Annotated in this window: 101 protein-coding genes, 1 tRNA gene and 1 pseudogene (2 of these 103 only partly in view); 49 read left to right on the forward strand and 54 right to left on the reverse strand. The window is 64.3% G+C overall.

Annotated features, from left to right (window positions below):
• Positions 1-506, reverse strand: the 5' portion of a protein-coding gene (locus UP10_RS10700; protein WP_044587316.1) for an anti-sigma factor family protein. The gene continues 259 nt to the left of window position 1, outside the view; 506 of the gene's 765 nt are visible here — the first part of the coding sequence; it begins with the start codon at positions 504-506; the stop codon falls past the left edge of the window.
• Between the two features lie 88 nt (positions 507-594).
• On the reverse strand, positions 595-1,083 hold the full coding sequence (locus tag UP10_RS10705; protein WP_044587317.1) for a sigma-70 family RNA polymerase sigma factor: 489 nt from the start codon (positions 1,081-1,083) through the stop codon (positions 595-597).
• Positions 1,084-1,288: 205 nt separating this feature from the next.
• Here UP10_RS10705 and fabI point away from each other — a divergent pair, with 205 nt between their 5' ends.
• From fabI to UP10_RS10730, 5 genes are all read left to right on the forward strand, one after another.
• Positions 1,289-2,107, forward strand: a complete 819-nt coding sequence (fabI, locus tag UP10_RS10710) for an enoyl-ACP reductase FabI (protein ID WP_044587318.1) — start codon at positions 1,289-1,291, stop codon at positions 2,105-2,107.
• Positions 2,108-2,119: 12 nt separating this feature from the next.
• Positions 2,120-2,719, forward strand: coding sequence for a histidine phosphatase family protein (locus UP10_RS10715; RefSeq protein ID WP_044587319.1), 600 nt, complete (start codon positions 2,120-2,122; stop codon positions 2,717-2,719).
• Positions 2,720-2,890: 171 nt separating this feature from the next.
• The gene (aroC, locus tag UP10_RS10720) at positions 2,891-3,979 is read left to right on the forward strand and encodes a chorismate synthase (protein WP_044587320.1); all 1,089 of its coding nucleotides are present in this window, start codon (positions 2,891-2,893) and stop codon (positions 3,977-3,979) included.
• Between the two features lie 51 nt (positions 3,980-4,030).
• Entirely contained in the window at positions 4,031-5,224 is a 1,194-nt protein-coding gene (locus UP10_RS10725) for an adenylate/guanylate cyclase domain-containing protein (protein ID WP_044587321.1), read from the forward strand.
• Positions 5,225-5,522: 298 nt separating this feature from the next.
• Positions 5,523-6,410, forward strand: a complete 888-nt coding sequence (locus tag UP10_RS10730; protein ID WP_044587322.1) for a DMT family transporter — start codon at positions 5,523-5,525, stop codon at positions 6,408-6,410.
• A gap of 7 nt (positions 6,411-6,417) precedes the next feature.
• Here the strand turns inward: UP10_RS10730 and clpS are convergent, their stop codons facing one another.
• The gene (gene clpS / locus UP10_RS10735; protein ID WP_044587323.1) at positions 6,418-6,723 is read right to left on the reverse strand and encodes an ATP-dependent Clp protease adapter ClpS; all 306 of its coding nucleotides are present in this window, start codon (positions 6,721-6,723) and stop codon (positions 6,418-6,420) included.
• A 229-nt stretch (positions 6,724-6,952) separates the two neighbouring features.
• On the opposite strand from clpS, the gene UP10_RS10740 reads away from it, so the two are divergent.
• Complete coding sequence (locus tag UP10_RS10740) at positions 6,953-7,804, forward strand: DUF1194 domain-containing protein (RefSeq protein ID WP_044587324.1); 852 nt, start codon at positions 6,953-6,955, stop codon at positions 7,802-7,804.
• Positions 7,805-7,941: 137 nt separating this feature from the next.
• On the opposite strand, the gene UP10_RS10745 is transcribed toward UP10_RS10740, so the two are convergent.
• The 9 genes from UP10_RS10745 to UP10_RS10785 all read right to left on the reverse strand — a co-directional run bounded on the left by UP10_RS10745 (position 7,942) and on the right by UP10_RS10785 (position 17,620).
• Positions 7,942-9,180, reverse strand: coding sequence for a class I SAM-dependent RNA methyltransferase (locus UP10_RS10745; protein ID WP_044587325.1), 1,239 nt, complete (start codon positions 9,178-9,180; stop codon positions 7,942-7,944).
• On the reverse strand, positions 9,173-9,928 hold the full coding sequence (locus tag UP10_RS10750) for a TlyA family RNA methyltransferase (RefSeq protein ID WP_044587326.1): 756 nt from the start codon (positions 9,926-9,928) through the stop codon (positions 9,173-9,175). The genes UP10_RS10745 and UP10_RS10750 overlap by 8 nt, the downstream gene beginning before the upstream one ends.
• The gene (locus tag UP10_RS10755; RefSeq protein WP_044587327.1) at positions 9,925-10,494 is read right to left on the reverse strand and encodes a nucleoside 2-deoxyribosyltransferase; all 570 of its coding nucleotides are present in this window, start codon (positions 10,492-10,494) and stop codon (positions 9,925-9,927) included. The genes UP10_RS10750 and UP10_RS10755 overlap by 4 nt, the downstream gene beginning before the upstream one ends.
• Before the next feature lie 34 nt (positions 10,495-10,528).
• The gene (gene dxs, locus UP10_RS10760; protein ID WP_044587462.1) at positions 10,529-12,454 is read right to left on the reverse strand and encodes a 1-deoxy-D-xylulose-5-phosphate synthase; all 1,926 of its coding nucleotides are present in this window, start codon (positions 12,452-12,454) and stop codon (positions 10,529-10,531) included.
• Positions 12,455-12,934: 480 nt separating this feature from the next.
• A complete protein-coding gene (locus UP10_RS10765; RefSeq protein ID WP_044587328.1) occupies positions 12,935-13,186 on the reverse strand; it encodes an exodeoxyribonuclease VII small subunit in 252 nt (83 codons plus the stop codon).
• Between the two features lie 127 nt (positions 13,187-13,313).
• Complete coding sequence (locus tag UP10_RS10770; protein ID WP_044587329.1) at positions 13,314-14,240, reverse strand: histone deacetylase family protein; 927 nt, start codon at positions 14,238-14,240, stop codon at positions 13,314-13,316.
• A gap of 251 nt (positions 14,241-14,491) precedes the next feature.
• Positions 14,492-16,165, reverse strand: coding sequence for a bifunctional metallophosphatase/5'-nucleotidase (locus UP10_RS10775; RefSeq protein WP_044587330.1), 1,674 nt, complete (start codon positions 16,163-16,165; stop codon positions 14,492-14,494).
• Positions 16,166-16,226: 61 nt separating this feature from the next.
• Positions 16,227-16,988, reverse strand: coding sequence for an enoyl-CoA hydratase-related protein (locus UP10_RS10780; RefSeq protein ID WP_044587463.1), 762 nt, complete (start codon positions 16,986-16,988; stop codon positions 16,227-16,229).
• A 239-nt stretch (positions 16,989-17,227) separates the two neighbouring features.
• Positions 17,228-17,620: a GFA family protein gene (locus UP10_RS10785; protein WP_044587331.1), complete on the reverse strand. Its 393-nt coding sequence runs from the start codon at positions 17,618-17,620 to the stop codon at positions 17,228-17,230.
• 125 nt (positions 17,621-17,745) lie between these two features.
• Here UP10_RS10785 and UP10_RS44060 point away from each other — a divergent pair, with 125 nt between their 5' ends.
• Positions 17,746-17,955: a hypothetical protein gene (locus UP10_RS44060; protein WP_156179760.1), complete on the forward strand. Its 210-nt coding sequence runs from the start codon at positions 17,746-17,748 to the stop codon at positions 17,953-17,955.
• A 17-nt stretch (positions 17,956-17,972) separates the two neighbouring features.
• On the forward strand, positions 17,973-18,188 hold the full coding sequence (locus tag UP10_RS10790) for a hypothetical protein (RefSeq protein ID WP_044587332.1): 216 nt from the start codon (positions 17,973-17,975) through the stop codon (positions 18,186-18,188).
• 27 nt (positions 18,189-18,215) lie between these two features.
• On the opposite strand, the gene UP10_RS10795 is transcribed toward UP10_RS10790, so the two are convergent.
• The gene (locus UP10_RS10795; RefSeq protein WP_044587333.1) at positions 18,216-18,473 is read right to left on the reverse strand and encodes a DUF1427 family protein; all 258 of its coding nucleotides are present in this window, start codon (positions 18,471-18,473) and stop codon (positions 18,216-18,218) included.
• An 11-nt stretch (positions 18,474-18,484) separates the two neighbouring features.
• Positions 18,485-19,453: a quinone oxidoreductase family protein gene (locus tag UP10_RS10800; RefSeq protein WP_044587334.1), complete on the reverse strand. Its 969-nt coding sequence runs from the start codon at positions 19,451-19,453 to the stop codon at positions 18,485-18,487.
• A gap of 107 nt (positions 19,454-19,560) precedes the next feature.
• On the opposite strand from UP10_RS10800, the gene UP10_RS10805 reads away from it, so the two are divergent.
• Both UP10_RS10805 and dapD read left to right on the forward strand, forming a co-directional pair.
• Complete coding sequence (locus UP10_RS10805) at positions 19,561-20,451, forward strand: LysR family transcriptional regulator (RefSeq protein ID WP_044587464.1); 891 nt, start codon at positions 19,561-19,563, stop codon at positions 20,449-20,451.
• 244 nt (positions 20,452-20,695) lie between these two features.
• On the forward strand, positions 20,696-21,667 hold the full coding sequence (dapD, locus tag UP10_RS10810) for a 2,3,4,5-tetrahydropyridine-2,6-dicarboxylate N-succinyltransferase (RefSeq protein WP_044587335.1): 972 nt from the start codon (positions 20,696-20,698) through the stop codon (positions 21,665-21,667).
• Positions 21,668-21,931: 264 nt separating this feature from the next.
• Here the strand turns inward: dapD and UP10_RS10815 are convergent, their stop codons facing one another.
• Both UP10_RS10815 and UP10_RS10820 read right to left on the reverse strand, forming a co-directional pair.
• Complete coding sequence (locus tag UP10_RS10815; RefSeq protein ID WP_044587336.1) at positions 21,932-22,495, reverse strand: DinB family protein; 564 nt, start codon at positions 22,493-22,495, stop codon at positions 21,932-21,934.
• 335 nt (positions 22,496-22,830) lie between these two features.
• The gene (locus tag UP10_RS10820; RefSeq protein ID WP_044587337.1) at positions 22,831-24,609 is read right to left on the reverse strand and encodes an acyl-CoA dehydrogenase family protein; all 1,779 of its coding nucleotides are present in this window, start codon (positions 24,607-24,609) and stop codon (positions 22,831-22,833) included.
• Positions 24,610-24,930: 321 nt separating this feature from the next.
• Here UP10_RS10820 and UP10_RS10825 point away from each other — a divergent pair.
• From UP10_RS10825 to UP10_RS10855, 7 genes are all read left to right on the forward strand, one after another.
• Positions 24,931-25,005 (forward strand) — tRNA-Gln (locus tag UP10_RS10825).
• Between the two features lie 336 nt (positions 25,006-25,341).
• The gene (locus UP10_RS10830) at positions 25,342-26,118 is read left to right on the forward strand and encodes a TetR/AcrR family transcriptional regulator (protein ID WP_044587338.1); all 777 of its coding nucleotides are present in this window, start codon (positions 25,342-25,344) and stop codon (positions 26,116-26,118) included.
• Positions 26,115-27,086: an ABC transporter permease gene (locus UP10_RS10835; protein WP_044538350.1), complete on the forward strand. Its 972-nt coding sequence runs from the start codon at positions 26,115-26,117 to the stop codon at positions 27,084-27,086. Before UP10_RS10830 ends, UP10_RS10835 begins: the two co-directional genes overlap by 4 nt.
• A 44-nt stretch (positions 27,087-27,130) precedes the next feature.
• Positions 27,131-28,126 carry a sugar ABC transporter substrate-binding protein gene (locus UP10_RS10840; protein WP_044587339.1) on the forward strand — a complete coding sequence of 332 codons (996 nt, stop codon included), beginning with the start codon at positions 27,131-27,133 and terminating at the stop codon, positions 28,124-28,126.
• Positions 28,127-28,196: 70 nt separating this feature from the next.
• Positions 28,197-30,320: an ABC transporter permease gene (locus UP10_RS10845; protein WP_044587340.1), complete on the forward strand. Its 2,124-nt coding sequence runs from the start codon at positions 28,197-28,199 to the stop codon at positions 30,318-30,320.
• Positions 30,317-31,414, forward strand: a complete 1,098-nt coding sequence (locus UP10_RS10850; RefSeq protein WP_044587341.1) for an SMP-30/gluconolactonase/LRE family protein — start codon at positions 30,317-30,319, stop codon at positions 31,412-31,414. Before UP10_RS10845 ends, UP10_RS10850 begins: the two co-directional genes overlap by 4 nt.
• Positions 31,411-32,907 (forward strand): sugar ABC transporter ATP-binding protein, encoded by a 1,497-nt coding sequence (locus tag UP10_RS10855; protein WP_044587342.1) that lies wholly within the window; start codon positions 31,411-31,413, stop codon positions 32,905-32,907. Before UP10_RS10850 ends, UP10_RS10855 begins: the two co-directional genes overlap by 4 nt.
• Positions 32,908-33,001: 94 nt before the next feature.
• Here UP10_RS10855 and UP10_RS10860 read toward each other — a convergent pair whose 3' ends face one another.
• From UP10_RS10860 to UP10_RS10875, 4 genes are all read right to left on the reverse strand, one after another.
• Entirely contained in the window at positions 33,002-34,039 is a 1,038-nt protein-coding gene (locus UP10_RS10860; protein ID WP_044587343.1) for an LLM class flavin-dependent oxidoreductase, read from the reverse strand.
• Positions 34,040-34,260: 221 nt separating this feature from the next.
• Positions 34,261-35,184, reverse strand: a complete 924-nt coding sequence (locus UP10_RS10865; protein ID WP_044587344.1) for a glutathione S-transferase family protein — start codon at positions 35,182-35,184, stop codon at positions 34,261-34,263.
• A gap of 91 nt (positions 35,185-35,275) precedes the next feature.
• A complete protein-coding gene (locus UP10_RS10870; protein WP_044587345.1) occupies positions 35,276-36,034 on the reverse strand; it encodes an SDR family NAD(P)-dependent oxidoreductase in 759 nt (252 codons plus the stop codon).
• A gap of 38 nt (positions 36,035-36,072) precedes the next feature.
• Positions 36,073-36,642, reverse strand: coding sequence for a TetR/AcrR family transcriptional regulator (locus UP10_RS10875; RefSeq protein ID WP_044587346.1), 570 nt, complete (start codon positions 36,640-36,642; stop codon positions 36,073-36,075).
• A 107-nt stretch (positions 36,643-36,749) separates the two neighbouring features.
• Between UP10_RS10875 and UP10_RS10880 the strand changes: the two genes are divergently transcribed.
• Positions 36,750-37,538, forward strand: a complete 789-nt coding sequence (locus UP10_RS10880; protein ID WP_044587465.1) for a crotonase/enoyl-CoA hydratase family protein — start codon at positions 36,750-36,752, stop codon at positions 37,536-37,538.
• Positions 37,539-37,823: 285 nt separating this feature from the next.
• Positions 37,824-38,675 carry a division plane positioning ATPase MipZ gene (locus UP10_RS10885; RefSeq protein WP_044587347.1) on the forward strand — a complete coding sequence of 284 codons (852 nt, stop codon included), beginning with the start codon at positions 37,824-37,826 and terminating at the stop codon, positions 38,673-38,675.
• A gap of 11 nt (positions 38,676-38,686) precedes the next feature.
• Here UP10_RS10885 and UP10_RS10890 read toward each other — a convergent pair whose 3' ends face one another.
• The 3 genes and pseudogenes from UP10_RS10890 to UP10_RS10900 all read right to left on the reverse strand — a co-directional run bounded on the left by UP10_RS10890 (position 38,687) and on the right by UP10_RS10900 (position 42,570).
• Positions 38,687-40,216, reverse strand: a complete 1,530-nt coding sequence (locus UP10_RS10890; RefSeq protein WP_044587466.1) for a glycosyl hydrolase family 79 N-terminal domain-containing protein — start codon at positions 40,214-40,216, stop codon at positions 38,687-38,689.
• Between the two features lie 96 nt (positions 40,217-40,312).
• A pseudogene (locus tag UP10_RS10895) lies at positions 40,313-41,551 on the reverse strand (SulP family inorganic anion transporter); the annotation flags it as partial.
• 119 nt (positions 41,552-41,670) lie between these two features.
• Positions 41,671-42,570 (reverse strand): CHAD domain-containing protein, encoded by a 900-nt coding sequence (locus UP10_RS10900; RefSeq protein ID WP_245321711.1) that lies wholly within the window; start codon positions 42,568-42,570, stop codon positions 41,671-41,673.
• Between the two features lie 293 nt (positions 42,571-42,863).
• On the opposite strand from UP10_RS10900, the gene UP10_RS10905 reads away from it, so the two are divergent.
• The 5 genes from UP10_RS10905 to puuE all read left to right on the forward strand — a co-directional run bounded on the left by UP10_RS10905 (position 42,864) and on the right by puuE (position 46,660).
• The gene (locus UP10_RS10905; protein ID WP_044587350.1) at positions 42,864-43,298 is read left to right on the forward strand and encodes a MarR family winged helix-turn-helix transcriptional regulator; all 435 of its coding nucleotides are present in this window, start codon (positions 42,864-42,866) and stop codon (positions 43,296-43,298) included.
• 73 nt (positions 43,299-43,371) lie between these two features.
• Positions 43,372-44,142 (forward strand): enoyl-CoA hydratase-related protein, encoded by a 771-nt coding sequence (locus UP10_RS10910; protein WP_044587351.1) that lies wholly within the window; start codon positions 43,372-43,374, stop codon positions 44,140-44,142.
• A gap of 120 nt (positions 44,143-44,262) precedes the next feature.
• The gene (locus UP10_RS10915) at positions 44,263-45,132 is read left to right on the forward strand and encodes an aldose 1-epimerase family protein (RefSeq protein WP_044587352.1); all 870 of its coding nucleotides are present in this window, start codon (positions 44,263-44,265) and stop codon (positions 45,130-45,132) included.
• A 174-nt stretch (positions 45,133-45,306) separates the two neighbouring features.
• Complete coding sequence (locus UP10_RS10920; RefSeq protein ID WP_044587353.1) at positions 45,307-45,720, forward strand: DUF3830 family protein; 414 nt, start codon at positions 45,307-45,309, stop codon at positions 45,718-45,720.
• 1 nt (position 45,721) lies between these two features.
• Complete coding sequence (gene puuE, locus UP10_RS10925; protein ID WP_044587354.1) at positions 45,722-46,660, forward strand: allantoinase PuuE; 939 nt, start codon at positions 45,722-45,724, stop codon at positions 46,658-46,660.
• A 166-nt stretch (positions 46,661-46,826) separates the two neighbouring features.
• Here the strand turns inward: puuE and UP10_RS10930 are convergent, their stop codons facing one another.
• Genes UP10_RS10930 through UP10_RS10950 form a run of 5 tightly spaced genes read right to left on the reverse strand, consistent with a single transcriptional unit; the run spans position 46,827 to position 52,207 of the window.
• Positions 46,827-48,359 (reverse strand): ABC transporter ATP-binding protein, encoded by a 1,533-nt coding sequence (locus UP10_RS10930; RefSeq protein ID WP_082077051.1) that lies wholly within the window; start codon positions 48,357-48,359, stop codon positions 46,827-46,829.
• Positions 48,356-49,039 (reverse strand): biuret amidohydrolase, encoded by a 684-nt coding sequence (gene biuH / locus UP10_RS10935; RefSeq protein WP_044587355.1) that lies wholly within the window; start codon positions 49,037-49,039, stop codon positions 48,356-48,358. The genes UP10_RS10930 and biuH overlap by 4 nt, the downstream gene beginning before the upstream one ends.
• Before the next feature lie 24 nt (positions 49,040-49,063).
• Entirely contained in the window at positions 49,064-49,990 is a 927-nt protein-coding gene (locus UP10_RS10940) for an ABC transporter permease (protein WP_044587356.1), read from the reverse strand.
• Between the two features lies 1 nt (position 49,991).
• Positions 49,992-51,101 carry an ABC transporter permease gene (locus UP10_RS10945; RefSeq protein ID WP_044587357.1) on the reverse strand — a complete coding sequence of 370 codons (1,110 nt, stop codon included), beginning with the start codon at positions 51,099-51,101 and terminating at the stop codon, positions 49,992-49,994.
• On the reverse strand, positions 51,098-52,207 hold the full coding sequence (locus UP10_RS10950) for a BMP family ABC transporter substrate-binding protein (RefSeq protein ID WP_044587358.1): 1,110 nt from the start codon (positions 52,205-52,207) through the stop codon (positions 51,098-51,100). Before UP10_RS10950 ends, UP10_RS10945 begins: the two co-directional genes overlap by 4 nt.
• 392 nt (positions 52,208-52,599) lie before the next feature.
• Between UP10_RS10950 and UP10_RS10955 the strand changes: the two genes are divergently transcribed.
• Entirely contained in the window at positions 52,600-53,859 is a 1,260-nt protein-coding gene (locus UP10_RS10955) for an allantoate amidohydrolase (protein WP_044587468.1), read from the forward strand.
• A gap of 169 nt (positions 53,860-54,028) precedes the next feature.
• Positions 54,029-54,250, forward strand: a complete 222-nt coding sequence (locus UP10_RS10960; protein WP_044538372.1) for a hypothetical protein — start codon at positions 54,029-54,031, stop codon at positions 54,248-54,250.
• On the opposite strand, the gene UP10_RS10965 is transcribed toward UP10_RS10960, so the two are convergent.
• Complete coding sequence (locus tag UP10_RS10965; RefSeq protein WP_044587359.1) at positions 54,198-55,193, reverse strand: LysR substrate-binding domain-containing protein; 996 nt, start codon at positions 55,191-55,193, stop codon at positions 54,198-54,200. The genes UP10_RS10960 and UP10_RS10965 overlap by 53 nt on opposite strands.
• 86 nt (positions 55,194-55,279) lie before the next feature.
• On the opposite strand from UP10_RS10965, the gene UP10_RS10970 reads away from it, so the two are divergent.
• The 3 genes from UP10_RS10970 to UP10_RS10980 all read left to right on the forward strand — a co-directional run bounded on the left by UP10_RS10970 (position 55,280) and on the right by UP10_RS10980 (position 58,913).
• Positions 55,280-56,338, forward strand: coding sequence for a YeiH family protein (locus tag UP10_RS10970; RefSeq protein WP_044587360.1), 1,059 nt, complete (start codon positions 55,280-55,282; stop codon positions 56,336-56,338).
• Between the two features lie 211 nt (positions 56,339-56,549).
• Positions 56,550-57,227 carry a cysteine hydrolase family protein gene (locus tag UP10_RS10975; RefSeq protein ID WP_044587361.1) on the forward strand — a complete coding sequence of 226 codons (678 nt, stop codon included), beginning with the start codon at positions 56,550-56,552 and terminating at the stop codon, positions 57,225-57,227.
• Between the two features lie 24 nt (positions 57,228-57,251).
• On the forward strand, positions 57,252-58,913 hold the full coding sequence (locus tag UP10_RS10980) for a hypothetical protein (RefSeq protein ID WP_044587362.1): 1,662 nt from the start codon (positions 57,252-57,254) through the stop codon (positions 58,911-58,913).
• A gap of 61 nt (positions 58,914-58,974) precedes the next feature.
• Here the strand turns inward: UP10_RS10980 and UP10_RS10985 are convergent, their stop codons facing one another.
• Positions 58,975-60,138, reverse strand: coding sequence for an NAD(P)/FAD-dependent oxidoreductase (locus UP10_RS10985; protein WP_044587363.1), 1,164 nt, complete (start codon positions 60,136-60,138; stop codon positions 58,975-58,977).
• Between the two features lie 145 nt (positions 60,139-60,283).
• On the opposite strand from UP10_RS10985, the gene UP10_RS10990 reads away from it, so the two are divergent.
• Positions 60,284-61,201, forward strand: a complete 918-nt coding sequence (locus tag UP10_RS10990; RefSeq protein WP_044587364.1) for a transporter substrate-binding domain-containing protein — start codon at positions 60,284-60,286, stop codon at positions 61,199-61,201.
• A gap of 6 nt (positions 61,202-61,207) precedes the next feature.
• Here the strand turns inward: UP10_RS10990 and UP10_RS10995 are convergent, their stop codons facing one another.
• The 4 genes from UP10_RS10995 to UP10_RS11010 all read right to left on the reverse strand — a co-directional run bounded on the left by UP10_RS10995 (position 61,208) and on the right by UP10_RS11010 (position 65,296).
• On the reverse strand, positions 61,208-62,032 hold the full coding sequence (locus UP10_RS10995; RefSeq protein WP_044538499.1) for a carbohydrate ABC transporter permease: 825 nt from the start codon (positions 62,030-62,032) through the stop codon (positions 61,208-61,210).
• A gap of 11 nt (positions 62,033-62,043) precedes the next feature.
• On the reverse strand, positions 62,044-62,988 hold the full coding sequence (locus UP10_RS11000; protein ID WP_044587365.1) for a carbohydrate ABC transporter permease: 945 nt from the start codon (positions 62,986-62,988) through the stop codon (positions 62,044-62,046).
• Positions 62,985-64,322 carry an ABC transporter substrate-binding protein gene (locus tag UP10_RS11005; protein ID WP_044587366.1) on the reverse strand — a complete coding sequence of 446 codons (1,338 nt, stop codon included), beginning with the start codon at positions 64,320-64,322 and terminating at the stop codon, positions 62,985-62,987. The genes UP10_RS11000 and UP10_RS11005 overlap by 4 nt, the downstream gene beginning before the upstream one ends.
• Before the next feature lie 119 nt (positions 64,323-64,441).
• Positions 64,442-65,296 carry a VOC family protein gene (locus UP10_RS11010; protein WP_044587367.1) on the reverse strand — a complete coding sequence of 285 codons (855 nt, stop codon included), beginning with the start codon at positions 65,294-65,296 and terminating at the stop codon, positions 64,442-64,444.
• A gap of 75 nt (positions 65,297-65,371) precedes the next feature.
• On the opposite strand from UP10_RS11010, the gene UP10_RS11015 reads away from it, so the two are divergent.
• Complete coding sequence (locus UP10_RS11015; protein ID WP_197086780.1) at positions 65,372-66,676, forward strand: NAD(P)/FAD-dependent oxidoreductase; 1,305 nt, start codon at positions 65,372-65,374, stop codon at positions 66,674-66,676.
• On the opposite strand, the gene UP10_RS11020 is transcribed toward UP10_RS11015, so the two are convergent.
• The 4 genes from UP10_RS11020 to UP10_RS11035 form a co-directional block, all read right to left on the reverse strand.
• Complete coding sequence (locus UP10_RS11020) at positions 66,673-68,298, reverse strand: ABC transporter ATP-binding protein (RefSeq protein WP_044587368.1); 1,626 nt, start codon at positions 68,296-68,298, stop codon at positions 66,673-66,675. The genes UP10_RS11015 and UP10_RS11020 overlap by 4 nt on opposite strands.
• On the reverse strand, positions 68,295-69,125 hold the full coding sequence (locus UP10_RS11025; RefSeq protein WP_044587369.1) for an ABC transporter permease: 831 nt from the start codon (positions 69,123-69,125) through the stop codon (positions 68,295-68,297). Before UP10_RS11025 ends, UP10_RS11020 begins: the two co-directional genes overlap by 4 nt.
• Position 69,126: 1 nt before the next feature.
• The gene (locus tag UP10_RS11030) at positions 69,127-70,104 is read right to left on the reverse strand and encodes an ABC transporter permease (protein WP_044587370.1); all 978 of its coding nucleotides are present in this window, start codon (positions 70,102-70,104) and stop codon (positions 69,127-69,129) included.
• A 215-nt stretch (positions 70,105-70,319) separates the two neighbouring features.
• Positions 70,320-71,933 (reverse strand): ABC transporter substrate-binding protein, encoded by a 1,614-nt coding sequence (locus UP10_RS11035; RefSeq protein ID WP_044587371.1) that lies wholly within the window; start codon positions 71,931-71,933, stop codon positions 70,320-70,322.
• Positions 71,934-72,354: 421 nt separating this feature from the next.
• Between UP10_RS11035 and UP10_RS11040 the strand changes: the two genes are divergently transcribed.
• Positions 72,355-72,654: an HU family DNA-binding protein gene (locus tag UP10_RS11040; RefSeq protein WP_044587372.1), complete on the forward strand. Its 300-nt coding sequence runs from the start codon at positions 72,355-72,357 to the stop codon at positions 72,652-72,654.
• Between the two features lie 69 nt (positions 72,655-72,723).
• Here the strand turns inward: UP10_RS11040 and UP10_RS11045 are convergent, their stop codons facing one another.
• Positions 72,724-73,503 carry an SDR family oxidoreductase gene (locus tag UP10_RS11045; RefSeq protein WP_044587373.1) on the reverse strand — a complete coding sequence of 260 codons (780 nt, stop codon included), beginning with the start codon at positions 73,501-73,503 and terminating at the stop codon, positions 72,724-72,726.
• Positions 73,504-73,795: 292 nt separating this feature from the next.
• Complete coding sequence (locus UP10_RS11050) at positions 73,796-74,782, reverse strand: ABC transporter substrate-binding protein (protein ID WP_044587470.1); 987 nt, start codon at positions 74,780-74,782, stop codon at positions 73,796-73,798.
• A gap of 149 nt (positions 74,783-74,931) precedes the next feature.
• On the opposite strand from UP10_RS11050, the gene UP10_RS44065 reads away from it, so the two are divergent.
• From UP10_RS44065 to UP10_RS11090, 9 genes are all read left to right on the forward strand, one after another.
• Positions 74,932-75,171 carry a hypothetical protein gene (locus UP10_RS44065; RefSeq protein ID WP_156179764.1) on the forward strand — a complete coding sequence of 80 codons (240 nt, stop codon included), beginning with the start codon at positions 74,932-74,934 and terminating at the stop codon, positions 75,169-75,171.
• Positions 75,172-75,244: 73 nt separating this feature from the next.
• Positions 75,245-76,339: an ABC transporter substrate-binding protein gene (locus UP10_RS11055; protein ID WP_044587374.1), complete on the forward strand. Its 1,095-nt coding sequence runs from the start codon at positions 75,245-75,247 to the stop codon at positions 76,337-76,339.
• Complete coding sequence (locus UP10_RS11060; RefSeq protein ID WP_044587375.1) at positions 76,317-77,333, forward strand: ABC transporter permease; 1,017 nt, start codon at positions 76,317-76,319, stop codon at positions 77,331-77,333. The genes UP10_RS11055 and UP10_RS11060 overlap by 23 nt, the downstream gene beginning before the upstream one ends.
• Positions 77,327-78,136, forward strand: coding sequence for an ABC transporter ATP-binding protein (locus UP10_RS11065; RefSeq protein ID WP_044587376.1), 810 nt, complete (start codon positions 77,327-77,329; stop codon positions 78,134-78,136). The genes UP10_RS11060 and UP10_RS11065 overlap by 7 nt, the downstream gene beginning before the upstream one ends.
• Positions 78,130-79,302, forward strand: coding sequence for an acyl-CoA dehydrogenase family protein (locus tag UP10_RS11070; RefSeq protein ID WP_044587377.1), 1,173 nt, complete (start codon positions 78,130-78,132; stop codon positions 79,300-79,302). Before UP10_RS11065 ends, UP10_RS11070 begins: the two co-directional genes overlap by 7 nt.
• Positions 79,303-79,334: 32 nt before the next feature.
• The gene (locus UP10_RS11075) at positions 79,335-80,429 is read left to right on the forward strand and encodes an LLM class flavin-dependent oxidoreductase (protein WP_044587378.1); all 1,095 of its coding nucleotides are present in this window, start codon (positions 79,335-79,337) and stop codon (positions 80,427-80,429) included.
• Positions 80,426-81,367 carry an ABC transporter substrate-binding protein gene (locus UP10_RS11080; protein ID WP_044587379.1) on the forward strand — a complete coding sequence of 314 codons (942 nt, stop codon included), beginning with the start codon at positions 80,426-80,428 and terminating at the stop codon, positions 81,365-81,367. The genes UP10_RS11075 and UP10_RS11080 overlap by 4 nt, the downstream gene beginning before the upstream one ends.
• A gap of 239 nt (positions 81,368-81,606) precedes the next feature.
• Positions 81,607-82,452: a CmcJ/NvfI family oxidoreductase gene (locus UP10_RS11085; RefSeq protein WP_044587380.1), complete on the forward strand. Its 846-nt coding sequence runs from the start codon at positions 81,607-81,609 to the stop codon at positions 82,450-82,452.
• Between the two features lie 211 nt (positions 82,453-82,663).
• Entirely contained in the window at positions 82,664-83,908 is a 1,245-nt protein-coding gene (locus UP10_RS11090; RefSeq protein ID WP_044587381.1) for an MFS transporter, read from the forward strand.
• Between the two features lie 4 nt (positions 83,909-83,912).
• Here the strand turns inward: UP10_RS11090 and UP10_RS11095 are convergent, their stop codons facing one another.
• Genes UP10_RS11095 through UP10_RS11110 form a run of 4 tightly spaced genes read right to left on the reverse strand, consistent with a single transcriptional unit; the run spans position 83,913 to position 87,143 of the window.
• The gene (locus UP10_RS11095; RefSeq protein WP_044587382.1) at positions 83,913-84,677 is read right to left on the reverse strand and encodes an anti-sigma factor family protein; all 765 of its coding nucleotides are present in this window, start codon (positions 84,675-84,677) and stop codon (positions 83,913-83,915) included.
• On the reverse strand, positions 84,674-85,204 hold the full coding sequence (locus tag UP10_RS11100) for an RNA polymerase sigma factor (protein WP_044587383.1): 531 nt from the start codon (positions 85,202-85,204) through the stop codon (positions 84,674-84,676). The genes UP10_RS11095 and UP10_RS11100 overlap by 4 nt, the downstream gene beginning before the upstream one ends.
• On the reverse strand, positions 85,201-86,658 hold the full coding sequence (locus tag UP10_RS11105; protein WP_044587384.1) for a YncE family protein: 1,458 nt from the start codon (positions 86,656-86,658) through the stop codon (positions 85,201-85,203). The genes UP10_RS11100 and UP10_RS11105 overlap by 4 nt, the downstream gene beginning before the upstream one ends.
• Entirely contained in the window at positions 86,658-87,143 is a 486-nt protein-coding gene (locus UP10_RS11110; protein WP_044587385.1) for a DUF305 domain-containing protein, read from the reverse strand. Before UP10_RS11110 ends, UP10_RS11105 begins: the two co-directional genes overlap by 1 nt.
• Positions 87,144-87,427: 284 nt before the next feature.
• Between UP10_RS11110 and UP10_RS11115 the strand changes: the two genes are divergently transcribed.
• The 3 genes from UP10_RS11115 to UP10_RS11125 all read left to right on the forward strand — a co-directional run bounded on the left by UP10_RS11115 (position 87,428) and on the right by UP10_RS11125 (position 92,469).
• The gene (locus UP10_RS11115) at positions 87,428-89,083 is read left to right on the forward strand and encodes a hydantoinase B/oxoprolinase family protein (protein WP_044587386.1); all 1,656 of its coding nucleotides are present in this window, start codon (positions 87,428-87,430) and stop codon (positions 89,081-89,083) included.
• A 6-nt stretch (positions 89,084-89,089) separates the two neighbouring features.
• Positions 89,090-91,129, forward strand: coding sequence for a hydantoinase/oxoprolinase family protein (locus UP10_RS11120; RefSeq protein WP_044587387.1), 2,040 nt, complete (start codon positions 89,090-89,092; stop codon positions 91,127-91,129).
• A 107-nt stretch (positions 91,130-91,236) separates the two neighbouring features.
• The gene (locus UP10_RS11125) at positions 91,237-92,469 is read left to right on the forward strand and encodes an ABC transporter substrate-binding protein (RefSeq protein ID WP_044587471.1); all 1,233 of its coding nucleotides are present in this window, start codon (positions 91,237-91,239) and stop codon (positions 92,467-92,469) included.
• A 162-nt stretch (positions 92,470-92,631) separates the two neighbouring features.
• On the opposite strand, the gene UP10_RS11130 is transcribed toward UP10_RS11125, so the two are convergent.
• On the reverse strand, positions 92,632-93,846 hold the full coding sequence (locus UP10_RS11130) for a mandelate racemase/muconate lactonizing enzyme family protein (protein ID WP_044587472.1): 1,215 nt from the start codon (positions 93,844-93,846) through the stop codon (positions 92,632-92,634).
• Between the two features lie 256 nt (positions 93,847-94,102).
• The gene (locus tag UP10_RS11135; RefSeq protein ID WP_044587388.1) at positions 94,103-95,344 is read right to left on the reverse strand and encodes an amidohydrolase family protein; all 1,242 of its coding nucleotides are present in this window, start codon (positions 95,342-95,344) and stop codon (positions 94,103-94,105) included.
• Between the two features lie 194 nt (positions 95,345-95,538).
• On the opposite strand from UP10_RS11135, the gene UP10_RS11140 reads away from it, so the two are divergent.
• A complete protein-coding gene (locus UP10_RS11140) occupies positions 95,539-98,841 on the forward strand; it encodes a carboxyl transferase domain-containing protein (protein WP_044587389.1) in 3,303 nt (1,100 codons plus the stop codon).
• Positions 98,842-99,025: 184 nt separating this feature from the next.
• On the opposite strand, the gene UP10_RS11145 is transcribed toward UP10_RS11140, so the two are convergent.
• Positions 99,026-100,675 (reverse strand): flavin-containing monooxygenase, encoded by a 1,650-nt coding sequence (locus UP10_RS11145; RefSeq protein ID WP_245321712.1) that lies wholly within the window; start codon positions 100,673-100,675, stop codon positions 99,026-99,028.
• Positions 100,676-101,176: 501 nt separating this feature from the next.
• Between UP10_RS11145 and UP10_RS11150 the strand changes: the two genes are divergently transcribed.
• From UP10_RS11150 to UP10_RS11165, 4 genes are all read left to right on the forward strand, one after another.
• Positions 101,177-102,778: a GMC family oxidoreductase gene (locus UP10_RS11150; protein ID WP_044587390.1), complete on the forward strand. Its 1,602-nt coding sequence runs from the start codon at positions 101,177-101,179 to the stop codon at positions 102,776-102,778.
• Positions 102,779-102,785: 7 nt separating this feature from the next.
• Positions 102,786-103,235: a hypothetical protein gene (locus UP10_RS11155; RefSeq protein ID WP_044587391.1), complete on the forward strand. Its 450-nt coding sequence runs from the start codon at positions 102,786-102,788 to the stop codon at positions 103,233-103,235.
• An 86-nt stretch (positions 103,236-103,321) separates the two neighbouring features.
• Entirely contained in the window at positions 103,322-104,344 is a 1,023-nt protein-coding gene (locus tag UP10_RS11160; protein WP_044587392.1) for a S1C family serine protease, read from the forward strand.
• A gap of 428 nt (positions 104,345-104,772) precedes the next feature.
• Positions 104,773-105,156: a hypothetical protein gene (locus UP10_RS11165; RefSeq protein WP_044587393.1), complete on the forward strand. Its 384-nt coding sequence runs from the start codon at positions 104,773-104,775 to the stop codon at positions 105,154-105,156.
• A gap of 518 nt (positions 105,157-105,674) precedes the next feature.
• On the opposite strand, the gene UP10_RS11170 is transcribed toward UP10_RS11165, so the two are convergent.
• The 7 genes from UP10_RS11170 to UP10_RS11205 all read right to left on the reverse strand — a co-directional run.
• Positions 105,675-107,183 carry a 5'-methylthioadenosine/S-adenosylhomocysteine nucleosidase family protein gene (locus UP10_RS11170; protein ID WP_044587394.1) on the reverse strand — a complete coding sequence of 503 codons (1,509 nt, stop codon included), beginning with the start codon at positions 107,181-107,183 and terminating at the stop codon, positions 105,675-105,677.
• An 8-nt stretch (positions 107,184-107,191) separates the two neighbouring features.
• Entirely contained in the window at positions 107,192-107,527 is a 336-nt protein-coding gene (locus UP10_RS11175) for a hypothetical protein (protein WP_044587395.1), read from the reverse strand.
• A 767-nt stretch (positions 107,528-108,294) separates the two neighbouring features.
• On the reverse strand, positions 108,295-109,074 hold the full coding sequence (locus UP10_RS11185) for an alpha/beta fold hydrolase (protein WP_044587397.1): 780 nt from the start codon (positions 109,072-109,074) through the stop codon (positions 108,295-108,297).
• A 3-nt stretch (positions 109,075-109,077) separates the two neighbouring features.
• Positions 109,078-110,373 (reverse strand): O-acetylhomoserine aminocarboxypropyltransferase, encoded by a 1,296-nt coding sequence (locus UP10_RS11190; RefSeq protein WP_044587398.1) that lies wholly within the window; start codon positions 110,371-110,373, stop codon positions 109,078-109,080.
• 45 nt (positions 110,374-110,418) lie between these two features.
• Positions 110,419-111,723: a nicotinate phosphoribosyltransferase gene (gene pncB / locus UP10_RS11195; protein WP_044587399.1), complete on the reverse strand. Its 1,305-nt coding sequence runs from the start codon at positions 111,721-111,723 to the stop codon at positions 110,419-110,421.
• Positions 111,724-111,784: 61 nt separating this feature from the next.
• Complete coding sequence (locus UP10_RS11200; RefSeq protein WP_044587400.1) at positions 111,785-115,321, reverse strand: molybdopterin cofactor-binding domain-containing protein; 3,537 nt, start codon at positions 115,319-115,321, stop codon at positions 111,785-111,787.
• Positions 115,321-115,343, reverse strand: partial view of a (2Fe-2S)-binding protein gene (locus tag UP10_RS11205; RefSeq protein ID WP_044587401.1) — the 3' end only. Its footprint extends 445 nt past the window's final position; only the last 23 of its 468 coding nucleotides appear in the window; its start codon lies beyond the right edge, outside the window; the stop codon is at positions 115,321-115,323. The genes UP10_RS11200 and UP10_RS11205 overlap by 1 nt, the downstream gene beginning before the upstream one ends.

A 115,343-nucleotide genomic window follows, 5' to 3' on the forward strand; every position in this document is an offset into this window, starting at 1 on the left:
CCGACCAGCTTCAGCCCGGCCAACTCCGGCGCGCGGACGTCCCAGCCGCAGCGCTTGGTCAGCCACTGTTGCAAATGGTCACGCTCGCTGCCGGGCACTTCGACGGGATGACGGACCTCGACCACGTAGAGACGATGCGCATCGAGCGCATCGACCGTGAAACTCTGGAAGGTCGACGGCGTGGCAGCCGCGCCGCGGGCGACCCAGCCGGCGCCGCCGCCGGCGATGAAAGCGACCAGCGTTGCCGCGATCGCGCCATAGACCCAGCGCCGCGGCTGGCGCACCAGCCGCTCGATCTCGAGCCGCTTCGGCACCGTCTCGTCCAGCACCTGATCGTAGCGCGCATGCAGCGCCTCGGCCATCGCGCGCCACGACTGCACCCGGGCCGCGTCGTCGGGATGCGCCGCGAGCCACGCCTCGACGTCGCCGCGGCGCTCGGCCGGCAGCTCGTTGTCGACATAGGCATGAAGCTCGTCTTCGGTGACGGGGATGTTGGGATCGGTCATTTCAGTCGTCTCTGCCAAATCCTGTTCAGATATCGTCCAAATCTTGTTCTGATATGCATAACGCTCGCCACTGCGCACCGTGTCATCGTCATTTCACCCGCCTGAGCGCCGGGCGCTCGCCGTCCAGCGACGCCCTGACATGGGCTCGGGCGCGGGCGAGGCGGGACATCACCGTGCCGATCGGCACGCCCTGGATGTCGGCGACCTCGCGGTAGCTCAGTCCCTCCAGCATCACCAGCAGCAGCACCGAGCGCTGCTCCTCCACCAGCGTCGACAGCGCGCGCGCGATGTCGCGCCCCTCCGCCTCGGTGCCGCTGGCATCGGCATTGTTGTCGAGCAACGGCATGATGGTCGGCCGCCGCGCCAGCGAACGCCGGCGGTTCTTGTTCAGATTGGTCAGGATCGTATAGAGCCAGCTCCTGACGTCGCCGCCGAGAAACAGCCGCTCCGAGCGCAGCGCGCGCACCAGCGTATCCTGCACCAGGTCGTCGGCGATGTCGGCATCACGCGTGAGCGCGCGCGCATAGCGGCGGAGCGCCGGGATCATGGCTTCGACACTTTGACGAAACGCGGTCATGCATACCAGTCTTCAGATGGTCTCGGCGCGGATGGTCTTGGCCGCGCCTTGCCAAACATAACACCCAAATTGCGTGACTATTCCGGCTGTGCGGATTTGCGCAACCGGCGTTAGTCGACGCCAATTTGGACTGTACCCGGCCAGAGTGCTGGTGTACCTCCCAGACCGGAAAATTCGCAGCGTGATTGGACACCCGGGAAACCTCATGTCGCAGATGTCAGGGCTGATGCAGGGCAAGCGCGGCGTGATCCTCGGCGTCGCCAACAACCGCTCGATCGCCTGGGGCATCGCGAAGGCATGCCACGCCGCCGGTGCCGAGGTCGCGCTGACCTGGCAGGGCGACGCGCTGAAGAAGCGGGTCGAGCCGCTGGCCAAGGAGATCGACGCGGTCCTGCTCGGCCATTGCGACGTCACCGAAGCTGCGACCATCGACGCGGTGTTCGATGCCGTGAAAGCGCAATGGGGCAAGATCGACTTCGTCGTGCACGCGATCGCCTTCTCCGACAAGGACGAACTCGACGGCCGCTATATCGAGACCTCCGAGGCAAATTTCACCAAGAGCATGCTGATCTCCTGCTACTCGCTGACCGCGGTCGCCCAGCGTGCCGAGAAGCTGATGACCGACGGCGGCTCGATTCTGACGCTGACCTATTACGGCGCCGAGAAGTGGATGCCGCATTACAACGTGATGGGCGTGGCGAAGGCCGCGCTCGAGGCCAGCGTGCGCTATCTCGCCGCCGATCTCGGCGAGAAGAACATCCGCGTCAATGCAATCTCGGCGGGGCCGATCAAGACGCTGGCCTTCGCCGGGATCGCCGATTCCCGCTATTTGCTGAAATGGACCGAGCTGCACGCGCCGATGCGCCGCAACGTGACCATCGAGGAGGTCGGCGACAGCGGAATGTATTTCCTCTCGGACCTGTCGCGCGGCGTCACCGGCGAGGTGCACCACGTCGATTCCGGCTACCACGTCGTCGGCATGAAGCGGCTCGACGCGCCTGATGTCACGCTGGCGAAGGACTAGCCTGCCAGAGCCATGCCGGTGCCCACGATCTATTACATCCGCCACGGTGAGACGTCGTGGAATGCCGAAGGCAGGCTGCAAGGCGTGCAGGACATCGCGCTGAACGATCTTGGCCGCCGTCAGGCGGCCCATGCCGGGCGCATCCTCGCCGATCTGCTCGCCTGCGACGGTCATGACACCGCCGCGCTGTCATTCGTCGCAAGCCCGCTGATCCGGGCGCGGGCGACCATGGAGCTGGCGCGCACCGAGCTCGGCTTGCCGCCGAGCGATTACGCGCTCGATAGTCGGCTGCGCGAGATCGGCTACGGCGCGTGGGAGGGTTCGACGCTGAAGGAGGCGCAAGCCGCCGACCCCGCGCTCTATGCGCGGCGCCAGGTCGAGAAATGGACGATGTCGCCGCCCGGTGGCGAGAGCTACGTCGACGTACAGGAGCGGATGACCGATTGGTACCGCTCGGTCACCTCCGCCACGGTCGCTGTCGCCCATGGCGGCACGGCGCGGGCGCTGATGGTGGCGCTCGGCTTCGAGACCCCGGCAAGTGCCGCGGACCTGAGCATCGAGCAGGGCGCGGTCTATGTGTTCGACGACGGGGACCTGCGGAAATATAGTTAAGAGCGCCGTGTTCCCACACGCCGTCATTCCGGGGCGCCCGAAGGGCGAACCCGGAATCTCGAGATTCCGGGTTCGATGCTTTGCATCGCCCCGGAATGACGGCGTAGTTGTTTGACCGCAGTGCCTCCGCGCGTTACGACAAGTCAGCATTGACGTGCACCCAGCGAGCAAATGTCCTTCAACACCTTCGGCCACATGTTCCGCGTCACCACCTTCGGCGAAAGCCACGGGGTTGCGATCGGCTGCGTGGTCGATGGCTGCCCGCCGCTGATCCCGCTTAGCGTGGAGGAGATCCAGCACGATCTCGATCGCCGCCGTCCCGGCCAGTCGCGCTTCACCACCCAGCGCCAGGAACCGGATGCGGTGAAGATCCTGTCCGGCGTGATGGTGCATCCGGAGACCGGTGTGCAGGTGACGACGGGCACGCCGATCGCGCTGTTGATCGAGAACACCGACCAGCGCTCCAAGGACTATTCCGAGATCAAGGACAAGTTTCGCCCCGGCCACGCCGACTTCACCTATGAGGCGAAATACGGCCTGCGCGACTATCGCGGCGGCGGCCGTTCCTCGGCCCGCGAAACCGCGACCCGCGTCGCTGCCGGTGCGATCGCGCGCAAGGTTATGCCCGAGGTCAAGGTGCGCGGCGCGCTGGTTCAGATCGGCCCGCACAAGATTGACCGCGAGAAGTGGGACTGGGACGAGATCGCCCGCAATCCGTTCAATTGCCCGGACAAGGACAAGGCGGCGTTCTTCGAAAGCTATCTCGATGGTATCAGGAAGAGCGGCTCCTCGATCGGCGCTGTCATTGAGGTCACAGCCGAGGGCGTGCCGGCCGGACTCGGCGCGCCGATCTATGCCAAGCTCGACAGCGACCTTGCCGCGGCGATGATGAGCATCAATGCGGTGAAGGGCGTCGAGATCGGTGCTGGCTTCGGTGCCGCCGAATTGTCCGGCGAGCAGAACGCCGACGAGATGCGGACCGGCAATGAGGGCACGCGGTTTCTGTCCAACAATGCCGGCGGCGTCCTCGGCGGCATCTCGACCGGGCAGCCGGTGGTGGTGCGCTTTGCGGTGAAGCCGACATCCTCGATCCTGACCTCGCGGCGGACCGTGGACCGCAAGGGCGCCGACACCGACATCCTGACCAAGGGCCGTCACGACCCCTGCGTCGGCATCCGCGCCGTGCCTGTCGGCGAGGCCATGATGGCCTGCGTGCTGGCCGATCATTTTCTGCGCGATCGCGGGCAGACCGGGCGCTGACCCCTATATAGTGGTGGTTGCCAGAACGGGCGCTCGCCTTAAGGGACTGCCATGAACGTGTCGGAGTTGCGGGACATCAACGAGTGGATGATCGGCGGCGCACGCTCGGCGCCCACACCGCCGCAGATGATGGCGGAATGCTGCGAACGCCTGGTCCGGGCCGGTCTGCCGCTGTGGCGCGTCGGCGTCTTCGTTCGTACCCTGCATCCCGAGATTTACGGCCGCAATTTTCTCTGGAAGCCTGGAGCCGAGGTCGAACTGGGCACCGTCGATCACGACATCCAGAACGCCCCGGAATTCATCGCCAGCCCGCTTTCGACCGTCTTCAAGCAGGGACTTGAAGTGAGGGCGCGGCTCGACGATCCCGCGAGCGCGCGCTTTCCGATCATCGAGGACCTGCGCGCGGAAGGCGTCACCGACTACATCGCCCTGCCGCTGATCAATACCGACGGCTTCGTCAACGCGTCGAGCTGGACCACCAAGCAGCCGGGCGGCTTCACCGAAGAACAGTTGAACGCGCTGCGGTCGATCGCGGTTCCGTTGGCGCGTTACATCGAGATCGTCACCCTGCGCCGCACCGCCTCATTGCTGCTCGATACCTATGTCGGCAATCGTGCCGGCGAGCGGATTCTCGGCGGCCAGATCAGGCGTGGCCATGCCGACACGATGAATGCCGCGATCTGGCTGTCCGATTTGCGCGGCTTCACCGCACTGTCGGACCGCTTGCCAGCCGAGACGATCGTGGAGATCCTCAACCTCTACTTCGATTGCCAGGTCGCCGCGATCCGCGAACAGGGCGGCGAGGTGCTCAAATTCATGGGCGACGGCCTGCTCGCGGTGTTTCCGGTCGACGAATATGTCAGCGACGAAGCGCAGGTCTGCTCACGGGTGCTCGAAGCGGCGCGCGAGTCCCGCGCCAGCGTCGCGGCGCTGCAGTTTTCCCATCGTGAGGCGGTCGAGCGCTTTCGCTTCGGCATCGCACTGCATGTCGGGCGCGTGCTCTACGGCAATATCGGCGGCGGCGACCGGCTCGATTTCACCTGCATCGGTCCGGCGGTCAATCTCGCGGCGCGGCTGGAAAAGATCGCCGGCCGTCTCGGCCGCACCGTGGTCGCCTCCGAGGGCTTCGCCGGGATATGCAACGGCGGCTGGAGCGATCTCGGCGAATTTCCGATTGCCGGATTCGCGAAGGCCGAGCGGGTCTATGGCCTGGCCGACGAGGCGTCGCGCGCGGCCCCGGGCTAGCGCAGCTGCCACTACATCGAATCGAGCAAAAGCCCTCGCTTCACCTCGCCCCGCTTGCGGCAGGGCAGTCCGGGGCGAGGGCACTTTGCGTGATTTCGGAATAATGGAATAATGCCGCTGAGTTGCCCGACGTGTCAAGTCGTCTTGTCGAGCGCCGGCAGCAGCCGGCTCCTTTGCATGGGGTTGTTTTCGATGTTTTGGCAGTGTGTCCCTGCGGAGGCAGGCTGCCGTAAGAATGGGGATAGGGAACAGTGTCCCGTCGCCGTTCGACCACATCTCAACGAGTCCTAGAGGCGAAATGCCGGAAGTTACCTCCCAGCACCGCACCGGTGTCGCACTCATCGTTGCGGCGGCGGTGGCATGGAGTACCGCGCCGTTCTTCACTCGGCTGCTTCAATTCGATTCCTGGACCATCCTGTTCTGGCGTGGGCTGTTCGGCGGTGGCGTGATCGCGCTGGTGCTGGTCGTCATGCAAGGCCGCCGCGGCGTTCGCGACCTCATCGCGATGCGCCCAAGCGGATGGCTGGTAGCCGGCCTTTCGACTGTCGGGATGGTGACGTTCATTCCGGCCTTGCAGCTCACCAGCGTCGCCAATGTCGCTGTTATCATCGCGGTCCAGCCGTTTGCCGCCGCCGCGATCGCCTGGATATGGCTTCGGGAGACGGTGCGGCCGCGGACGCTGTTGGCCAGCGTGGTGGCGTTCGCGGGGGTGGTCGTCACCGTCAGCGGCGCCGGCGGCATTGGCGATTACAGGGGCATTGGGCTGGCCTGCCTGATGATGCTCGCGCTTTCCATCATGACGGTCGCCATTCGCAGGCACCGGGAGACCTCGATGGTTGCGGCTGCGGCGCTGTCGAATTTTCTCGGCAGCCTGGTCAGCATTCCCTTCGCGCAAGGGCTCGGATCGGTCACAGCGGCGAACCTCGGCGTGCTCGCGCTGTTCGGGATCTGCCAGGTCGGATTGGGCCTGACGCTGTTCACGTTGGGCTCCAGGCTGTTACCGTCAGGACAGGCGTCGCTCATCGCCACCCTCGAGACACCGCTGATGCCGTTCTGGGTGTGGCTGGCGTTTGCCGAGGTGCCGTCGGTCCGCGCGCTGGTCGGAGGCACGCTGGTGATGGGAGCCGTTGTCGCCGACATTGCGGCGGAGCGGCGGACGCAACCCGTACAGCCGGCGGAATGGTGACTGCGGGCTATTCCTCAGGCTCGGTGGTGAACAGCAGCGGATATCCCTTGGCGCGGCCGGCGTCGGTTGCGCGCGTCGCCTTGGTCTCGGCGATATCCCTGGCGAAGACGGCGACGACGCAGACGCCGCGCTGGTGCGCAACCAGCATCACCTTGTAGGCTTGGTCGTCGGTCATGCGGAATTCGGCCTTGAGCACGGTGACGACGAATTCACGTGGCGTGAAGTCGTCGTTGACCAGGATCACCTTGTGCAGGCGCGGCCGCTCGACCTTGGTCTTCGTCCTGGCTTTCGGCTTGATGACGGTATCGGGCATCGCCCGGCACCTCCTTCGCGGTTATCCCGTAACAATACCGGCTTTCGCCCGTCGTTGGAACCAGCCGATTTGCACGGGCTCATTGCGGCAGCAGCACGGCGCGCAACGCGATCATCGCCCAAATCATGGCGAGCGACGCTTGAACTGAATGTGAAGAGCGATTGATGTTCGCGCTTTTCGTCGCCTGATTTGCGTGTCACGATGACATTCACACGACGGGAGGGCCGCGATGCGCTGGTATGTCTCGATCGGAGCCGTGCTTGTCGCGGGCATGCTTGCCGGCGGCGATGTGGCCGGTGCTGCCGCGCCCGCGCCGGCAACACAGTCCGGCCATCGGCTGGCTGAAAAGGAATCCACCCCGAGCGTCGATGTCGAGTTGATCATCGCGGTCGACGTCTCCTATTCGATGGACATGGACGAGCTCGCGATCCAGCGCGAAGGTTACGCGCAGGCGATCGTTTCCAGGGAGTTTCTGCAAGCGCTGAAGGCCGGCCCGAACGGCAAGATCGCGATCACCTATTTCGAATGGGCCGCCTCCAACGACCAGAAGGTCATCATCCCCTGGCGAGTGATCGACGGCCCCGAATCCGCGGACGCGGTTTCGGCCGAGATCCTGAAGACGCCGGTCCGCCGCGCCTCGCGCACCTCGATCTCGGGCGCGATCTATTTCGCGATGCCGCTGTTCGACGAAAATCCGTATCGCGGCTTGCGGCGCGTGATCGATATTTCCGGCGACGGGCCCAACAACAACGGGATGCCGATCACGCCGGCGCGCGAAGCGGCGCTGGACAAAGGCATCGTCATCAACGGCCTCCCGATCATGGTGAAGGAGCCGTCCTACTCCACGATGGATATCGAGAATCTCGACTGGTACTATGAAGACTGCGTGATCGGCGGCCCCGGCTCCTTCGTGGTGACGATCAAGGATCGCGAAAAATTCAAGGAGGCGATCCGCACCAAATTGCTGCTCGAAGTCGCCGGCCGCACCCCGGAGCCGCGCCATGTGCCCGTCGCCGAGAAGGAGCCGCGGGTCAATTGCCTGATCGGCGAGAAGATCTGGCAGGACAGGTGGGGGCGGTAGCGCCACTACCGTAGGATGGGTAGAGCGAAGCGAAACCCATCAATCCTTGCCTCGACCCAAATGATGGGTATCGCTTCGCTCCACCCATCCTACGATTTCAGCGATCGGTTTGTTAGGCTCTCATCCATCCCGCCTGCTCAGCGCGAAAACCGCGCCACCAGCTCGACATGCGCGGTGTGGCGGAATTGGTCGACCGGGGTGACCTCCTCGATCCGATAGCCGCCATCGATCAGGATTTTCGCATCGCGCGCGAACGTTGCGACGTTGCAGGACACCGCGACGACGGTCGGCACCTTGCTGGCCGCGAACTGGGTCACCACCGCCTGCGCGCCTTGCCGCGGCGGATCGAACACGACCGTGTCGTAGTCGCGCAATTCCTGCGGCATCAGCGGGCGGCGGAACAGGTCGCGTGCCTCGGCCTTGAGCGGCTTCAGGCCCTTGGTCGCGGTCGCAGCCTTCTGCAGCGCCGTCACCGCGCCGGCATCGTTGTCGAAAGCGGTCACGCGCGTGCGCGCGGCGAGCCGCAACGCGAACGGTCCGACGCCACAGAACAGGTCGGCGATGTGTTTTGCGCGCTTGCAGCGATCCTGCACCAGCGCGGCCAGCGTCTCCTCGCCGGCCGCGGTCGCCTGCAAGAAGGAGCCGGGCGGCAGCGCAACCTGCGCGCTGCCCATCGTGACGACGGGGGCGTTGCGCATCAGCACCAGCTCGCCATGGCGCGTCAGCCGCGCCAGCCGGTGTGTTTCGGCAATCCGCGAGAGGGCTGCGATGACAGCGGTCGGTACCTGCCCGGAGCCGCGGACGTCGATGTCGAGGCCGCTGCCGGTCGCGGTGATCTGGATATCGAGCGGCTTGTTGGCGGGCTTCAACGCCTCGGCAACTGCGCGGGCGGCGTCGAGTGCGCCGTGCAATCCCGGATCGAGGATCGGGCAATCCGCGATCGCAACGATCGCGTGGCTGCCTGCGGCGGCGAAGCCGATGCGCAGCTCGCCGTTGGTGCCGCGGCGGGCATGCAGGGTGATGCGCCTGCGGCCGGCGCCATGGGCGTCGACGATCTCGGCGACCTCGCAGGCGATACCGGACTGCGCCAGCGTGTCGACCACGATGCGGCGCTTCCAGGTGCGATAGGCATCGGCCTGCCAGTGCTGGATGGCGCAGCCGCCGCACTGTCCGAAATAATCGCAGAACGGCGTGATCCGCTCCGCGCTCGGCTTGATGACACGGACCAGCCGCCGCCGTTCGGGATCGTTGTCGGTGGCTTCGACCTCGGCGGTCTCGCCGCCAAGTGTATAGGGCACGTAGACGCCGTGCCCGTTCGCGAGCGCCACGCCATCGCCGCGGTGGCCGACATGATCGATGGTGATTGTTTCAGCCACGGCGCGCGCCGATGAAGAACTCGATATTGCCGTCGCCGCCGGAGATCGAGGACGGGAACACCTGGATCTCGGTGCAACCGAGCGAAGCCGCGAAGGCTGCGATGTCGTCGCAGATCTCCTGATGCACCATCGCGTTGCGGATGATGCCGCGTTTGGAGTGCTTTCGTGCCGCTTCGAACTGCGGCTTGATCAGCGCGAGCAGATGCATCGGCGCCGCCGCCAGCGACAGCGCCACCGGCAGCACCGCCTTCAGCGAAATGAAGCTGACGTCGATCACGATGACATCGGGCCGCGCCGGCAGGCGCTTGCCCTCAAAACTCCTGATGTCGGTCTCCTCCATGGAGACGATCTTGGCATGTCCCTGCAGCGAGGGATGCAACTGGCCGTGGCCGACATCGACTGAAAACACCAGGCTGGCGCCGTTGGCAAGCAGCACCTCGGTGAAGCCGCCGGTGGACGCGCCGACGTCGAGGCAGACGTGATCCTCGATCTCGATCGGATAGTGCTCGAGCGCGCCGGCGAGCTTGACGCCGCCGCGCGAGACGTAAGGATGCGCGGGCTGCGCCGAAAGCTGCGCCTTCACCGGGATGATTTCGGAGGCCTTCGCGACCGGCTTGCCGTCGGCGATCACGAGGCCGGCGTCGATCGCCGCGCGTGCCCGCGCCCGGCTTTCGAACAGGCCACGTTCGACCAGCAATACGTCGATGCGCTTGCTGTCCGGCCCATCGCTTTTGTCCTTGCCGGTCAATTGAAGCCCGACCGGTTCTGCGCGCGCTCAGCCGCCAGGCGGACGCAGGCCTCGAAGGATTCGAGATCGTGCCAGATGTTTTCGGAGGCCGCCCTCGGCGTCACCAGCGGGGCGCCATGTAATTCAAGCGCATGTATCATCATCAGATTATCCGGCAGTCCAAACTCTTCCACCGTCAGCCCGTCGGCATCGATCAGGCGGCCGTCCGGCGCCGCTACCACCCGCTGCAGCCGCGCCACCCGATTGACGTAGGATGCGGGATCGTTCGAATAGGCGAGGCACAGCTTGCCGCATCCCGCCATGTAGCCGAGTTCGTAGACTGTGCCTGCGTCGGCACTGGGGCCGCGAAACGGCGTCAAATTGGCGATGATGGCGTCGGCGGACTCCATCATCGCCTCGTTGCTCTTGAAGATGGTGAGGGACGCCCCGGCAGCTGTGAGGTTCACCGCATTGTCGAGCGGATAGAGCCCGGTCAATCCGTGGCTCGCGCAAATCTCGGCCTTGCGGCGGCCGATCTCTACGGCATCCGGCAGGAACACGTCAGGACCTGCCAGATAGATGATCATGGACTTGCCGGCGCGTGCGCGCCGCCCGGACGGATTACGCGAGCTTGACGGTCTCGGTCTTGTAATCCTTGCCGAGGGTTTCGAACACCCGGGCTACGATGCTCTTGGCGTCGAGACCGGCGCGGCCGTACATCGCCGCCGGCGAGTCATGGTCGAGGAACACGTCGGGCAGGATCATCGCGCGCATCCGCAGGCCGCCGTCCAGCATGCCGTTGTCGGAGAGCAGCTGCATGACGTGAGAGCCGAAGCCGCCGATCGAGCCTTCCTCGATGGTGAGCAGGATCTCGTGCTCGCGTGCGAGCTTCAGGATCATCTCTTCGTCGAGCGGCTTCATGAAGCGCGCGTCGGCGATGGTTGCGGAGAGGCCGTGGGCGGCGAGTTCGTCGGCCGCCTTCTCGCACTCGGCGAGGCGGGTACCGAACGACAGCAGCGCGACCTTCTTGCCCTCGCGAACGATGCGGCCCTTGCCGATCTCCAGGGGAATGCCGACTTCCGGCATCTCGACGCCGCGGCCTTCGCCGCGCGGATAACGCAGCGCGCTCGGGCGGTCGTTGATGGCAACCTGGGTGGCCACCATGTGGACCATTTCGGCTTCGTCGGAGGCAGCCATGATCACGAAATTCGGCAGACAGCCGAGATAGGCGTTGTCGAAGGAACCTGCATGGGTCGCGCCGTCAGCGCCGACCAAGCCGGCGCGGTCGATCGCGAAGCGAACCGGCAGGCTCTGGATCGCGACGTCGTGGACAACCTGGTCATAGCCGCGCTGCAGGAAGGTCGAATAGATCGCGCAGAACGGCTTGTAGCCTTCGGTGGCGAGGCCGGCGGCGAACGTCACCGCGTGCTGTTCGGCGATACCGACGTCGAAGGTGCGGTTCGGGAACGCCTTGTTGAAGATGTCGACGCCGGTTCCGGACGGCATCGCCGCGGTGATGGCGACGATCTTGTCGTCCTTCTCGGCTTCCTTGACGAGGCTCTGGCCGAACACGTTCTGGTAGGCCGGCGCATTCGGTTTTGATTTCGCCTGGGTACCCGTCGCAACGTCGAATTTCACGACGGCGTGGTACTTGTCGGCGGAAGCTTCGGCCGGGCCGTAGCCCTTGCCCTTCTGCGTCACGACGTGGACCAGGATCGGCCCGGTCTCCATGTCGCGGACGTTCTTCAGGACCGGCAGCAGATGGTCGAGATTGTGGCCGTCGATCGGGCCGACATAGTAGAAGCCGAGCTCCTCGAACAGCGTGCCGCCGTCCATCATGAAGCCGCGGGAATATTCCTCGACGCGGTTGGCGCGGTTGGCGATGATCTTCGGCAGGCGCTTGTTGATCTGTTTGGCCGCCTCACGCAGCGTGCGATAGGTCTTGCCGGAGTAGAGTCGCGACAGATAGGCGCTCATCGCGCCGACCGGCGGCGCGATCGACATGTCGTTGTCGTTGAGGATCACGATCAGGCGCGAGTTCATGGCGCCGGCATTGTTCATCGCCTCATAGGCCATGCCCGCCGACATCGCGCCGTCACCGATCACGGCGATGACGTTGTTCTTGCCGCCGGAGAGGTCGCGGGCGACCGCCATGCCGAGGCCGGCCGAGATCGAGGTCGAGGAATGCGCGGCGCCGAACGGGTCGTAATCGCTCTCGGTGCGCTTGGTGAAGCCGGAGAGGCCGCCGCCGGTGCGCAGCGTGCGGATGCGGTCACGGCGTCCGGTCAGGATCTTGTGCGGATAGGCCTGGTGGCCGACGTCCCAGATCAGGCGGTCGCGCGGGGTGTCGAAGGTGTAGTGAATCGCGGTGGTCAGCTCGACCACGCCGAGGCCCGCGCCGAAATGCCCGCCGGTCACCGACACGGCGTCGATGGTTTCCTGGCGCAGTTCGTCGGCAACCTGCCGCACCTGCTCGACCTTGAGCTTGCGCAGGTCATCGGGCGTGCGAATGGTGTCAAGAAGCGGCGTTTTAGTAAATGTGGTCACAGCGATATTCCAATTTTGCTTGTCGGGACCCAAGTTGAAGCCTTGGGCCCGATGCGAGATGGGTTGCGCGCTCACCGCGCAGAGAAAGCCAGACACTCGGTGCCGCCCCGGCAGGCCGTTGCCTGGTTGTCAGCCTAGATGCACTCCGGATTGGACCACGTGATATCCCTCACGTTGGTCGCTCTTCACCCGTCCCGGTTCAGTTTTTTCAAACCATTTGAGGCGCTTGCCGCCGGAATAATCTGGCCGCCCGCCACCCTCGAATGCCCATAGAACTGGAAGCATTACACCAAAGCGACGGTCAAAGCCAACCCGCTAGCCGCGCTGGGTTCCCATACCAGACGTCAAAAAGTCTAGACTTTTCAATGGTTGGGTCGTCTCGCGGGTTCCATCTCGCCTATTTCAGCGGCAGCCGGCCGGTCCGGGCCGGCCGATTCCGCGCCAGGTGCGCATCCGTGCGCCGCCTGGGATCGTCGGGTGTCATTGGACGTCGAGCGGTTCGGTGCCGGTCACCTGGCCTGCGGCGTCGATCGTGATCTTGTCGACGCGGGCTTCGGCCTGCCGCAGCAATTCCTCGCAGCGCCGCTTCAGCGCCTCGCCGCGCTCATAGATCGTGACCGACTCCTCGAGCGGGACCTTGCCGTCCTCGAGCCGCTTGACGATCGATTCCAATTCCTCGATCGCGCGTTCGAAGGAGAGCTTCTTGACGTCGGCTTGAGTATTTTCGGCCATAATGAGTTCCTGGCTGCGCAGTTGGCATGAGCATGATCTGGTCCGAAAACCGGTTCCCACTTTTCGGGATCATGCTTGCATTGGCGCAGAATCAATCGAATTTATGCGGGCGTATTGTGGCGGTTATTCAGGCGCCCATCAATGCGGTGACGTGGGAAGCCACCGACTCTTTCAGGCCCTCGAGGTCATAACCGCCCTCCAGCACCGAGACCACACGGCCTTCGGCGCTCTTGTCGGCGATGTCCATCAGCTTGCGCGTCACCCAGCCGAAATCCTCGCCCCTGAGGTTGATCGAGGCCAGGGGATCGCGGTGATGGGCGTCGAAGCCCGCCGAGATGACGAGAAGCTCGGGCGAGAATTTTTCGAGCTGCGGCAGGATCAGGTTCTCGAAGGCTGCGCGGAACTTGGCGCTGCCGTCTTCCGGCGCCAGCGGTGCGTTGACGATGGTGTCATGCTCGCCGCGCTCGCTCATGGCGCCGGTGCCCGGAAACAGCGGCATCTGGTGGGTCGAGCAGTACATCACGGTCGGATCGGCCCAGAAGATGTCCTGCGTGCCGTTGCCGTGATGGACGTCGAAATCGATCACCGCGGCGCGCGTGATGCCGTATTTGCGCTGCGCGTGGCGCGCGGCGATCGCGGCATTGTCGAAGAAGCAGAATCCCATCGGTGTCGATTTCTCGGCGTGGTGCCCGGGCGGGCGCACCGCGACGAAGGCGTTGCGATGGTGACCTGCCATCACAGCGTCAGTCGCCGCGACGGCGCCGCCGACGCCGCGCATCACCGCTTCCCAAGTTCCTGGCGACATCGAGGTGTCGCCGTCGACATAGATCATGCCCGAGGTCGGCGCGATGTGGCGGAGCTCGCCGACATAATGCTCGCCATGGCAGAGCATCACCGAATCGAGGTCGCCTTCCGGCGCCAAATCACGCACCAGCGCCCTGAAGCGGTCCTCGCCAAGCACCTCGTCGACCGCGCGCAGCCGGTCGGGGCGTTCGGGATGTCCGGGCGGGGTGAGGTGGTTGAGACAGGCGGAATGCGTCAGAAGCAGTGTCATGCAAATTCCCGGCGCAACTGCTGCGCGTATGACGAAGATCTAATGTAGGCCGTTACCGGCGGCCCGGAAAGGGGCGGGTTCGAACCTTTCTCACCGTCATTGCGAGCGAAGCGAAGCAATCCATTGTCACCGCGCGTGCGGAGGGATGGGTTGCTTCGTCGCGGAGCCTGTCATCGGGCGCGCATTCGCGCGACCCGTTGGGCTCCTCGCAATGACGGGGATAGACGTGCGTTCCACCCGCGCCGCCATGTTCAATTGATCCGCGCGATGCGGCCGGCCGCGATCGGGCCGACCGGGCTGTTGGCTTTGAAATAAGCATACAGCGCGTCGACGTCGTAAACGCCGAACTGCTGCGCGGCGCCGTCCTTGAACACCGTGAAGCCGTCGCCGCCTTCGGCGAGATAATTATTGACGGTGACGCGATAGCTCGCCTTGGGGTCGATCGGCCGGCCGTCGAGCGACATCCGTTCCGCGATGATGCGCGCCCCATCCGGCTTGGTCGCATCCCACGCATAGGCGAAGCCTTTGGAGACCTGCAGCGGACGCGGCCGCTTCGGGTCGGCCCATTGCTGCTCCAGCACGTCCTTGAGCTGCTGGCCGGTCAGCGTCATTGTGACGAGCTGATTGCGGAACGGCTGGCTTGCGAAGATGTCGGCGTATGTCACCGCGCCCTCGTCGCGCTTGACGATGTCGGTGCGCACGCCGCCGGGATTGGTGAAGGCGATCACCGCGCCGCCATTCGGCTCCGAGCTCGTCGCCGCGAGCTGCGCGTCGGCGACGATGTCGCCGAGCGGGCTTTCGCCTGAATCGTTCGGTGCCCGCGAAAGCGTTTCGGTCACCGCGCCCGCCGGGCGGTTGGCGATCGGCGCGGCCAGCCGGTCGTAGGATTCCAAGAGCGCGCTCTGCTCGGGATCGCGGGCATAGCTGCCGATCCGCACGATGGTGTTGTCGGCCTTGGCGCAGATGACGTCGTGGGTCTTCGGATCGAGTTGAAGGTCGATCGCGGTGACCAGCGTGCCGTATTTGTCGCCCGAGGTGACGAGCCGCCCGTCGATCTCGCAGACATAGGCCTGGTGGGTGTGACCGGAGATCACGACATCGACCGCCTTGTCAAACTTCTTGACGATGTCGACGATCGGCCCGGAGATCCCGGGGCATTCATTGTAGTCGCCGCTAGGAAAGCCGCCCTCGTGGATCAGCACCACGATCGCCTCGACGCCGCGCGCCTTCAATTCGGGGACCAGTGCATTCACCGTCTCGGCCTCGTCGCGGAATTCGAGGGGCGCGACGCCGGCCGGCGACACCAGGTTCGGCGTGTTCTTCAGCGTCAGCCCGATGAAGGCGACCGGAATGCCGTCGAATGTCTTGATCTCGTAGGGCGGAAACACCGTCTTGCCGGTGGCCTTGTCGATCGTGCTGGCGGCGAGGTAGCGGAACTTGGCACCTAGGAAGGGATGCGGTCCCTGGCACTGGTCGACCGGATGGCAGCCGCCGTTCTGCATCCGCAGCAATTCGTCCTTGCCCTCGTCGAACTCGTGATTGCCGACCGAGGAGATTGCGAGCCCCATCATCGACAGCGACTCGATGGTCGGCTCGTCATGGAACATCGCCGACAGGAAGGGGCTGGCGCCGATCAGGTCGCCGGCCGCGACGAAGATGTTGTTGTTGTGCCCTTCGCGCAGCTTCTTGACAACGGTCGCCATCCGCTCGGCGCCGCCGGCTGCTACCATGATCTTTTTGGTCGCGTCGGCGGGATCGGTGATGCGGATGCCGCCCGGCGGCGGCCGCAGATAGCCGTGGAAATCGTTGATCGCGAGAATGCGCAAGTCGACCGGCGCCGCGGTCTGCGCCGCGCAGGGGCCGGTCGCGATGACAACAAGCGAGCAGATCGCGGCGGCGAGGGGTGAAAGATGGAAGCGTCTCATGACCTGTCCATGGAGCACACGATCATGACGCGGCGCCACTACATTTTTGCGACGCGGCTGTTCAATCCTTCGTGCGCGCCACGAACCTCCTGAAGGCGGCGATCGCCTCGGCGGAGCGCATGCGCTCCGTGAACAAATGGTTCTCCTGATCGATCCGGCGGGTGACGTCCTCGGGCGGTAGCCGGATCAACCGCCGCGAGATCGCGACTGCTTCCGCCGGCAGCGCGCAGATCTCCCGCGCCACCTTGTGCGCCTCGACCTCGGCATGTCCCGGCGCAACCACCGAGTTAACGAAGCCGGCGACGCGGGCGTCGTCGGCCGTCATGGTACGTCCCATCACCAGCATCGCGAAGGCGCGCTGGTGGCCCATGCTGCGCGGCATCAGCAGGCTGGAGGCGCCCTCCGGGACCAGGCCGAAAGTGCTGAACGGGGTCGAGAACTGCGCGGTTTTGCTGGCGAGCACATAATCGCAATGGAACAGCAGCGTCGTGCCGATTCCCATTGCGACGCCATCGACGGCCGCGATGATCGGCTTGACGTTGTGGGCCAGCGAATAGAGGAACTTGACCAGGTCGGAGGCGCCCGGCGCCTCGCTGGTCGAGGTGCCCTCGCTCAGGAGGTCCTCGATATCGTTGCCCGCGGTGAACACGCCGGAGCCGCCGGTGACAATCAGGCAGCGGATATTCGGATTGTTCTGCGCGGTGTCGATCGCGGCGCTCATCGCGCGATACATGTCCCGGGTGATCGCGTTTTTCTTCTCGGGCCGGCGCATCTTGATCAGGCGCGCGGCGCCCTCATCGGTCACGATCACATGCGCGGTCATCACGCGGTCCCTTGCATCAGCGGGTGGCGTCATCGCTGCCGGGCCACTCCAGCTCGTTGCGACAATCCTTACACGAACCTTACATGATCCGGTGCAAGCCCCAAGGGGGTCTGAAGGGCTCCGGAGGGTGTTCCCGCGCATCTTTTCCCCTCGGGCGAGCATGGCGGCGATGCAATGCAGTGGACGAGAAACCCCTACCCGGGTGTGGGCAGGTCCGGACTTCGCCGATCGGGGAGGCGCTACAAGCCTTCCGGAACTTCAGCCGTCTCGTGCTTCGGATCATACCAGGCCGCAGCATCGGACCGCCAGATGTGCGCGCGAGCCGGCCCGGCGACCGGGGTGTCGAGACATCCCATGCGCAACAGGACGTTCGGCTGCGCGACCCGCTCGGCCATGATGTGCGAGCCGCACCTTGTGCAGAAACGCCGCTGCTTGCCGGGTGAGGATTCGAACGCGCCCAGCAGCTCTTCGCCGCGGACCCAGCGAAACGCCGCGCGCGGCACCGGCATCACGCTCGAAAAAGCCGACCCGTGCGTCTTCCGGCACGTTTGGCAATGGCAATGGACGAACGCAGCGGGCTCCGCGTCGACTTCATAGGCCACGGCCCCGCACAGGCAACTCCCGGTCAACATCGCAAACTCCTCGCGTGCAAGACCTGTTCGCTATCGCGGCCAACATGATCTGTCAAAACCGCCGCCTGCGTCACGCTGCGTGACGCGGTGACGCAGAAGCTTGACTTCAATTCGGCTGAAGCCACATGCGTCGAAGGTCAGGTTATATCGGGCAATCGTTGCGTGCCGCGGGCGAGGGCGGTCCCTCGGCAGAGGACGGCATCGAATATGGCGATCTCGACAAGAGCGCGCATGTCGCCGAAATGTTCGTGGGACGCCGGCTCTCGCCCTTCCTGGCCCTTCCAGGCATCTTGCAGACCGGTTCCGTGCTCGTGCAAATCCGTGATCCGGCGTGATCGCCTGTTGCCTTCATTTGGGCACCTATGAGAAGACTACTGCGTTCGGGAAGGATGCCAAGGCGGCCATCGCAGGGGGCCTGCAGTTGACGGATCGATCCCACGAGACTTCGCAAGGCGTGACTTCGCAAGACGTGGATTTGCGCAACTTCGCCCGCGTCGTTTCAGCCTGCACTTTGGGGCTGTGGGCATTTGCGGCGGGTCTGCTGATCGGGACCTTCTTCCTGTCGTGATCGAAGCGGATTCGCGAAAGTCCGTGCTCAGTGTGGCGCTGTCGTATCAGGTATCCGATTGGAAGCGGGACCAGGCGCAATCGAAGGATCGTCATTCGCCTGCTCGATCGAGGCAGGGGCAGCCGCGAAATGATGTCGCGCCATATTGATCGCCTGTTCTCCGACGACCATGCCCAACAAGCCGACCAGCGCGATCAATGGCGGGGCCGGCGAGCGAACCTGGACGAGCCCGTAAGCGATACCTGCCGCAGCACCCATCAGCAGGGAAACCAGATAGCCGATCATGGTCACCTCTCCTACGTTTGCGGTTGAAGCACGATGCGACCTGCGGCGCCCGCCGCGACCTTGCGGTAGGCCTCCTCGGCCTGACTGAGCCCGCAGGTTTCCGCGATCGGTGCCGCGCGATAGTCGCCGGCGACGAACCCCGGGGTCAGCGCGTCGAGCACGTCAGCTGACGCTGCAAGATCTCTCTTCAATGTATCCACGCCGAACAGCCGGCTTTCGTTGTGATAGAAGTCAGCGAGGTCGAAGCTCACCTCGCGCTGACCGGTCGCGGAAATTTCGACGAGCCGCCCTCTGAGTGCCAGACTGTTGACGGCATTACGGAACATCACGCCACCGACGAGATCGAACACGACATCGGCCCCCTTGCCGCCAGTGGCTCTGCGAATGTCCGCCGGCAGGTCGTTTGAACCGATGATCAGCTTCTCCGCAATGTCATGGATCGGCGCGTCCGGATGCGGTGCATGCCTGTCGACACCGATCACGCGGGCGCCACGCCGCCTTGCGATCTGGGCTGCGGCACCACCGACGCCGCCGCCGGCGCCGATCAGCACCATGGTTTCGCCGGCCGTCAGGCCGGCGGCCTCGATGCCGCACCAGGCGGCAACGTAATTGACACCGACTGAAGCGGCCTGCTCGAAGCTGAGATTGTCCGGCTTGCGTCTGAGGCTAGCAACCGGCACGGCGAGAAACTCGGCATGGGTGCCGTCGCGGGTGAACCCGACATCGCCGCCGGTGCCCCAGACGGCAGCGTCGAGCCATTCCGAAGGCCCGGCTTCGACCACGCCGGCATAATCCCGGCCGGGGATGCGCGGCAGTGTGGTCTGGCTCATGGCTCCCGCCACGTTCTTGACGTCGCTCGGGTTGATGGAGGCCGCCATCACGCGGACCAGCGCCATGTCACGGCCGGCGGCCGGCCTGGCGACCTCGGTCAGTTTTAGAACCGAGGGATCGCCAAAGGCTTCGAATTGGATGGCACGCATTGTCTGGCTCCTTGTTTTCTACAAGGGAAAATGGACAACCGCGTGCAGGTCGAAAAGGGCCGAGAAAGCATGCTATGTTTCCGCTAAGCGGAAGCATGGAGCCTGCCTTGGCGGATAGCATTGGAGATATCGAGCTGTTCTGTGCGATCGTCGAGGCCGGTGGAATCTCCGCGGGCGCCACGGCGCTGCGCTCCTCGCCGCCGGCCGTCAGCCGCCGCCTTTCAGCGCTGGAGGATCGCCTCGGCGTGCGCCTCGCCGAGCGCAACGCGCGACGGTTTCGCCTGACCGAAGAGGGCGCGTTGTTCTACGAGCATTGCAGGAGGCTTCTTGCGACGATGCACGACGTCGAAGCGGAGGTCTCCGCGCGCGGCGCGACCGCCCGCGGACTGCTGAAGGTCGGTGCACCGATGGAGCTTGGCCGCAGGCGGATCGCTCCGCTGCTCGCGGAATTCGCGGCCCGGCATCCGGGACTGGAAGCCCATCTGGTTCTCTCCGACGCCGGCCTTGAGGTTGGACAGGACGGCATCGACGTCGCGCTGCGCGTTGACCGGCCCGACAATCCCGCCGTCATGACCCGCAAGATCGCCGCGACCCCGCGCGTCCTTTGCGCCGCGCCTTCGTATCTCGCCGATCGCGGCATGCCCGAGCGGCCAGCGGATCTGGCGCGGCATGAGTGCCTGCGCCTTGCCCGCCGACATTACCTGCATGACCGCTGGCGGTTTCGCACCGACAGCGGCGCGGAGGAGATCGTCGTCGGTGGCCATCTCTCGAGCAGCAGCGGCGACGTGCTTCACGGCTGGGCGCTTGACGGCCGGGGCCTTTCGTTCGAAGCGCTGTGGGATGTCGCCGAGGATCTCGAAGCGGGCCGTCTCGTCGCGTGCCTCGCCGATTATGCCAGCGACGAGATCGAATTGTTCGCGACGTTTCAACCCGGCCACCCGGTGCCACCGCGCGTGCGGCTGTTCGTGGATTTCATGGCCGCGTCGCGCCTGAGCTAGGACGCGGACTCACTAAGCCGCAGCCATAGCCTAATTGACCCGAGTTGAACGAAGGCAAGGTAGTAGACGCAACGCTCTCGGCCCGGCCCCGGCTTACGGGCAGAAGCGGACATCACCCGTCGACTCCCCCGCTGAATCCGTCGAAAATGAACCCAAAGCGGACGTGTTTGAGAGCCCAGAAGTTGCCATTTCTACGAGAACTTGCGTATGCTCCACGTGCAGGATCGTAGTGTGAGCAATTCAAATGGCGACGGAGCTGAGGGGCGCGAGCGGCGAGGGATTTGCGACGATTGCCGCTGATGGTCGCGTGTTAGATTCCTGGTTCCTTCAGCTGCGCCTGGTCGCGGAGGCCGACAAGGCGGCAGCGGTACGGCTGACGAAGGACGAGATCATCAGATCGTTGGGTGAGTCGGCAGACGGATATGCGCGACACGACGACATCCGCAATGTCGATATCGTTCCAATCCATACAGAAATTGACTCCCTTGCATCTGCGCCGACTGATGTGCACGACGCATATCTTCGCCTCCATCTCCTGAGCCACCGGCTCGTCCAGCCCAATTGCCTGAACCTTGAAGGAATTTTCAGTCTGTTACCTAACGTCGCCTGGACGACCTTCGGTCCCTGTGAATGCTCTCGTGTATCGGAAGCGCGGATCGTCGCGCGAAAACGTGGCCTTGGGTTTGAGGTGACAGGCGTGGATAAATTTCCGCGCATGACTGATTATGTGACGCCTGCGGACGTGAGAATTGCAGATGCGGATCGCGTAAGGCTCGGAGCCTACCTGGCTCCGGGTACGACCGTCATGCATGAAGGCTTTTGCAATTTTAATGCGGGTACGCTCGGTCCCTGCATGGTCGAAGGCCGGATAAGCGCCGGTGTGGTTGTGGGAAGTGGCAGCGACGTTGGTGGCGGAGCGTCGATCATGGGCACTCTGTCCGGAGGAGGGAAAGAGAGGAATACAGTTGGTGAGCGCTGCCTGATCGGAGCCAACGCCGGTATCGGCATTTCATTGGGTGACGATTGTATCGTTGAAGCGGGCTGTTATGTCACGGCAGGCGCGCGCATCCTTTTGGAAGATGGCCGAGTCCTGAAAGCCAAAGAACTCTCAGGCCAGAAGGGCCTGCTTTTCCGTCGTAATTCCCAGAGCGGCGCTCTTGAGGCAACCAGACGCACCCCAAATTGGGACGGCCTCAACTCGCAACTTCACAGCTAGAGCGTTTTCGAGCGACGTGGACACCGGTTCGCGTCAAGAAAACGCGTCAAAACCAGAATCTAGAGCTTCGGTTCTGATTCGATCAGAACCGAAAAGCTCCAGGCAGCTCACTCGAAGAAGTCGTTGGCGACAATTGTGGCGCGTCAACGATGTCGCCTTCTGGCCCCTCGCGTCATTTGCTGCTGCTGCACAAAAGCGGCCGTTATCGGAGCGAAGCGGACATCATGCGAGCAGCTTATGAGTCGCGCCCTGGCTGATCCGCAGTCAGCCGCCCCACACGGTGGCTTCGGTCCAACCGAGCTCGGCGAACTCGTCGGCCCTGAGCGGCGCTTCTCCGGCGGCGAAGAACTCGTCGAGCTGCGGCGGCTTGACCGCCGTTGCGGACAGCATGGCGTAGGCCTGGCCGCGATGATGGATGTCGTGCTGGAACAGGTGCATCAGCAGGCGGTCGCGCCGCTCGGTCTGCACCTTGGTGTCGCGATTGATCCGCACGATATCGTTGAGTAGGTCGGGTGTCAGCGCATCGCAGACTGCGATCAGGCGCTGGTCGATCGCGCGCTGCGCCGGCTTGAGTTCGGCAACCGACGGGCAGGGCACCTCGTTCGCCCACGCCTTCGGCCCGAGCCATCCGCCTTCCAGCGCGTCGACGTAGAACAGGTCGACGACGTAGATGTGGTTCAAGGTCTGCTGCAGGCTCGGGAAGAACCCGGTGCGCGCGGCGGCAAACTCCGCCTGGCTGAGTTCGGCGCACGCAGTGAGAAGACGGTGGTTGGCCCACGCGTTGTTGTGGGCAAAGGCGCGGTAGGTCTGAACGAGGCCGGCCGGCATCTCTCGTCACCTTGCTTGTTGCGTGCGGGTTCATTAGCACGGATGTCTTGAAAAGACGCGCGCCTCGCTGTCGCGGTGGCGCATCTGCCGGCGAGTGCCGATGCCGAAGCACTGATTTGCCCGACATGGCAAGGTCCCGCTTAACTGTCGTCCCGGGCTTGACCCGGGACCCATAACCACAAGTGCTAATTGCTGCTCGACGCTGTGGCCCCAGCTCATCTCACAACGAACGTCTGTGGTTATGGGTCCCTGCTTCCGCAGGGACGACATCCGGTGAGAGCCGTACTCAAAATTCGGCCTGCCGCTGCGCGAAGATCGCGACGCCGCCGAATCATTTACCCCAACAACACCGCATCGGCCCCGTTCACGGCCTCCGCGCCGTCGGTCACCGTCTTCTCCAGCGATGGCGCCTGCACGGCGAGGTTCTCGGCAAAGAAGCGCGCCAGTCCGACGTAACGCTGCGGCTCGGCTTCGCCATTGGCCTTCGCGGCCAGCGCTTCGCCGGCCAGCATGCAGCCGCCGAGCGTGGCGCCGAACAGCCGCAGATAAGGCGTCGCGCCGGCGAGCGCATCGTTCGGCGCGACCACCAAGCGTTCGAGCAGCCATTTGCTGGTGCGCTCGAGTGAAGCGAGCGCGTCGCGCAGCTTTGGGCCTGTGGTGCCGAAGGCCGGATCGTTGGAGGCTTCGACCTGCTTGACGGTTGCCGAGAGTTCGTCGAGCAGCGCCCACACCGAGGCGCCGCCATTGGTGCCGAGCTTGCGGGTGACGAGGTCGATCGACTGGATGCCGTTGGTGCCTTCATAGATCGAGGTGATGCGGGCATCGCGATAATGCTGCGCGGCGCCGGTCTCTTCGATAAAGCCCATGCCACCATGGACCTGGACGCCGAGATAGGAGACCTCGTTGCCGATGTCGGTGGAGAACGCCTTGGCGATCGGCGTCAGCAGCGCGCCGCGCGCCGCGGCGTCGGCCCGCACCTTGGCGTCCGTGGCGCGCACTGAGACGTCGAGCGCGACCGCGGTGGCGTAGCAGATCGAGCGCGCCGCCGCCGTCATCGAGCGCATCTGCATCAGCATGCGCTTGACGTCGGGATGCACGATGATCGGATCCATGCCGTCGCCCTTCTTGCCGGCGGCCTTGCCCTGGCGTCGTTCTTGCGCATAGGCCAGCGCCTGCTGATAGGCGCGGTCGGCAATACCGACGCCTTCGAGGCCGACGCCGAGCCGGGCCTGGTTCATCATCGTGAACATGCAGCGCATGCCCTGGTTTTCTTCGCCGATCAGATAGCCGATCGCGCCGCCCTTATCGCCCATCGTCATGGTGCAGGTGGGGGAGGCGTGCATGCCGAGCTTGTGCTCGACACCGGAGGCATGGATGTCGTTGCGGTCGCCGAGCGAGCCGTCGGCCTTGACCAGGAATTTCGGAACAAGAAAGAGAGAAATCCCCTTGGTGCCGGCGGGCGCATCGGGCAATCGTGCGAGCACGAAATGCACGATGTTGTCGGTCATGTCGTGCTCGCCATAGGTGATGAAGATCTTGGTGCCCTTGATGCGGTAGGTGCCGTCGGGCTGCTTTTCGGCGCGGGTGCGCAGCGCGCCGACATCGGAGCCGGCGTTGGGCTCGGTGAGCTGCATCGTGCCGGTCCATGCGCCGGTGACGAGCTTCTCCAGGTAGATGGTCTTGAGTTCGTCGCTGCCATGGGCGTCGAGCGCCTCGATCGCGGACAGCGTCAGCAGCGGGCAGAGGCCGAAGGCGACGTTCGAGGCGCTCCAGATCTCGGTGCAGGCGGCGTTGATCGCGAGCGGCAGGCCCTGGCCGCCGAACGCCTCCGGTCCCGACACCCCGTTCCAGCCCGCAGCGGTCCAGCGCTGATAGGCATCGGGCCAGCCGGGCGCCGTCGTCACCTTGCCGTTGTCGAGCTTGATGCCGTGCTCGTCGCCGACCTTGTTCAGCGGCGCCAGCACGTCGCCGGCGAACTTGCCGGCTTCCTCCAGCACGGCGGCGGTGATGTCGGCGTCGAAATCGCCGTAATGGCCGGCCTTGACGGCGGCAGCCAGGCCCGCGCCGTGATTGAGGGACAACAGGATATCGTTGATCGGCGCACGGTAGGTCATGGCGTTACTCCCGACGAAGCGTTTGGCAACCGTCTTCCCACGAAAGTCGCCGCCTCTCAACTCTCCGAACGGACGCCGCGCGGTCCGTTTCGGCCACGAGAGCATTTTCCAGCGAAGTGGATACTGGTTCGCGTCGGGAAAACGCGTCAAAACGAGAATCTAGAGCCCCGTTCCGATTTCATCGGAACGGAAACAGCCCTAGGACGCACTCTATATTTGGGGGACGGCAGCCGGCCGGCCGCTTTCGCGGGATTTCGCGCGTCCCCCTGTTGAAATCGGGGGCCTCACTCTATAGACCGGCGGTGCCCTCGATCGGCACGTTGGGGCGTAGCCAAGCGGTAAGGCAGCGGATTTTGATTCCGCCATTCGGAGGTTCGATCCCTCCCGCCCCAGCCAGCCCGTGCCGCGTTTGGAGAATTTTCTTCTCTTTACTGGGAAAGCCGCGAAGATCGCTCGCCCCGCCGAGCCGGTGGGACCGAACACTCCAAACGTACTTATCGCGAAGCGACAGGGTCGGCGACGCCGGCAGGACGTCGCCGCAGCGGAGCCAGCCGGGGGCAGGGACATCAATCGATTGCAACTGCTGGTGGCAGAAAAAAAGCGAGCGCTTGCTCGGAAAAGCTCCGGTTCCCTCTTCTCTCGCGGGCGATCCCTGGGCTAAGAGTGAAACAACGGGCGCATCAGCCCGAACCCGGACACCAACGAGTGTCCGGAGAAAAATTGGGAGGCGACGTGGACCTCGCGCGACAAGCGCCGTGGCCGAACGCGTTCTCGACGGAGGTGCTTTGCGCACGCATCCTCGAGCGCCATCGGGATTCCGTCCGCGTCCAGAAAACCCGGCTTGCCGTCGCGAACCTCGCGCGCATCATCAGCGCCACATTGGCCCTTTCCAACAAGCAGGGCTTTCACGCCACCACCCTGCGGCAACTCGCCGAGGCCTCCGGCCTCAGCATGGGCGGCCTTTACACCTATTTCGACAGCAAGCCGACGCTGCTCTCGATGATCCTCGGCGAAGTCGCGGCCACGGCGGTCGAGGTGCTCACCGCGCCACCCGACGAGGTGAAGACGGATGCCCGCAAGCATCTCGATTGGGTGATCGCGACCCACATCCGGATGAGCGAAGCGATGCAGCCTTGGTTCGTCTTCGCCTTCATGGAGGCGAAATCGTTTCCGCCGGCGGAACGCCAGCGCGCGGTCGACATGGAAGTGACGACCGAGAAGATCATCGCCGATGTCATCAGGCAGGGGGTCGCGAGCGGCAGCTTCTCGACAGACGAAATCACGCTCAGCGCGTCGCTGATCAAGCCGCTGCTGCAGGACTGGTACGTCAAACGCGCCAAGTACCGCCGGCGCGGCACATCGATCGACAGCTACATCGATGCGGTCGGGGCATTTGTCGGCGCCGCCCTGTCGAAAAATGTGCGTCCCGGAGCTCCTGCGGCGAGCGGCGCGCGGTCGCGGACAAGGCAAGCGACGCGGGAACGGCCCGGAAGAAGGACGAGACAATGAAGCGCTTTCGATTCAGCCAGCAGGAGGTCGTCTTCGCGGTCTTTGCCGTCCTGTTCCTGACGTTCTCGATCTTCCTGCGCGGCTTCCTGACGCCGGAGAACATGCTGACCCTGCTGCAGAACGTGGCGGTGCTCGGGATTCTCGGCCTTGCCATGGCGATCGTCGTGATCGGCCGCGGCATCGATATCTCCCTGATCGCGGCGCTCGCCGTTCCGCCGGGCCTCGTGCTGCAGATGGTGCAGAACGGGCATTCGCTGCCGACGTCGCTGATCGCGGCGTTGTTGCTTGCGATTGCCTTCGGCCTCGTCAATGGCTGGCTGATTGCCTACGCCGAAGTGCCGTCGCTGTTTGCGACGCTCGCCACCGGTTTGCTGCTGGCCGGGCTCGGCCAGACGGCCTTGTTTCAACTCGACGTCGTGCAATGGAGCCCGGGCATGGATGGCTTCGAGCGGCTCGGGCAGGGCGTCATTCTGGGCATTCCGACCCCGATCATCATGTTCGCAATCGCCTGTGTCATCGTGGCGTTCCTGCTGCGCCGGACGCGGTGGGGCGCCTACATCTACGCTATCGGCGACAATCCTTATGCCGCGCGCGCCACCGGCATTCCGTCGCGCCCCATCGTGGTGCTGCAATATGTCGTGACGGCGCTGATCGGCTGCTTCGCCGGCCTGGTGATGGCGGCGTCGGTCAATTCGATGCCGACCCGCGTCTTCAACTCGACGCTGATCTATGACGTCATCCTCGTCGTCGTGCTCGGCGGCATCGGGCTATCGGGCGGCCGCGGCGGCGTCCTCAACGTCATCATCGGCACGCTGCTGATCGGCACCATGCTCAACGGCATGACGATCCTGGATATCTCCTACGCCGGGCAAAATCTCATCAAGGGCGTGGTCCTGCTGCTCGCGGTGATCACCGATTCATTCCTGAATCCGCGCAACGAGGAAACCGCACAACAGGGCGATATCTAGCACGACAAGACATAACCATAACCAACATAACCAAGGAGGAAGCAATGATTGGACGAGTGATGATCGCGGCGCTCGGAATGGCGGCAATGACCATGCCGGCGCTCGCGCAGCAGGGCCTGGACGAGCCGTTCCAGAAGCCGTTCAAGGAAGCGCTGGCCGGCAAGGTGGTGGCCTATGTCCCGGTCGCGATGAACTTCGACCTGACCGAGGGCTGGTACGCCGGCATGAAGAAGGAACTCGAGCCCTACGGCGTCAAGTTCGAGATCCGCGATCCCAACTGGAACACCAATGCCGGCGCGCAGGCGGTGACGTCGCTGATATCAGAGAAGCCGGCGGTGATGGTGATCCACAATCCCGACGTGCAGACCTACGCCAAGCTGCTGCAGCGCGCCGAGAACGAAGGGATCTATGTGATCCAGATCAACATGGGATCGGCCTATCGCAGCTCGGCTTTCGTCGGCGCCAACTGGATCGAGATCGGCGAGCGTGACACCGAAGCGGTGGTCAAGGCGTGTCAGGGCAAATCAAACAAGATCGCCATCGTGCAGGGCGCGCTGTCGGCTGCCGCCAGCGCCTACACGCTGAAGGGCGTCGAGAACGTCCTCGCGAAGCATCCCGACATCAAGGTGGTTTCGAGCCAGGCCGCCGACTGGGATGCCGCCAAGGCCAAGGCGATCACGCAGACCGTGCTGAAGCAGAATCCCGATCTGTGCGGCATTGTCGGCTTCTGGGACGGCATGGATATCGGCACCGCGGCTGCGGTGAAGGAAGCCGGTCTCACCGGCAAGGTGTTCGTTGCGACGTCGGGGGGCGGCGAGCGCAAAGGCGCCTGTGAACTGGTCAAGTCCGGCGCGTTCGATCTCAACATGAGCTACGACGTGCCGACGCAGGCCAACGATCTCTCCGCGATGATCAAGTGGCTGTTGTCGTCGGGCGCCAAGGCCGGCTCGGTCAAGGGCTCGGCCTACACCACGCTGATTCCGATCAGCAAGGAGAACGCGGATACGGCCTGCTGGAATCTCAGCGATCTGAAGAAGTAGTCCAACCTCCGACGTCCCGGGTCGCTTCGCGCCCGGGACGTCACGCTCCCGAAATTCGAAGACCGATGGAATGCCGATGCGCGATACCCTGACGAGCCTGCGCTACCGCTACTGGCCCGATCATCTTCTCGGCGAGATCCTGTCCAAGCGGTGGACGGAGACCGCGATCCCGGTCATCCTGCTCCTGATTATCGGCTTCGCGCTCAGCCGATCCATCGATCACTTCCTGTCGCCGGCGAGCCTCGCCGATACCGCGCGTCAGGCCGGAGAGATCGGCTTCATCGGGCTCGGGATGGCGCTGGTCGTCATCGTCGGCGGCATCGATTTGTCGGTCGGATCGATGTTTGCGCTCACCGACTTCTGCGCGCTCTATCTCCTCGACGTGCTGGGCTGGCCGATTCCCGCCGTGGTCGCGGCCACGCTCGTCTTCGGCGCGTTCCTCGGTGCCGTCAACGGCGTGCTGATCGGTTATCTCAGGCTGCGCGCCTTCATCACCACGCTGATCACGCTGATTATCTACCGCTCCGCGTTCGATCTTCTGATTCAGCGCTACTCCAACGCCATCGCGGCGGCATTTCCCGATATTCCGTCATGGAACTTCATCGGCGGCGGCGACGTCTTCGGTATTCCGAGCGTGGCGATCGTCTACATCGTCATCGCGATCTTCGGCCATATCTTCATGACGCGGCTGCGCCCGGGCTGGCACATCACTGCGATCGGCGGCTCGCGTCGCTCGGCCTACAATTCCGGCATCCCGGTCCGGCGCACGATCGCGCTCTGCTATGTCGCCAGCGGCGTGCTGACCAGCATCGGCGCGCTGTTCTTTGCGGCACGGCTCGGCACCGTCGGCGGCGATATCGGCGTCGGCCTCGAGGTCATCGTGCTGACCGCAACCGTGCTCGGCGGCATCACCCTCGGCGGCGGCAAGGGGTCGGTTGCGAAATCGCTGGTCGGCGTCCTGATCGTCCTGCTCATCACCAACGGCCTGACCACGATGAATGCGCGGGGCGGCGTCAACCGCATGGCGCTCGCCGGCATCCTTTTGATCGCGGCGATGATCGATATCCGCTGGCAGAAGAACCGGACCCGCATCATCAGCAAGGTCTACGTCGCGCCGACCTATCACGCGCTGCCGCCGCCACCGGCGACCGAGATCGGCGCGGGGGGACCGTTCGAGCAGAACGACAAGCTGCGGGATGTGACCCTGATCGGGCTCGGGCGGATCGAGGCGCCGGAAGACGTCATCCTCGACCGCCACGACAATCTCTATGCCGGTTCGCGGCACGGCGACATCATGCGCTTTCTCGCCCCGGACTATGAGACGATGGAGGTGTTCGCCCATATCGGCGGCCAGCCACTCGGCATGGCCTTCGATCGCGACGACAATCTCTATGTCTGCATCGGCGGAATGGGACTGTACCGGATCAAGCCAGACGGGGCGGTCGAGAAGGCCACCGACGAGACCAACCGCAGCCTGCATTCCGTCAACGACGATTCGAGGCTTCGGCTCGCCGACGACCTCGACATCACCGACGACGGGTTGATCTTCTTTTCCGAGGCGACCGTACGCTACGAAATGGACGAGTGGCCGATCGACGGCCTGGAGGCGCGCGGCAACGGCCGCATCATCTGCTACGACACCAGGACCGGCAGCACGCATACGGCGTTGCGCGGGCTCAAATTCCCCAACGGCATCTGCGTCGCCAGCGACGGGCGGTCGATCCTGTTCGCCGAGACCTTCGGCTGCTCGATCAAGCGTTACTGGTTCGAAGGCCCGAAGAAGGGGACGGTCGAGGTCGTGATGGACAATCTGCCGGGCTACCCCGACAACATCAACCTCGCCTCCGACGGGAACTACTGGCTCGCTCTCGTCGGCATGCGCAGCCCGTCGCTCGATCTCGCCTGGAAGATGCCGGGCTTCCGCCGCCGCATGGCCAAGCGCGTGCCGGTCGACGAGTGGCTATTCCCGAACATCAACACCGGCTGCGTCGTCAAGTTCAACGAGCAGGGAAAGATCCTCGAATCGTTCTGGGACCTGCGCGGCGCCAATCATCCGATGATCACCTCGATGCGCGAGCATCGTGGCTATCTCTATCTCGGCGGCATCGCCAACAATCGGATCGGTCGCTACAAGCTCGACGGCGCCGATCCGAACTTCGTGCAGTATGACAAGCGGTGGGGGAAGCTGTCGTGATCGCCGCCGTCAGGGAGTTCGCCAACCGCTTTCTCGGTCGCGGCGAAGCGACCATCACCGTGCCGTCGTTCGATGGCGCGCTGAAGCCGAACCAGACGCTGGAAACCGCCGAGACGCTGTTTTCGTGCGACGCGCCGGAAGATCTCGCAACCATCAGTGGGCGGCTTTATCTCGCCGACGGACGGCGTCTGCTGCGTTTCGATGGCGGCGCCGCAACCGAGCTGCGCACATTCGATCAGCCGATCTCGGCGCTCTGCCCGTTGCGGGATGGCGGGCTGGCGGTCGCGCTCGCAGGCCGCGAGGTTCGTCTTTATTCTGTCCCAGGCTCTGGCGAGCCGCGCGCGACCATCGCCGACCCCGCTTTCAACGCCATCAATGCACTGACGCTTGCGCCCGATGGCACGCTGATCGCGACGGACGGTTCGGCGAGTTGCGGCGTCGACGACTGGGCGCGCGACCTGATGGAGCTGAACAGTAGCGGCCGTGTCTATCGGCTCGACACCGAGACCCGAACCGTGACCCAGATCGCCGGAAAGCTCGGCTATGCCTTTGGCGCCTGTGCCGCGCGCGGTGGCCTCCTCGTCAGCGAGAGCTGGCGGCATCGGCTGGTGCTGATAGCGCCGGATGGATCGAGCCGGGTCGTGCTCGGCCGTCTGCCGGTCTATCCGTCCCGGCTGTCCAGGGCTTCGGGCGGCGGCTATTGGCTGACGGCGTTCACGGCGCGCACCCAGCTAATTGAATTCGTGTTGCGCGAGCCGGCCTTTCGGCGCCGCATGATGGCTGAGATCGACCCTGCCTACTGGGTGGCGCCGCGGCTGCGCTCCGGACTGTCGTTCAAGGAGCCGATGCAGGGCGCGCACATCAAGACGATGGGCGTGATCAAGCCGTGGGCGCCGCCGCGCTCCTATGGGCTCGTGATCCGGCTGAACGAGGAGGGGGCGCCGCTGTATTCGCTGCACAGCCGCGTCGACGGCGTCAATCACGGCATCGTCGCGGCGATCGAATCCGGCCCCGATCTGGCGATGATCGCCAAGGGGCCGGGGCGGGTCCTGAGACTGCCGCTGGCCACGCTCACTGAGGAATTTGGCGCATGAGCGAGATCATACTTTCGCTGAGCAAGGCGACCAAGCTCTATGCCGGTGTCCCTGCCATCGAAGGCGTCGACTTTGATCTCCGCCGCGGCGAGATTCATGCGCTGGTCGGCGAGAACGGCGCCGGCAAGTCGACGCTGACCAAGATCATGGCCGGTGTCGTGACGCTGACGTCGGGAAAGATGACGGTCGACGGCGCCGAAGTCACGCTGAAGACGCCGCTGGAAGCGCGCAATCTCGGCATCGCCATGGTGTTCCAGGAGAACAGCCTGGTGCCCACCATGACCGTGGCGCAGAACCTGTTCCTCGGGCAGGAGAAATTCTACAACCGCCTGCGCGGCATCTACATCTCCGCGCAGCAGTTCCTGCAGTCGCTCAATTTCGACGTGACGCCGACGGCGACCGTCGGCGCGCTCGGCGCGGCCAAGAAGCAGATGGTGGAAATCGCGCGCGCGGTTCTGCACCGCGCCAAGGTGATCATCTTCGACGAACCGACGGCGTCACTCACGCCGGAGGAGAAGAAATACTTCTTCGACCTGGTTCGCGACCTGAAGAAGCGCGGCGTCTCGATCATCTTCATCTCGCATGCGCTCGAGGAGGCGCTGCTGCTCGCGGACCGGATCACGGTGCTGCGCGACGGCAAGCATGTCGTCACCGATGACGCGGCGAAATTCGACCGCGCGGCGATCGTCCAGGCGATGGTCGGACGCGATCTCTCCAACACGCTTTACGGCGCGCGCAAGGACCGCCTGCGCCCGGCCGGTGCGCGGGTTCTGACGGTGCAGAACCTGAAGATGGCGCCGATGGTGAAGAACAATTCGCTGTCGGTATTTGCCGGACAGATCACCGGCGTGTTCGGCCTCGTCGGCGCCGGCCGCACCGAAACGTTCAAGATCGTCTCCGGCGTGTTGAAGCGGGATTTCTTTCACGGCGGCGAAATCCTGCTGCACGACAAGCCGGTGCGGTATCGGGTCCCGGCGCCTGCGGTCAAGGCCGGCATCGCTTACGTCACCGAGGACCGAAAGGTCGAGGGTTTCTTCGAGACCGCCTCGATTGCGCGGAACATCTATCTCGGCCTGCTGGCCAAATTCCCGGGAGGGCGGATGCTGTTGTCACCACGCGAAGCCAATGCGGTCGGCAAGACCTGGATCGAGCGCCTCAAGGTGCGCGCGATCGGCGACGAGGTGAAAGTGGTCGAGCTCTCCGGCGGCAACCAGCAGAAGGTCGTGATTGCCAAATCGCTGGTCCAGGAGCCGGAGCTGATCATCTTCGATGAGCCGACCCGCGGCGTCGACGTCGGCGCGATTGTCGAGATCCATGAATTGATCAACCGCCTTGCCGATGAGGGCAAGGCGGTTGTGGTCATATCATCCTACCTGCCGGAGATTCTCGCCCTGTCGGACCGCATCCTGGTCTCGCGCCAGGGCAAGGTGGTGGAGGAGTTCTCCGCGCTCGAAGCGACCGAGGAGAAGATCATGTATGCGGCGATCCACTAGAGCCCCGTTCCGATGGAATCGGAACAGGGCTCTAGACTTTTGTTTTGACGCGTTTTCCCAGCGCGAACCGGTACCCACTTCGCTCGAAAACGCTCTAATCCGACGCGAGCAGCTCACGGACCATCGGCACCACCTTGCGGCCATACAGCTCGATGCTCGTCATCAGCTTCTCATGCGGCAGGGGACCTGCCGAGTACTTCAGCTGGAAGCGCGCCAGCCCGAGTGCCTTCACGGTCGCGGCGATCTTGCGCGCGACGGTCTCCGGCGAGCCGACATAGAGCGAGCCGTGATCGGCCTCCTGCACGAACTCGTCGCGTCCCATCGGCGGCCAGCCGCGCTCCTTGCCGATGCGATCACGCATCACCTTGTAGTCGGGCCACAGCTCCTCACGCGCCTGGAGATCGGTTTCGGCGACATAGCCCGGCGAATGCACGCCGATCGGCTGCGGCGCGCGGCCGATCTGCTGATAGGCGCGCTGGTGCAGGTCGACATAAGGCGCAAAGCGCTTCGGATCGCCGCCGATGATGGCGAGCATCAGCGGAAGATCATAATGCGCCGCGCGCACCACCGATTCGGGGCTGCCACCGACGCCGATCCAGGTCTTCAGCCTGCCGTGCTCGACCGGCGGATAGACCGACTGGTTGTCGAGCGGCGGGCGCAGCTTGCCCTGCCAGGTGACGGGCTGCTGCTTCAGGAGCTCGGTGAACAGGTCGAGCTTCTCCTCGAACAGCTCGCTGTACTGGCGCAAATCAAATCCGAACAACGGGAACGACTCGGTGAAGGAGCCGCGGCCGAGGATCACCTCGGCGCGGCCGTTCGAGATGGCGTCGACCGTGGCAAAGCGTTGGAACACCCGGATCGGATCGTCCGAACTCAGCACGGTGACCGCCGAGCCGAGGCGGATGTTCCGGGTCCGCGCCGCGATTGCCGCCAGCGCGACTTCGGGAGCGGAGATCGCGAAGTCGGCCCGGTGGTGCTCGCCGAGCCCGATGAAATCGATTCCGAGCTCGTCGGCCAGCACGGCCTCGTCGACCACGTTGCGGATCACCTGCGCATGCGGCAGCGGCGCGCCAGCGGCGTCCCTGGTGACGTCGCCGAACGTATCGAGCCCAAATTCGAGAGCGGTGGTCATCGGTCAATCCAGTTGTCGGTGTGGCACAATCTGCGCCATGCGCCTCCAGTCTGCGCGAATCGCGAAGTCGGCCTGCGGCACGACGTCCGCAAGCCCGCGCGGCTGAGGCTTCGGTTGGGATGTCAGCGAGATAATGGCCGTTCGTGGCCGGACAAGGCTGCGCCGCGAAACGCTGGGTTTCCGCACAGACTTCCTGGATGGGCGGCGAGAGGGCCCCGCCGTCAGTCCGGAACGACCAAAAAGCCGGCGCGCGGGAAGTGCACCACGACCTCGCCGGCGCGCGCGTCGGTCCGGCGGATCGCGATGTGCTGTGCCGACAGCGAGACGATTTCGCCGTGGACCGGGACCTTGCCGTAGTCATCGGGCAACACGCCGACCCGATCGCCGGGCTTGCGGCCATTCGGATCCGCGGGGTCACCGAAGCTGGGTGAGTCTGGCGTCGATCGTGCTGCGATCTCGAGCGCGTCGACCGACGACATCTCGGTGCGCGTGCCATGCCCGATGGTGCGAACGCGCGCTTCCCACGTCGAGACGTGCGGAAAATGCCTGATGATCTCGTCGATGGTGGCGAGACTCTGTCGCGCATACCACACGTTCATGTAGGCGCTGACGTCGGCGAGGCTGAACTCGCCGAGCAGCCATGGCCGGCTGTCACCGAGTTGCGCCTCGATCCAGTCGACATGGGCGCGGAACTGGTCGCGCATCTGCGGCAAGGCCGCGGTCATGGCGGCGATGTCGAACTTTCCGCCGCGGAGTTTCTCGCGGTCCTCGATGAACTCCCGCGGCACCTTGTCGCCGATGAAGCCGAACACAAGATTGACCGTGCTCTGGAAGAACGGGCGGTCGGTCCACATGCCTAGCGCAGCCGGCACGCCGGCATTGCCGCCGGGAAACAGCGTCGGCGTCGGATATCGCCGTTCCAGCTCGCGGATGATGATCTGGGTGTCGCAATAGATGTCGGCACCGATCTGCATCGACGGCGTGCGCCGATAGCCGCCGGTCATCGGCATCAGGTCCGGCCGCGGCATGATGCGTGAGATCCGCACCGAGTTCCAGGCGAGCTTCTTGAACCCGAAGATGATGCGGATCTTCTCGGAGAAGGGCGACTCATCGAAATGATGCAGGATCGGCACAGGCTGCGACACGGACTTCTCCCGGGCTGTGGGCGCTGTTCAAGGAATGCGCCGCACAGCCTGACAAGTTCTCAGGAGATCGCAACCCATTTCGCAAGCGACGTCAGAACTGTTCCGCCCACGGCCGCAGATCCAGCTCCAGCGTCCAGGCGCTGCGATGCTGGTGATGCAGCACCCAATAGGCATCCGCGATGGCGGTGATATTGAGCAGCCCATCCGGGCCGCGGTCGTCCTTCAATTGCGGACGCAGACTGAGCAAGCGATCACCCTCGATGCCGCCATCGACCACGACATGGCCGACGTGAATGCCCTGCGGTCCGAATTCGCGCGCCACGCTCTGTGCCAGCGCCCGCAACGCGGCCTTGGCGGAGGCGAACGGCGCGTAATTGGCCTTGCCGCGCAGCGAGCCGCTGGCGCCGGTGAACACCAGCGTGCCGCCGCCACGCTTCAGCAGCGCCGGGATTGTGGCTTGCGCCAGATGGAAACCGCCAAGCGCATGCTCGCGCCAATGTTCCTCGAAGCGCTGTTCGCTGACCTTCAGGAACGGGGCTGGCCGATTGGATCCCGCATTGTGCACGGCCATCGCCAGCGGCGCGAGCCTCTCGGCAGCTTCGACGAAGCGGGCCGTGTCCGCAGCCGTGGAGGCGTCACCGACGATGTGGGCGACCTTCGCACCATCAGCGGCGAGTTCGGCCGCGGTGGCTGCGAGCTTCTCGGCGTTGCGGCCGGCAATCGCGACGGGATAGCCGCCCGCGGCAAAGCGGCGCGCAATCGCGGCGCCGAGACCATGCGACGCACCGACGCCGGCGATCAACACGCTTCCCTGCACGGCGCTTGGCTCAAGACCAGATCGATCGTTCATTGTTCACTCCATCGGCTTGGCCCGCGTCGCGGGCAAAATCATTCATCCGATGCCATCGCGATGATGCCGTCGCGGACCGCACGCAGCACGGCATCGGAGCGCTTCTGGTCGGTGATGACCCGCGAGATCGCGAGCGCACCGATCATCGCGCTGACCGCCATGATCGCCTGTTCGTCGTCCTGATCGCCGAGCACGCGCGCGACCTTGGCGATGAATGCCTCGATATGTGGTTCCATCACCGCTCGATGCTGCTCGTCGGCGCGGCCGACATCCGAGATCAGCGCTGATATCGCGCAGCCAGTCTTGCGGGAGTCGCGATGCGTGCGGCTGAGATAGCTTCGGGCCATCGCATTCACGCTGACCGGCTTGTCCGGATCGCGCGAGGCGTGCGCGGCGGCTTCGCCGGCGGCCAGTGCCTGCTCGAGCGCTTCCGCGATCAGGTCCGAACGCGAGGCAAAGTGCCCATAGAAGCCGCCATGGGTGAGGTTCACCCGCTGCATCAGGCTGCCGATGCTGAGCGCATCGAGGCCCTTGTCGCGGATCTCCGTCGCGGCCTCGTTCAGAATGCGTTCGCGGCTCCTGGCCTTGTCGGCCTGGGAATGACCCATCTCGCGTGACCTTCCGAAATTGACTCTGCTTCAGGATTATGATCATCATCTATCAGGATGACAAGCATCATCCAGAATGTGACCAGTCACAAAAATGGGAGGAACCGATGTCCGGCAGCGCAAGCGAGGGGCGGGTCCGTCACGAACGGCATGACCACATCCTGAAGATCGTCATCGACAATCCCGCCAAGAAGAACGCCTTCAGTCCGGAGATGATGGCGGAACTGTCCGACGCGCTGACGCTGCTCGACAACGATGATGGCCTCTGGGTCGGCGTGCTCTGCGCCGCCGGCGACAATTTCACCGCCGGTCTCGACATGCCGAAATTCTTCGGCTCGACCGCGACGCGCAAGCCGCTGCCGGACGGCAATGTCGATCCGTTCGGACTTGCGAAGCGGTGCCGGAAGCCGATCGTCACCGCGGTGCAGGGCATCGTGTTCACGGTCGGCATCGAGATGATGCTGGCCGGCGACATCGTCGTCGCCGCGGACGACTGCCGCTTCTGCCAGATGGAGGCGAAACGCGGCATTGCGCCGCTCGCGGGTGCGCATTTCCGCTACATCAGCCGGGCCGGCTGGGGCGACGCGATGTATCATCTGCTGTTGTGCGACGAATTCTCGGCGGCTGAGGCGCATCGGATCGGCCTGGTGCAGGAGATCGTGCCGGCGGGAAAGCAGGTCGAGCGCGCGATGGCGCTGGCTGAAATCATCGCGCGCAACGCGCCGCTCGGCATCCAGGTCACCAAGGAGGCGGGCCGCAAGTTCATCGAGGCCGGCGAGCAGGCGGCGATTGCGGTCATCCCGCAGATCCGCGAACGCGTGCTCAACACCGCCGATGCAGCCGAGGGCATCAAGTCGTTCGTGGAACGCCGCGCCGCCGTGTTCCAGGGGCGCTAGAGCGTTTTCGAGCGAAAGCCTGTCCCGGACTTGATCCGGGATGGATATCGGTTCGCGTGAAGAAAACGGGTCAAAACAAGAATCTAGACTCCCGTTCCGAACGGGGGTCTAGTCACGCTACCGCGCACAACGACAGGGCGAGCTGTGACAATGATGTCGCAGCCTTCAGAGATATATCATGACAGAGTCACGACGACTCTTGTCGATATCCGTCGAATCACGGAGATTCGCACTTACCGAATTCAATTCAAGCTGCTTTGGCTCAAGCGTCCGGTAGGGAAGCGCATGACAAGTGCACGTGTAATTGTCGTAGGAAACAACAAGGGCGGATCAGGCAAGTCGACGATTGCCATGCATGTCGCCATCGCGCTGATCAAGGCCGGTCAGCGCGTCGCCACCATCGATCTCGATAACAAGCAGAAGACGCTCACCCATTACGTCGACAACCGGCGGGATTGGGCGCACGAAGCCTCGCTGGAACTCGGTGTCCCGACACATATGTGCTTCGAGACGGTGAGCGGCAGGACCAGCGAGGTCGAGACGCTCGGGCGCAGCGCGCTGGCCGAGATCGTCGAGCGGCTCAGCCGTTCGCATGATTTCGTCGTCATCGACAGTCCCGGCCACGACACTTACCTGAACACGTTCGCGCACTCGCTGGCGAATACGCTGATCACGCCGTTGAACGACAGTTTCCTCGATTTCGATGTGCTCGGCACGGTCGATGCCGAGTCCTTCAAGGTGACCGGCATCAGCCATTACGCGAAGATGGTGGAGGAGGCGCGGCGCACGCGCAGCGCCCACGACCAGCCGGCGCTCGACTGGGTGGTGCTGCGCAACCGGCTGTCCACGCTCGGCTCGCGCAACAAGCGTCTGGTCGGGGAAGCCCTCGGTGAACTGTCGAAGACGCTGAATTTCCGCGTGGTCGACGGATTGGCTGAAAGGGTAATCTTCCGCGAGTTCTATCCACGCGGATTGACGGCGATCGACGATGCCAACCAGTTGGCGCGCGGCGCGCGCCCGACGATGTCGCATGTCACCGCCTGGTTGGAGATGGAGCGGCTGATGACGGCGATCATGCTCGGTCATCTGGTGGCGCGGCCAACTGACACGTCGGAGGCTGGCCGCGACGCCGCATAGGACTCCGATCGCTAACGACAGTTAGCGTTCCCGGCTGTTGCGACGGTCAGGAAGCTGATCGTTGCCGGTGCGACCATGATCGTCCCTGCCGCGGTCGCTTCGCCGGTGAGAGCCGGGAGCTGATCCGCAGGCCCCAGCGCCAGTGTCGTTCGGTTGAGCTGGACCGAGCCATCGGCAAGATTTTCACTCGCCAAGGTGTAGCGTTGCGATGCGGCCGGTAGTGCCAGGTCGTGCGGCTGTTCCCGATCATTGTTGATGATGAGCAGGGCGACGCCGCCCGGACTATCGCGCGCGCAATGCGCGTAGATGTGGAGACCGGGTCGTGGCGCAATCCCCGCATCCAGCACGGTCGTTCCCATCAGCCGTCGCCAAAGCAGCGCGCCCCAATAGTTCGGCCGCGGCAGGTGGCTCCGCTCGTCGAGCAGGCCGTAATCGCTTGCGGCGAGAGTGTTGTGCATCACCACCTGAACGCCTGCCTTGGCCAGCCGTCCGAGCTGATCGAGGTAGCGGAACGTATCGATGAAGGTCGCGGCCCAGCGATTGCCGCCACACGCGGTCTCTGCGGTCTCGGTCAGCCAGATCGGCCGGCCCGGCGCGAAGCGATCCCGCAGCGCGCGATGGAAGGTCAAGGTGTCGTCGGTTCGCGCCAGCCAGTCGTCCGACAGTGCGGCCTCCGGCGTACGATCACTGCCGCATCGTGCCGAGAGCGCGCCATAGTGATGATAGGAGACCGCTTCGATGCCTGGCGCGGTGGCGGCAAACAGGGCCGCTGCATCGTCGCCGGTGCCGACGGTGCCCGGGCCAAGCACCATCACATCAGGCGCCGCCTGTTTCATGAAGTTGCGGAAAGCGGCGAAGTCCCGGCCGTAGGCGGCAACGTCATATCCCTCGGGCGCGCCGCCGATGGCGGGGAGGTCCGGTTCGTTCATGAACTCGGCGGCGGCGATATGCCCGCCGATGGAACGGGTAAAGGCGAGAAGGCGCTGCGCCTGCTCCGGTGTCCAATGGCCATTCGCGTCGCGGGTCCCGGCACTGATCGCGAATGACGTGACGATCGGTGCATCGGCCCCGCCCGAGAAATCGACCACGTCCTGCCATTGCGGCCGTGTCAGGACGCCCTTGAAGCCCGCCGGTGGTGCCGACGGCGGTGTGTCGGAATCCGCAAAGAAAGTGCTGTTGGCCCAGGTCCCGCTGATACGGAGATAGGCGGGAGACAAGGCCGCGGCGAGCTTGCGCAGCCTGGCATCGCGGAGATCGATCGGGGAGCGCTCTGCGAACCGGTCGGCTTTCGCATCGACCTGCGTGCCAGTTGCGCCATAGGGTCTCCAGAACCGGCCACCGGTCACCTCGACCATTTCGATGTTGTAGGACTGGAACCGCGGGTCGACGGCCGCAATGCGCGGCATGTTCGACACGTCGAGAGACAGCTCCGCCGCGCGCGCTGTCGTGCCAACGAAGCCAACCAAGATCAAGGCAACGACGCACGCGAAGCGTCGGAGCGGATCGGTGCAGCCATGATCGCGCGCGGGTCTTCGCAACATCCCGAACTCCAGCTCCATCGCTCAGAGCGACGGCGGGACACGAAGTGACAGTAGTTAGCTCTTGCCTGCCTGCCGCCAGCGGTCGATGCCCGCGAACAGCGCGGCGAGCAGGCACCCCGTGACGATGCCGAACGTCAGGTCCTTGAACACGGTCAGGGCAAAGGTCGGGATCAGCACCACCGCACTGCGCCAGTCGACGATCAGGTGCAGGAATTCCTCCTTTTCCGCCATGTACCAGCACACCACGACCAGGACGCCGGCGAGCGCGGAGAGCGGGATGTAGCTCGCGAGCGGCGCGGCCAGGATGATGAACAACAGCAAAAAGACCGAATGCATCATGCCGGCGAGCGGGCTACGCGCGCCGGCGCGGATGTTGGTTGCGGTGCGCGCGATCGTGCCGGTGACGCTGATCCCGCCGAACAGGGCAGATGCGATGTTGGCAATCCCTTGCGCCACCAGCTCCATGTTGGAGCGATGCTTGCGCCCGGTCATGCCGTCGGCGACCTTCGCCGAGAGCAGGCTTTCGACACCACCGAGCAGCGTGAAGGAGAGTGCGGTCGGAAGGATCTGCAGCAACAGGCTCGAAGAGAACGCCGGCAGATGTGGCGCCGGCAGGCCGGGCGGAATCTCGCCGAAATGGCTGCCGATGGTTTCAATCGGTAAATGCAGCAGCAACGTTGCGACCGAGGCCAGCACGATCGCGATCAGCATCGCCGGCCATGCCGGCCGCCAGGCGCGCAGTGCGAAGATCACCGCTACCGAACCGGCGCCGACCGCGAGCGCCGACCAGTTCAGGGTCGGAAGTGCATGGGCGAGGGCCGCGAGCTTTGGCAGAAACGGTCCGGGCTCGGCGCCGGCCAGCGTCAACCCGCCGAGATCGTGCAATTGGCTCGCCAGGATGGTGACGGCGATGCCGCTGATAAAGCCGACGGTGACCGGATGCGGGATGTAGCGGATCAGCGATCCAAGCCCCGACGCGCCGATCACCGTCAGCATCAGGCCGGACACGAATACGGTGAGCAGGAGCCCTTCAACCCCGAACTGCGCAACCGTCGCTGCTACCAGGACGATGAAGGCGCCGGCCGGGCCGCCGACCTGAAACCGGCTGCCGCCGAGCGCCGAGACGAGGAAACCACCGACGATGGCCGTGAACAGTCCGCGCTCGGGCGTCACGCCGGAGGCGACCGCGATCGCCATCGACAATGGCAGCGCTACCACCGCCACCGTCAGTCCTGCCATCACGTCGTGGCGGAACGCGGCGAGACCGTAGCCTTCGGTCAGCGTGGTGACGAGCTTGGGGCGATAGAGATGCGCCGTGGAGGAACCATCAGGCATAGGGATAACCGCGCAGGAGGAATTTCGGAAAGAAGCTGGCAGAGTTGCCAGGAGCGAGAAACAGGCCGGGATCGCCGATGCAGACTGGAGGACCAGCCGCGCCGAACGGTCGAGTGAATTCATCCGGTAATCTTTCGGTAGACGGCAGCGGCCCGGCGCAGCAACTGGCTCTTGCGTTTCCGATCGCGTATCTTCTCGTGCTTGGCTTGGCGCTTCACGGTCATCTGTTGCTGATCATCAGCGCCGTCGGCGAACTCGCGGCGCACCTCCGCGTCGTTCAGTTCGCCGAGAATCTGCTGCCCCTTGCGCAGATGCTTGAGGATGTCCCGCCACACAGTATAGTCCTCCGCAGGCAATCCGCCATCGGAGAATTCGATGGCGTAGCGCAGGCGCTTGCTGGCGAGGCGCACATTATGTCGCTTGGTCTTGCCCATGCCCTGCAGGCCGCGGCTCTTGCGCGTCAGCTTCTCGTGCCATCGCGCCAGCCGTCGGGCATGAAACACCGATACCGGCACGGCCCGCCGTTGCGCGGCCCGGCGATCCTGCTTCGCCGTCCACGGACCGCTGCCGACCCAGTCCCACATCGCGTCGAACCATTGCCAGTAACGTTCACTGTTCAGCGCCTCCCTGAGACGGTCGAAGGCGCCGGCTCGCGCATCCCTGAATGCGCGCTCCTCGGGTTGTCCCTTGCTGTTCTCAATCGCGACGTCGAGGTCGCGTGTCGCACCGAGATAAGTGCTCAGCCATTTCAGCTCGGATTTCAGTCGTGTCCATTCGGTGTCCGCCACCATTCGTCCGTAGAAGGCGATCGCGGCCTTCAACCGTGTCAGCGCGATGCGGGTGCGGTGGAGCGCCGTGGGATCGCCGGCACAGACCGCCTCATGGTTGGTCGCGACGTCTTCGAGGCATTCCGACAGGATCAGGCGAAATGCGGTCTCGCAACGCATGGCTTGGCTGAGATGGCGTGGCCGTTTCGGGCGGACAGCACGCTCCTGGGCCGGACTTGCCGATAACGTCATGACTCTCTCGCGACCCCGTCGGAGCCGCAACGCCACCGGCGGCATCCTTGGGGGCAAAGCTTTCCGGTTTGATTGATCTCGGGCAAGGGTTTTCTGGAAGGGGACCGGTGCGACGATGCTGCAGAGCGACAAAAATGTCGCGCCATGTGCAACCGGGGCGGGTGATCTGGGGGGCAGACCGGCGTTGCGGGAACGCATGCCGCCATTTCGGCGGAATGCGTCTCGTTGTGACCCGGGCAATCTCACAAGAATCCGCTTGATATTTCGCATGCGAAATATATACCGAGGCGGCCATGAGAGCAGAGCACCGGCTGATCTTTCTTTTGACCGTGGGATATCGACGGCTGCAGCGCGCGATCGAGCAGGAGACGGTCGCGCACGACCTGACGTCGGCCCAGGCAGGCGTGTTGTTCTATCTCGGGCGCAATGACGGTGCGCTGATCGGCGACGTCTCGCAGGCGCTCGACATCGTGCCGTCGGCGATGACCGGTCTTGCGGACCGAATGGAACGTGCGGGCCTCGCCAAGCGCAGGCGCGACGATGCCGATGGGCGCAGCCAGCGGCTTTATCTCACTGCCGTGGGCGAGGGGCTCGGCAAGCGCGCCGCGACGCGGACGAAGGTAATCAACAGCCGGCTGATGGACGGATTTTCGGAGGCCGAGATCGATGTGGTGTCCCGCTGGCTGTCGAGCCTGCAGGAGAAGTTTCCGAAAGACAAAGACGGCTAGAGCATGATCCGGAAAAGTGTGAAGCGGTTTTCCGAAAAGATCATGCTCAACAACTAACAACAGGAGTGACGATATGGGTGAATTGGTCGACGTAGCGCTGGAAGGTGGGGTCCTCACGGTCACCATGGCGCGTCCGGACAAGAAGAATGCGATCACCAACGCGATGTATGGCGCGATGGCCGATGCGCTGGAACGCGCGGAAAGTGATGCTGCGATCCGCGCCGTGTTGTTCCAGGGCGATGGCGACAGTTTTACCGCGGGCAACGATCTCGCCGATTTCGCGGCGGTCTCGCAAGGCGCGCGGGGCGAGCGCCACGTGACGCGGTTTCTCGCAAGGCTTACTGCCGCGACGCGGCCGCTGGTTGCCGCCGTGCAGGGCAATGCGGTCGGTATCGGCACCACCATGCTGCTGCATTGCGACCTCGTCTACCTCGCGCCGAATGCCCGGCTGATCACGCCGTTCGTCAATCTTGCGCTGGTTCCCGAGGCCGCCTCGACCTATCTGCTGCCGCAACGCGTCGGCTACGCGCGCGCCTACGCAATGTTCGCGCTCGGCGAGCCGGTTGAGGCGGAGACTGCCGTCACGATCGGCCTTGCGAATGCGGTCGTGCCGCTCGACGATCTTCGCGCCAAAGCGAAGTCCGCGGCCGAAGCGCTGGCCAAGCGGCCGTTCGGCTCGCTCCAGCACACCAAGGCGCTGATGCGCGATACCGCCAGGATCAGCGCGCAGATGGCGCGCGAGGGCGAGATCTTCCAGGAGCGGCTGATGAGCGCGGAAGCGCGCGAGGCCTTCGCCGCCTTTGCCGAGCGCCGTCAGCCCGATTTTTCCAAGATCGCCGGATAGGCCTGGGCGGACGGCCTGCGCCGCGAACGAAATTGATCGTGGCGTGCGTCGACAGGGTTGACGCCGTCGCCGCGATCAAACATCTCCTTGCCTGGAGATCGCATTCCGGCGAGGCAAGAGATGAGCGACAGTCACATGCTGCGCGGCGACAAGATCGCCGCGACCATTCTGGCGCAGGGCGCTGAACTGAGTTCGCTGAAGAATGCGGGCGGCACGGAACTGCTGTGGCAGGCCGGCCCGCAATGGCCGCGCCATGCACCCCTGCTGTTCCCGATCGTCGGCAAACTGAAGAACGACACGCTGCGCCACGCCGGCAAGACCTATCCGATGACGCAGCACGGGTTCGCGCGGGACCGGCGGTTTGAATGGCTGGAGCAGGGGCCGCGATCCTGCAAGCTCGCGCTGACCGACGACGCCGAGACCCATGCGCGCTATCCCTTCGCGTTCCGGCTCGAGGTCACGTACGCGGTCGACGGTGCCGATCTCGACGTCGCCTTTGACATCGTCAATACCGGCAGCGACACGCTGCCGGCCTCGCTCGGTGGTCATCCCGCCTTCAACTGGCCGCTGCTGCCGGAATTGCCGAAGGATGCTTATGCGCTGACCTTCGCAAGCGGCGAGCCCGCACCGATCCGGCGGTTGAAGGACGGGCTGATGCGTCCGCACGCGGAACCAAGTCCCATCGAGGGCAAAACGCTCGCGCTGTCCGAACGGCTGTTCGATGACGACGCCATGATCCTCGATCAGGTCGCAAGCAGGTCGGTCCGTTTCGCGGCTGTGCAAGGCCCGGCGGTCGAGGTGTCCTGGAACGGCTTTCGCGAGCTCGGCGTCTGGTCGAAGCCCGGTGGTGCGCCGTTTCTTTGCATCGAGCCCTGGCACGGTTTTGCCAGCCCCGCCGGGTTCGATGGCGAATTCGTCGACAAGCCCGGCCTGTTGCACATCGCCCCGGGCGCGCGCCTGTCGCTAAGCTACCGCATCCGCGTCAGTTGAACACCATGCCGCCGCTCATCGCGATGGTCTGGCCGGTCATGTAGGGATTGTTGACCAGCAGGCGGGCGTTGCGGCGAAAAACCGGGTTCGGCGACCGGAAATGGTCTTGCGTCCGGCGCGGGCCGGCGGCAATGGTGGGAGCATCATTCCCCCAAAGCCTACCACGAGAGATCGATGAGCAAACTGATTGTCCGCGCCGGCGAGTTCACCTTTGATGCCCGCTTCGAGGAGCAGCTGGCACCGAAGACGGTCGCCGCTTTCCGCAAGGCGATGCCGTTCGAGAGCCAGGCGATCCATGTGCGCTGGAGCGGCGAGGGCGTCTGGATGCCGCTTGGCGATCTCGATTTCGGTGTCTCCTACGAGAACCACACCAGCTATCCGGCGCCGGGCCAGATCATCCTCTATCCCGGCGGCATCAGCGAGACCGAGATCCTGCTCGCCTATGGCGGCGTGCATTTTGCCAGCAAGATGGGCCAGCTCGCCGGCAACCATTTTATCACCCTGACCTCCGGGCTCGAGAACCTGACGGCGTTCGGCAAGACCGTGTTGTGGAAGGGCGCGCAAAAAATCCGCTTCGAGGAAGTCTGATGTGAGCGAGGACAGCTACCCGCGCGATCTCCGCGGCTACGGCCGCAATCCACCCGATCCGAAATGGCCCGATGATGCGCGGGTCGCCGTGCAGTTCGTGGTCAATTTCGAGGAGGGTGGCGAGAACAACATCCTGCATGGCGATCGCGCCTCGGAAGCGTTCCTGTCCGATGTGCTAGGCGCTCAGCCCTGGGTCGGCCAGCGCCATCCCAACATTGAGTCGATGTTCGAATATGGCTCGCGCGCCGGCTTCTGGCGGCTGTGGCGGATGTTCACCGAGCGGAAGATGCCCGCCACCGTGTTCGGCGTCGCGATGGCGCTAAAACGCAATCCGGACGTCGTCGCAGTAATGCAGGAGGCGGGCTGGGATATCGCAAGCCACAGCCTGCGCTGGGTCGAGCACAAGGAGATGTCGGAGGTCGAGGAGCGCGACGAGATCGCCAAGGCGATCGACGTCCACACCGAAGCAACCGGCGCGCGGCCGCTCGGCTGGTACACCGGCCGCTCCTCGATCAACACGCTGCGGCTGCTGATGGAGGCGGGCGGCCTGCGCTATCTCTGCGATTCCTATGCCGACGATCTGCCGTACTGGATCAAGGCCGATGGGACCGAGCCGCATCTCGTCATCCCCTACACGCTCGATGCCAACGACATGCGCTTCGTCAACCCGCAGGGCTTTGGCGGCGGCGACGAGTTCTTCACCTACCTGAAGGACAGTTTTGATGTTCTCTACGCCGAGGGCGCGACGTCGCCGAAGATGATGTCGATCGGGCTGCATTGCCGGGTGGTCGGCCGCCCCGGCCGCGCCGCGGCGCTGATGCGGTTCCTTGACTACATCCAGAAGCACGAACGCGTTTGGGTTCCGACGCGGCTCGCGATCGCCGAGCATTGGCACGCCAATCTGAAGCATCTCGCCGCGGACGCCTTCGATATTGGATAGGCGCATCTCTTCACCTCGCCCCGCCTGCGGGGAGAGGTCGGAACGCATCGTCAGATGCGTTCCGGGTGAGGGGGAGTCTCAGCGAGTGTCCCTATCAGTGAATATGCGGAGGCAGCCCCTCACCCCAACCCTCTCCCCGCAAGAGCGGGGCGAGGGAGCATACGCGTCAGTGCCCCGCCATATGCCGGCCGATCTCGGTAAGGTCGGCCTCGCTGGCGCGGGCCTCGTGGACCAACTCGCCGTGGAACATCACGACCAGGCGATCCGACAATTCCAGCAGTTCATCGAGATCCTCGCTGACCAGCAGCACCGCCGCGCCGCGGTTGCGTGCGGCCATGATCTCGGCATGGATTTGCGCCACCGCGGCGAAGTCGAGCCCGAAGCAGGGATTGGCGGCGATCAGCACCTCGACGTCGCCTGAGAGTTCGCGCGCCAGCACCGCGCGTTGCACATTGCCGCCTGACAGCGCGGCGATCGGGGTATCCGGCGTGCGGGTCTTGATCTTGTAGAGGCCGATTTTGCGCTCCGCATCCTTGCGGAATGCCGCGCGGTTCAGCCACCAGCCGCCGCTCGCAAACGGCGCGCGGTCGAATTCTCTGAAAGCGATGTTGTCGGCGACGCTCATGCCGCCGACACAGGCATTCTTCAGCGGCTCTTCCGGCAACAGCGACATCTTGTGGCGGCGCATCTCCTCGCGGCGCGCCGAATAGATATCGCCCTGGACGCGGATCACGCCGCTTTCGGCCTCGCGCTGGCCCGCCAGCACCTCGACCAGTTGCCGCTGGCCATTGCCGGAGACGCCGGCGATGCCAACGATCTCGCCGCTCTTCACCGTCAGCGACACGCCGTGCACGGCGATCGCGCCGGCATCGTCGAGCGCGGTGAGCTTGTCGAGTTCGAGCCGGGGCGAGCCGGCGTCGCCGGTGCGCGGCGGCTGCACCGTCAGTTGCTCGGCACCGATCATGGTGCGCGCCATCTCGTCGGGCGTGAGATCGGCGACCTTGCCGCTGCCAGCTAGCTTTCCGCGGCGCAGGATCGTCACCTCATCGGCAAAGGCCATCACCTCGCGGAACTTGTGGGTGATCATCAGGATGGTCAATTCGCCCGCGACCACCATGGCGCGCAGCATGCCGAGCACCTCGTCGGCCTCGCCGGGCGTCAGCACCGAGGTCGGTTCGTCCAGGATCAGGAAGCGGCGCTTCAGATAGAGCTGCTTGAGGATCTCGCATTTCTGCCGCTCGCCGGCGGAGATGTCGGAGACTTTTGCGCTGAGCGGCACCTTGAACGGCATCCGCGCCAGGAACGCCTCGAGCTCCTTCTTTTCCTTGCCCCAATCGACCACGGCCGGCACGTCGTCGCGCGCCAGCACCAGGTTCTCGGCGACCGTCATCGCCGGCACCAGCGTAAAATGCTGGTAGACCATGCCGAGGCCGAGCGCGTGCGCGTCCTTCGGGTTGGCAATGGCCTGTTGGCGGTCACCGACGATGATCTCGCCTTCGGTGGCGTGATAATAGCCCATGATGCACTTCACGAGCGTGCTCTTGCCGGCACCATTCTCGCCGAGCAGCGCATGGAACGAGCCGGGACGCACCTTCAGCTCGACATTGTCGAGCGCGAGGAAGTCGCCGAACCGCATCGTCATCGCGATGGCATTGACGCCGAACGCGCCTGAGGGTAGCGGCGGCTCGCCGATGATCACGACAGTGCTCCGATCAAATCGGCCGATGCCGCGACCGCACCGAACACGCCGCCCTGCATCTTGATCATCTTCAGCGCGTGGTCGTGGTTGCTTCTGTCGGTCGCCGCGCAGCAATCCTCGATCAAGACGCATTCGAAGCCGCGGTCATTGGCCTCGCGCATCGTGGTGTGGACGCAGACGTCGGTAGTGATGCCGGTCAGCACGATGTTTTCGATGCCGCGCAGCCGCAGCATCAGTTCGAGGTCGGTAGCGCAGAACGAACCCTTGCCGGGCTTGTCGATGATGGGCTCGCCGGGCAGCGGGGCCAGGTCGGGAATGATGTCCCAGCCCGGCTCGCCGCGCACCAGGATGCGGCCGCACGGGCCGGGATCGCCGATGCCGGCGCCGATCTGCCGCGAGCGCCAGCGCTTGTTGGCGGGCAGGTCGGTCAAATCAGGCCGATGGCCTTCGCGGGTATGGATGATGTGGAAGCCCTGCGCGCGCATCACCGCGAGCAGCTTCTTGATCGGCTCGATCGGCGCGCGGGTCAGCGACAAATCATAGCCCATCTTGTCGACATAACCACCGACGCCGCAAAAATCGGTCTGCATGTCGATGATGATGAGCGCGGTATTCTCGGGGCGAAGGTCGCCATTGTAGGGCCAGGCGTAGGGTTCGGACTTGATGGTGCGCTCGGGCATGGGACGACCTCACGAATGGCGGCGTTATCTTGTGATGGACAGTTCGGCCGGCGCGCCGGTCAGCGTGCGCTTGGGCGAGCAGGTGATGATCATGATCGCCAGCGTCAGGATGTAGGGCGCGGCGTTGAACAGATGATAGCCGGAGGTGACGCCGACCGATTGCAGCGCCGGTCCGAGCGCGGCGGCGCCGCCGAAGGCGAGCGAGGCCCACAGGCAGAGCATCGGATCCCAGCGCGCGAAGATCACCAGTGCGACCGCGGTAATGCCCTGGCCCGACGAGAGGCCTTCGTTCCAGCTTCCGGGATAGAACAGCGACAGGAACGAGCCGCCGATACCGGCAAGGAAGCCGCCGACCATGGTGGCGCGCAGCCGGATCAGCAGCACCGAATGGCCCATCGCGCGCGCGGCGTCCGCGCTTTCACCGGCGGTGCGGATCAACAGGCCCCAACGCGTGGTCCTGAAGGCCCAGGTGAGCAGTGGCGCAATCGCGACACCGACCAGGAACAGCACATTGATGCGCAGCGCCGCGCGGAGCTGCGGAACGTCGCTCCACCAGCCGAAATCGATCGCTGGCAGTCTCGCGGCCGTCGGCTCGATCAGGGGCTTGCCGAGGAAGAAGGCGAGCCCGGTGCCGAACAGCATCAGCGCGATACCGACCGCGATGTCGTTGACCCGCGGCAGCGAGCAGATGCCGGCATGCAGCGCGCCAAGCAGGGCGCCGGTGATGCCGGCCGCGAGCACGCCGAGCCACGGCGAGCCGGAGAGATAGGAGATGCCGTAGGCGCTCATCGCGCCCATCACAAGCGTGCCCTCGAGGCCGAGATTGATGCGGCCGGACCGTTCGGTGATGCATTCGCCGAGGCTGACGAACAGGAACGGCGTTGAGACGCGGATGGCGCCGCCGAACACGGCGAGCGGAACGGTCCAGAGCCCGATTGAGCCATCTGCCATGTCAGGACTTTCCCTTCAGGAAGCCGAGGCGTCCGTAGAGCGCGTCGCTCGCCAGCACGAACACGAAGATGATGCCCTGCAACACCAGGACCGAGGCGTCAGGCAGCCCGAGCCGCCGCTGCAGCAGGCCGCCGCTCGCGCTGATGCCGCCGAGCAGGATCGCCACCGGAATGATCGCAAGCGGATTCTGCCGCGCCAGAAACGCGACCAGGATGCCGGTGAAGCCGTAGCCGGCCGCAAGGTTGGCATTGGTGCGGCCCTGCACGGCCGCGACCTCGATCATCCCCGCGAGCCCGGCGCAGCCGCCGGCAAGGAAACAGATGGTCAGGATCAGCCGGCCGACGCTTAAGCCCACGATCTTCGCTGCACGGATATTGCCGCCGGCAACGCGGGCGGCGAAGCCGAAGGTGGTGTGATAAATGAGAATGTAGGCTGCGACCGCCGCGACCAGGCCGAACACCAGGCCCCAATGCACGTCGGTGCCGGGAATGCTGCCGATCATGTTGGCAGCGCCGATTTCGCGCGTCGACGGTTTGTTGAGGCTCGCCGGATCGCGCATCGGCCCCTCGACCAGATGGTTGAGGATGGCGAGCGCAATATAGACCAGCAGCAGGCTCGAGATCGTTTCGTTGACGCCGCGATATTGCCGCAAGCCGCCCGAGAGCGCGATCCAGAGGCCGCCGCCGATCACGCCTCCGATCACCATCGCGACCTGCACAATGACCGGCGGCGCACCCTGCACGGCGAGTGCAGCCGCAGTCGCCGACAGCGCGCCGATCAGCAGCGCGCCTTCGCCGCCGATGATGACCATGCCGAGTTGGGCCGGCAACGCCGTGCACAGCGCGGTGAGTATCAACGGCGCCGCACGGGTCAGCGTGTTCTGCCAGGAGAACCAGGTGCCGAACGCGCCGTAGTACATGTAGAAATAGAGATCGAGCGGGTTCTTGCCGTAGATCGCGACAAAAGCGCCGAACACCGCGAGCGCGCCGACCAGCGCCGCGCCCGGGATCAGGATGTATTCGATACTCGCGCCGTAGCGCTGGAGGAATCCGGGATCGGCGGCCGGCGCAACGCCGACCGTTTCAACTGATTCCGCCGTATCCGTCGTCACGCGGTGGCTCCGATCACGCCGTCGACCAGATAATCCATCTTCTCGAGTTCGGGATCCTGCTGGCCTCGGTCGGTGCCTCCAGCGATCACGGTCTTGCCCTTGTTGTCGGCGATCGGGCCCTTGAAGATGGTGTAGTTGCCGGCCATGAACTTGGCCTTGACGTCGTCGGCATGCTTGCGCGCCTCGGCTGAGACCATCTCGCCATAGGGCGAGACCTTGACGATCTCTTCCTTGAGACCGCCGCGATAGAAGTTCGGAATCGATTCACCCGCGGCGATCATCTTGACGAACTTCGGATAGAGCGCCTCCCAATTCCATTCGGCGCCGGTGAGATAGGCCTTTGGCGCGAGCGGCGACTGGTTGACGTGATAGCCGCAGACCATGGCGCCGCGGCGCGCCGCGTTCTCGACCATGGTCTTCGGGCCGTCGACGTGACAGGTGAGCACATCGACGCCCTGGTCGATCAGGCTGTTGGTGGCTTCGGCTTCCTTGACCGGCATCGACCAGTCGCCGGTAAAGATCACCTGCGTGGTCGCTTTGGGATTGGCGAGCTTGGCGCCGAGCGTGAACGCGTTGATATTGCGCAACACCTGCGGGATCGGCTTGGCCGCGACGAAGCCGAGCTTGCCGCTCTTGGTCGAATAGCCGGCGATGATGCCGGAGATGTATTGGGCTTCGTCGATATAGCCGAAATAGCTGCCGGCGTTCTTCGGGTCCTTGTCGGTCCACAGGCCGCCGCAATGCTCGAAGCGCAGCTTCGGAAACTTGGCTGCCATCTTGAGGACGTGCGGGTTGTAGTAGCCGAACGAGGTCGGGAACAGCAGCGAGGCGCCGTCGAGATTGATCATGGACTCGATGGTCTTCTCGACCGCGTCGGTCTCCGCGACCTTCTCTTCCTCGACCACCTTGATGCCGGGCAGCTTCTTCAGGGCGGCCGCGCCCTGCGCGTGCGCCTGGTTGTAGCCGTAGTCGTCGCGCGACCCGACATAGATGAAGCCGACCGTGGTCTCCGCGGCGGCCGCGCTCCGCACACCGAGCGTGCTGCCGAGCGCCAGCGCCGCGCTTCCCTGCAATAAATGCCGTCGTGAAATCCTGCCAAAATCCATTGCCTGCTCCCTCCGGCGGTCCGCCCGCCTTTCGTTTTCGCTCAGAAGGGATGTCGCAAGCTTCGTGCCAGAGCATGTTTACTGATCACAACGACGTAAGCATATGAAATAATTATAGAATAGTAATCGACGTAGACGTGCCTAGAGTTCGAGCAAGGATATTTTGCGTATGTTTTAGGCATTAAATGAGCATTGTATGCAATGCCGTTAAGCAGTCGATAACCGGCGAGGTGAGGCAGGTCGCCTTGTCGGGCAAGACGCAAAACCCGCAATTTGCTGGCTGGTGAATCGAACCGGGGCTGCTACGAAGTGAAAGCTTGGCGGCCATCGAGGCCGGCCGCTGGCAACGAATTTGGGTCGATGCGGTCCTGCACTGGAAGAGCATGAGCGAGATGGAAGCGGCGGCGGGAATCAGACGGTCATCGCTCGGCGATGAGATCGTGGCGCGGATCGGCCAGCTCGGCGTGATCTCGGAGACGCCGGAGCACCTGGCGCGGATTTTCCTCACCCCCGAGCATGGCAAGGCGGCCGATCTCATCCTGTCCTGGATGCGCGAGGCCGGCATGAGTGCGCATCTCGATGCCATCGGCAATGTCTGCGGCCGCTACGAAGGCGAACGGCCGGGCCTGCCGTGCTTGATGCTCGGCTCGCATTACGACACCGTCCGCGATGCCGGCAAATGGGATGGCCCGCTCGGCGTCATCACCGCCATCGCCTGCGTGGCCGATCTGAACCGGCGCGGCAAGCGGCTGCCGTTCGCGGTCGAGATCGCGGGTTTTGCGGACGAGGAGGGCGTGCGCTTCGCCTCGACCCTGCTCGGCAGCCGTGCGGTCGCCGGGACATTTGACGAGAGCGTGCTCGCCACCCGCGATCGCGCCGGCGTCTCGATGCGCGAGGCGCTGATCCAGTTCGGGCTCGACCCCGATCATATCGGCAAGGCGGCGCGCGCCCGCCGCGAGTTGCTCGGCTATGTCGAGCTGCACATCGAGCAGGGGCCGGTGCTGGAAGAAAAAGGATTGCCGGTCGGCGTCGTCACCGCGATCGCGGGCGCAACCCGGCTTGCCGCCAATCTCACCGGCGTCGCCGGCCATGCCGGCACGGTGCCGATGGCGCTGCGGCGCGATGCGCTGTCAGGCGCTGCCGAATGCATCGTCGCGATCGAGGAGTTCTGCAAGACCGACGCGAGCGGTCTCGTCGGCACCGTCGGCTATATCGGTGCGATGCCCGGCGCCACCAACGTGATCCCCGGTAAAGTCTCGTTCACGATGGACATCCGCGCGCCAAGCGACATGCATCGCAAGCGCGCGGTGGCCGATATCGTGCGGCGGATCGAGGCGATCGCAAAACGCCGCGAGCTGGCGCTGCAGATCGACGTTACCCATGAGAACCGCAGCGTGCCCTGCGCGCCGTGGCTGCAATCGCAGATCGCGGGCGCCGTCGCGGCCGAAGGCTATGCCGTGTTCGAGCTGCCGAGCGGGGCAGGGCATGACGGCATGGCGATGGTCGATATCGCCGATATCGGCATGATCTTCGTGCGCTGCCGCGGCGGGGTCAGCCACAATCCGGCCGAGCATGTCGAACTGGCTGATGCCGATACCGGCGCCCGGGTGCTGTTGCGCTTCATCGAGAATTTCAGGCAGCAGCCGGTTTGAGGCGTGAGCTTCCGGTTTGAGGGTATTTCGGGCGTCAGAGAAGAAAACTCTCTTTCAGCTCGGTCACGGAAAAGGTCTTTCCAATCCGCTGCCACAAAAAGGCGTCCGCCACCCTTGCTTCCGGGTCCGTTGTCGCGACATGTTGGTAGCATTCCTGATGGTAGCGACGATGAGCCAATCCGCATTCGATCCGTTCGGCGAGCCGGTTCCAGCGGTCGACAATTCGGCTGCGAGCGAAGGCGCGTCGAAATGGCTGAAGACGGCGGGCACCAGTGTGTTCTGGGGGCTGGTTGCCGTCATCGTGCTGGCACGTGCCGTCTATTTCGAGCCCGGCGTATTCAGCTTCGAGCGCGCCGTGGCTTGGGCGCAGGGTCTGTTCGCGGCGCTTTGACCGCCGGCTTGCGCGGACCCGCTTGCGTGCCGTGCGTCTCTCTGACGATCCCGTCGAAGGCCACCGCCGCCGGCACTTCGAGCCGGCCGGGCGATTTCAGTTGCCACAGCATGCGCTCGATGTGCACGCCCTTGATCGGGATCACCTTCAGCTTCCCAAGCTTGACCTGATCGTCGATGGTCGCCATCGAAACGATGGCGACCCCGACGCCTGCGGCCACCGCCTGCTTGATCGCCTCGGTGCTGCCGATTTCCAGCGTCCGCTGTGGCTCGATGCGGTGGGCGGCCAACGCCTGCGCGACCACCTCGCGTGTCCCCGACCCAGGCTCGCGCATGATCAGGATCTCGTTCTCCAGCAAGCGAAAGTCGATCGGCGCTTGGATCGGCCCTTGGATCGGCCCTTGGGCCGTCGCGAAGCGATGATCGGGAGCGGCGATCAGACCCATGACGTCGGTGCGCCAGGCCTCGCTGACCAGGCTCTCGTCCTCCACCGGTCCCTCGACCAGCGCGATCTCGATCTCATGCGCCAGCATCAGCGCGGCGATGTCGCTGGTGTTGGCGCTGACCACGTGGAGGTCGATGCCGGGAAAGGCGCGGTGAAAGATGCCGAGATATTCCGGGATCATGTAGGTGGCGATCGTCGTGCTGGCGCCGATGCGCAGCGATCCGCTGTCGAGATTGCGCAGCGCTTGCAGTTCGTCCTCGGCGGCGCGCTCGGCCGCGAACAGCGTCTCCGCATGCCGCGTCAGCGCGGCGCCTTCCCGGGTCGTCCGCACCCCCTTCGGCGTGCGATCGAGCAGGCGGCAGCCGACCTGCAGCTCGAAATCGCGCACGCCCTTGGAGATCGCCGGCTGGCTGATGTGCAGGATATCGGCGGCGCGGGAGAAACTCCCCGTTTTCGCCACGGCCGCGAACAGGCGGAGCAGATGCAAATTGAGGGACATAACTTCTCTCTATCAGGGCAGTCCGAAAATATATTAGCCAACAGGTGGGGTCTGGCGCATAAAATATTCTCCGAAAAGGAGATTTCGTGCCGGAGTCATCGCAAGATCGGGGACAAAAGGAAGGTGCGCTGAAGCGCGTGGTCCTGCTCGTTCCCGGCATTCTGGTCAGCGGGTTGGTCACGGTCATCTCGCTCGGCGTGCAGGCCGTCGAGGAACGCGTTTTCGACCATCCCTATATCGAGGCGCTCGTCGTCGCGATCCTGCTCGGGATGGCGGTGCGCACTGTCTGGCAGCCGTCGGAGCGCTGGCGCTCCGGCATTGCTTTCAGCGCCAAGCAACTGCTCGAGGTCGCGGTGATGCTGCTCGGCGCCTCCATCAGCTTTGCCGCCATCCTGGCATCGGGCTATCTGCTGATCGGGGCGATCGCGGCGATGGTCGTGATTATGCTCGTGATCAGTTTCGGCCTCAGCCGGATGCTCGGGCTGAAGACAAAACTCTCGATCCTGATCGCCTGCGGCAATTCGATCTGCGGCAATTCGGCGATCGCGGCGGTCGCGCCCGTCATCGAGGCCGACGGCGACGACATCGCGTCGTCGATCTCGTTCACCGCCATTCTCGGCGTGCTGATGGTGCTGGGCCTGCCGCTGCTGATTCCGCTCCTGAAGCTGTCGGCGACGCAATACGGCATCCTGGCGGGCCTCACGGTCTACGCCGTGCCGCAGGTGCTGGCGGCGACCGTACCGGCCGGCATCGTCTCTACCCAGATCGGCACGCTGGTGAAGCTGGTGCGGGTCTTGATGCTGGGCCCGATCGTGGTCGGCCTCTCGCTGTTCGCTGCCCGCCGCAAGCGCCTGGCCGGTCATGCGAAGGTCGTCTCGATCAGCCCGTTCAAGCTGGTGCCGTGGTTCATCATCGGCTTCCTGGTGCTGGCCGCGCTGCGTTCGTTTCAGCTCGTGCCTGACATCGCGATCGCGCCGGTGACGAAGATCGCGGCTGTTCTCACCGTGGTCTCGATGGCGGCGCTCGGGCTCGGCGTCGACGTGCGCGTGCTGTCGACCGTCGGCGGCCGGGTGACGGCGGCGGTCACACTTTCGCTGCTGCTGCTGCTCGGCCTGAGTATCGGGCTGGTGCATTTCTTCAAATAAGGGCGATCGTTCGCCTCGTGTCGACGCTTAGCAAATGAGCAACTGCACGTCGCGAAAGCGTCGCCCAGCGAACGTGCAACGTCCTTTCGAACATCCAACAAACTGAAATTACATCGGATTCCGTTTCGGCCGCGCGCCTTATGGTATTGTACACAATGGCACGCGCCTTGCTTGAGTTCTCTCAAGAGTTCTCTCGTTGGGGACGCGTGTCATGACGAACTCAAGCGGCATCATCGCAGCCGAGCCGGAGCCGATCACGCTCGATTGGATGAAGACGGCGCTCGTCATTATCGACATGCAACGCGATTTCATGGAGCCCGGCGGCTTCGGCGAGACGCTCGGCAACGATGTCAGCCAGCTTGCGCGCGCGGTGAAGCCGATCGCATCCGTGCTCGCGGCGGCGCGCGCCTCCGGGATGCTCGTCGTTCACACCCGCGAAGGGCATCTGCCCGATCTCTCCGATGCGCCGCCGGCGAAGGTCGAGCGCGGGGCGCCGTCCTTGCGCATCGGCGATCCCGGTCCGATGGGCCGCATCCTGATCCGCGGCGAGGCCGGCCACGACATCATCCCCGCGCTTTATCCGCTCGACAGCGAGATCGTGATCGACAAGCCCGGCAAGGGCGCGTTCTACGCCACCGAGCTTGGCGAAATCCTGCAGAACTACGGCGTCGAGAACCTCCTGGTGTGCGGTGTCACCACCGAAGTCTGTGTCAACACCACCGTGCGCGAGGGCAACGACCGCGGCTATCGCTGTGTCGTGATCGGCGACGGTTGCGCGTCCTACTTCCCGGAATTTCATGAGATGGGCCTCAAGATGATCAAGGCCCAGGGCGGCATCTTCGGCTGGGTCAGCGACTCGGCCGCAATATTGAAGGCAATGGAGACGTAGAGAATTTTGGCATAGGGGATCACCATGAGCACGAGCATTGCGGGGACGGCCGGCAAGTCCGAATTCAAGCCGGTACTGTGGACGCCGGGTGACTGGAACGCGTTCTTTGGCTTCGGTACCAACATCCTCGTCAACATGCTGGTGCTGACCGGCCTGTTGCGGTTCGTGCTGAAGATGCCCGACAGCCTGGTGTTCGGCCGCATCCTGCCGGCGCTCGGCCTGATGATGTGTCTCTCGACCTTCTATTACGCTTTCCTCGCCTATCGCCTGGCGCAGAAGACCGGGCGCAGCGACGTCTGCGCGCTGCCGTCGGGTGTCAGCGTGCCGCACATGTTCATCGTCACCTTCGTGATCATGCTGCCGGTCACGATCAAGACCGGCGACCCCATGAAGGGCTGGTCCGCCGGCCTGGTCTGGGTGTTCTTCCAGAGCTTCATCCTGATGATCGGCGGCTTCATCGCACCGTTCATCCGACGGATCACGCCGCGCGCGGCGCTGCTCGGCACGCTCGCCGGCGTATCGGTGACGTTCATCTCGATGCGGCCGGCACTGGAAATGTACATGACGCCGCAGATCGGGCTGGTCTGCTTCGCCATCATCCTGGTGAGCTGGTTCGGCGGGGTGAAATATTGGAAGAATATTCCGGCAGGCCTCGTCGCGATCGCGGTCGGGATGATCATCGCGTGGGGCTCGAACCTGTTCGGACTCGGCCTCGGTGGCCTCAGCGTCAAGGGCGTCGGTGACGCCTTTGCGAGCTTCGGCTTCTCGGTGCCGATCCCGGCGGTTGGCCAGGTCTTTTCGGGCTTCGAATTCCTCGGTGTCATCCTGGTCACGGCGATCCCGTTCGGCATCTACGATCTCGTCGAAGCCATGGACAACGTCGAGAGCGCGGAGGCGGCCGGCGATGAATATCCGACCACGCGTGTGTTGACCGCCGACGGCATCGTCAGCCTGATCGGCTGCCTGATGGGCAATCCCTTCATCAACGCGGTCTATATCGGCCATCCCGGCTGGAAGGCTATGGGCGGCCGGATCGGCTATTCGGCCGCGACCGGCATCATGGTGGTGGTGCTGTCCTGGTTCGGCATCATCTCGGTGCTGCTGGCGCTGGTGCCCGTCGTCGCGATCTCGCCGATCCTGCTCTATATCGGCATGCTGATTGGTGCGCAGGCGTTCCAGACCACGCCGATCAAGCATGCACCCGCGATCGTGCTGGCGCTGACGCCGCATCTGGCGGCTTGGGCGAAACTGCAGATCGACACCATGCTGGGCTCGACCTTGAACGCAGCCCAGGCCGTCGGCGGCCTTGCCGCCGACAAGGTAGGCGAGGTCAAGACCGCAGCCATCGCGGCGTTGCCGCAACAGGGCGTGCTCTATCACGGCCTGGAAGTGATGGGCGGCGGTTCGATCCTCGCAGGCTTGATCCTGGGCGCGATCGGCGTGTTCGTGATCGAACGCGATTTCTTGAAGGCTTCGGCCTTCGCGCTCGCCGGCGCCGTCATGACCTATTTCGGCTTCATGCACGGCGAAGCCGTCGGTATCGGCGGCGGCCTCGGCGTGACGCCCAGCGTGGCGCTCGCCTATCTCGTGATGGCGGGCGGCTTCTACGCGCTCGACAAGTCCGCAGGGAGCGAAGCCTACAGCCCGCATGCGGATATGCCGGCCGTGGCGGCTCCGGCGGAGTGATCGGGAGCCTCGTGGACACCAGGGCCGCGTAGACATCTAGCAGATCGCGAGAATCGATCTGCTAGATGATGCCGGTCTCGCGATAGGGCGCGTTGTCCACCACGCGCTGCCATCCAAAGCGGCCGAGATCGATGGTCCGGTAGCCACCGTCCAGGATCAGCTCGGCCATCGCCCGCCCGCAGCCCGGCGCATGCATCAGGCCGTGCCCGGAGAAGCCGGCCAGCATATAGAAATTCTCTATCCCTCCGGTCCACGGGCCGATGATCACGTTGCCGTCGAGCTCGTTCTGGTCGTACAGCCCGGCCATCACGTTCTTCTCTTTGGTTCGCTCGAAGGCCGGGAAGCGATGGGCGAGCGCGGGCCACACCACCGTCTCGAAGTAATCGTGCTGAACCTCGAAGTTGAAGCCACGCGGCTCGTTGGTATCGGGGACACCGCCCGAATAGCCTTTGCCTTCCGGCCGGAACGCCAATCGTTGCGTATCCTTCAAATAGGGCAGCGGCTCGATCGCCGCTTCGCATTCGAAATAGTGCTCGTATCGCCGCATCGGCTCGATCGGCACCCGCATGTCAACCATCGCGCTGATCTGTTTCGCCCAGGCGCCTGCGGCGTTCACGACGAGATCCGTCGTGATGACCGCGCCTGATTTCAGCGTCACGTTCCTGACGCGTCCGCGCTCGGCCTCGAGCCCGACGACCTCGTCGTCGATGAATGTCGCGCCTGACGAGGCTGCCTTCCTGCGCAATCCGCGCAACACGCTGTAGGGATCGAGCCAGCCGTCGTCGGGCGAATACACCGCGGCCGCCAGATCCGCGACGTTCATCGAGGGAAACTTGCTCTTCAATCCGTCCCGGTCGAGCCAGACAGCATTGACGCCATTGTCCTGCTGTACCCGGAGGTTCTTCTCGAGCATCCCGACATCTGCCGCGGCGACGATGAAGAGATAGCCGTTCTTCCTGAAATCGATCCGGGCCGGCTCGCCATCGACCGCCATCTCGGTCTCGAACCGCTCGTAGAACGGGATGCTGAAATTGGAGAGCGCGATGTTTTCCGGCAGCGCAAACAGCCGACGGACGCCTCCGGAGGCGCGTGGCGTCGACGCCTGCTGATAGCTCTTGTCACGCTCGACGACCGCGACCGAGCACGCCCTTGGATGGCGCCTCAGGAAATAGGCGACGCTCGCCCCGATCGCTCCACCCCCGATAATGACGACGTCGTAATGCACGCGATGTCCCTCTCTTCGGTCCTGCCGGCAGCCACGTGCCGACTGGTCGACGATACTGCACGATTGCGCAGTTGTATAATTGGTAGCAATATTTTATACAATACAGGAAAATTATATCCAGAGTCGTGTTGAGTGGAGTAAGCGAATGGGCGGCGCCACCTTTAAGAAATTGATTTACTTGGCCTTTGTCTCGCTATTATCGGTTGCGACGGTCCATGCCCAAGCCCCGTCGGACACGCTCGACAAGATCGCGAGCACCGGTGTGCTCACCATCGGGCACCGCGACACATCGATCCCGTTCTCGTATTTCGACGATGCGCAGCACGTTGTCGGCTTTTCGATCGATCTGTGCGCGCGCGTCGTCGACCAGATCGAGGTCGCCACCAAACGTCCCGACCTTCAGGTCAAGTATGTGCCGGTGACGTCGGGCACGCGAATTCCGCTGCTGGCCAACGGGACCATCGACATCGAGTGCGGGTCCACGACCAACACGATCGAACGGCAGACGCAGGTCGCGTTCTCGTCGACGACCTATCTGACCACCAGCAACTTTGTCTCGAAGAAGGCGGCTGCGATCCGCGGCTTCGACGATCTCAAGGGGCGCACGGTGGTGTCGACATCAGGCACCACGAGTTTGCGGCTTCTCAATGAGCTCAACGTCCGGAAGGAGCTCGGCATGCAGGTCGTCCCGGCAAAGGATCACGCCGAGGCCTTCCTGATGGTCGCGACCGATCGCGCCTCCGCCTTCGTGATGGATGACGTCCTGCTAGCTGGGCAGGTTGCCAATGCGCGCGATGCTGAGAGCTACCAGATCTCGCAGGAATTCCTGTCCGTCGAGCCCTATGCGATCATGATGCGGCGCGGTGACTTGGGCTTCAAGCAACTGGTCGATTCAGCGCTTGCCGACATGTTCCGGTCCGGTGATTTCGATCGCGTCTATCGCAAATGGTTCGAGACAGCGATCCCGCCGCGAAACATCAACCTCAACCTTCCGATGAGCGCGGCGTTAAAAAAGGTCGTCGCGCACCCGAGCGATTCAGCTGACACCGCCAGCTACCAATAGCTGGCGCTACCCGCCCTTGACCGCGCCCGCGGTGAGCCCGGCGACGATCTGCCGTTGGGCGAATACGGTCAGCAGCAGCACCGGAAGTGTCACCATCAGCGCGGCGGCGGCGAGCGGGCCCCAGCTCAGCTGGTCGAACGAGATCATGTTGTAGACGGCGACCGGCAGCGTGCGCGTCTCGCGGCCGGCCAGCACGATGCCGAAGACAAAATTGTTCCAGGAGAAGATCACGGCGAGGATGAAGGCGACCGCGAGTCCTGGCTTGGCAATCGGCAGCGCGACATGGCGGAACACCTGCCAGCGCGTGGCGCCGTCGATCAGCGCGGCTTCCTCGAGTTCCAGCGGCGTGGTTTCGAAATAGCCGATCATGATCCAGATCACGATCGGCACCGTGACCACGAGGTGAATAATGATTTGCGGCACCAGGGTGCCGAGCAGGCCGAGCCACTGGAACAGCAGGAACAGCGGGATCAGGTACGATAGTCCCGGCGTGATGCGCGCGATCAGGATCACGACCGCGGATTTATGCGCCGCCATCCGCGCAATGCCGTAGCCGGCAGGCACGCCGACCAGCATCGCAAGCCCGGTCGCGCTGCCGGTCACGATCAGGCTGTTGACGAAATAGGTCAGGAAGCGGTTGGAGGCGAGCACGTCGGCATAGTTCTTCCAGGCGAAATTCTCCGGGATGAACACCGGCGGATAGGCGGCGTTGTCGATCTCGAATTTCAGCGATAGCGAGGCCATCCAGAGGAAGAACAGGATCGCCGGCGAAACGATGACGAAGACCGACAGCCACAGCCCGATTCGGCCCAAAATCTGACGAAGACTCACCTGACGCAGGCTCATGCGCCGTCTCCGAGTTCTGACGTCCACAGCATGCGCTTGCGCAGATAGAGCAGCAGCGCTGCGAGCGCGACGATCAGCAGGAAGAACACGACCGCGATCGCCGAGCCGTAGCCGATGTCGTAGTAGACGAAGGCGACGCTATAGAGATAGAGGTTGATGGTCTCCGACGCCGAGCCCGGCCCGCCCTGGGTGATCGCGAAGATGATGTCGAAACTCTTCACGGCGTCGATCATGCGGATCATGCCGGCGATGAACAGGAACGGCATGATCAAAGGCAGCGTGATGAAGCGGAATACCTGCCAGAAATTGGCGCCGTCGATCTGCGCGCTTTCGTAGGGCTCGGTCGGGATCGCGGCGAGACCGCCGAGCACGATCAGCATCACCAGCGGCGTCCATTGCCAGGTCTCGACCAGCACCAGTGAGGGGATCACAGTCGTCGGATTGAACACCCAGAGCTGCGGCGGCATTCCGACCAGCGACAGCACGTAGTTCAGCACGCCGAGCTGCGGGTGGAACATCATGGTCCAGACCAGCGCGATCGCAACCGGCGTCGCCATCATCGGCATGATGAAGATGCCGCGCAGGAAGCCGCGCGCAGCGAACTTCTGGTGAAACACGACCGCAGCCAGCGTGCCGAAGATCAGCGGCAGCACCACCGATAACGCAGTGTAGAACAAGGTGTGGCCGATCGCCTCGACAAACCGCGGATCGGTCGGCAACCGCAAATAATTGGCGAGCCCGACGAAAGTGGTCGGCGAGCCGACCTTCCATTCGTGCAGGCTCATCCAGATCGTGAAGACCCACGGAAAGATGATGATCGCCAGCACCACGACGAGTGCCGGGATCACGAACGGCCAGTAGGACGGCGGACGCCATTCACGTTCAGGCGTGGCGGAAAACGCTTCAGGCTTCGCCGGAGAGGCTTGTGTTACAACGCTCACGCTTTTTCGCTGCGCTCCAGGATCGGGCGGAATTGCTCGTGCGCCTTCTTCAGCTCGGTGGCGGGATCGGCGCCCGACAGTGTCGTGGTCAACGCCGCGCCGACGATGTCGCGGAATTCGGCGACGGGGATGATGACGGGCAGGCCGAGCTTGGAGATCTTGGAGGAGTCGATCACCGATTGCAGCCACTCCTTGGTCTTGACGCCCTTGGCGACTTCAGGATCGTCGACGATGGAGCTGCGGAACGGCACGCCACCGCCGGCCTGCAGCAGGCGTGCGCCCTGTCCCTTCGAGACCACCCACTGGCAGAGCAAATAGGCGGCTTCCTTGTTCTTGCTGGCCGCGGCGATGCCGATGCCGTCGCCATAGGTCGACGAGAAATGGCCCTTCGGCCCGGCAGGCACCATGGTGTAGCCGACCTTGCCGGCGATGCGCGAGGCGGTCGGATCTTCCAGCGGTGGCGCCCATCCCGTGGCATCGATCCACATCGCCGCGCGCCCTTGCGTGAAGGAGGCCATCGATTCCATCCAGTTGAAGCCGACGACGCCGGGAGGCGCCGACTTGGTCAGCAGGCGCTGATAGAGTTTCGTGGCTTCGATCGCCTCCGGACCGTCGGTGAGGATGTTGCCCTTGGCATCGAGGAATTCGCCGCCATAATTCAGGTAGAAATTGCTCCACATCGCCATGTTGGCGTTGCGCAGGCCGCGGCCGACGAAGCCGTAGATGCCCTCCTTCGGATCGGTGAGCTTCTCGGCGGCAACAGCCATCTCGTCCAGGGTCTTCGGGACCTCGACGCCCTTCTTCTGGAACAGCTCCTTGTTGTAATAGAGGATGAAATAGTCGACCGACCAGGGCAGCGACAGCATCTGGCCCTTGTCATTGCGGGCATATTGCAGGCCGGCGGCCGAAAAATCGCTCTCGACGAGATCTGATGGTGTGAGGCTCGGGTCCTTGAGATAGCCGCTCATGTCGGCGAGCCAGCCCGCCTTCTCGAACTGGCGCTTCTGGACGTGATAGCTGATGTGAACGATGTCGAAGCTCGGCTTTCCCGACGACAGCTCGATCACGCATTTCTGGCGCTGCTGCTGCTCGGGAATCTGCTCCGATTCGACCTTGATGCCGGTCAGATCGGTGAATTCCTTGACGTATTTTTGCAGATTGTCGCCGCGCGGCCCCTTGGCGAGGATCACCTCGAGCGTGGTGCCGGAGTATTTCTTCCAGTTGACCTCGGCGCGGGCCGGAAATCCGGTCAGTCCAAGCGCGCCGGCGGCGGCCGTGCCGGCCAGAACTTGGCGGCGCGAGACTTGGCGGCGCGAGATCAGGTGATGCGACATGTTTCTCTCCCAGGGGCGGTTCTTGTTTGGGAGGGATACTAGCGTCTGAGGTTGGTATGCCTAGCCCCCACCTGCGCGGGCCGCGGCGTTATGCAGCGGCGACGCGCAGGTGATGGCAGCTATGCCTTGACGAAAGCGAGCAGGGTGCCGTTGCCGGCGGCCGGCGGCACGCAGATGCTGCTGCCGCTCTTCACGCCGGTCGCGCCCAGCGCCTTCTCCGTTGCGGCAAGATCGGCCGCGATCACAAGGCCCGCGCCGCCGCGATCGGGCAGGCCGGCCAACGACACGCCGGGATAGCGCTTGCCGAGCTGGTCCTTGGTCAGGAACACGAAGTCGGCGCGGTCCCCGCCCGATGGGACGGCGATGGCGCCATCGGCGTCGTTCCTCGTCGCGTTGTCGATCATCTTTGACAGCTGCGCGGCATCGGCTGCCGGCTCCGGCGAGACGATCAACACCTGCTTGAGGCGTTTTGCCCCATTGGCGTGCGTCATCAACTCGGGAATCCACACCGTCTCGCGCGTCTTGTGCTGGCAGGCGAAGATGCGGACGCCGCCGGGCGCTTCCGCGGTCGGCCACTGGAAGGTGCGGAATTTCGCCGCGGAGATCGTGCCGTTGGGCAGCGTCACGGGGCGCTCGAAATCGGTCGGTCCAACAGGCGTGTAGCCGCGCGCGCGAATCTCCTCGGCGCCGGCGGCGGAATCCACTGCGGTGAACGCGATCCGCTCGATGCCTTCGCCGCGACTCTCCAGAGAGGCGCGCGCCGGCGCATTGTGTTCGGTCGGCGTCAGCACGCCGAGCAATTCCATATAATCAGGGTCGAACATGATGGTGTAATTGCCCGATCCCATATGCGCGCTGTGGGTGCCGCGCGGCGACACGGTGAAGCCGAGCCGCTTGTAATTCTCGGCCGCCTTGTCGAGGTCCTTGACCATGACCACGGCGTGGTCGATTCCGATGACGTTCTTGAGTGCCACTTGCAGTCTTTCCCGGGCTTGAATGTAGGATTAAAGCTAACCAGAACGAACAGGCGCCTGCAAGAAAGGATCACGATGAGCAGCAATGCCGTACGCTGGCCCAATTCTCTCTGGGCCGCGGCGACGCCGCCTGGTCCCGATTGTCCCGAATTGACCGGTGCGCAACAGGCCGATGTCGTCATCATCGGCGGCGGCTTTACTGGTCTTTCGACGGCGCTGCATCTGCGCGAGGCCAATGTCGATGTCGCGATCGTCGAGGCCGCCGAGCCGGGCTGGGGTGCATCGGGCCGCAACAATGGGCAGGTGATTCCGACGCTGTCACGGCCGGACCCAGAGGACATTATCGCCAAACACGGCGCAGCCGGCGAACGCTTCGTCACGATGCTGCGCGATAGCGCCTCTATCCTGTTCGAGATCGTCAAACGCTACAACATCGAAGCCGAACAGGAGCAGGTTGGCTGGGTGCAGCCGGTGCATTCGCCGGGCCGCATCAAGATCGCGGAGCGGCGGGTGCGGCAATGGTCGAAATTCGGCGCGCCGGTCGAATTGCTGTCGCGCGACCAGACGAGGGACATGCTCGGCTCGGATGCATGGTACGGCGGCTTCTGGAACAGGACCGGCGGCCACATCAATCCGCTGGCGCTCGCGCGGGGTCTCGCGCACACCGTGCTCGGCCTCGGCGCGCGCATCTACGCCCGTTCGCCCGCGCTCAGTTTCGAACGCCGCGGCGACCGCTGGGTGGTGAAGACCGAGAACGGCGAGATTTCCGGCCGCGCGCTTGTGGTCGCGACCAATGCCTATAGCGGCGAGTTTGCAAAGTCGCTGGTGCCCGATATTGCGAACGAAGTGATGCCGGTGCTGTCCTGGCAGATGGCGACGCAGCCGCTCTCAGACAATGTCCGCAAGACCATCATCCCCGGCCGGCAGGCGATGTCGGATACCCATGGCGAGCTCTATTTCGCCCGCTACGACGCGCGCAATCGGCTCGTCACCGGCGGCGCCGTGATCGGGCCCGGCGACAAGCCCGCGCGGCTGAAGGCGCGGGTGACCGAGCGGCTGCAGCGGATATGGCCGCAGATCGGCGACGTCTCGTTCGATTATGTCTGGAACGGCTATGTCGGCATGACCACCGACTTCCTGCCGCGCATTCACCGGCTCGGACCCAATGCCTATGGCTGGACCGGCTGCAATGGCCGTGCGGTGGCGCTGACGATGCCGCTCGGCCGGGAGCTGGCGAAGGCGGTGCAAGGTGTGCCGGAGAACGAGCTCGCACTGCCCTTCACCGAGCCGGTCACGATTCCCGCGCATGGCCTGATGCGCAAGCTCGCGCCGCTGATGCTGCTGCTCTATCGCCGCCGCGATGCGCGGGAGATCGCCTAGACGACCAAAGCATCCCGCTTGCGGGTGAAATCACCGCCGGGAATCGCAGACAGCAGCGCCTGCGTGTAGGGATGCTGCGGATTGCCGAACACGTCCGCGGTCGGCCCTTGCTCGACCACGGCGCCATCCTTCATGACGGCGACGAGATCGCAGATCTGGGCTGCGACACGCAGATCATGCGTGATGAAGATGATGGAGAGGCCGAGCTGCTGCCGCAGGTCGGCGAGCAGCTTCAGGACCTGCGCCTGCACCGAGACGTCGAGCGCGGAGACCGGCTCGTCGGCGACCAGCACATCCGGTTTCAGCGCGAGCGCCCGCGCCAGCCCGATGCGCTGGCGCTGCCCGCCGGAGAATTCGTGCGGGAAGCGATCGCCGCCCGACGGATCGAGCCCGACCAGTTCGAACAGCTTCTTCGCCTCCGCGATCGCAACAGCACGATCGGTGCCATGCACGATCGGTCCTTGCGCCACCAGTTCCGCCGCCTTGCGGCGCGGGTTGAGCGAGGCGAAGGGATCCTGGAATACCATCTGGATATGGCGGGTCTCGCGGCGAATCTGTTCGCGCGTCAGCTTTGCCCAGTCCTTGCCGTCGAGTAGGATCGCGCCGGCGTCAGGATCGATCAGCCGCACAATGCAGCGCGCGAGCGTCGACTTGCCCGAACCGGATTCACCGACAATTCCGAGCGTCGCGCCGCGCGGCAAATGCAGCGAGACGTTCTTCACGGCTTCGGTGACCCGCGCGCCGCGGCCCAGGAAACCGCCGGTGCGGTAGGTCTTGGAGACGTTGTCGATGGTCAGAATGCTCTTGCCGGAAATGATACGCGGCGGCGGCGCCTTCAGCGGCGGAACGGCAGCGATCAGCTGTTTGGTATAGGCGGCTTGCGGATCGTTCAGCACCTTGTCGGTCGTGCCTTGTTCCACGATCACGCCGTGCTGCATCACCGCGACGCGGTCGGCGATCTCGGCGACCACGCCGAAGTCGTGGGTGATGAACAGCACCGCGGTCTTCTTGCGCTGCTGCAGGTCTCGAATCAGCTTCAGGATTTGCGCCTGCGTCGTGACGTCGAGCGCGGTGGTTGGCTCATCCGCGATCAACAGTTTTGGGTCGAGCGCCAGCGCCATCGCGATCATGGCGCGCTGGCGCTGGCCGCCGGAGAGTTCGTGCGGATAGGCTTTTGCGGCGGCCGTAGGGTCCGGAATCCGGACATCCTCGAGCAGCGCCAGCACCCGCGCCGCGATCTCGGCCTTCGAACATTTTGTGTGGATCGAAAACATCTCGCCGATCTGGTCGCCGATGCTGCGCAGCGGATTGAGCGCGGTCATCGGCTCCTGGAAGATCATCGCGATGGAGGCACCGCGCACCTTGCGCATCTCGGTTGCATCGGCCGCGCAGAGGTCGATTCCGTCGAACAGCATCCGGCCCTGTTCGATTCTGACTTCGTTCGGCAACAGCCGCATGATGGCGTTGGCCATCATCGATTTGCCCGAGCCGGACTCGCCGACCACGCAGAGGATCTCGTTCGAGGCGATCGAGAGCGAGACATCCGACAGCGCGTGCGGCCGATCGGCGCCCTTGGGCAGGCGCACCGTCAGCCTGTCGAGCGAAAGCACAGAATCGTTCATCGGCTCTTCAGCCGCGGATTGAGCGCGTCATTCAATCCCTGTCCGACCAGTGACACCGCGAGCACGGTGACGAGGATCGCAACCCCGGGGATCGCCGAGACGTACCACTGCACCCGCAACACATCGCGGCCGAGCCCGATCAGATTGCCCCAGGAGGCGACGTTGGGATCGGACAGCTTCAGGAAGGCGAGCGCGCTTTCCAGCAGGATCGCGACCGCCATCACCACACTGGCATAGACGATCACGGGCGGCAGCGCGTTGGGCAGGATCTCACCGAGGATAAGCTGGATGTCTCGCATGCCGAGCGTCCTGCCGGCCTGCACGAATTCGCGGTTGCGCAGCGACAGGAACTCGGCGCGGGTCAGCCGGGCCGGCGCCGGCCACGACACCACGCCGACTGCGATCGTCACCGTGGTCAGGGTCGAGCCGAACACGGCGACCAGCACCAGCAGCAGCACGAAGTTCGGCAAGGTCTGAAAGGCTTCGGTGATCCGCATCAGCACATTGTCGATCCAGCCGCCGTAATAACCGGCGAAGGCGCCGACCAGGATGCCGATCAGGATCGCGATCAATGTGGCGACGCCGCCGATCAGCAGCGAAATCCGCGCGCCGTAGAAAATCTGCGCGGCGATATCGCGCCCCGAATTATCGGTGCCGAGCAGGAAGCGCGGGTTGGAGAACGGCCAGACCAGCGGCCGGCCGGCCAGCGCCAGCGGATCGCGCGGATAGAGCAAGCCCGCGCTGACAGCCATCGCGATCACAAGCAGCAGCAGGATCAGGCCGATCACCGCCGCGGGGCTGCGGAAGTAGCGTTTCACCGCGTCCATCTCAGCCCTCCGCCGCGATGCGGGGGTCGAGCCGCGCGTAGAGCAGGTCGACGACGAAATTCACGGATATGACGAGCAGGGCGGAGACGAACACGATGCCCAGCAGCGTATTGAGGTCGCGCTGCACCACCGACTCATAGGCGAGGCGCCCGAGGCCGGGCAGCGAGAACACGCTTTCCACCACGACCGAGCCGCCGAGCATGGTGCCGGCCTGCAGGCCGATCAGCGTCACCATCGGCAACAGCGCGTTGCGCAGCACGTGGCGGGTGATGATTCGGGTCTCGTCCAGTCCCTTGGCGCGGGCGGTTCTGATAAAATCGAGGTTCAGGACCTCCAGCATCGAGGCACGCATGATCCGCAGGTAGATCGCAAGGAAGATCAGGCCGAGCGTCAGCGTCGGCAGCAGGAGATGCGCCGCGATATCGAAGACGTGCCAGATGCCGGTCCTGATGGTGCCGATGTCCTCGAAGCCGCCCGGCGGCAGCCACTGTAGATAGACCGAGAACACCACGATCGCCATCAGCCCGAACCAGAACGACGGCGTGGCGTAGAAGACCAGGCCGAGCGTCGAGATCAGCGTATCCGGCCAGCGGTTGACGCCGCGCGCGGCGATCACGCCGAACAACAGTCCGAAGAAGAACGCAAACGAAAGTGACGCCGTCATTAAGAGAATAGTCGGCGGCAGCCGCTCCAGGATCACGGTCGCGACCGGCTTGCCGTAGATCGAGGAGAAGCCGAGATCGAGCCGCACCAGCCGCCAGAGATAATTGGCGAGCTGCGCCGGAACCGAGAGATCGAGCCCGTAGAACTGGCGCAGCTCCTTTGCGGTCGCGGCATCGCCGCCGCCCATCTGCGCCATCAGCGCGTCGACGGTGTCGCCCGGCGCCAGCTGCAACAGCAGGAACACGCCGATCAGGATCAGGAACAGGGTCGGAATCGAGGCGGCCAACCGCCGCCCCGCAAGGCTCAGGATACGCATGCGTTATCTATAGCGGTTTCGGATGGAGTGGACACTGGTGTGCGTCGACGCTGGCCTCTTGGTCACCTCGCCCCGCTTGCGGGGGGAGGTCGGATCGCATCGCAAGATGCGATCCGGGTGAGGGGGTACAGGCCTATCGATAGAGTAATATTGCGGAGAGAGCCCCTCACCCCGACCCTCTCCCCGTGAAGAACGGGGAGAGGGAGGAGTGGCCCTCACGCGCTCAGCCAAAGATCGTGCCAGCTCGATGAACCCCAGCGCGGGGTGTTGGAGTGGTTGCGCGCTTTCGCCGTGATCACGGTGACGAAGATCTGTTCGATCGGCATCCAGACCGGCAGCTCCGTGTTCACCTCCTTGACGAACTCGGCATAGAGCGCCTTGCGCTTGACCGGATCGACTTCGGTGGCGGCGTCGTCGATCGTCTTGTCGACGGTGTTGTCTTCCCAACCCCACTGGTTGGTCCATGGCGCGCCCTTCGGCTGGCCGGAGCGGTACCACACCGTGGTCGAGACCGCGGGATCGTTGCGGTACTGGTGCCAGCCGGTGGCGAGATCGAAGGCGTGCTCGTCATAGACCTGCTTGAGGAAGCCGCCGCCGTCATTGCGCACGATGTCGACCTGGATACCGACCTCCGAGAGCGACTGCTGGATGAAAGTCGACCACAGCGAGATGTCCTCGCCCCACGGCGCCGGCAGCAGCTTTAGCGAGAAGCGGTTGCCGCCAGTGGCCTTGAAGCCGGCCTCATCCAGCAGCGCGATCGCCTTGGCCTTGTCGTAGGGGTATTGCGGCGTGTTGGCGCCGGGGTAGAAGTCGGCCGAGGTCGAGGGGATCGGCCCAGTGCCGAGCTTGGCGAAATCGCCGAGGAAGTTGTCGATGAAGAACGGCACGTTGATCGCATGCGCGATGGCGCGGCGGACCCGGATGTCCGACAGCTCCTTGCGGCGGAAGTTGAATTCGATGGTGTTGGTGCGGGCGTTGCCTTCATTGCCCTTGGTCGTGACGATGAAGCGCTTGTCCTTTGCCAGCCGTCCCATGTCGGAGATGGTGAGCGAGGAGAACGGGCTGTAATGCAGTTCGCCGGCCTCCATCTGCGTCGCCGCGGCGGCGCGATCGGTGATCACCTTCCAGACGATGCGGTCGAGATAGGGCGCATTCGGCCGCCAGTAATCGGGATTGCGATCGGCGATGACATATTGCCCGCGCTCGTACTTCACGAATTTGAACGGGCCGGTGCCGACCGGAGCAAGGTTGACTGGGTTCTGCCTGATGTCGCCGCTCTCGTAGAGATGCTTGGCCGAGATATAACCGAGGTCGGGCAGGGCGCGCAGCAACAGGTTGAGCGGCATCGGGCGCTCGTAGCGGAAGATCGCGGTCTGCGGATCGGGCGTGTCGACGGCGGTCAGGAACAGCTGCAGCGTCGATCCGTAATTGAGGATCTTCTTCCACATGTTCATGGCGGTGAAGGCGACGTCGTCTGACGTGAACGGCTTGCCGTCGTGCCAGGTGACGCCCTTGCGCAGCTTGAAGGTGACCGTCTTGCCGTCAGGTGCAGCCTCCCAACTCTCGGCGAGCACGCCGACCGGCTGGCCGTTGGCGTCGAGGTCGACCAGGTTTTCCTGGATTTTGCCGCCGATGATGTAGACGCCGGTCGAGGCCTGGATGCTCGGGTTGAGCTGGCGTTGCTCGGCTGGATATTGGACGTTGAACACGCCGCCTTTGCGCGGGGTCTCCTGCGCAAAGGCCCGCATCGGATTGATGACGCTGGCCGCGATGGCGGCCGAGGTCAAAAGGGCCGTGCGGCGGTTGATCTCGAGGCGGGTCAAATCCATACGCGGGGTCTCCAAAGCTCACATCGGATAGCCCGGGCTGGTCGCGGCGGGCTTTGGCCGATGTTACGATGGAACGGGAACCTGAGTCATTTTCTAATGTCTCAGCCTTTCGGAAGATCATTTCCGAAATCTGAAGTGGCGTCGCAGCTCTCCGCAACTCGAATTGGCCTCCAGCGTTTCCGTGCATTGACGCGGTGCACAGTGTGCCGTGTGATTCTCTGCGATGCCCTTTGGCAGCCGCTCGGAAGCGTACAAACCCTGTTATTTTAGGGCTTCCAGGCACCTTGACTTAAAGAAACCCGGGAAAACTCGCTGATTCGGGTGCTGTCCACAGCGATATTGCTGTGTGGAGTGCAGAAAACCCTATTATTCCCGGCGTTTTCCGCCATATCGTGCGCACTCCAGAATCAATGGAGCAACCATGGCTACCCAATTGTCGAAGTCGCAAGTGATCGAGAAGATCGCGACCACCACCGAACTTTCCAAGCGTGACGTCAAGGGCGTGTTGGACACGCTCGTCGATGTCGGCCACAAGGAGCTGAAGAAGAGCGGGGTTTTCCTCGTCCCCGGCTTCGCCAAGTTCGTCGTGGTCAAGAAGCCTGCGACCAAGGCGCGCAAGGGCACCAACCCCTTCACGGGCGAAGAGATGATGTTCAAGGCCAAGCCGGCCCGGAAGATCGTCCGCGCACGGCCGGTCAAGGCCGCCAAGGACGCGGTTTAAGACTAGAAAGGCCTCCGGTGACGGAGGCCTTTTGCTTTTGGGCCTGCGGCTTCCCGCCGTAGCTTGCCCCTAAACCACCGGCGATCGGCCGCCATCGACATTGATGGCGGTGCCGGTGATGTAGGAGCCCTGCTCGGAAGCCAGGAAGCAGGCGAGGTTGGCGAACTCCTCCGCCGTGCCGATGCGGCCGAGCGGTGTCCCCTTGGCGAGATTCTTGGCGAACTCGCCGAAATCCATGCCGGGCGACTGCGCCGCGTGGCGCTTCACCCACTGATCGCTCATGATCAGGCCGACCAAGAGCGCATTCACCAGGATATTGTGCTCGCCGCCTTCGTTCGCCATCACCTTGGTCAGCGCCATGCCGGCGGCGCGTGACACCGAGGTCGGCGCGGAATTGCCGGCCGGTGCCTTCGCGAAGGTGTTGAGCACGTTGATGATGCGGCCCCATTTGCGCTGCTTCATCCCGCCCCAGACCAGCCGGCTGAAGCGGATCGCGGCGAACAGCTTCAGATCGAAATCCTCCTGCCAGGCCTCGTCGCTGATGTTCTCGAACGCCAGCGTGCGCGCCGTGCCGGCGTTGTTGACCAGCACGTCGATCTTGCCGAGATCGGCGACAATCCGGTCGTGGGTCTCGGCAATGGCGGCGGCCTTCGAGACGTCGCAGACGTAGTCGCGCACGACCAGCCCGTCCTTTGCCAATGTTTCGCGCGCGGCCGCGAGGTCGGCCGCACCGCGGGCGAGGATCGCCACCTTGGCGCCGGACTCGGCAAACCGCCGCGCCACCGCGATCCCGATGCCCTTGCTGCCGCCGGTGACCACGGCGACGCGGTCGTTCATTGTGAGGTTCATTGTTGTTCTCCCTGGGACGATCGGGAGAAGGCTATCAAACCGACAGCGCGACCAACAAGGTCATGCAGAGCAGGTGTGCTGCGACGATCAGAGCGAGATGGAGCGGACCGGACATCAGATGTCTCCGTTGTGGTGCGCGGTCCGTTGATCGCCTCATCGTCATGGCCGGGCATAGCCGTCCGAAGGACGGCGTCGCTTCCGCTCGCCTATGCCCGGCCATCCACGTCTTGCTGTCCGCGGAACAAAGGCGTGGATGCCCGGGACGAGCCCGGGCATGACGAAAACCACGGCGCTAGTTCGAATTGGCCGCGGCGGTAAAGCTGGGGTCGACGGCTTTGTCGACATTGAGCGTCTTGGACAGGATGCCGTACCGGGTTGCGCGGTCGGAGGCCGCCTGCACCTCTTTCACCACGGTCTCATCGATCGCGATCGGGCTGCCCTTTGCCGCAGTGTAGGCGGCGAGTAGCACGTCCTCCGGCAGCTTGGTCAATTCGGCGGTGTTCTTGGCGTATTGGGGAATATGGTCGAGCGACCACAGCCATGCCTTGTTCAGCCGCTGCACGAGATCCTGTACCGCGGCGCGCTTGGTCGCGATCGCGTTGTCGGAGGCGACGATGAAGGTGATGGTCGGCGTCAGGCCTGCGCCATCGGCGATGACGCGCGCGTCGTCCTTCAGCTTGGCGTAGGAGACGTAGGGCTCCCACACCGCCCAGCCGTCGATCGAGCCGGCGAGCAGCGCGATCTTGGCGTCGACCGGGCCGAGCGGCGCGAACGTCGCATCCTCGACCTTGTAGCCCGATTTCTCCAACGTAGCATCGATCAGGAACTGGCCCCAGCCGCCACGGGTGCCGGCAAGGCGCTTGCCCTTGAGATCGGCCGCGGTCTTGATCGGCGAGTCCGCACGCACCAGGATCGCCTGCGTTCGTGCGTCGGACCGCGTGCCACCGATTGCCTTGATCGGAGCACCAGCGGCGTAGACCGTGAGGAAGGCGAGATCGCCGGTATAGCCGACGTCGAGCGCGCCGGCGTTGAGCGCTTCGAGGATCGGCGCTGCGGCCGGGAATTCCGCCCACTCGATCGTGTAGGGGAGGTCCTTGGCGAGACCTGAAATCTCCAGCAGCGAGCGGTTGCCGCCCTTCTGGTCGCCGACGTGCAGCACGATCGCGTCAGCGGCGATGGCTGCGACCGATGTCGACAGGGTGACCGCGGCCGCGATCAGCGCCGCGGCCGTGCGGCGCGTGAGGAAGTGGGGAGAACTCGGGCGGGTCGGTCTGCGCATGTCCATTTTCTTTCTGATTCATTCGCCGCAGCGTGGGAAACGCGTCGAGTCTATGATCAACCTGTTCGCCGTCAACGAAACGGAAAACTGAATTCCCGGGTTGCGCAGCAAGGACTCATTCGTCAGAAGGCGCGTTCGTAGAAGGTGTCGTGCATGCGGACGAAAAACGCTCAAATGCCGTGCATTCGATGCCGGCCGGTTTCGCCACTGCACCCGACCGCGCTGAAAATCGTTTCATCGTCGCGCGCGGCGATCGGGGAGATAACGCCTTTCGCGCGCGTTACTTTCGAAATTCCATTTCATTGACGATGAAGCCATCGCGCCGCATCATTTGGATGTTGCTGAGGGTGCAGTGGCGCCGGAGAGATCCGATTTTTTCTCGAACATGAGCTTCACCGCGGGGCGCGCAAACGGAGACGTTCTGTGCGTGCGGCGAAGCTTCGCCGAAATGCAGGAGTGACGATGTCGACGGACAACAAGAAGACGGTGATGGATCGCCGCACATTGCTGCGCGCGGGAGCCGCCGCAGCATTCGCCGCACCGATCGGGGCCTTTGGCGCGCAAGCCTTCTCGGCGCGCGGCCCGGTGCCGGCGATCGACTTCTCGGAATTTCCGATCTGCAAGACGGCCTCCGATGCGCCGCCGCTATCAGGCGCTCCGCGCAAACTGAAATTGTCGTGGAATGCCGGCGCCGTCTGCCTCGCGCCGCTGCCGGTCGCGATCGATTATGGCTTCTTCCAGAAGCAGAACCTCGACGTCGAACTGGTCAATTATTCCGGCTCGACCGACCAGCTGCTGGAGGCGATCGCCACCGGCAAGAGCGACGCCGGTCTCGGCATGGCGCTGCGCTGGCTCAAGCCGCTGGAGCAGGGCTTTGACGTCAAGATCGCCGCGGGCACCCATGGCGGCTGCATGCGGGTGCTGACTCGCGGCACTTCCGGTGTCGAGAAGCTCGCCGATCTCAAAGGCAAGGCCGTCGCGGTCGGCGATCTCGCCGGGCCCGACAAGAACTTCTTCTCGATCCAGTTGTCCAAGCTCGGCATCGACCCGGTCAAGGATGTCGACTGGCGCGCCTATCCCGGCAATCTGCTGAACGTCGCGGTCGAGAAGGGTGAGGTACAGGCCTTCCTGTCGTCCGATCCGCTGGCCTATCTCTGGCTCAAGGACCCGCAGTACAAGGAGGTCGCCTCCAACCTCGACGGCGAATACAAGGACAAGAGCTGCTGCATCGTCGGTCTGCGCGGCAGTTTGGTACGGGAAGAACCCCATGTCGCGTGCGCCATCACCCAGGCGCTGCTCGACGCAGCGATGTTCACTTCGCAGAACCCGGACAAGGCCGCAAAGTCGTTCCAGCCCTATGCGCCGAAGACGGCGAGCCTCGCCGATCTCGAGGCGATGGCGCGCTACCACACCCATCACCATCACCCGGTCGGCGAGGTTCTGAAGCGCGAGCTGAAGGGTTACGCCGATGACCTGAAATCGGTCTCGGTGTTCAAACAGAGCACCGATACGGCCAAATTCGCGGAGCGGATCTATGTCGACGTATTCAGTGTCTGACGCGACGGCCGCAGCCGCGCCGCGCGGTTCGGTCAGGCTTGCGAACCTCTCCGGCGGCTACAGTGTCGGCCTTGCGGCGAGCCTCGCCTGGCTCGCCTTCGGGTTGTCATCGCTGTACTGGCCCGATCTCGGCGATTGGTCGCGGACGGACTCGCTCGGCATCGGCGCCATCGTTATCGCCGCCTTCGTCCTGTTCGGCACGCTCAGTGCCGACTATCTCGGCGGCGCCGGCGAGGCATTGCGCAAACGCGCGCCCTGGCTGGTCGCGCTCGGCGCGTTCCTGACACTGTGGGAAGTCGCCACCGCAAAATTCGCCTGGCTGCCGCTGCCGTTCTTCCCGCCGCCGCAGTCGATCCTCGAAGTCTATACCGACGACCTGCCAAAGCTGCTCGACAGCGTGTTCGCCTCGGTCAAGCTGCAGCTCGGCGGATACATCATTGGGGCAACCGTCGGCTTTCTCACCGGCGTCTCGATCGGCTGGTCGCAGAAGATCGGCTACTGGGTGCATCCGGTGCTGCGCTTCATCGGCCCGCTGCCGGCCACCGCCTGGTTGCCGATCGCCTTCTTCTCCTTTCCGTCGAGCTGGAGTGCCTCGACCTTCCTGATCGCGCTCGCCACCGGCTTTCCGGTGACCGTGCTGACCTGGTCGGGCGTCGCGAGCGTCAGCAACGCCTATTACGATGTCGCGCGCACGCTCGGCGCCAAGCCATCGTTCCTGGTGCTGAAGGTCGCGATCCCGGCCGCGCTGCCGCATGTGTTCGTCGGCCTGTTCATGGGGCTCGGCGCGTCCTTTGCCGTGCTCGTCGTCGCCGAGATGATCGGCGTCAAGGCCGGCCTCGGCTGGTACCTGCAATGGGCGCAGGGCTGGGCGGCTTATTCCAACATGTACGCTGCGCTGATCGTGATGTCGCTGCTGTGCTCCGGCGCGATCACGCTGCTGTTCCGCACCCGCGACCGCCTGCTGGTCTGGCAGAAGGGCGTCGTCAAATGGTAGCGCAAGCCACCGCCCAAGCCACGGCAGAGGCGATCACCTATCCCGCGGTCGGCGCCGCGCTCGACATTGAGGGCGTCAGCCATGCCTTCGACATCGATGGCGCCGTGCTTCCGGTGCTCGACAATGTGAACCTGGCGATTGCGCCCGGCGAATTCGTAGCCCTGCTCGGCCCGTCCGGCTGCGGCAAGTCGACCCTGCTGCGGCTGGTTGCCGGGCTGGAGAAGCCGCGCGCCGGCGCGCTGCGCGAGGATGAGGTCCGCATCACCGGGCCGCATCCCTCGCGGGTCGTCGTGTTCCAGGATCCGACGCTGTTTCCGTGGCGCTCGGTCTGGGACAATGCGGCGCTCGGGCCGGAGGCGCAGGGCATTTTGAAGACGCATCGGCACCGGGTCGATGCGGTGCTCGAACTGGTCGGCTTGACGTCGTTCCGCAACGCCTATCCGCATCAGCTGTCCGGCGGCATGGCACAGCGTGTGGCGCTGGCGCGTGCGCTGGTGAACGATCCGAAAATCCTCGTGCTCGACGAACCACTCGGCAAGCTCGACTCGCTGACGCGGATTGCGATGCAGGCCGAACTCGTTTCGTTGTGGCAGCGCAAGGGTTTTACCGCGCTGCTGGTCACCCATGACGTCGAGGAGGCGCTGGTGCTCGCCAACCGCGTCATCGTGCTCTCCGATCGCCCGGCGCGCATCACGGCCGATATCGCGGTCGATCGGCCCTATCCGCGGCATCGCGGCGATCCCTATCTCGCCGGGCTGCGCAAACAAATCCTCGGCCTGCTCGGACTGGAGGCGACATGGTGACGACAGCCGCTAAGGAGCTGCTACATGCGAGTGAGCCCGAGCACATTGCGCGCGCCCTTCGGCTCGCGGATGCCTTCGCCGCGCGTGCACCCGCGCATGACCGCGACGCCAGCTTTCCCTTCGAGAATTTTGCTGATCTTTCGCGCGAAGGGCTGCTGGCGCTGACCGTGCCGGCGGCGCTCGGCGGGGGCGGGGCGGGCGCCCGCGAGGCCGCACGCGTTCTCGGCATCATCGGCAAGGCCGATCCATCGACCGCCCTGGTGCTGTCGATGCATTACATCCAGCATCTGGTGATGGCCCGCAGCACGCGGTGGCCTAGCCGTCTGTCGCGCAAGCTCGCGAAGGAGACGGTTGAGGGTGTGGCACTGGTCAATGCATTGCGGGTCGAGCCCGAACTCGGTTCGCCCGCGCGCGGCGGGTTGCCGGCGACGATAGCGCGGCGCACCGAGACCGGTTGGCGGCTGAGCGGCAAGAAGATCTATTCGACCGGCGCGCCGATCCTGAAATGGTACACGGTCTGGGCCAAGACCGACGAAGCCGAGACGCGTGTCGGACTGTTTCTGGTTCCGGCCGGATTGCCGGGAACGCAGATCGTCGAGACCTGGGATCACCTCGGCCTGCGCGCCAGCGGCAGCCACACCGTGACCTTCGACGACGTCGTGTTTCCACTGGATTACGAAATCGACGTCCGCAAGCCCGACGACTGGAAGGTTCCCGATTTCGTGCACAGCGTCGTGCACACCATCTTCGTGGCTGCGATCTATGACGGCATCGCCCGCGCGGCGCGCGACTGGCTGGTCAAATTCCTGAAGGAGCGGGTGCCGGCCAATCTCGGCGCGCCGCTGGCGACGCTGCCGCGCGTGCAGGAGGTGGTCGGCGGTATCGAGACGCGGCTGGCCGTCAATGCGCGGCTGATCGACAGCTTTGCGACCGATTTCGATAACGGCTTCCAGCTCTCTCCAAACGAGTCTAACATCATCAAGCTGACGGTGACCAATAACGCCGTCAAAGCGGTGGAGGATGCCTTGTCGCTGACCAGCAATCACGGCCTGTCGCGAACCAATCCGCTGGAGCGGCATTACCGCGACGTGCTGTGCGGCCGCGTCCATACCCCGCAAGACGATGCCACCCGTATCTCCGCCGGACGCCTTGCGCTGGGCGTCTGATAACAACAGTCAACGAAACCGGAGTTTCTGCCATGTCCGTCGAGTTCATCGGCTTCATCGCCAACAGCAATTCTTCCGAGACCGTCGTGCGTTCCGGCCCGGTGCTCGATCCGCCCTTCATCGAGACCGTCGCGAAAGCCCATGAACTCGCGGGCTTCGACCGCGCGCTGCTGGCGTTCCATTCGACCACGCCCGATGCGCTGCAGGTTGCGCAGCATGTGCTGACCATCACCAAATCGCTGAAGGTGATGATCGCGCAGCGTCCGGGATTCACCGCGCCGACGCTGCTGGCGCGCCAGCTCGCGACGCTGGATCAGTTCTATGGCGGCCGCGTCTCGCTTCACGTCATCACCGGCGGCAATGCCATCGAGCTGCGCCAGGACGGCAACACGCTCGACGACAAGGACGAGCGCTACGCCCGCACCAGCGAATTCCTCGATGTTGTCAGGCTGGAATGGACCAGCGAGAAGCCGTTCAACTATACCGGCAAGTATTACAACGTCGAGAACGGTTTCTCGACGGTCAAGCCGCAGCAGAAGGGCGGCGTCTACACCTTCGTCGGCGGCGGCTCGGACGCGGCGATCGAGGTCGCGGGCAAGCACGCGGACACCTTCGCGCTGTGGGGTGAATCCTACGCCCAGGTGCGCGATGTCACCGCGCGGGTGCGCGCCGCAGCCGCCAAACATGGCCGGCCGACACCGCGCTTCAGCCTGTCGGTGCGGCCGATCCTGGCCGACACCGAGGAAAAGGCGTGGAAGAAGGCCGACGAGATCCTCGAGCGCGCCACCGCGTTGCAGGACCAGACCGGCTACCGCCGACCCAACCACGCCACCGATGGCGCCAAGCGCCTGCTGGCGCTGGCCGACCAGGGCACCCGCATCGACAAGCGGCTGTGGACCGAAATTGCAAAACTCACCGGCGCCAACAGCAACACCACAGCGCTGGTCGGCACACCCGAGCAGGTCGCGGAAGTGTTCGGCGACTATTACGACCTCGGCGTCAGCCACTTCCTGATCCGCGGCTTCGATCCGCTGGTCGATGCCATCGAGTATGGCCGCGAGCTGATCCCGCTGACCCGCAAGCTGATCGCCGCGCGGGACGAGCAGCGCGGGATTGCTGCCGAATGATCCGTCTCATTGTCGCGGCGGCGCTTGCGCTCGCCGCAATCGACGTTGCCGCCGCGCAGACCACATTGCGCGTCGGCGACCAGAAGGGCAATTCGCAGGCCGCGATGGAAGCGGCCGGCGTGCTCAAGGACGTCCCTTACAAGATCGAGTGGAAAGAGTTCGCCGCGGCGGCGCCGCTGCTGGAGGCGCTGGGGGCAGGTGCGATCGACACCGGGCTGGTCGGAGACGCGCCGTTCACCTTTGCCGCCGCCGCCAACGTGCCGGTCAAGGCGATCGCTGCCGTCAGGCAGTCGGGCGAGGGGCTCGCGATCGTGGTGCCCGAGAAGTCCGCGATCAAAAGCTTCGATGATCTGCGCGGCAAGAAGATCGCGACCGGCCGCGGCTCGATCGGCCATCAGCTGATCCTCGCCGCGCTCGAACAGCGAGGATGGCAGGCCAGCGACGTGCAGATCGTGTACCTCGCGCCGTCGGATGCCAAGGTGGCCTATTCGCAAGGCTCGGTCGACGCGTGGTCGACCTGGGAGCCTTACGTCAGCCAGGAGGAGGTGCTGTTCAAGTCGCGCCGCGTCATCACGGCCGACGGCATCACGCCCGGCCTCGGCTTCCAGGTGGCGACGCCTAATGCGATCAGGGACAAGCGCGCCGAGCTCGAGGATTTCGTGCGCCGGCTGGCCGCCGCGCGTGCCTGGTCGCAGGGCAATGTCGAGAGCTACGCCGCGACCTGGGGGAAGCTGATGAACATTCCGCCTGCGGTACCGCTGAATTGGTTGGCGCGGGCCAAGATCCGGATTGTTCCGATCGACGATGGCGTGGTGGCCGATGAGCAGAAGACCATCGATCTCTACGACCGCTGGGGCCTGATCCGGCAAAAGGTCAACGCCGCTGATATCGTGGATCGCTCGTTCGCCGACGCGGTCGTCAAGGGCGCGGGGCTTTAGCGCGGCCGCATAGGCGGTGCGCTCCCTCCCCCGCAAGCGGGAGAGGTGAAGACAACCCTCGCCGCTAACGAATCCGTGATCTCAGGATATCCGTTCGACGGGCGAGTGGCGCCTAGCAAGAATTTTCCCCGTTCCTTGCCTTGCGAAACCGCAACGTTGCTATTTTCTCCGCGCCCTTGCCGGCCCCTCCCGCACCGCCAAAATGAAACATCACGAACAATCGAGTCCGGGAGATCACCATGGGCCTTCAAGAAACTCGCATCGAGTCGCTGCCGTTCGTTACCGCTGAACTCAACTACCTCGCGCCGACGCCGGGAAAACCCCGGACCTACGCCTTCGATCCGCCACCCGGCGAACCCAGATCGACCGCGCTGCCTGAATCCCACAACGTCCCGATCTTCGACGGACGGCTGATCGCCAAGGATTTCTCGCTCGATCGCGAGGGCTTTGCGCTCGTCAGGCACCCGACCGCCGTCAAGGATTTCTATGACGACAAGGAAGTCCGCAGCGTCTATTACCCGGCCGTCGAAGCCTTCCTGAAGGCGACGCTGAAGGCAGACCGCGTCCTCATCTTCGATCATACCGTGCGCAAGCGTGTCGACGGCGCCGCCGATCTCCGTGGCGCCGGGCCGCGCCAGCCGGCGACCCGTGTCCATGTCGACCAGACCGACATCTCCGGCCGCAACCGCGTGTTCGAGCACCTGCCTGACGAGGCCGAGGAGTTGGTGAAAGGCCGCGTCCAGGTGATCAATCTGTGGCGGCCGATCCGCGGGCCCTTGCGAGATTCACCGCTGGCGATGGCCGACGGCACGACAATTGAGCCCGGCGATCTCGTCGCCTCCGACCTGATCTATCCGAACCGCAGCGGCGAGACCTATTCGGTGAAGTACAACCCGAACCATCGCTGGTTCTACATCCCGGAGATGACGCCGGACGAGGCGATCCTGCTCAAATGCTACGACTCGGCAACCGATGGCCGCACACGCTTTGGGCCGCACACGGCTTTCATCGATCCGACGACGCCGGCCGATGCGGCGCCGCGCGAAAGCATCGAGCTGCGGACGCTGGTGTTTCACAAGAGGTAAAGTCACCTCGCCCCGCTTGCGGGGAGAGGTCGGAATTCAAGCACAGCTTGAATTCCGGGTGAGGGGGTACAGGTCCATCCACGCACTACGCTCGCGGAAGCAGCCCCTCACCCAACCCTCTCCCCGTAAGAACGGGGAGAGGGCTCTAGATTGGCACCATCAGCCCAATAATGTTACGCCGACCACAAAGCGCTCAGGGAAGAGACGATTCGTGGACGGCGGAACGGCAACTGAAGATGCGGGGATCAATCTCCGCGCACTGATTTTTGCGCTGCTGGCATTGGCGTGCGGCCATATGCTGTCGACGCTGCTGCGGACGATCCCGGCGATCAGCCTCGACCTGATGGCGCATGATTTCGGCACCTCGCCGCAGGCGCTGGCGAGCCTCACCTCGATCTATCACTTCTCTTTTGCCGCGGCTCAGGTTCCGGTTGGCGCCGCGATGGATCGCTTCGGCGTGCGCCCGGTGTCGCTGAGCCTGTTGGCCGGAACCGTGGTCGGAACGCTGGTCTCGGGGCTTGCGGTCGGGCCGGCGAGCTTCGTGCTTGGTCAGTTTCTGCTCGGCGTCGCCACCTCGGGTATGTTGATGTGCCCGATGACGCTCGCGGCCAAGCAGATGTCGGCGGCGAAGTTCGGCCTGTGGTCCGGGATGATCCTGTCGATCGGCAATATCGGCATGCTGCTGTCGTCGAGCCCGCTCGCGTTCGTCGTCGACCAGTTCGGCTGGCGCGCCGGCTTCTGGATATCGGCCGGATTCGGTGTTGCCGTGCTGATCGCAGTGTTCGCGCTGGTGCCGCGGCAGCCCGCTGCGCATGCGGATGAGTCCTCACCGCTGCAGCAGATGACCGAGGTGCTGCGGCTCGGCCTGTCGCGCGGCCTGCGCGGGCTGATCGCACTGTCGATGGTGTCGCTTGGCGCTTCGCTGGCGTTGCGCGGCTTGTGGGGCGGGCCATGGCTGATGGATGTGAAAGGCCTCAGCCGCATCGAGGCCGGCAATTTGCTCGGCCTGTTCACGCTGGCGATGATCGCAGGGCCAATCTGTATCGGCGCCTTCGATCGCAAATTCGGTCATCGTCGCACCACGGTGGCGGCGGCACACGCGCTTGCCGCGCTGCTGCTCGCGCTGATGGCGGCCGGCGCGCCGCATCTTCCGGTCTCCAACCTGTTCGGCGTCGCCGTGATGCCGCGGCAATATGATCTCGTGCTGCTGATCCTGATTGGGCTCACGACCTCGGCGCAACCGCTGATCTTCGGCATGACGCGGCAGCTGGTCGACGCCCAGAACACCGGCAAGGCACTCTCGGCGGTCAATCTCGCCTTTTTCCTCGGCACGGCCTTGATGCAATCGATCACGGCCGGCGTCGCGGCGCTGTTCGGACTGCCGGCGGTGTTGTTGTTCATGGCGGGCGCGCTGGTGATCGGGACCGTGCTGTTCCTGATCTACACCAAGGCCTGAGTATCTAGATCGTCTGCACCTGTTTGCGAACCTCGTTGGCAAGCGGTCTCAGGGATCCGGCTGCTGGTGGCCCCACGAGGCTATAGCCTATGCCATCGTCAGCCCATGAGAAGCCGGCGACGCCGTCGCCTGACAGCGGCACCATCGGCGCGTTCTGATCTGACGTCATCGGGCGCGTCAGGACGACAAGCCGATCGCCCCGATCGTCGTCATACATGAACATGGCCGCGGGACCGTGCGCGGTCGGCACCACGCGTCCGCCCATGAAGCGATACCCTGACCTCGTCAGGTCAGGCAGCTTGACCGGCTGACGCAGCCGGCTGGAGACCCAATCAGCGAGTTCGGTGCTGTCGCGCAGCTCGACCGGCCGGGTGCGATCGGAGGCATAGACATTGTAGGACGCACTTGCCTCTTCGGCGAGCGCGGCAAGTCCGCCCGCCGGTACCGACGCCGCGCCACGGATCACCCATCCACCGAGACCGCCGATCGAGAGCAGCAGCATCGCCGCGATTGCCCAGCGGAATGACGAGGGGCGGCGTCGCCGGTTCTCGATCATCCTTGCAAGATTGAGCTGCGGCGGCAGCGGCTCCTCGGCAATCGGCGCCAGCGTCGAACGCAACCAGGAGCGCTGGTCGGAGAAAGCAGCGACACGCTTTGCCACGTCCGGATGGCTTTCCAGATAGGCGGCGACCTCGGCCGCGCGTTCGGGCTCGAGGGCATGGTCGACATAGCCGTGCAGATCGTCTTCCGTGATCGGGCGATTGCTCATGGTTTGCTCCGCAACTGCACCACGTTCCCCATTGGGTTGTCCGCGGGCTTCTCGATTTCCTGCTGCAACCGCTCGCGTGCCCGAGACAGTCGCGACATCACGGTGCCGACGGGAATGTTGAGCGCCTTGGCGGCCTCGGCATAGGTCAGGTCTTCGACGGCGATCAGCAGCAGCACGGCGCGTTGCTCGTCGGGAAGCCTGGCAAGTTTGCTGAGTGCTTCCTGATAGATCATCGTCTGTTCCTGCACCGCGTTCTGTCCGATCTCATGCTCGTGCGCCTCGTCGATGGTGACGTGTTGGCCGCGCGTCGCGGTGCGACGAAACTGGTTGATGGCCAGATTGTGCAGGATCGCGAACAGCCAGGACCGGAGATTGCCGTCCTCGCGGCGTTGGTCCCAGCGACTGACGGCGCGCTCCAGGCAGTCCTGCACCAGATCGTCGGCGGCCGCATGATTGCGGACCAGCGCGCGCGCATAGCGGCGCAACGCTGGGATCACCGGCTCGATCCGATGCAGCATGTCGCTCACGGCGTTTGGACCTGCACCGCTGCGCCGAACTTTGACGGCTCGCCGGGAGCAATGACGAGGTAGCGCCGTTCGGCCTTGGTCGCGCTTTGCACGATCTGCCGGATCGGCCCTGTCGCATCGACGATCGCGGAGCCCGCAGGGTTGGTCATGAAGGCTGCCAGCGGCTGCACCGTGCCGCTGCCGTCGGCCTTGTCGGCCAGCGCAAGGACATAACGCTGCTTCGGCTCGAGGCCGGTGACGGAGGCCTGCAGAACCTGAATCAGGCCTTGATCGAACAGCGACACGCTGGTCGGCGGCTTGTCGCCTTTTGTCTGCTTCTTCGGTGCAAGCGCGAGATGGGCGACCTGGCCGGCGACGCCGAGGGGTTGCAGATTCGCCCGGTCGTCCGGATTGGGAGCGGCTTCGGGCACATAGGCGATCGCCTGCGGCGCCTGGCCGATTGGGATGTTGGCAATCACCCTGTTGGTGGCGGTGTCGATCGCGGCGAGCGCGTCGGCATTCTCCAGCCCGACATAGACCCGCGTGCCGTCACCGGATGGCCAGACCGCATGTGGCAGGTTGCCCACGGGAATGGTGGTTACTTGCGAGAAATCGTCGGTCCTGAAAACCTTGACCTCGTTGGTGCCGCCGATGGTCACGTAAGCGAAGGTTCCCTTGGACGTCTTCGCGAAATTGACGTGATTGGTGATCGGGCCGGTGTCGATGGTCTTGATCGGGTTGAACGGCGGCTTGGCGTTGAACACCTGGGTCTTGCCGGTGTCCTTCAGCGTGAACCACACCTGCTCGCCATCGGGCGTGGCCGCGATGTTCGGGCAGAACGGGCTCTCCTGCTTCACTTTTGCGACGATCTGGTGATCGGCAACCGAGACCACGTCGGTCTCCGGATTGAAGGAGGAGCAGATGTAGCCGTATTTCCCGTCGGGAGAGAAGATTTGCATGCCGGGGCCGGGCGGCACCTCGATGCGCATCGTTTCCTTGAAACTCGCCGCGTCGATCACCGAGATGTAGTTCTCGCCGCGCACGGTGACCCAGACCTCCTTGCCGTCGGGCGTGAAGAAGGCCTCATGCGGTGAACGCCCGACATAGGTGACGTGCTTGACCGAATTTGTCGTTGTGTCGATGAAGCTCACCGAATTGGAGCCGATCGAGACGACGGCCAGGGTGTGGTGATCAGGCGAATAGCCCATGCCGTGAACCAGCACCTGCCCCTTGTAGAGCGGGCTGAAATTGCCCGGCTGCGGATCGCCCAACCTGATGACGCCGAGCAGTTTGTTGTCGACGGGATCGGTGACCGACACGGTGTTCGAGAACTGCTCTGCCGCATAGACGCGGTCGTGATGGCTGATCGGAATATCGGATGAGGCGGCGGCACCGGGCGCCTGGCCCGCGAAGGCCGATGTCGATATCGCGATCACGGTTGTGGCCAGCAGGCCCTTGAGAAATTGGCTATTCATCACTTGGTCTCCAGCATCTTCATGTCGTGGGACATGTTCATGTGATCGTGGGTGGCGATAGCTGGAGTGGCTTGAGTCGGGGCGGGCACTGATGCCGTGACCTGTTCGCCGATCGCGAGCTTCATCGCCGCGATCTCCTGCATCTGGTCGACGATGATCTCCTGCGCGATGCGGCGGAGTTGTTCGTTCTTGCCGTAGCGGAGCTCGATCACGGCCATGTCGATCGCACCCTGGTGGTGCGGCGTCATCATCGCGACGAAGTCGCGGTCGATGTCACCGCTTGGCTTGGCGGCCATGTCGTTCATCATCCTGGTCATCGCCGTGTCGTTCTCGGCGAGGAACGCCTTTTCATCGGCCGTCGGCGCGGTCTGGGCCGACGGATGCGTTTCCTGTGCGAGCACGACCGGAGAGAAAGCAAAGGCAAGCAAGACACGCATGGCGAGTAGCGCGGCACCGATGCCGGATCTGAAAAGTCGCGGAATCATTAGGTTCACCCTGATTGTCGGGGATTTCAGCGCGATACGGCTGCGGCCGGTGCGCTCGAGCCGTTTGCCCGAAGCAATTGGCTTGCAGGGGTGGGACGCGGCGCGGCAAGTTCTATTCCAAAGGCCGGAGATTTTGCCGATCACGACTTGCTGATCGGTGTCCCGTCCAGGCCGAGGCACCGGTTTGCGATCCGGAAACCTCTGGGTATAAGGAGTGAATTCAGGTTCCGTTCGTCCGGTTCCCTGACCTCCATTCGCGCATTCCGTGCGCCAACAAGGCAACAATGTCCGCCAAGATCGATCCGATCACCCGTTCCGTCGTCCAGCACCGGCTCTCGTCGATCGTGAAGGAAATGGGCGAAGCGATGCTTCGCACCTCCTATTCGCAGATCCTCAATTCCAGCCGCGATTTCTCGCTTGGTATCTGCGATACACGCGGGCGGCTGATCGCGCAGGCCGATCACATCCCGGTCCATGTCGGCGCGCTGCCCTGGGCGACGCTGGCAGTCGAGGAGCGCTTCAAGGATGTCGTGCCTGGCGACGTCATCCTGCTCAACGATCCCTACGAAGGCGGCGGCAGCCATCTGCCCGACCTGACCGCGTTCGTGCCGGTGTTCGCCGGCGGCAAGCGTTTGCTCTGGACCATCGTCCGCGCGCATCAGAGCGACATCGGCGGCGCCACCCATGGCGCCTACAATCCCGCCGCCACGGAAATCTATCAGGAAGGCATCCGCATCCCGCCGATCAAGCTCTACGAGGCCGGCAAGCCGCGTGAGGACCTGCTCGACCTCTTGGCGCTGAACATCCGCAACCCCCGCGAATTCCGCGGCGACCTCGCGGCGATGCTGGGCGCCGCCCATCTCGGTGAGAAGAGGGTGTCAAAGCTGTTCAGCGAGTTCGGTGCCGAGACCGTCGAAGCTGCGATCGAGGCCATTCTCGATGCCACTGAGCAGCAGACCCGCGCCGTGGTCTCGACCTGGAAAGACGGCGTGTTCTACGGGGAGGCCTTGCTCGACGACGATGGCCACGGCCGTACCGATATCAAGATCGCGGCCAAGGTCACCAAGAAGGGCAGCGACATCGAGGTCGATCTCACCGGCTCCGATCCGCAGTCGACCAGTTTTGTCAATTCGTCGCACGCCAACATGCAGGCAGCGGTTGCGATGGCCTTTGCCTATCTAATCGATGCCGATATCCCAAAAAACACCGGCGCGCTGCGGCCGTTGAAGGTGGTGGCGAAACAAGGCACCATCGTCTGGGCCGATCCCGGCCGCCCCGTCACGCTGTGCACCAGCCATCCCTCGAACGAGATCGTCGAGGCCATCATCAAGGCGATGTCGGCGTCCTGTCCGGACCGTGTGATGGGCGGCTGGGGCCGCCGTTTCCGCATCGCGATCCAGGGCGAGGACCCACGCAACGGACGCAGCTTCATCTGGCACATGTTCCAGGCGCGGCCCGGCGGCGGCGCCTCGCCCGGCGGCGATGGCTATTCGTCGATCGGCGAATGGCACTCGGTCGGCGGTTTGAAGTTCGGCAGCATCGAGGTCGCCGAGGTGCGCTTTCCGCTGTATTTCCGCCAGCACGAATTCCGCCCGGATTCCGGCGGTGACGGCCAGCATCGTGGCGGCCTCGGCGTCGCGCTCGATATGGTGCTGGAAATCGCGAAGCCCGCGAAGGGCAACACCGCGGGTGACGGCGCGCGTCATGGCCCTTGCGGCATGCTCGGCGGTGAGGATGGCGAGCCGCATCATTATCGCCTGTTGTCCGAGGGCCGTGAGCCGCGTGTGCTGAAGACCAAGGAGGTCGGCATCGAGCTTCGCCCCGGCGACTGCCTCGAAATCCGTTCCTCCGGCGGCGGCGGTTGGGGACCGCCCGAGAAGCGATCGGCGGACGCGCGGGCGCGCGACGCAGCCCAAGGCCTGATTTCGAAAGCGGTGTAGCCAAACATGTTCACGATTGGAGTTGACGTCGGCGGCACCTACACCGACCTGGTTGCGTCAGATGAAGCCGGGCGCACGGTTTTCGCAAAATCACCATCCACGCCGGCCGATCAGTCGATCGGCGTGATGGCTGGGTTGGACGAGCTGGCGCGGCGCCTCGGCGTGACGCGTGCTGCGATGCTCGCTGAAACCGATCGCCTGGTGCACGGCACGACGGTTGCGACCAATGCGCTGCTTGAGCGCAAAGGTGCAAAAGTCGCGCTCTTGACCACCGAGGGCCATCGCGACGTCGTCGAGATGCGCGAAGGGTTGAAACCCGACCGCTACAATCTGCGCACGCCGCCGCCCGAGCCGCTGGTGCCGCGCGAGCGCCGCTTTGGCGTGCGCGAACGGCTGAAGGCCGACGGCAGTGCGGCTGTTCCACTCGATGCTGCCGCACTCGACGCCGTCATCGCTGATGTAAAGCAATCCGGCGCGACCTCGGTCGCGGTCTGCTTCCTGCACGCCTATCTCAACCCCGTGCATGAGCTCGCCGCGGTCGAGCGCCTCGCGATGGAGCTGCCTGACGTCAGCATGTCGCGATCGAGCGACGTGCTGCCGCAGATCAAGGAATATGAGCGCGTCTCGACCACGATCGTGAACGCCTATGTCGCACCGACGGTGCGGCGCTATCTCACCAATCTCGAGCAGCGCCTGCATGAGGCCGGCTTTGCGGGCTCGCTGTTCGTCGTGTTGTCGCATGGCGGCATGGCGCCGGTGGAAGAAGCCTCGCGGCTCGCTGCCGGCACCGTGTTGTCGGGACCGGCCGGCGGCATCTCCGGCAGCCGCCGCTGCGCCGAGATGCTCGGCATTCCCGATCTGGTGCCGTTCGACATGGGCGGCACCTCGACCGACATTTCGTTGATTGCCGACGGCCAGGCCTCGCTGTCTGCCGATGGCATGCTGGCGGGCCAGCGCATCGCGCTGCGCAGCCTCGACATCGCCAGCATCGCTGCCGGCGGTGGCTCGATCGCGAGCGTCGATGCCGGCGGCACGCTGCGGGTGGGGCCGGAGAGCGCTGGCTCGGTGCCGGGTCCGGCGTGTTACGGCAATGGCGGCACGGCCGCTGCCGTCACCGACGCCAATGTCGTGCTCGGTTATCTCGATGCATCAGCCTTCATGGGCGGCGCCCGGCCGCTCGATCGCGCGGCGTCCGAGGCCGCGGTCGACCGCATCGCGGCTGCGCTGGATTTGTCGCGGCTCGAAGCCGCCGCCGGCATCTACAAGATGATCAATCTGAAGATGGCCGACGGCATCCGCCTGATGACGCTGCGCCGTGGTGTCGATCCGCGAAAATTCGCGCTGCTGAGTTTTGGCGGCGCCGCCGGCATGCATGCCGCGGAAGTCGCACGCGAGCTCGAGATCAAGCGCATCATCGTGCCGACGGTGGCGTCCGTTCTCTCGGCCTGGGGTATGCTGACCAGCGATTTGCGTTACGAGGTCAGCCGTACCCATTACGGCGCGGGCAAGATTTCCGCCGACGAGGTGCGCGCATTGTTCGCCGGGCTGGAAAAGCAGGCAGTGGGCCGGTTGCGTACCTGGTTCAAGGGCGAGATCGCAATCGAGCGCTCGGCCGAGATGCGCTATGGCGAGCAGGTGTTCGAGATCGACGTGCCGCTCGGCGACCTCGATCTTGGTGCTGCCGATCTGGTCGCGCAGATCGAGGACCGCTTCCACCGCCGCCACGAGGAGCTCTACACGTATGCCTCGCGCGGGCAGGAGGTGGTGTTCGTCAACGCCCGCGTCGCCGCGGTGGGCAAGGTCGCGCAGCGCGCTGGTGATGCTGCGGCCGTGTCGTCGACCGCGTCGTGCGTGCCACGGGGCAAGCGGCAGGCCTGGCTCAGTGCCTGGCGCGAGGTGCCGGTCTATGCGCTCGATGACCTCAGGCCCGGCCAATCGCTCGCTGGCCCCGCGATCATCGAGGCCGAGACCACGACCGTACTGGTCGACACCGGCGACCGCGTTGCGGTCAATCCGCTGGGGTGGCTCGACATAACATTGCGCTGAAGCGGAACCCTGCCATCAACATTTCATTTTCCGGGCGTTGCATTGGGCGATAAAGTCAGGCCGCTTGGAAGGAGCGTCGGCACATTGTCGGCGTCATGGCGATGTTGATGCAAACAAGAACACAAACCGCGCTTTCGATATCCCTTTTCCTCGCCGCGCTGTTTGCCGCCACGCCGTCGCGCGCGCAGCCGGCACCGGCGGCTGCGGACAACGACATCCGCGTCGGCAACATCATGCCGTACACCGGCCCGCTTGCGGCGTTCGCCACCATCGGCCGGGCGGAACTGGCCTATTTCGACATGATCAACGCGCGCGGCGGCATCAACGGGCGCAAGATCAGATTCATCTCGGTCGACGACAGCTCCAATCCGAAGACCGCGCTGGAACAAACCCGCGATCTCGTCGAGACGCAGAACGTGCTGCTGATGTTCGGTTCGTTCGGCACGCCGGACAATCTGGCGACCCGGACCTACCTCAACGACAAAAAGGTTCCACAGCTCTTCGTCGCGTCGGGCGACGAGGAGTGGGCGCATCCGAAGGCCTATCCCTGGACCATGGGCTGGCAGCCGACCTTCCGCGCCGAGGGACGGATTTATGCCAATTATATCCAGACCGCCTATGCCGACCGCAAGATCGCCGTGCTCTGGCAGAATGACCAGTTCGGCCGCGATCTGTTCCGGGGATTGCAGGAGGGGCTCGGCGCCACCGCCGGGATGATCGTCGCCGATCTCGCCTTCGATGCCTCGGAGACCGCGATCCAGAACCAGCTCGGCATCCTGAAGGACTCCGGCGCCGAGATTCTCGTGTTCGACGGCGCGCCGGCGATTGCCGCGCGCGCGATCCGCAGCGCTGCCGAGCTCGACTGGCACCCGGTGTTCATCCTCGACAACGCGTCGGCCTCGATCGCCAGCGCATTGCAGCCGGCCGGCCTACAGAATTCGCTCGGCGTGATCTCGACCTCGTTCCTGAAGGACGCCGGCGACGCCTCGTGGAAGGACGATCCGCATATCAAGGCATGGTCCGCCTTCATGGACCAGTATTTCCCCGACGGTAACAAGGACGACATCTACGCCATGTTCGGCTACGCCGCGGCCGACACGCTGCTCCAGGTCCTGCGCCAGTGCGGCGACGACCTGTCCCGCGACAACATCATGCGGCAGGCGACCTCGCTGAAGAACTACCAGAGCCCGATCGCGCTGCCCGGGATCGTCATCAACACGGGGCCGAAGGATTTCCGCCCGATCAAGCAGATGCGGCTGGTGCAGTTCGACGGCACCGCCTGGCAGCCGATCGGCGACGTGGTGGACACGGCGTTCACGACGGTCAGGGATGATAATTGAGGGATGCTTCACCTCGCCCCGCTTGCGGGGAGAGGTCGGATCGCATGCAGCGAAGCGGAATGCGATCCGGGTGAGGGGGTACAGGTCCCTCGACGATCGCATGCGTGGAGAGAGCCCCTCACCCCAACCCTCTCCCCGCAAGAGCGGGGCGAGGGGGCACTCCTACTTCTTCAACCCATAATTCAACAGCCCGCCCTTGTTCTTCGGCGGATGCGCGCGCAGGCCTTCTTCGTTCGGCTCGGTGCCCCAGCCCGGGCGATTCGGAATCACGAGATGGCCGTCGACGTATTCGGGCAGATGCGTGAACAGCTCGTGGTCCCACGCAAGGCGATCGATGTCGGTCTCCATGATCCGCAAATTCGGCACCGCCGCGCAGAAATGCGCGTTCATCATGGTGCAGAGGTGGCCGTAGAAATTATGCGGCGCGACGTTGACCTCGAAATGCTCGGCGGCACTGGCGATCTTCATCGACTGCCACACCCCGTTCCACGGCGTATCGATGATCGCGACGTCCATCGCCTGCTCGGCGAAGTAAGGCAGGAATTCGCGCAGGCCCAACAGCGTCTCGCAGGACGAGATCGGGTGCGGGCTCTGGCGGCGAATGTAACCGAGCGCCTGCGGGTTGAAGCTGTCGATCTCGACCCAGAACATGTCCATGTCAGCGATCGCGCGCAGGATCTTGAGATAGCCTTCGGTCTTGGCGTTGAAGTTGAGGTCGAGCAGCAGATCAACATCCGGGCCCGCGCCGTCGCGGATCGCCTCCAGGTGCATGCAGAGATTGCGCAGCACCGTGCGGTCGACATTGATCTCCGGCTCGAACGGCGAGCCGAAGCCCGGGCGCCAACCTGTCGGCTTGCCATCGGTGTAGACGAAGATGTTGGTCTTCATCGCGGAGAACTTCTTCTCGCGCACCTCGCGGCCGATCGCCTTGACGCCGTCGAGGTCTGTAATCGGCGGCTTGTACCAGTCCGGATGATTGATGCGCCAAGTCGCGCAATGCGACCAGTACACGCGAACGCGGTCGCGGATCTTGCCACCGAGCAGCTCGTAGCAGGGCACGCCGAGCGCCTTGGCCTTGACGTCGAGCAGCGCGTTCTCGATTGCGCCGAGCGCCAGCCCGACCACGCCGCCGGCGGCCGGACGGGTTGCGGCAAACAGCTCGGCATAGATCCGCTCATGCTGGAACGCATTCTTGCCGACTACGCGTGCGGACAGCCGCTCGATTGCCGCGGTGAGGCCAGGCGCGCCAAAGCCCTCGTCGTACTCGCTCCAGCCGACCAGCCCGTCCTCGGTCGTCACCTTGACGAAGTGATAGTTCCGCCAGCCGGCATCGCAGGCGAGCGTTTCGACGCTTCTGATGGTGGTGGCTTTGGTCATGGTTTCCTGCCCGGCTTTGTTGTTGAGGCATAACAACAACGGATCGGCTGACGCGTCAATCTGTGGAGTGTGCAGGGCCTCCACGTAGAACGGTAGAAGCCACATTCGCCGCTCCCCGTTCACCGTCATCCTGAGGAGGCCGCAAAGCGGCCGTCTCGAAGGGCGACGGCCCGGCTTTCTCCGCGTTGATGTAGCGGGGCCGTGCATCCTTCGAGGCTCGCAAGAGCTCGTGCCTCAGGATGACGGGGAGGAAACCTCAGCCTTGCGGTCTAAACAGCGTCGGCCGCTGCCGTTCGAATACTTTCCGCCCGCGCTTGAAACCCATCAACACGTCGGGCAATTCGGCGATCGCGTTTGGTCCGCTGTCGGTGTCGAGCACGACGATATCGGCGGGATGGCCGACGGCGATGCCGTAGTCTTTCAGGTTCATCAGCCGCGCCGGCAGATCGGTGACGAGATCGAGGCAGGTGTCGAAGTCGCCGATACCGGCCTGAGCGACGTTGGCGTAGAGATTTGCCATCCGCAGCAGCGACGCGTCGCCGAAGGGCGTGAACGGATTTTGCACATTGTTGGTCGCGACCGAGCACAACACGCCGTCGGCGACCAGCCGGTGGGCGACCGTCATGCCACGCGGGGCGTTATGGGTCGCGTCGCGCCCCATCAGATAGAGGTCGGTCGCAGGCAGCACGGTGACGGCGACGCCGGCTTTTGCCAGCCGCGCGGTCGCAGCCTTCATTCTATCAGGCGGCAGCGCCGACAGTTTTGTCGCATGCCCGATCGCGACGCGGCCGTGATAGTTGCGCCGCTCGGTCTGCCGGCAGACCTCCTCCATGTGCCACCAGGAGGGATCGAGGTCGAAATCGAGATGCAGGTCGACGTCGAGATCGAACTGCTGCGCGAGGTCGAAGATCCGCGCGATATGCGCATTCGGGTCGGTGTCGACATAGGGACAGCCGCCGATCGCCTCGGCGCCGTCGCGCAAGGCAGCGACCAGCAGTTCATCGGCGCCGGGATCGTTGGTCAGGCCTTCCTGCGGGAAGACGCAGAGCGAGAGATCGAGCGCCCAGGCGTAGTCGCGCTTCAGCGCCTTCACCGCCTCGAAGCCGCGCAGGCCGATCCGGGGGTCGATCTCGACATGGGTGCGCATCCGCGTGGTGCCCGAGGTGATCGCGCGCTCGATCACTTTTGAGCCGCGCGCATAGACGTCTTCCACCGTGAAATCACGCTTCATCGCGGCCACCGCGCGGATCGCCTCAATGAGACTGGCGTGGCCGTGGCCGCAGCGGCCGAGCAGGCAGGCCTTGTCGAGATGGACGTGGCTATCGACGAAGCCCGGTAGCGCCAGCCTGCCGCCGAGATCGATCTCGATCGCCTCGCAGGCAAGGCGTGGACCGATCGCGGCGATCTTGCCATCGGCGACGCCGATATCGACCGCAGCGGCCGAGGCGCGCGTCACGGCGTTGCGGAAGACCAGGTCGAAGGCAGGTTTCGCTATCATGGAATCGGGCTGATATCGGGACCGTGGCAGCCTAGCGGAAGGGCAGGGGTTGGGCAGCACCAGATTGTGTGCAGCGGGCCTGCGCTTAAGTCCAGTCATCCTCTCACGTATTCCGTCCAGCGGAAGAAAATTCCACTTGCATCATTCAGGCGAGGTGAACAGATCAGTCTCCTGAGAGTTCAACGGAACCATTCATGTCCTTCAAGAAACTGCTGATCGCCAACCGCGGCGAGATCGCCATCCGCATCGCGCGCGCCGCTGATGAGAGCGGAATTGCCACGGTTGCGATCTATCCTGCCGATGACGCGGCCTCGCTGCATGTCCCTGCCGCCGACGAGAGCCGCGAAATCCCAAGCCATGGCGCGCGGGCCTATCTCGATATCGAGGCGGTCATCGCGGCGGCGAAAGCCGCGGGCTGCGACGCGCTGCATCCGGGCTACGGCTTTCTCAGCGAGAACGCTGCACTGGCGCGGCGTTGCGCGGAGGAAAAGATCAGTTTCGTCGGCCCGTCACCGGAAGCGCTCGACCTGTTCGGCGACAAGGCCAGGGCGAAGGCACTGGCGAAAAAATGCGGCGTGCCGATCATCTCCGGCACGGGCGCAGCAACCAGCCTCGACGAAGCCAAGGCGTTCTTCGCCTCGCTCGGCACCGATACGGCCGTGATGATCAAGGCGATCGCCGGCGGCGGCGGCCGCGGCATGCGCGTGGTCGACGAGGCCGCGAAGCTCGAGGAGGCCTATGCGCGCTGTCAGTCGGAGGCCAAGGCCGCGTTCGGCAATGACGGCGTCTATGTCGAGCGGCTGATCCGCAAGGCCCGCCACATCGAGGTGCAGATCATCGGCGACCGCCATGGCGCGATCAGCCATCTCTGGGAGCGCGAATGCACGATCCAGCGCCGCAACCAGAAGCTCATCGAGGTCGCGCCGAGCCCGTCGCTAAGCGATGACTTGCGGTCGCGTATCATCGAGGCGGCGAAGCAGCTTGCCACAGCGGCGCGCTACGACAGTCTCGGCACCTTCGAATTCCTGGTCGATGACGACGCGACATCGGAGCAGGGCGCCTTCGCCTTCATCGAGGCCAATCCGCGGCTTCAGGTCGAACATACCGTCACCGAGGAGGTGCTCGGCGTCGACCTGGTGCGATCGCAGCTGGCGGTCGCCGCCGGCGCGACGCTGGCCTCACTCGGGTTGGCGCAGGCGGCGGTGCCGCTGCCGCGTGGTTACGCCATGCAGCTCCGCGTCAACATGGAGGTGATGGACGCCAAGGGCGTGACCAAGCCGACCGGCGGTACGCTCGCCGTGTTCGATCTGCCGTCCGGTCCCGGCGTCCGCGTCGATACCTTTGGCTATTCCGGCTACCGGACCAGCGCCGCCTTCGACTCACTGCTGGCAAAAGTCATCGTGCATTCGACGAGCGCGAAGTGGTCGGATGTCGTCCACAAGGCGGCGCGCGCCTTGCGCGAGTTCCGGATCGGCGGCGTCGCCACCAATATCCCGTTGCTCGGCGCCGTGCTGGCGCATCGTGAGTTCCTCAGGAACCATATCAGCACGGGTTTCATCGATACACATGTCGCCGCGCTGGTCGGCGCGGCCAAGGATATCGCTGAGCCCTTGGTTGAGGTGAATCAGGCGGCCGTCGCCAAACCTGTTGTTGCCGACGTCGCGCCGGAGGGATCGGACCCGGTGCCCGCGCCGTTGCAGGGCACCATCGTCGCGATCGAGGTCGCGGAGGGCGATCTGGTGCGTCCGGGCCAGCAGATCGCGGTGCTGGAGTCGATGAAGATGGAGCATCTCGTCACCGCGCCGCATGGCGGCCGGGTGACGAAGATCGCGGCCGGCCCCGGCATCACGCTGATGCACGGCGAGCCAATCCTGTTTCTCGAACCCGCCGAGGTCGACGGTCACCAGACGGAAGAAGAGGCTGATATCGATCTCGATCACATCCGCCCCGATCTGGCCGAACTGGTCGCGCGCAAAGCGATCACGCTGGACGAGAATCGCCCGGCCTCGGTCGAACGACGGCGCAAGACCAACCAGCGCACGGCGCGCGAAAACATCGCGCAACTGGTCGATGATGGCTCGTTCGTCGAATACGGCTCGCTCGCGATCGCCGCGCAGCGTCGCCGCCGCAAGGTCGAGGACCTGATCAAGAACACGCCGGCCGACGGCCTGATCGCCGGCATCGCCACCGTCAATGCCGGGGATTTTGGCCCCGAGGGCGCGCGCTGCATGGTGATCTCATACGACTACACTGTGCTGGCCGGCACGCAGGGCCATATGAACCATAAGAAGATCGACCGCATGCTGGGCCTCGCCGAGCAATGGCGCATGCCACTGGTGTTCTATGCCGAAGGCGGCGGCGGCCGTCCCGGCGATACCGACCGGCTTGGCATGACCGGCCTCGACGGGCCGTCCTTTGTGCAGTTCGCAAAACTCTCAGGGCTGGTGCCGGTCATCGGCATCGTGTCCGGCTATTGCTTCGCCGGCAACGCCGCGATGCTCGGCGTCTGCGATGTCATCATCGCCACCAGGAACGCGTCGATCGGCATGGGCGGTCCCGCGATGATCGAGGGCGGCGGGCTCGGCGTATATCATCCCGCCGAGGTCGGTCCGGTGTCGTTCCAGTCGCCGAACGGGGTCATCGATATCCTGGTCGAAGACGAGGAAGAGGCGACTGCGACAGCGCAAAAGTACCTGTCCTATTTCCAGGGCGCGGTGAAGGACTGGACAGCGCCGGACCAAAGGCTGCTGCGCCGCGCGATCCCGGAGAATCGCTTAAGGGTCTACGATATCCGCACCGTGATCGATCTGATCGCCGACGAAGGCTCGGTGCTCGAGATCCGCCGCGATTTCGGCGTCGGCATGATCACGTCCCTGATCCGCATCGAAGGCAAGCCGTTTGGCCTGATCGCCAACAATCCAAAGCATCTTGGTGGCGCGATCGACGCTGCGGCCGGCGACAAGGCCGCGCGCTTCATGCAGCTCTGTGATGCCTTCGACATTCCGTTGATCTCGCTGTGCGACACCCCCGGCTTCATGGTCGGTCCCGAAGCCGAGAAGACCGCGATTGTGCGCCACGTCGCGCGGATGTTCGTCACCGGCGCGAGCCTCACCGTGCCGCTGTTCGGCATCGTGCTGCGCAAGGGCTACGGCCTCGGGGCGCAATCGATGATCGGCGGCGGTTTTCACGCCTCGTTCTTCACGGTGGCGTGGCCGACCGGCGAGTTCGGCGGCATGGGCCTTGAGGGCTATGTCCGCCTCGGCTTCCGCAAGGAGATGGAAGCGATCGAGGATCCCGTCGAGCGCGAGAAATACTTCCAAACCAAGGTCGCCGAGCTCTACGCCAACGGCAAGGCGGTCTCGATCGCCTCGGTGCTCGAGATCGACGAGGTGATCGACCCCGCCGACACCCGCCACTGGATCATGGCGGGCCTCCGCTCGGTGCCGAAGCCCGAGCCGCGCACGACGCGCAAGCGCCCGTGCATCGACGCGTGGTAGGGTGATGGTGCAACTCGCTCCGTGTCGTCCCGGCGAAAGCCGGGACCCATAACCACAGCTGCTGATTGTTGCGCGAAGCTGGAACGACGAGTCCCGTTTACAACACCCGCTGCGGAGTATGGGTCCCGGCTTTCGCCGGGACGACGGTGGAGGATGTGGCGCGTGTTTCGCTTCAATATGGCAATCAGGCCAGCCGCAACTCATCATACCCCTTCGCCGCGACCTCGTCGCATTTTGCACGATAGGCCGGCGCGCTGCCGCTGTAGCGGGCGACGATGCGCCTTTGCTTGCCTTCGACGTTGGTGTTGATGCCGGTCATCCAGGAGTTGACCTCGTTGGACAGCAGGCCGACGCCGAGCGCCTTGACGTGATCGGTCCAGCCGGCGGTGCCCTCCGGCGTTGCGTCGAGCAAGGTCAGGCCCTTTGCTTGCGCAAATCGCAGCAGGCCGGTGACCCAGTCGACGCTGTATTCGATGCTGCGCGGGATGTTGCCGAGCGCGGTGTGCGGGCCCATCAGCATCATCATGTTGGGGAAGCCGTCGACCATCAGCCCGAGATAGGTTTCGGGGCCGTGCTGCCACTTGTCCTTCAAAAGCGCACCGCTGCTGCCGCGAAAATCGATCCTGTCGAAACTGCCAGTGATGGCGTCGAAGCCGGTCGCGTAGATGATGATGTCGAACGGATAGTCCTTGTCGCTGGTCCTGATGCCCTCTTGTGTGATCCGCTCGATCGGCGTCTCGTTAAGGTCGACCAAGCCGACATTGTCGCGGTTGTAGACCTCGTAATAGAAGGTCTCGAGCGGCAGCCGCCGCGTGCCGAAACCATGGTTCTTCGGGATCAACATCTCGGCCACCGCCGGGTCCTTGACGCGCTCGCGGATCTTGCGCGCCACGAAATCGCTGATCGTCGCATTCGCTGTGCGGTCGATCAGGATATCCCTGAAATTGCCCTGCCAGATGCCGAAGCCGCGCTCGCCATAGAGTTTCTCGTAGAACGCCTCGCGCTCCTCGTCGGACACCTCGAACGCGCCGCGCGGATCGGGCGTATGGACGAAGCAGGCAAAGGTTTCCTGGCAGCGGCGGAACATCTCGGGATACCCGGCCTTGATCGCGGCCTGCGTCTCCGCGTCGATCTTGCCGTTATGCAGCGGCGCGGCCCAGTTGGCGGTGCGCTGGAACACGGTGAGGTGCCCGACTTCGCCTGCGATGGTCTGGATGGTCTGGATGCCGGTCGCGCCAGTGCCGATCACGGCGACGCGCTTGCCCGCGAAATCCACCTTTTGCTTCGGCCAGCGCGCAGTGTGGAAGGACTGGCCGCGAAAACTGTCGCGGCCCTCGATCCGCGGCAGCGTCGGCGTCGACAGCGGGCCGATCGCGGTGATCAGGAAGCGGCAGGTCGCGCGCGCACCGCTTGCAAGCGTGATCGCCCAGCTTCGCGCCTCGTCCTGATAGATCGCACTGGCGACGCGGCACTCGAACGCGATGTCACGGCGCAGATCGAACTTGTCGGCGACGTAACGACAATAGCGCAGCGTCTCCGGCTGACCGGCGAAATGCTCGGACCATTCCCATTCCTGCAACAGCTCCTTGGAGAAGGAATAGCCGTAAGAGTAGCTCTCGGAATCGAAGCGCGCGCCGGGATAGCGGTTCCAGTACCAGGTGCCGCCGACGTCAGTGCCGGTCTCGAACACGCGCACGGTGAGGCCGAGTTCGCGCAGCCGGTGGAGCTGGTACATGCCCGACAGGCCGGCGCCGATGATGATGACGTCGTAATCCAGTACGGCCGTCTCCGGCGAAATCTGTGGCGAAATCTGCTCCTGGCGCGGCGCGGCCACCTCACATTGCTCCCCGGTCTGTTGATTGCCGGCAAGGCTAGCCGGTCTCACTGCTGCCGACAAACGTCGGAAAGCGGAGCTGGTATCGCGATTTGCGGGGTGCGTCAGCCTGTCCGTGACATTCCGGGCCAGTTCGCACTCTCTCTGCCTTTGCTCGGCCTCGGAATTTACCCTATCGTCGCGGTCACAAGACGATCGCCCGTGCCGCCTGGCCGAGCGGCAATTGCGCATTCTCCGGGAGGAAGTTTTGCAACGCGACCTGCGCGTCGAGATCATGGGGCCACGGCAACGGCTCTATTCCAATTTCATTCGCGGTATACGAAGCTTGCCGGTGAGAATCGTCAGTTGAGCCACAGTCGTCATTGCGAGGAGCAAAGCGACGAAGCAATCCATCTCACGATCTGGGATAGAATGGATTGCTCGCGGAGCCTGTCATCCGGCGGCGCTTCGCGCCGACCGGGTGGCTCGCAATGACGGAAGAGGAAACTCCAGGAAATAATAATGAAGAACGATCCCGTTGACGTCCTGATCATCGGCGCCGGCGCCTCCGGTGCCGCGGTGGCCTGGAGTCTCGCCGACACCAAGATGCACATCCTCTGCCTCGATCAGGGCGGCTGGATGAAGCCTTCGGAATATCCGAGCACGGGCCGTGACTGGGAGGCGAAGTTCTACGGCGAGTGGTCGTCGAGCCCGAACATCCGCAAGCGGCCCGAGGATTATCCGATCAACGAGGAGAACTCGCCGATCAAGGTGGTCAATTTCAACGCCGTCGGCGGCTCGACCGTGATGTACACCGCGCATTGGCCGCGGCTGCATCCGTCCGACTTCAAGGTGAAGACGCTCGACGGCGTCGCCGACGACTGGCCGATCGACTACGACGCGCTGACCCCGTTCTTCGAGGAGAACGACCGGATGATGGGCGTCTCGGGCCTGTCGGGCGATCCGCTGTCACCACTGACGCATCCGCCAATGCCGCCGCAGCCGCTTGGGTTGTCGAGCCCAATCGTGGCCAAGGCCATGAACAAGCTCGGCTGGCACTGGTGGCCGTCCGACACCACGGTCGCGACGACGGATTATGAGGGCCGGGCGCGCTGCATCAATCTCGGCCACTGCACGCCGGCTTGCGCGCAGGGCGCGAAATCGTCGACCGACATCACCTATTGGCCGCACGCGATCCGCGCCGGCGTCGAGCTCAAGACGCATTGCCGGGTGCGCGAGATCCTGACCAATGAGGACGGTATGGCCTCCGGCGTCGTCTATTACGACAAGGATGGCGTCGAGCAGTTCCAGCCGGCGGAAGTCGTCATCATCGCCTGCAACGGCGTCGGCACGCCGCGGCTGCTGCTGAACTCGGCGTCCGGAAAATTTCCGAACGGACTTGCCAACTCATCCGGCCTGGTCGGCAAGAACCTGATGTTCCACCCCTATGCGCAGATCTACGGCTATGTGAACGAGCCGACCGACTCCAATCGCGCGCCGCCGACCTGCCTGTGGAGCAAGGAGTGGTACGACACGGACCTCTCGCGCGGCTTTGTGCGCGGCTATGGTGTCCAGTTCGTCCGCGGCGCGGGGCCGGTGTTCGAGGCTGTCTCGAGCGAGCAGAAGGGCATTCTGCCCTGGGGTGCGGATCATCATCGCGTGTTCCGCAAGCTCAATGGTCACAGGCTCGGTTTTTCCGCGATCTGCGAAGATCTGCCGGAGGAGCACAATCGCGTGACGCTCGATCCCGTGCTGAAAGACAGCAACGGCATTCCGGCGCCGAAGATCGACTACACGATCAGCGACAACAGCCGGAAGATGATGGAGCATGGCCTTGCGCGCGGCCGCGAGGTCCTCGAAGCCGCCGGCGCCACCGACATCTGCATCAATGCGCCGATCCCCTGGGGCGGCTGGCATCTGCTCGGCACCGCGCGGATGGGCACCGATCCCGAGCGCTCCGTGGTCAACGAATGGGGCCGCTCGCACGACGTGAAGAACCTCTTCATCGTCGACGGCAGCATCTTCGTGACGTCAGGCGGCGTGAACCCGACCTCCACCATCCAGGCCCTTGCGCTCTACATCGCCGATCAGATGAAGCAGCGCCTCGCCAATTTGTTCGATTGAGATCACCATGCCCGATAGCAATGAACTGACCCCTGCCCAACGCGACGATCTCCGCACCGTCGCCGCGATGATCGTTCCCGCCAGCGACGAATACAAAGTGCCGGGTGCGGATGATCCCGCGATCCAGGCCGACATACTGGCAACGCTTGGCCGCGATGCCGCGCTGGTCGCGAAGGCGCTCGATCACCTGGCGAAGCTCGCCGGTGGGCCGCTCGCCGCGCTCGACAATGCCAGGCGCGACGCGGTGGCGAAGGAATTCCGCGCCAGCGGCGGAGGCGCGGCGGCGACGCTCGTCCGCGTGGTGCTGCAATGCTACTACCGCGACGACCGCGTGCTGCGCTCGCTCGGGCTCGAGCTGCGCGCGCCATTCCCGAAGGGCTATGTGCTGGACGACGGCGACTGGTCGCTGCTCGATCCGGTCAGGGCGCGCGGCGGCACGCTGCGACGGGCGACCTAGCCAGCCGGGTAGGCCTGCGGCCGCCGCGTAACCACTTGCGGCGGCGGGAGCCGGTCACCATTTGGTAAGACCGAAGGAATCTTGCCATGTTGGATTTGACCTCAGATATCGCCGATGACAGGCCGTCATCGCGAACGGCTGAACTTGCCCGGGATAACGACCGGGTTTTGCTGGACGCCTATTCCAATGCCGTGATCGACGTCACCGAACGCGTCGGCCCCGCCGTCGTGCGCGTCGAGACGGGGCCGAAAGTCCGCAACGCCCGCGAGCGCGGCGGCATGGGCTCAGGCATCGTGATCTCGCCCGATGGCCTCGTGCTGACCAACAGCCATGTGGTCGGATCGTCGAAAGAGATCCGGTTGCGCGACACCGAAGGGTTTGACACCGATGCCCACGTGCTTGGCGTCGATCCCGACACCGACCTCGCATTGTTGCGGGCTGACGGCGCGCGCGATCTGCCTTACGCCTCGCTCGGCAACTCCAAGACCCTGCGGCGCGGCCAGCTCGTGGTCGCGATCGGCAATCCGCTCGGCTTCGAATCGACGGTCACCGCCGGCGTCGTGTCGGCGCTCGGCCGCTCGATCCGCTCGGTCAGCGGGCGCACCATCGAGGACGTGATCCAGACCGATGCTGCGCTCAATCCCGGCAATTCCGGCGGCGCGCTGGTGTCGTCGAATGCCGAGGTGATCGGCATCAACACCGCGATCATCAGCGGCGCGCAGGGCATCTGCTTTGCGGTCGCCAGCAACACCGCGCAGTTCGTGCTGTCGGAGATCATCCGTCACGGCTATGTCCGCCGCGCCTATATCGGCGTCGCCGGGCAGACCGCACCGATCCCGCGGCGGCATGCGGTGCTGGCCGGCGTCGAGAACCGGATGGGCGCGCTGCTCGCGCAGATCGAACCGGACAGTCCGGCAGCGAAGGCGTCGCTGTTGCCCGGCGACGTCGTGATCAGGCTCGACGGCGTCGAGGTCAACGGCGTCGACGACCTGATCCGCGCGCTCGACCGCGACCGCATCGACCGGACCTTGTCGATGGACGTACTCCGCCTCGGCCGCCTGCGCGCGATCGAGATCCATCCGATCGAAAGGAAGCCGGCGAAGCAGTGACGATGTTGCGCGCCACATGCACGATGCACCCTCTCCCCCTGTGGGAGAGGGTGGCGCAATCGAGCGTAGCGAGATGAAGCCGGGTGAGGGGTCTCTCTCCACACGGATCAATCTCGCAAGCGGAGACATACCCCTCATCCGGCGCTTCGCGCCACCTTCTCCCACAAGGGGAGAAGGGAAGAGGAGCTACTGCAGTGCCGCCAGCAACGCTTTGGGCGACGAAAGAGCGCCTGTGAGACCGGGGCGCCGTAGTATCGCATTCGTCAAATTGTTCAATGAGCAATTTTGATCAGAACTCGCCGACGCATTGATGCAAACTGTTCTATGATCACCCTTGCGCCATTGAACGCCGCACGACCTCGGCACAATCCCTGCCGTTTGGGGAAGTCGCGCAGCTATCGTTCGAAAACAATAAACGGAGAAAACAATTGACCCATGTATTGTTTGTCGGCCAGAAACCCGAAACCGTGGACTTCTCCGATCCCGCCCTGCCGCCAGGCTTCAACGCAGAGAAGATCAATGCCGGCATTGCCGTCGCCGTCGCGAAGATCGCTGAGCGCGGATGGCAAGGCAACACTTGCATGATCACACCCGACAAAGCCGGGCGCGATATGCTGGAAAAAAAGCTGAGAGAGGCGGTCTATGACTGCGTGGTGATCGGCGGCGGCCTCAGAATTCCGCCAAAAAGCTTGGCCCTGTTCGAGATGGTCGTCAACGCTGTCCATAAGGCAGCACCCGGCGCAAAAATCGCATTCAACACTCGCCCGGAAGACACCGCCGAAGCGGCAGCCCGCCAGCTCGATGCTGGTTGACGGCATGCCGTTAAATCAACCGCATATGCAGAACGTCCGCAGTTGGCCCGTTTGCGGCATGCGGATGAGGCCTTAGAACGTCCGTTCGCCTGGCTAGCTTGACGGCAGTAGGCGCATACGGCGTGCCCGCGCGTGTCGCTAGCAGCCGCGTGGAAACTGTTTCCGACCGCCAGCGTGATCGTGCTCGTAAGCGTTTTTGGCTGCGCGATCCGTGTGGACCGACTACACCAGCGCGTGTACTCATAAACGTGCAAAAATGTCGGGTCTTGGAAGCGAAGCGGAAATCTTGTGCTCGTCCTGAGCTTTACCGGTTGTGACCCAAGGCGGACTTCGAAAACGACGTCTAATGCTTGTGCATGGGCGTATGATTTTGCGTCGCTACAAGAAGGGCCTTGTTTTGCAAGTTCTTAGCATCGATGTCGAGATCACTCAATCAATCGCGAGAAACATGTCGGTGGTACTATTAATATTCCGACGGTGCCATGCAGTCGCCCGACACTGCGGCGCACGGCGCTTGTCTAATTTATTAACCCAGCGGCGATGAGGGAGTGAGCAAGAGAGGCAGCTGTTTTACAGGCGAAAGCCGTCCACTCGGGGCTTCGCTTGTAACCGACAATATCGCTGAGGCCACGTATGGCGAGGACTCGCGTCGTGCCGCCCCCATCATGACGGGCGGCCGCGTAGATTCCGCCCAGCTCCATTTCAACCGCGCTTGCATGGCGCGCCGATTGACCCCATTGCCTTGCAAGTGCGGTGTCCTTCACGAGCGTGTTGCTCGCAATAGTAGGTGCAACAACGTAATGGGGAAGGCGATGGGCTGCGTCACCCGCAAAATTGGCCTTAATGGATTTGTGAACGCTCGCTTTCCATTCCGCATCACCATAGTAACGCTCGTCGGGTGCGCCGGGTACCGTCTCAATCGGCCTCTCCATTCCTAAAGACTGGACCAAATTCCATTTGTCGAAGTCCTTTTCCATCGCCGAGAGATGTGACAGGAGTTTTTCGACCTCAATGTGCGCAGGCCCGCCCTGCTGTTGATGTGCGAGCGTCCCTCCCTCAAACGCAGCTGTTACGGAAAAGTCATGGAGCCGGCTTGAAAGCACGACATCGCCAAGTGAATATTCAGCGTCTGGAATCCCTCCCGCGATCCCAACCAGAAGAATCCATCGCGGCGCAAGCTCTCTAATCATGTTGTTGGCCGTAGCTTGAGCCGCGATCTGCCCCTGTTCAGGAGACTTGGTAATGGCAACACCGATCTCATCCCCGTCGCGGGGTCGAATGCGTGCGTGTTCGTAATATTGGTTCTTTCCTTCGGCACGACGTCGCGTTGGAAAATGATCTAAGACAGCGCGAAACTCATCAGGCCGAATGGCGATAATTCCGATCCGAGTGGCCTCTCTGAGGGACTCGGCAGGAAGCGTTTCGTTTGATTTCGCGTGTTGAGCTTTCATGATTGAAATCATCTTTTTAACTGACTCCTTGGTTTCCGGATTTAACGCGGCATTCAGCTCTTCGGTGTGCTGCTCGCAAATCCGTCCCGAGGACAGCGATTTTTCAAGGTCGCGCCTGTGCCCTTTGAAGTCAAAGAAGCAATCTCGGGTCTCAAGGTGAGCCTTTATGGAGGGTGCAACAAAGCTCAGCGCATAGCGGATGAAATAATAACATAAGAAAGAACGGTGAGAATCTGCATAGAAATGCCAATCTCGCAAAGTGATAGCTGCAAGTCCGCGAGCAGCCTGGTGTGATCCAAACAGATTTCTATATCTGTCCGATCGGAGCTTTTGGTCGACTACGGCAATGACATAGGGACGCGGGGCCTTAGCGTCTGCCCGGTACTCCTCCAAGCGACTCCAGATCTCCGTTGAACGGTATTCCTCCCTCACAAAAGTATAGGCGAACGAGCGGAGCCGCTCGGGTGCCAATGCAAATTCGAAATCCTTCTGGACCGCGTTGAGGATGCTGATAGCGTCCATAATCTTGGCATCCAGGTTAGCGCCAAAACTAAGGATCTCGACGTGATACAGCATTTCAAGCCTTATGGCTGAACGATTAGCTTCGGATCTTCGTCGTCGATATCGATATCAGTCTCAGCATCCGTGACGCTGATGCCGTACTTGTATTCGCCGGGATCTTCCGCAACGAACGGGCCTATGACCCCGTAGTGATTCGTGTTGCCACCAGAAGTCGGACTACCGGTGGTCGTTTGAAGATCTAGTTCGCGAAAGGGCCCAAAATAAACCGTCCAGCGAACGAGCCGGGTTGGAGAGTTCGGCCATGAAAGCAACCATGTTACCCTCTCGCCGAGTTTAACTTTTGCAGGGTCCGGGTCGATCGACCATTTTTGATTTTGATATTGCACAAGGATGTCCATTATCGCCTCTGCGAATGTGCTAACTTCAAACTATCGTGCGGCCCGTGGCGCGGTGTCAAGTTGATGCCTGGTTGCTGCAAAGGGCACCGATAACCCGCTTTGGTTATTCACGATACCAAACTACGACGTTCCCGTCGGCCCTTAGCGGACGTGGCTTCGCCATTTGGTAAAGTCTGGTTTTGGCCCTCTCGGACTTACGGCAATGTCCGCTTTCGCGCTCCTGTCAGAGCCATAGCAGACATCCAACGTACGTGATCCGAGCCGTCTCAACCTACGAGTACACGCCCCAGCCAGCGTTAGTCGACTATCTCCACGTCCTCCGGATTCGCGTCGGTCCACCGGAACACGACCCGCCATTGGTCATAGATACTGATCGAGTGGTTACCCGCCAAGTCGCCCTTGCAATCGCATCGTGGGTGAGAATTTTCGGCCGCAATCGCGACGGGCGCGTACGCTGTTGCGCAGGCGTCGGGGTGTTCGCAGAAGTTCGGAATAATAGAAGATATCGCTGAGTTGCCCGACATGTCAAGTGGCTTGTCCGAGTGATGGCGGCCGCCCCGCTACTTTGCATGGGGTTGTTTTCCCCATTTTGGGGGCGCTCACCTTCGAAGGACGTTCTCCAGCGTCGCCGGCAGTTGTGACGGCAAAGGGCGCTTCGGATGCGGAAGCGTCGGAGCCGGGTGCGGGGTCTCTATCCGCGGAGACATACCCCTCATCCGGCGCTTCGCGCCACCTTCTCCCACAAGGGGAAAAGGGAAGGAACATCATTACTGCAACGCCGCCAGCAGCTCGTCGGGCTGCTCGACCATCATCATGTGGCCGGCGCCTGCGAGCACCACGGTGCGTGCGTTCGGCGTCGCGGCGGCGAGGGCCTTGCCGGCCTTGGCCGGGGTCATCATGTCGCGCTCGCCGAGGATGAAGGTTGCGGGCACCTTGACCGCGGCGGCGGCGGCCAGCCCGCCTTGGTAGGCGTTGCAGGCGTTGAGGTCGTTGTACAGCACGCCCGGCTTCGCCTGCTGCAGCACCCGCTGCGCGCCGCGGTGCATCCACAGGCCGGGCGCGAGGCTGCCGCCGAGTTCGGCCTTGAAGCCGAGGCCCCAGATCGAGACCATGTCGATCGCGGCCGGATCGTTGGCTTCCGCAGCTTTCAGCAGGTCGGGGCCGACCGTCATGGTCGCGGCGGTGCCGATCAGCGCGAGGCCGGAGACTTTGTCGGGATGGCGCGCCGAGGTCTCGATCGCGATCAGCGAGCCCATGGAGTGGCCGATCAGCCGGGCCTTTGACGCGCCGGCGGCGGTGATCAGCGCGGCGGTCCAGTCCGCCATCTCGGCGATGGTCGCGAGCGGCCTTCCGGACGAACGTCCGTGGCCGGGCAGGTCGGGCGCCAGCACGGAGAAGCCGTGATGGGCGAACCAGCGGCTGTGCAGCGCCCAGGTCGTGGAATCGAAGCCGGCGCCGTGGAGCATCACCACGGTCGGCAGCGATGCATCGAACGGCCTGCCGCCGGTGGCGATGAAGGTGTCTGACCCATTGACGGACAACTGCATGGTTCAGGTCCTTTGCGAGGCGCGCAGCGCCTGGCCGAGATCGTCGATGATGTCCTGCACGGTCTCGATGCCGACCGACAGCCGCACCAGCTCCTCGCCGATGCCGGCGGTCTTGAGCTGCTCGGCGTCCATCTGCTGATGGGTGGTGCTGGCCGGGTGGATCACCAGCGTCTTGGCGTCGCCGACATTGGCGAGATGGCTGATCAGCTTGAGCTGCTCGATGAACTTCTTGCCGGCGGCGCGGCCGCCCTTGATGCCGAAGCTGACGATCGAGCCGGCTCCGCGCGGCAGCAACTTCTTGGCCAGCGCATGATCCGGATGGCTCTCCAGCGACGGATGCAGCACCCACTCGACCGCCTTGTTGGCGGCGAGGGCGCCCAGCACGGCGTGGGTGTTGCTGACGTGGCGGTCCATGCGCACGCCGAGCGTCTCGATGCCCTGCAGCAGCTGGAAGGCGTTGGTCGGCGAAAGACACGCTCCGAAGTCGCGCAGGCCCTCGGTGCGGGCGCGCATGATGAAGGCGGCCTTGCCGAACTGCTCGTCGAAGACGATGCCGTGATAACCGGCATACGGCTCGGTGAGCTGCGGGAATTTGCCCGAGGCGCGCCAGTCGAACCGGCCGCCATCGACGATGACGCCGCCGATCGCGATGCCGTGGCCGCCCATCCATTTGGTCGCCGAGTTCATCACGAGGTCGGCGCCGAGTTCGATCGGCTGGCTGAGATAGGGCGTCGCGAACGTGTTGTCGATCAACAACGGGATCTTCGCGTCGTGCGCGATTTGCGCGACAGCGGGGATGTCGAGCACTTCAAGGCCGGGATTGCCGATGGTCTCACCGATCACGAGCCGCGTGTTCGGCTTGATCGCGGCACGAAAGTCATCGAGCGCGCGCGGCTTCACGAATGTGGTGGTGATGCCAAAACGCGGCAGCGTGTGCGCCAGCAGATTGATGGTGCCGCCATAGAGCGAGGCGGAGGCGACGATGTGGTCACCGGCGTTGAGCAGCGTCGCGATCGCCAGATGCAGCGCGGCCATGCCGCTCGCCGTGCAGATCGCGCCGACGCCGCCTTCGAGCGCGGCGATGCGCTCTTCCAGCACCGCCGTCGTCGGGTTGGAGATGCGCGTGTAGATGTGCCCTGCGCGTTCCAGGTTGAACAGCGCCGCGGCATGATCGGCATCCTGGAAGACGTAGGACGTCGTCTGATAGATCGGAACCGCGCGCGCGCCGGTCACGGGATCGGGGCGCTGGCCGGCGTGCAGGCTCAACGTTTCGAAAGCAGGCGGCTTGGGTGCGGGCATGCGAAGCTCGTCGGGTCAGTCAATGAAAAGAATGTTCGCGTTGATTTAGACGTGAACTGCGGTGCGAACGCGGCCGACATTGCCGAACACGCGCAGATAGCGCTCGACCTCGGACGGGTTGCCGGTGGCCTTCTCCGGATTATCGGAGAGTTTCACGGCGGGCCGGCCGTCGACCGACGTCACCTTGCAGACGATCGAGATCGGGTCGAGATCGGCCGTGCCGTCAGGCGCGCAGCCGACGAAATCGTTGGTCAGGTTGGTGCCCCAGCCGAAGCTGACGCGGACGCGGCCCCTGAAGTGGCGGAACGTCTCCTCGATCGAGCCGACATCCATCGCGTCGGAGAACACCAGCAGCTTTTCCTTGGGATCGCGGCCCTTCTGCTTCCACCATTTGATGATGTCCTCGCCGGCCGTGATCGGCGGCGCGCTGTCGGGGCGAAAGCCGGTCCAGTCGGCGACCCAATCCGGCGCGTCGCGCAGGAACGGTTTTGTGCCGAACGCATCGGGCAGGGCGATCAAGAGGTTGCCGCCATAGGTGTGGCGCCACTGGTCGAGGATCTGATAGGGCGCCCAGCGCAGCTCCTCGTCGGAATTGGCGAGCGCGGCGGCGACCATCGGCAGCTCATGCGCATTGGTGCCGATCGCCTCGAGGTCGTTGTCCATCGCCAGCAGCACGTTCGACGTCCCGGTGAAGGACGATCCGAGGCCTTCCTTGACGGCCTCGACGCACCAGCGTTGCCAGAGAAAGCCGTGGCGACGGCGTGTGCCGAAATCGGACAGCCGCAAGCCGTCCAGCTTGCGCAGCCGCTCGACCTTGGACCACAGCTTGGCCTTGGCGCGGGCATAGAGCACGTCGAGCGCGAAGCGGCCATATTGCTTGGTCGCCGCCCGCGAGCGCAATTCGTTGAGGATCGCGAGCGCCGGGATTTCCCACATCGTAGTGTGGCTCCACGGCCCGTGGAAGTGCAATTCATACTGGCCGTCGACCTTGTGCAGCTCGTATTCGGGCAGGCGGAAGTCGGACAGCCAGGTGATGAAATCGGACGAGAACATCTGGGTCGTGCCGTAGAACGTGTTGCCGGCGAGCCAGATCAGCTCCTTGTTGGTGAAGCGGATGGTGCGGGCATGGTCGAGCTGGGCGCGCAGTTCGCCCTCGTCGATGATCTCGGCCAGCCGGATATGGGTGGAGCGGTTGATCACCGAAAAGGTCGTGCGCGTGTCCGGGTAGCATTCCCGGATCATCCGCTGCATCAACAGCTTATAGAAATCGGTGTCGAGCAGGCTGCGCACGATCGGATCGAGCCGCCAGCCGTGATTGTAGGTCCGGGTTGCAATGTCTGTGACCGTCATCCCGGAACTCTATCGCGCCGGAAGCCGCCCGCCCAGTGGGTTTTGGCCGGAACATGGCAGGTCAGCGCGCTATGGTCTGCCGGATACGGCCGATCGTCCCAGCCAGGTCGGTCCAGGCAGGCTTGCCGGGGGCAAATTGCCGCCTGAGGTAGGAGACCAGCTCTGCAATCTGGCGATCGGTCATGCTGTCCTTGAAGGCCGGCATGTAGCCGAGGTCGGTCGCGGCCGGCTTGGTGATGCCGTGCAGGATCACCTGGATCAGATTATCCGGCACGTCGCTGTGCAGATTGCTGTTCAGCGCCAGCGACGGACGGCTGCCGAACAGCGGCGGTCCGCCGACCTCGTGGCAGACGGCGCAGGCGCCTTGATAGATGCGGGCTCCGGCAGAGGCGGCGGTGGTCACGGCGGTGTCGGCTTCGAACCCGGTGGCGAGGGTTTCGTGGGCCGAACGGTCGGTTGCGGCCTCGTTGAAGGAGCCGAGGTAGACCGCCATCGCGCGGATGTCCTGGTCGGGCAGCGCGGCAAGCTCATTCACGACCGGCGCCATCGGACCTGCCGCAACGCCGTGGAAGCGGGATTCGCCGGTTCGCAGGTAAGCGAACAGCTCGTCCTCGCTCCAGGGGATCGGCGCCTTCGACAGCGACGTCAGCGCCGGCGCCTCCCAGCCGTCGGCAAACCCGCCAGCGAGATAGGCGGTCTGCTGCTCCGCGCCGAGCGCGTTGCGGGGCGAATGGCAGGCGCTGCAATGACCGAGACCTTCGATCAGATAGGCGCCGCGATTCCACGCCTCCGATTTCGCAGGATCGGGTTGGAAGGTCTTCGGTTGGTGGAACAGCGCATTCCAGCCCGCCAGCAGCGGACGCAGGTTGAACGGGAACGCCAACTCGTTGCGCGGGGTCGTCGCGCGCACCGGCGCCTGCGCCATCAGATAGGCGTAGAGCGCCTGCAGGTCGGCGTCATCAGTCCTGGCGAAATGCGTGTACGGAAATGCGGGATAGAGATGCCGTCCGTCGCGGTGGATGCCCTCGCGCATCGCGCGCTCGAAGGCGGGGTAGGACCAGGCGCCGATACCGGTGTCGACGTCGGGCGTGATGTTGGTCGTGTAGATCGTGCCGAACGGTGTCTCGAGCGGCCGGCCGCCGGCGTTCAGGATGCCATGGTCGGAGGTGTGGCAGACCGCGCAGGCGCCGAGCGCCGCCAGCTCCTTGCCGCGCGCGATCGTCGCGGCGGAATAGACCGACGCATCGGGCCTCGTGATCGGTGCGATGGCGCGCCATGGCAGCACGGCCGCGCCGATGCCGATCGCCGCGGCACAGAGGGCGGCAACGCCGGCGAGGACGCCGCCGCGCTTGATGAACGGATTCTGCCACCTGTCGAGCGGAGCCGTCGGCTGGGGCGGAAGGAGCGGCGCGGGTGCGGTTGGCTGCTCGCCGTGCAATCCCTTCAGAATGCGCTCCGGTGTGAACGGCAATTCGCGGAAGCGCACGCCGGTCGCGTCATAGATCGCGTTCGCGATCGCAGCAGCACTCGGCACCGAGGCGGATTCGCCGACACCGAGCGGCGGCTGATCCTGCCGCGGCAGCATCAAGACGTCGATCTCGGGCAAATCAGGGAATTTGATGATGGGGTAGGCGCCCCATTCCCGCGCCGTCACCGCGCCGCGCTCAAAAGAGACTTCTTCCATCAGCGCGCGGCTGGTCGACTGGATGACGTTGCCTTCGATCTGATGCCGCACGCCCTCCGGATTGATCATCAATCCGGAATCCTGGCCGGCGACGACACGGGTCACACTGACGTCGCCGGTCGCCTTGTTGACAGCGACATCGGCGATCCAGGCCGACCATGCCGCGCCATAGCCGGGAAACTTGCTATGGACGTAGAGCGCGTAAGCAAAGCCGCGGCCGCGCACGATATCGCCTTCCGCTTCCGGCGCCTCGCGCACCGGGCGCGGCGTCCAGCCGGCGCGTTCGGCGACCGCATTGACGAGGTCGATCGCGCGCTTGTCCTTCAGGTAACGCAGCCGGTATTCGATCGGATCGACCTCGGCTTCGGCCGCAAGCTCGTCGATGTAGGATTCATGCGCAAACGTGTTCGGCAGCGCCGAGACGCCGCGGAACCAGGAGGCGCGCACGATCGGCGGCATGTCGTTGGCGACCACGCGCATGTTGTCGTAATCATAAGGCGGGATCGCGGTGCGGTCGCCCATCTCCGATACTGCGGGCGTCGGCGCGATCCGCCCGGTGAGCAGCAGTGCCAACGTCGGCGCACCGTTCGAGGGATAGCGTGTAGAGAAGTCGTAGCCGGCGACGCTGCCGTCGGCGTTGAGCCCGCCATTGACGTCCATCAGCTGCGCGGTGCCCTTCGGCTCCCACGCGTGCTCCTGCTCGCGGGTGAGCTGGACGCGCACCGGGCGGCCGACCGCGCGCGACAGCAGCAGCGCGTCGGCGGAGACGTCGTCAGCGCAGTTGCGGCCGTAGCAACCGGCGGCCTCCATCCTGATGACCTCGATCTCGGTATCCGGACGCTCGATCAGCAGCGCAAGATCGTCGCGCAGGATGTGCGGGTTCTGCGTGCCGGACCAGACGCGGATCGCGCCGTCCCTGTAATCAGCGACCGAGCAGGACGGACCGATCGAGCCATGCATCTGGTAGGGCCACAGATAGGTCCGTTGCATCGGCTTGGCGGCCGACTTGATCGCGGCGTCGACGTCACCTTTGTCGATCAGCGTGCGCGGCGTCGACGGATTGGCGCGCAGGGCCTTCTCGATATCGGCGAGATCGGTCAGCGCCGGCCCCGGCTTCCAGGTCACATCGAGTTGCGCCGCCGCCTTGATCGCGTTCTCCTCGCGTTCGGCGACGACACCGACGAAGTCGCCGATCCGAACCACTGCGACGAGGCCCGGGATATCGCGTACCGAGGCCTCGTCGACGGCAATCAGGCTGGTGCCGACGAACGGGCCGGCGTCGACGCCGGCATAGGGCGGCCGGACGACACGTCCGTGGAGCATGCCGGGCAATCGGACGTCGTGGACATAGACGAGCTCGCCGGTCGCCTTGGCCGGCAGGTCGACGCGCGGCACGGATTTGCCGACGACGGAATAGGCGCTCACCGCCTTGACCGGAACGTCGTCGGCAAGCTCAAGCCGAATGGTCTCATCCGCAATCAGCTCGCCATAGCTGACGCTGCTGTTGTCATGACCGCGGATCAGGCCGTCTTCGATCGTGAGATCCCCGACCGGCATTTCGAGCTGCTCGGCTGCGCGCGAGACCAGGAAACGCCGCGCCTGCGCGGCCGCTTTACGCAAGGGCACGGCAGTGATCTGGATCGTTTCGCTGGCGATCGTCGCGCCCTGGTTCGGAACCACGGACGTGTCGCCGAGCACGACGACGACGCGGGCAAACGACACGTCAAGCTCTTCGGCAACGATCTGCCCCAACGCCGTGCGGATGCCGGTGCCGAGATCGACATGGCCGTTATAGGCGCTGACCGAGCCGTCGGCGCTGATGGTGATGAAGGTCTCGAACGCGCCTTCCGCGCCCAGGATCGCGGGACGAACGATCGACAGCGAGCCGCGCAGGCGTTGCTCCGAGCCGCTCATCAATCGCGCGCCTCGCGTGCGT

Source organism: Bradyrhizobium sp. LTSPM299, from assembly GCF_000938235.1.
Classification (GTDB): Bacteria; Pseudomonadota; Alphaproteobacteria; order Rhizobiales; family Xanthobacteraceae; genus Bradyrhizobium.

What these genes read in the sequence shown, in the direction of transcription:
- UP10_RS10950 (WP_044587358.1), bottom strand. Translation starts at nt 52,207, where the DNA reads ATGGATTTTGGCAGGATTTCACGACGGCATTTATTGCAGGGAAGCGCG.
- UP10_RS10705 (WP_044587317.1), bottom strand. Translation starts at nt 1,083, where the DNA reads ATGACCGCGTTTCGTCAAAGTGTCGAAGCCATGATCCCGGCGCTCCGC.
- UP10_RS10840 (WP_044587339.1), top strand. Translation starts at nt 27,131, where the DNA reads ATGATTGGACGAGTGATGATCGCGGCGCTCGGAATGGCGGCAATGACC.
- UP10_RS10775 (WP_044587330.1), bottom strand. Translation starts at nt 16,165, where the DNA reads ATGAGACGCTTCCATCTTTCACCCCTCGCCGCCGCGATCTGCTCGCTT.
- UP10_RS11140 (WP_044587389.1), top strand. Translation starts at nt 95,539, where the DNA reads ATGTCCTTCAAGAAACTGCTGATCGCCAACCGCGGCGAGATCGCCATC.
- UP10_RS44060 (WP_156179760.1), top strand. Translation starts at nt 17,746, where the DNA reads ATGCGTCGAAGGTCAGGTTATATCGGGCAATCGTTGCGTGCCGCGGGC.
- UP10_RS10800 (WP_044587334.1), bottom strand. Translation starts at nt 19,453, where the DNA reads ATGCGTGCCATCCAATTCGAAGCCTTTGGCGATCCCTCGGTTCTAAAA.
- UP10_RS10845 (WP_044587340.1), top strand. Translation starts at nt 28,197, where the DNA reads ATGCCGATGCGCGATACCCTGACGAGCCTGCGCTACCGCTACTGGCCC.
- UP10_RS11160 (WP_044587392.1), top strand. Translation starts at nt 103,322, where the DNA reads ATGTTGGATTTGACCTCAGATATCGCCGATGACAGGCCGTCATCGCGA.
- UP10_RS10940 (WP_044587356.1), bottom strand. Translation starts at nt 49,990, where the DNA reads ATGGCAGATGGCTCAATCGGGCTCTGGACCGTTCCGCTCGCCGTGTTC.
- UP10_RS11120 (WP_044587387.1), top strand. Translation starts at nt 89,090, where the DNA reads ATGTTCACGATTGGAGTTGACGTCGGCGGCACCTACACCGACCTGGTT.
- UP10_RS10920 (WP_044587353.1), top strand. Translation starts at nt 45,307, where the DNA reads ATGAGCAAACTGATTGTCCGCGCCGGCGAGTTCACCTTTGATGCCCGC.
- UP10_RS10795 (WP_044587333.1), bottom strand. Translation starts at nt 18,473, where the DNA reads ATGATCGGCTATCTGGTTTCCCTGCTGATGGGTGCTGCGGCAGGTATC.
- UP10_RS11050 (WP_044587470.1), bottom strand. Translation starts at nt 74,782, where the DNA reads ATGCGCAGACCGACCCGCCCGAGTTCTCCCCACTTCCTCACGCGCCGC.
- UP10_RS11045 (WP_044587373.1), bottom strand. Translation starts at nt 73,503, where the DNA reads ATGAACCTCACAATGAACGACCGCGTCGCCGTGGTCACCGGCGGCAGC.
- UP10_RS11105 (WP_044587384.1), bottom strand. Translation starts at nt 86,658, where the DNA reads ATGAATAGCCAATTTCTCAAGGGCCTGCTGGCCACAACCGTGATCGCG.
- UP10_RS10955 (WP_044587468.1), top strand. Translation starts at nt 52,600, where the DNA reads ATGGAAGCGGCGGCGGGAATCAGACGGTCATCGCTCGGCGATGAGATC.
- UP10_RS10990 (WP_044587364.1), top strand. Translation starts at nt 60,284, where the DNA reads ATGGGCGGCGCCACCTTTAAGAAATTGATTTACTTGGCCTTTGTCTCG.
- UP10_RS10980 (WP_044587362.1), top strand. Translation starts at nt 57,252, where the DNA reads ATGAGCACGAGCATTGCGGGGACGGCCGGCAAGTCCGAATTCAAGCCG.
- UP10_RS10730 (WP_044587322.1), top strand. Translation starts at nt 5,523, where the DNA reads ATGCCGGAAGTTACCTCCCAGCACCGCACCGGTGTCGCACTCATCGTT.
- UP10_RS11025 (WP_044587369.1), bottom strand. Translation starts at nt 69,125, where the DNA reads ATGGACGCGGTGAAACGCTACTTCCGCAGCCCCGCGGCGGTGATCGGC.
- UP10_RS11005 (WP_044587366.1), bottom strand. Translation starts at nt 64,322, where the DNA reads ATGTCGCATCACCTGATCTCGCGCCGCCAAGTCTCGCGCCGCCAAGTT.
- UP10_RS11155 (WP_044587391.1), top strand. Translation starts at nt 102,786, where the DNA reads ATGCCCGATAGCAATGAACTGACCCCTGCCCAACGCGACGATCTCCGC.
- UP10_RS10770 (WP_044587329.1), bottom strand. Translation starts at nt 14,240, where the DNA reads ATGACACTGCTTCTGACGCATTCCGCCTGTCTCAACCACCTCACCCCG.
- UP10_RS11095 (WP_044587382.1), bottom strand. Translation starts at nt 84,677, where the DNA reads ATGAGCAATCGCCCGATCACGGAAGACGATCTGCACGGCTATGTCGAC.
- UP10_RS10765 (WP_044587328.1), bottom strand. Translation starts at nt 13,186, where the DNA reads ATGGCCGAAAATACTCAAGCCGACGTCAAGAAGCTCTCCTTCGAACGC.
- UP10_RS11125 (WP_044587471.1), top strand. Translation starts at nt 91,237, where the DNA reads ATGCAAACAAGAACACAAACCGCGCTTTCGATATCCCTTTTCCTCGCC.
- UP10_RS10725 (WP_044587321.1), top strand. Translation starts at nt 4,031, where the DNA reads ATGAACGTGTCGGAGTTGCGGGACATCAACGAGTGGATGATCGGCGGC.
- UP10_RS11200 (WP_044587400.1), bottom strand. Translation starts at nt 115,321, where the DNA reads ATGAGCGGCTCGGAGCAACGCCTGCGCGGCTCGCTGTCGATCGTTCGT.
- fabI (WP_044587318.1), top strand. Translation starts at nt 1,289, where the DNA reads ATGTCGCAGATGTCAGGGCTGATGCAGGGCAAGCGCGGCGTGATCCTC.
- UP10_RS10860 (WP_044587343.1), bottom strand. Translation starts at nt 34,039, where the DNA reads ATGACCACCGCTCTCGAATTTGGGCTCGATACGTTCGGCGACGTCACC.
- UP10_RS10880 (WP_044587465.1), top strand. Translation starts at nt 36,750, where the DNA reads ATGTCCGGCAGCGCAAGCGAGGGGCGGGTCCGTCACGAACGGCATGAC.
- UP10_RS11065 (WP_044587376.1), top strand. Translation starts at nt 77,327, where the DNA reads ATGGTAGCGCAAGCCACCGCCCAAGCCACGGCAGAGGCGATCACCTAT.
- UP10_RS10890 (WP_044587466.1), bottom strand. Translation starts at nt 40,216, where the DNA reads ATGTTGCGAAGACCCGCGCGCGATCATGGCTGCACCGATCCGCTCCGA.
- clpS (WP_044587323.1), bottom strand. Translation starts at nt 6,723, where the DNA reads ATGCCCGATACCGTCATCAAGCCGAAAGCCAGGACGAAGACCAAGGTC.
- UP10_RS10915 (WP_044587352.1), top strand. Translation starts at nt 44,263, where the DNA reads ATGAGCGACAGTCACATGCTGCGCGGCGACAAGATCGCCGCGACCATT.
- UP10_RS11075 (WP_044587378.1), top strand. Translation starts at nt 79,335, where the DNA reads ATGTCCGTCGAGTTCATCGGCTTCATCGCCAACAGCAATTCTTCCGAG.
- UP10_RS10910 (WP_044587351.1), top strand. Translation starts at nt 43,372, where the DNA reads ATGGGTGAATTGGTCGACGTAGCGCTGGAAGGTGGGGTCCTCACGGTC.
- UP10_RS11020 (WP_044587368.1), bottom strand. Translation starts at nt 68,298, where the DNA reads ATGAACGATTCTGTGCTTTCGCTCGACAGGCTGACGGTGCGCCTGCCC.
- UP10_RS11035 (WP_044587371.1), bottom strand. Translation starts at nt 71,933, where the DNA reads ATGGATTTGACCCGCCTCGAGATCAACCGCCGCACGGCCCTTTTGACC.
- UP10_RS10975 (WP_044587361.1), top strand. Translation starts at nt 56,550, where the DNA reads ATGACGAACTCAAGCGGCATCATCGCAGCCGAGCCGGAGCCGATCACG.
- biuH (WP_044587355.1), bottom strand. Translation starts at nt 49,039, where the DNA reads ATGCCCGAGCGCACCATCAAGTCCGAACCCTACGCCTGGCCCTACAAT.
- UP10_RS10835 (WP_044538350.1), top strand. Translation starts at nt 26,115, where the DNA reads ATGAAGCGCTTTCGATTCAGCCAGCAGGAGGTCGTCTTCGCGGTCTTT.
- UP10_RS11030 (WP_044587370.1), bottom strand. Translation starts at nt 70,104, where the DNA reads ATGCGTATCCTGAGCCTTGCGGGGCGGCGGTTGGCCGCCTCGATTCCG.
- UP10_RS11190 (WP_044587398.1), bottom strand. Translation starts at nt 110,373, where the DNA reads ATGCCCGCACCCAAGCCGCCTGCTTTCGAAACGTTGAGCCTGCACGCC.
- UP10_RS11170 (WP_044587394.1), bottom strand. Translation starts at nt 107,183, where the DNA reads ATGCTGTATCACGTCGAGATCCTTAGTTTTGGCGCTAACCTGGATGCC.
- UP10_RS10855 (WP_044587342.1), top strand. Translation starts at nt 31,411, where the DNA reads ATGAGCGAGATCATACTTTCGCTGAGCAAGGCGACCAAGCTCTATGCC.
- UP10_RS11150 (WP_044587390.1), top strand. Translation starts at nt 101,177, where the DNA reads ATGAAGAACGATCCCGTTGACGTCCTGATCATCGGCGCCGGCGCCTCC.
- UP10_RS10715 (WP_044587319.1), top strand. Translation starts at nt 2,120, where the DNA reads ATGCCGGTGCCCACGATCTATTACATCCGCCACGGTGAGACGTCGTGG.
- UP10_RS11060 (WP_044587375.1), top strand. Translation starts at nt 76,317, where the DNA reads ATGTCGACGTATTCAGTGTCTGACGCGACGGCCGCAGCCGCGCCGCGC.
- UP10_RS11015 (WP_197086780.1), top strand. Translation starts at nt 65,372, where the DNA reads ATGAGCAGCAATGCCGTACGCTGGCCCAATTCTCTCTGGGCCGCGGCG.
- UP10_RS10960 (WP_044538372.1), top strand. Translation starts at nt 54,029, where the DNA reads ATGAGCCAATCCGCATTCGATCCGTTCGGCGAGCCGGTTCCAGCGGTC.
- UP10_RS10785 (WP_044587331.1), bottom strand. Translation starts at nt 17,620, where the DNA reads ATGTTGACCGGGAGTTGCCTGTGCGGGGCCGTGGCCTATGAAGTCGAC.
- UP10_RS11080 (WP_044587379.1), top strand. Translation starts at nt 80,426, where the DNA reads ATGATCCGTCTCATTGTCGCGGCGGCGCTTGCGCTCGCCGCAATCGAC.
- UP10_RS11185 (WP_044587397.1), bottom strand. Translation starts at nt 109,074, where the DNA reads ATGCAGTTGTCCGTCAATGGGTCAGACACCTTCATCGCCACCGGCGGC.
- UP10_RS11070 (WP_044587377.1), top strand. Translation starts at nt 78,130, where the DNA reads ATGGTGACGACAGCCGCTAAGGAGCTGCTACATGCGAGTGAGCCCGAG.
- UP10_RS11055 (WP_044587374.1), top strand. Translation starts at nt 75,245, where the DNA reads ATGTCGACGGACAACAAGAAGACGGTGATGGATCGCCGCACATTGCTG.
- aroC (WP_044587320.1), top strand. Translation starts at nt 2,891, where the DNA reads ATGTCCTTCAACACCTTCGGCCACATGTTCCGCGTCACCACCTTCGGC.
- UP10_RS10755 (WP_044587327.1), bottom strand. Translation starts at nt 10,494, where the DNA reads ATGATCATCTATCTGGCAGGTCCTGACGTGTTCCTGCCGGATGCCGTA.
- UP10_RS11135 (WP_044587388.1), bottom strand. Translation starts at nt 95,344, where the DNA reads ATGATAGCGAAACCTGCCTTCGACCTGGTCTTCCGCAACGCCGTGACG.
- dapD (WP_044587335.1), top strand. Translation starts at nt 20,696, where the DNA reads ATGGCGACGGAGCTGAGGGGCGCGAGCGGCGAGGGATTTGCGACGATT.
- UP10_RS11040 (WP_044587372.1), top strand. Translation starts at nt 72,355, where the DNA reads ATGGCTACCCAATTGTCGAAGTCGCAAGTGATCGAGAAGATCGCGACC.
- UP10_RS11085 (WP_044587380.1), top strand. Translation starts at nt 81,607, where the DNA reads ATGGGCCTTCAAGAAACTCGCATCGAGTCGCTGCCGTTCGTTACCGCT.
- UP10_RS10965 (WP_044587359.1), bottom strand. Translation starts at nt 55,193, where the DNA reads ATGTCCCTCAATTTGCATCTGCTCCGCCTGTTCGCGGCCGTGGCGAAA.
- UP10_RS10870 (WP_044587345.1), bottom strand. Translation starts at nt 36,034, where the DNA reads ATGAACGATCGATCTGGTCTTGAGCCAAGCGCCGTGCAGGGAAGCGTG.
- UP10_RS11130 (WP_044587472.1), bottom strand. Translation starts at nt 93,846, where the DNA reads ATGACCAAAGCCACCACCATCAGAAGCGTCGAAACGCTCGCCTGCGAT.
- pncB (WP_044587399.1), bottom strand. Translation starts at nt 111,723, where the DNA reads ATGACGGTCACAGACATTGCAACCCGGACCTACAATCACGGCTGGCGG.
- UP10_RS10740 (WP_044587324.1), top strand. Translation starts at nt 6,953, where the DNA reads ATGCGCTGGTATGTCTCGATCGGAGCCGTGCTTGTCGCGGGCATGCTT.
- UP10_RS10815 (WP_044587336.1), bottom strand. Translation starts at nt 22,495, where the DNA reads ATGCCGGCCGGCCTCGTTCAGACCTACCGCGCCTTTGCCCACAACAAC.
- UP10_RS10875 (WP_044587346.1), bottom strand. Translation starts at nt 36,642, where the DNA reads ATGGGTCATTCCCAGGCCGACAAGGCCAGGAGCCGCGAACGCATTCTG.
- UP10_RS10885 (WP_044587347.1), top strand. Translation starts at nt 37,824, where the DNA reads ATGACAAGTGCACGTGTAATTGTCGTAGGAAACAACAAGGGCGGATCA.
- UP10_RS10905 (WP_044587350.1), top strand. Translation starts at nt 42,864, where the DNA reads ATGAGAGCAGAGCACCGGCTGATCTTTCTTTTGACCGTGGGATATCGA.
- UP10_RS10780 (WP_044587463.1), bottom strand. Translation starts at nt 16,988, where the DNA reads ATGACCGCGCATGTGATCGTGACCGATGAGGGCGCCGCGCGCCTGATC.
- UP10_RS11115 (WP_044587386.1), top strand. Translation starts at nt 87,428, where the DNA reads ATGTCCGCCAAGATCGATCCGATCACCCGTTCCGTCGTCCAGCACCGG.
- UP10_RS11175 (WP_044587395.1), bottom strand. Translation starts at nt 107,527, where the DNA reads ATGGACATCCTTGTGCAATATCAAAATCAAAAATGGTCGATCGACCCG.
- UP10_RS10820 (WP_044587337.1), bottom strand. Translation starts at nt 24,609, where the DNA reads ATGACCTACCGTGCGCCGATCAACGATATCCTGTTGTCCCTCAATCAC.
- UP10_RS10900 (WP_245321711.1), bottom strand. Translation starts at nt 42,570, where the DNA reads ATGACGTTATCGGCAAGTCCGGCCCAGGAGCGTGCTGTCCGCCCGAAA.
- UP10_RS11110 (WP_044587385.1), bottom strand. Translation starts at nt 87,143, where the DNA reads ATGATTCCGCGACTTTTCAGATCCGGCATCGGTGCCGCGCTACTCGCC.